Source organism: Corynebacterium sp. HMSC055A01, from assembly GCF_001809405.1.
In the GTDB taxonomy this organism is placed as follows: Bacteria; Actinomycetota; Actinomycetes; order Mycobacteriales; family Mycobacteriaceae; genus Corynebacterium; species Corynebacterium hesseae.
The window spans coordinates 114,404-212,164 of the sequence record NZ_KV797595.1; the positions used below are offsets into that span (position 1 = coordinate 114,404).

Genomic DNA, 97,761 nt, shown 5'->3' on the forward strand with positions numbered 1-97,761 from the left:
ACACCGTTGCCCGTGCGCGTGAGGACTCAGATGCCATGCTTGCCGACGCTCAACACCGCGCCACCACCTTGGTGGCCCAGGCGGAAGATGAGGCCGCCAACCTCGTGGACAACGCGCGTTCCGACGCCGAGCGCACCCGCGCCCAGGCGGATGAGGAATACCAGCGCGCTGTCGCGGCAGGCCAAGCCGAGCAGGACCGCTTGGTCTCCGAATCCGAGGTTGTGCGCCGCGCCGACGATGAGGCGCACCGCATTGTGGAGACCGCACACTCTGAGTCCAACCGCCTGCGCACCGAGTGCGATGAATTTGTTGATGCCAAGCTCGGGGAGTTCGAGACCACCTTGTCCGACCTCTTGCGTACCGTCAACAACGATCGCTCCGCGCTGCGGCGGGGCGCCGGCGTGCGTTCCCGCGGTGAATCACATGGTGAGGGACGAAGCGCTGTGCGCGAGACCCGGGAGCCTGTGCGCCGTGCGCCGCGTGCGCCCCGTGATTACTAAGCCGAATTGTTGAATTAAGGTGCGGGCAACTACCTAGTGGTGACGCTTCGGCGTAGCCGAAGCGAGGTCGAGTGAAGCGAGGTAGAGTCCTGCGCCGCAGCGCGCGCCTGTTCCGCGCGGCGAATCCGGGCGGCTTCCTTGGCCGGCATGGTGCTTAAGGCTGCGGCCAATCCCGCGGCGACGAGGCCCGGCAGTGCATAAAGCACCCACATAATGCCGAAGTCCGTGCCCGTGGTGTGAGGCTCGGGGATGGGGCCCCAGGCGGCGTCGACAAGCAACAGCACCACATCGACCGCACCGACGGTCAGCATCATCACACCAATCCCCATGCCGGCGGCAGAAAAGGACTCGCGCGCGCTCCACGCGATGAGCGCGGCACACAGCGAGAACAGCGCCGATGAGAGTATGACGATAGGCCCAAAATGCAGGGGAAGAAAGGACACCGCGCCCACGGCCAATCCCGCAAGGGCGCTGGCGAGGGCCGCGCGGTGCAGGGAGAGGCCGGCATCGCCGAAAATGCTGGGGCGGACTCGCGTGATGAGGTGGCGGCAGGTCACTCCTACGACGGTCAGGACCACGGCGGGGACAAGGCACTGCAAGGGAAAGCTGAGCGCGAGTTCACGTGCCGTGGCGCCCAGAGACGCCGTGTCGGTCGCGGTGTAGCTCATGGAGTTTTAGGCTAAAAGCCACAGGCGAAAGAATCGAGCCTTGTGGGCAAGCGCTTAAGCGGCTATGACCCAACATTCAGGCCCTTGCCAGTCTAGGGCGCGTGGGTCAGCACAGGGTAAGCTGGTGGGCGTTATGAAATCACCATTGAAGTTCGACGTGACGGAATTGCTCCGCAGCCAAGGAGCTGAAGCGCTGCCTGAGCACCGCGTGCAAACCGGACCCGCCCCCGAGCGCATCGGCGTGGAAATGATCGGCATCCCGGAAGGTGCTGAGGTTAAGGTGGACGCCACCTTGACGCCGTTGGGCTCCGGCGTGTTGGTGGACGCTGATATCACCGGCACCCTCAGCGGCGAATGCGCACGCTGCTTAGCTGAGCTACATCCAGCACTAGATCTCCACGTATCCCAGGTTTTCTCCGCGGATGAGTCCTTCATCAGCGGAGATGAAACAGAGGAAGAGGATCGCGGTTCCGGCGATGAGATCCCCGAGATTGAGGACGGTGTCCTTGACCTCCTGCAGACCGTGATCGATGAGGCAGGTTTGGTGCTTCCTTTCGCGCCGACGTGTGAGGATGGCTGTGAAGTAGATGTTCCCGAAGGCGTGACCACGGGGGTCTCCGGGGAAGAAGAGCGCGTCGATCCGCGGTGGTCTGGGTTGGAGAAATTCCTATGAGCAAGAAGAAGAAACTCACCGGCGAGCAGGCACTTGCCGTAGCATTCGCGGAGGTAGACCACGGTCCGCTGCTCAAGGCACTCGGCGTGGAGCTCAACGATGAGCTGCTGTGCTTGGCGCTGACGCACCGTTCCTTTGCCAACGAGAACGGTCACCTGCCCAACAATGAGCGTCTGGAGTTCCTCGGGGACGCGGTCTTAGGCTTGTCCATCGCGGCCAAGCTCTACGAAAAGTTCCCATCGCGCCCCGAATCCGACATCTCTAAGATGCGCGCTTCCATTGTTTCGCGCTACGGCTTGTCTGACGTAGCCCGTGAAATCGGGGTGGGTCAACACGTCCTGTTGGGCAAGGGTGAGCAATCTACCGGCGGCCGTGACAAGGACTCCATCTTGGCCGATACCACCGAGGCCATCTTGGGGGCCATCTACCGCCAGCATGGTTTCGAAGTCGCCCGCGGGGTGGTGCTGCGGCTGTTTGCCGCCAAGGTTGAGAACGCCGTGGTATCCGGCCGCCACATGGACTGGAAGACGACCTTGCAGGAGCTGTGCGCCGAGCTGAAGGCAGCGATGCCGGTGTATTCGGCCACCTCGACTGGCCCCGAGCACGATCAGACCTTTAATGCCGTTGCCACGGTGGCCGGTTTGACCGTGGGTAGGGGAACGGGACACAACAAGAAGCTTGCGGAGCAGCAGGCGGCGGAAGAAGCCTGCCAGGCGCTGCGTGAGACTCCGTTACTGGTGCAGGGCACCGCCGGCAAAGAGAACTAACCCACGAGGACTCTATGCCGGAGCTGCCTGAAGTTGAGTCCGTCCGCCGCGGGCTCGAGCCCTACGTCGTGGGGCGTTCCTTCGCGGCGGTCGATGTCCTCCACCCGCGCGCCAATCGCAAGCAGGAGGCACCGCTGTCCGCGCTGCTCGTGGGCAGGAGGATCGCCGCCGTGGCGCGCCGCGGCAAGTTCATGTGGCTGGAGTTCGCCGACGAGGACCGCACTGATCCTGCCCGCGATGTGCTCTTTATCCACCTCGGAATGTCGGGGCAGGTGCGGATCGGTGAGGTGGATTCACCCCACGTGCGCATCGCCGCCGTGCTTGGCGACGCCACCCGCATCAGCTTCGTCGACCAGCGCACTTTTGGCTATTGGCACCTCGGCCCGTGGCTCACCATGGCGCATATCGCGCCCGATCCCCTCGAAGCAGACTTCGACCTTATTGCGGCGGGCAGGCGCCTGCGCGCAAAACGTACGGCGGTGAAAGTTGCCCTGCTGGATCAAACTGTGCTCAGCGGAGTGGGCAATATCTATGCGGATGAGGCGCTGTGGGCGGCCCAGATTTCTCCGCTGAAGAAGGCCAGCGCCCTGCGGCAGCGCGATGCCGTCGCGGTGATTTCCGCAGCCGCCGACGTCATGCGCTCCGCCCTTGAGGTTGGCGGGACCAGCTTTGACGCGCTGTACGTCAACGTCAACGGCGAATCCGGGTACTTTGACCGTTCCTTGCACGCCTATGGGCGGGGCGGGCAGCCCTGTGATCGCTGCGGCGAAGACATCGTGAAAACCGTGTTGGGCGGGCGCGGTACCCACTATTGCCCGTCCTGTCAGCGCCGTGGGGTGGGGAAGTAGTCAGGCTCCAACTAGGCCGATGGCGGGGGTTGTCACTAGTGTGTAACGTATGCAAGAAATCTTCAGCACCGTGATCGGTGTCATTAACGACAGCCTGTGGTCCTATGTCCTGCCATGGCTGCTTATCGCTGCTGGCCTTTACTTCGGTATCCGCACCGCTTTGGTGCAGGTCCGCATGGTGCCGGATATGTTCAAAGCGGTCGTCGAAAAGCCCAAGGGGGTCGGCGTCGATGAGGACGCCGATTACGGCGGTATTTCTGCCTTCAAGGCGTTCACCATCTCGGCGGCGTCGCGTGTGGGCACCGGCAACGTCGCGGGTGTGGCCGTAGCAATTTCTGTGGGCGGGCCCGGCGCGGTGTTCTGGATGTGGCTCATCGCCATCCTGGGTGGCGCAACTGCGTTCGTGGAGTCCACGCTGGCCCAGCTGTGGAAGGTCCGCGAGGGGGATACCTACCGCGGCGGCCCGGCCTACTACATGTCCCGCGGTCTGGGCTGGAAGCCCTTGGCAACCATTTTCTCCGTCGCCATCGCCATTACTTTTGGTTGGTTTTACAACGCTTTCCAGACCAACGCTATCTCTGATTCCTTGGCGGCCTCCTTCGGACAGGATTCCGGTGCCTTCAAGGCGGGCGTGGGTATTGCCGTCGTTGCCGTAGCTGGCCTCATCATTATCGGTGGTGTTCAGCGCATTGCCTCGATGACCCAGTTCATCGTGCCGTTTATGGCCGGTGCGTACCTCATCATGGGCTTCATCGTGGTGGTGCTTAACTTTGACAAGGTGCCGGACATGTTCGTCTCCATCGTCGGCTCTGCCTTCGGCTTCCGTGAGGCTGCTGGCGCGACACTGGGCATGGCCATGCTGAAGGGCATCCAGCGCGGTCTGTTCTCCAACGAGGCCGGCGAAGGTTCGGCGCCGAACGCGGCAGCAACGGCGACGGTCTCCCACCCCGTGAAGCAGGGCCTTGTGCAGACCCTCGGCGTGTACTTTGACACCTTGGTGGTGTGTACGATTACCGCCTTCATCATTTTGCTGGGTACTGATTTCGAAAGCTTTGGTTCCGACGCGATTGAGGGCGTGACCCTGACCCAGAACGCGCTGTCCAATGTGGTCGGCGAGTGGGGCATCCACTTCGTCACGTTCATCCTGTTCTTCTTGGCATTCTCCTCGATTCTGGGTAACTACTACCTTGCAGAGTCCAACGTGGAGTACCTCTCCGGGAAGAAGTGGGTGCTGTGGGCCTTCCGCCTCATCGTGTTGGCCTTCGTCTTCTACGGTGCGGTGGCCCCGCTGGGCACCGTGTTCGACCTGGCGGATACGGGTGCCGCCATCATGGTGCTGCTCAATGTGTGCGCCATCGTGCCGCTGTGCGGCGTGGCCATCAAGCTGCTGAAGAACTACAACGAGCAGCGCCGCAAGGGCCTGGATCCCGTCTTCCACCGTGATATGCTGCCGGAACTGCAGAACGTCGAGTGCTGGGATGGTACCGATCCTGTGACGCGCCGCAGCGCGGAAGACCGCCGCCGTCTCGATCACGAATTCGACCTGAGCGACCGCACAAACTTGAGGGAGTACTAGATGGCAGACACGGCAGCAGCCTCTGCGGGTCATGAACGCCTCACAGCTTTCGTCCTTGGCCACGTCCAAGGCGTGGGCTTTCGCTGGTGGACGCGTTCCCGGGCCCTCGAACTAGGGCTGGCTGGGCACGCGACGAACCTTCAGGACGGACGCGTCCAGGTGGTTGCTGAAGGCCCGCGAGCTGACTGCGAGAAGCTGCTGTCCTTGCTGCGCGAAGAACCATCAACCACGCGCCGCCCGGGCGCTGTGAACGCCGTGGTGGAGCAGTGGGCCGCACCGCGCGGTGAGTCGGGCTTTATCGAGCGCTAAACTAAGTCGAATGCACCTCAAATCGCTCACGCTCAAGGGATTCAAGTCTTTTGCGTCCGCGACGAACCTGAAATTCGAGCCCGGTATCTGTGCCGTGGTGGGCCCGAATGGCTCGGGTAAATCTAACGTCGTCGACGCACTGGCGTGGGTCATGGGTGAAGGCAGCGCCAAGACGCTGCGCGGCGGCAAGATGCAGGACGTCATCTTTGCCGGCGCCGGTGAGCGCAAGGCCCTTGGCCGCGCTGAGGTCACACTGACCATCGATAACTCCGATGGCGCATTGCCCATCGAGTACTCGGAGGTCTCCGTCACCCGCCGCATGTACCGGGATGGCGCGAGCGAGTATGAGATCAATGGGTCAAAGGCCCGCCTCATGGATATCCAAGAGCTGCTGTCGGATTCCGGCATTGGCCGCGAGATGCACATCATCGTGGGCCAAGGAAAACTGGCGGAGATCCTGGAGTCCCGACCAGAAGATCGTCGCGCTTATATTGAGGAAGCTGCGGGCGTGCTCAAGCACCGCCGCCGCAAGGAAAAGGCGCAGCGCAAGCTCACGGGCATGCAGGCCAACCTGGACCGCCTGCAAGACCTGACCGATGAGCTGGGAAAACAGCTCAAGCCGCTGGCCCGCCAGGCGGAGGCCGCCCAACGCGCAGCCACTGTGCAAGCGGATTTGCGCGATGCTCGCCTGCGCCTCGCCGGTGACCGTGTGGTCAGGTTGCGTGCCACGTTCGAGGATGCCGAGAAACGCGCTGTGGTGCTCGCCGAGCAGGTCGAGGTAGTCACGGCGCAGCTGGAAGAGGCCACGGAAATTCAGCTCGAGGTAGAGGCCGAGTTGGGGGATGTCACTCCGCGCGCGGAGGCCGCGCAGAAGTTGTGGTTCGAGCTATCGACGCTGAGCGAACGCATCTCTGCCACGCAGCGTATTGCGGCCGAGCGCGCCAGCAACGTCGGATCCCAGGTGGCCTATGCCGGCCAGGATCCGGAGGAGCTGGAGGCGCGCGCCCGGCGTGCCGACGAGGAGCACGACGAGCTGCTGGCCGCTGCCGAAGAAGCGGCGGAGCGCTTGGAATCGATCCGGGAGGAAGTGGCTGAGCGCCGGGAAGCCTTCGAGGCCGCGGACAAGGAGCACATGGCGCAGCTGCGCGCCATTGCGGATCGCCGCGAAGGCGTGGTCCGCCTCATCGCGGCCGAGGAAAACCTGGCGGGTCAGGTAAGCTCCGCGGAATCTGAGTTGGCGCGCCAGGAAGAAACCCTGGCGAACACGAAAGCGCGCACCAGGGGAGCGCAGGCGGAGGCCGATGAGGTAGCGGACAAACTAGAGCACCTGGCTGCCGAGCGTGAGCCGCTGGAAGAAGCGCACGTGCGCGCGGCCAGCGAGTCCGCCGCGGCCGATAAACGCTTGGAGCAGCTGCGCGATGCCCAGCGGGAGCGCGAGCGCACCGTGTACAGCCTGCGAGCCAGGATCGATACGCTGGGCCAGACCGCTCCGGAAGCGCTCGAGCTGGGGGAGGGTTTTAAGCCTCTCGCGGAGTTCATCTCTACGCGTTATGAAACGGCCGTCGCGGCGGCACTCGGTTCCTTCGCGGAGGCGCAGGCCGGCGCGGTGAGTGGGGACATCGTGGGTGATCTCGCTGAGGCGAGCCGCACTCCGTTGATCGACGTCTCCACGGAACCTACCGGTTCAGCCTGGCGCCTTGATGCGGACTTGCCCTCCGGTGCTAGCTGGTTGCTCGACCAGATGGTCTTGGTCCCGGAAGTATCGGCGGCGGTGACACGGTTGCTCTCCGACGTCGTTCTGGTGGATGACTATGCCGCGGCCCGCGAGCTCATTGCTGAAGATCCGCGCCTGCGGGCCGTCACCGCCGAGGGCTTGCTGGTTGGTGAAGGCTGGGTCGAGGCCGGAACTGGTGCCGTCTCCACGGTCGAGGTGAGCGGCCAGATTACAGAAGCCGAGCAACAGTTGGAAACCGCCACCCACGAGCTGGAGGAGCTATCAGGCACGCTGGAAGGCGCGAAGCTAGCCGCCGATGATGCCCGGGTAGGCGCGGCGAGCGCTAAGGCCGCGCTGCGCGAGCACGATCACGAGCTCGAGGCGTGGAAGCGCGACCACCAGCGCTTGCTCAAACAGTACGAGGCAAACAAGGCTGAGCACGAAAAGGCCGCCGCCCGCGCCACGGATATCGAGGTGCAGCTGGCCCGCCTGCGCAAAGAACTGGCGGAGGCTCGTGACCGCTTGTCGCGCGTGGACGCCGATGAGCAAGCGGATGAACCTTCCTCGGTGGAACGCGATGCAGCCTCGGCCGCCCTTGAACAGGTCAAGGCCATGGAGGTAGAGGCTCAACTGGCGGCCCGCAGCGCGGAGGAAAAGGTAGGCCAGGCAGCCGGCAAGGGAGAGGCCCTGCGGCGCCAAGCCCAGCATGAGCGCCAAGCTAAGGCACGCCACGATCAGGCGATGGCCCGCCGGCAGGCGCAGGCGCGGTTGGCGGGGGCCGTCGACAAGCATGCCCAGGACCTAGCCGCCCGCACTACGCAGGCACTTGAGCGCGCAGCTGAGGAACGCGATGAGCTAGTGACCCAGCGCGGCGTGCTGCAGGGGCGTGCGCAGTCGGCGAAGCAGGCGGTCTCCGCAACCCGCCAGCAGCTCGATCGCCTGACCGATTCCGCGCACAACTCGGAGATTGCCCGCAGCCAGGCGCAGGTGCGCGTGGATGAGGCCGAGGGCAAGATCGTGGAGCAGCTGGGCATTGCGATCCCCGACCTGCTCAAGGGCTACACGCCGGGCGAGGGCTTCGATCGTTCCGCCGAGACCAAGCGGTTGAAGCAGGCCGAGAAGGACCTCAACTCCTTGGGCAAGGTGAACCCGCTGGCCTTGGAGGAGTACAAGGCTCTGGAGGAGCGCTATAGCTTCCTGTCCACGCAGCTCGATGACGTGATTCAGGCGCGCAAGGATTTGGCCGGAGTCATTGAGGACGTTGACGCGCAGATCTTGCAGCTGTTCACGGATGCCTGGCACGACGTGGAGGCGGAGTTCCCCAAGGTTTTCCAAACACTCTTCCCCGGCGGCGAGGGCCGGCTCATCCTTACTGAGCCGGATGACATGCTGGCCACCGGCATTGAGGTGGAGGCTCGCCCTCCGGGCAAGAAGGTCAAGCGCCTGACTCTGCTGTCGGGCGGCGAGAAGTCACTGACCGCGCTGGCGATGCTCGTGGCTATTTTCCGTGCGCGCCCTTCACCGTTCTACGTCATGGATGAGGTGGAGGCCGCGCTGGACGACGTCAACCTGCGCCGCCTCATCGCCCTCTTCGAGGAGCTGCGCAAGGATTCTCAGCTCATCGTCATCACTCACCAGAAGCCAACGATGGACGTGGCCAACGTCCTTTACGGCGTGACGATGCGTGGTGATGGTGTCACACGCGTGATTTCACAGCGCATGACCCGTGCGGGTGAGGCGCCGGGCACGGCTCAGGCGGCGGAGGACGCCACGCGCCTTGGTGTGGACGCTCCGCGCTAACGGCGCGGTGCCAGACCGAGGCTTTCGCCCTCCTCATCGTGCCGGGCGCGAACAACCCTGGCACTATGGAGGGCATGAATACTACTTTTCTGTGGATTGCGATAGCAGTCATCGTCCTGATTCTGCTGGTGGTCTTGTTCATCGTCCTGGGCAAGAAGCGCGGCGAGTCGAAGAAGGTCTCCTTTGAAAAGCCCGCGGAGGAGCCGAAGAAGCTGACCCAGCAGCAGAAGTCCGGCAATTATCAAGCCAAGTCTGGTTTTAACTTTGCCCCGGCCGGCGGCGGCGCTACCAAGGAACCCGTGCCTGCGGCTAAGACTGAGAAGCCCGCACCGGCTGAGCCCAAAGCTCAGCCGCAAGCGGAGAAGAAGTCTGAACAGCGTGATGCCACCGAGTTAGCGAACGCTCAGCTCAAGGGTGAAGAGGAGACACCGAAGGCAGCGAAGCCTGCGGCGGAACCGACGCCTAAGGCAGAAACCAAGCCGGAACCTGTTGCAGACGCGAAGCCGGTGAGCGCGCCGGAACCGGCTGCACAGAAGGAGCCGGCAAAGGAAGAAGAAGAGAAAGATTCTTCCGCTGGTCTAGCCGCTGCAGGAGCTGCGGGCGTTGCTGCCGCTGGTACTGCTGCTTCCGGCGCCGCTGCCGTTGAGAAGGACGAAGAGGACACAGAGGAAGCTGTCCCGGCCACCGAACCGGAGACTGCTGAACCGGAGCCGGTAGTTGAAGCCCCGAAGGTAGAAGAGGAGACTCCGGAAGAACCTGAGGCTCCGGCTGAGGAGGAGCCTTCTGCTCAGTCTGAGGCCGAAGAAGAGGCAGCGCAAGAGATAGAAGCACAGCCTGAGTCAGAAGCGCAGCCCGAGCCAGAGGAAGCTGCAGCGGAGGAAGCTGAAGCAGAGGAGGCTGCTGCGGCGGCGGGGGCGCAGGCGGCGTCGGCAAGCGCGGCACTCGAGGCTGAGCCCGAGGAGCTGGAAGTTTCCGAGGACGCCGAGGTCGTTGAGGCCCCGGCATCTCAGCCGCAGGAGGATATCGCACCGGCCGCCGGCCGCTTGGGCAAGCTGCGTGGGCGCCTGTCCCGCTCGCAGAACGCCATCGGCCAAGGCCTCATGGGCATTCTTTCCGCTGGTGATCTGGATGATGATGCCTGGGAAGAGATTGAAGACACCCTCATCATGGCTGATCTGGGCACCAAGTCCACGATGAAAGTCACCGACTCCCTGCGCGAGAAGATCGCTGAACGCGGCGTGAGCTCCGAGGCGGAAGCACGCGCCATGCTGCGCGAGGCACTCATCGAGGTTGGCCATCCGGAGATGGACCGCTCCATCAAGGCCATGCCGAACGACGGCAAGCCTGCCGTCATCATGGTCGTTGGCGTCAACGGCACCGGCAAGACCACTACGACGGGCAAGCTCGCGCGCGTGCTCGTGGCGATGGGCCACAACGTTTTGCTCGGCGCGGCGGATACCTTCCGTGCAGCGGCAGCTGATCAGCTCGAGACCTGGGGTCGCCGCGTAGGCGCATCGACGGTGCGCGGCAAGGAAGGCGCGGACCCGGCTTCCGTGGCCTTCGATGCCGTCGCCGCTGGTGTGGACCAGGGCGTGGACGTGGTCCTCATCGATACTGCTGGGCGTCTGCACACCTCCGTTGACCTCATGGACCAGCTGGGCAAGGTCAAGCGCGTGGTGGAGAAGAAGACCGAGGTCGACGAGGTCCTGCTTGTCCTGGACGCGACGGTGGGGCAGAACGGCCTGACGCAGGCGCGCATTTTCCGCGATGTCGTCGACATCACTGGTGTTGTCCTGACCAAGCTCGATGGCACGGCAAAGGGCGGCATCGTCTTCCAAGTTCAGGAAGAACTGGGTGTGCCGGTCAAGCTCGTGGGCCTCGGCGAAGGAGCCGATGACCTCGCGCCGTTTGAGGTTGAGGGATTCGTCGATGCCTTGCTGGGGGAGAAGTAAGACCTTATAGATCCCTGGGCTATACCTAAGTTCTTTCGAGACGCAGCGCCTCCTTTGTGAGGCGCTTTCGTCGTCTCCATCCCATTAAAGATGTGCTTTGGGGGAGGTCACAATGGTAGTCTAGGACAGTCCTGTCTATGTGAGGCTGAGTTTTCAGCCCTAACAACGGTTCGTGAGGCTACTCTTTCGTGACACTCTTGTATGTCGTCCTCCTCGCAGCTGTCGCAGTGGCGCTAGCACCGGTAGCCGTCAAGGTTGCTGATCGCGCAGCCGGCTACCCGCTAGCCGGCATTTTTATTATCGCAGCGGCACTGTTGGCTAAAGAATTTCCGGCACTGGCCCGTGGCGAAGAACTGTCCTATTCCGTGACGTGGGTGCGTGATGTCATCGCACCAGGCGTCGACGTTAACCTCGCCTTCCGCGGCGATGCGCTGGGCGTTTTCTTTGCGATGTTGGCTCTCATCATCGGCGCGGTGGTTTTTACCTATTCCGCTGCCTACCTGCCCAAGGGGAAAGGCAACGTCAGCTTTTATGTGCTGATGACCGCGTTTACGCTGTCGATCCTCTTGCTCGTGCTGGCTAATGACGTCGTCGTGCTCTTCCTGGCGTGGGAGCTGGTATCGCTGGCGTCGTTCATGTTGATCGCACGCAGCGGCAAGTCCGGTGAGGCCGGTTCGCAGCGCACACTCATCCTGACCTTCATCGGCGGCCTCACCTTGTTGACAGGTGTGGCGATTGCCGCGACGGCAGCGGGGACGACGAACCTGGAAGACATCCTCGCCTCCGATGTATGGGCCGAGCGCCCAGGCCTGACCACCGGGGTTGCCATTCTCATCGCGGCCTCGGCATTCACCAAGTCCGCGCAGTTCCCCTTCCACTTCTGGTTGCCGGAGGCTATGGCGGCTGCCACGCCGGTCTCGGCCTTCCTGCACGCGGCGGCCGTGGTCAAGGCCGGCGTGTACCTGTTGATTCGTTTCTCTACTATCTTCCATGATGTTGCAGCGTGGAACTGGCTGCTCATCGTGGTCGGCATGGGTACCGCCGTCATGTCGGCGGTCTTCGCCGTGCAGAAGACGGACCTGAAGAAGCTGACCGCGTATTCCACCGTGTCCCACCTGGGATGGATCGTGGCCACGATTGGTGTTGGCACGCCCTTCGCCATCGCAGCGGCCCTCGTGCACACGCTGGCACACGCGCTGTTTAAGTCCTCCATCTTCATGCTCATCGGCGTGATTGACCATGAGGCTGGTTCACGTGACATCCGCCGCCTCGGCGTGCTGTGGAACAAGATGCCGTGGACCTTTGGCTCCATGCTCATCGGCGCTGCCTCCATGGCTGCGGTCCCGCCGCTCTTCGGTTTCGTGTCGAAGGAAGGCATGCTGACCGCTTTCGAGGACGCGCCCATCGGATCGGCCGGACAGGTGCTCTTGCTCATCGTTGCGGGCGTGGGTGCGTTCTTCACGTTTACCTACTCCGCCAAGATCGTCTTTGGTGCTTTCTTCGACGGCCCGCGCGATATGTCCAAGGTCCATGAGGCGCCGGTGCGGTTGTGGCTGCCCGCGGCTCTTCCCGGCGTGATGTCGGTGCCGATCATCTTCGTCATGGGCGCGCTCGATGGGCCGCTTGATGACGTCGTGGCGGCCATCGGCATGGAGGGGCATACTCACCTTGCTCTGTGGCACGGCCTGAACGTCCCGCTGCTTATTTCTGTCGTGGTTCTCATCTCTGGCGTCGTCGGTTTGTTCTTCCGCACGCCGCTGTGGACCGCGATGGAGGAGCGCCAACTGTTGCCGCGCACTGGTAACCAAATCCTGAAGTGGATTCAGGACGAGTGCGCAGCCTTCGGACGTTTCGTCGGCCGCATGTCGGATACCCACAACCCATCGAAGCTCATCCTGCCGATTGTCCTCCTCGTCATCATTCTTGCGGGCTCCACTCTGGTGTCGACGGGCGTCGACGGCGTGGCCTTGAACCCGCGCGTGGATGGCCTGGACAACCCGTGGGATCTGCTGCCGCTGGGCATCGTGGCGCTGTCGATGTTTGGTTTGGTTCGTACCCGCAACCGCCTCACGGGTGCGGTCATGATTGGTACTGCGGGTACCGGCGTGACCTTGCAGATGTTCCTGTTGGGTGCACCGGACGTTGCCTTGACTCAGTTCACGGTGGAGGCGCTGTCCGTCATCGTCATGATGATGGTCCTGCGCTACCTGCCGGAGAAATTCCACCCGGTACAGAACACCAACCGCAAGGTTGGCTCCATCGTGGTGGCGGTGCTCGCGGGTATCACCGCATTCCTCGGTGTGTGGGCGCTGATGGGCCGCCACGAGCGCTCCGACTTGTCCATGTGGTACCTCAATAACGCCCCAGACATCACTGGCGGCGATAACGTCGTGGCCACCATCATCGTGGAGTTCCGTGCACTCGATACCCTGGGTGAGCTGTCGGTGCTCGGCATGGCCGCCGTGGTGATTGCCGCGGTCACGTCGACGCTGCCTCGCTTCCCGTTTACCTCCGGTACGCGTCCGGCGCCGTTCGGTCAGTCGCAGCTCAACTCGGTTCCGCTGCGCAAGGGAATTTCCATTGCCATCCCGATTCTGGTGGTCATGTCCTTCATCGTGTTCTACCGCGGGCACCAGGCTTCCGGCGGCGGCTTCCCGGCTGCTCTCATCATGGGCGCGGCCATCGGCCTGACGTATCTCTCTCGCGGCACCGATGAGATCGTCTTCGGCCGCATGACCCCAATTCACCTCACCGGCGTGGGCATCATCGTTGCGCTGACGGCTGGATTCATCGGCTACATTCCGACCTCGCACGGCTCCGGTGGTTTCTTGACTGCCATCCACGGCCACGCCCTGGGGCAGCACTGGACCACGTCGCTCATCTTTGACCTGGGTATCTACCTGGCGGTCCTGGGCATGCTCACCATGGCTATCAACGCCCTGGGCGGCTACTTGCGCCCGGGTACTGAGCGGGACTTCCTGCCGTGGGTCCACGACGATGATTCGGCGCTGCCGAACACGCCGCGCGTGGTGATGGAGGACGTCGATGATCCGTACCCCGAATCCATCAACCCATCCTCGGATCCACTGGCCTTGCTCAATGAATCCGAGGCGCGCCACCGCGCGTCTTCGCCCCACCACACTCCGGCTACAGAGGAGAAGAATTCATGATCCTCGCACTGACTATTGCACTGCTCATCGGTAGTGCTGTCTACCTGATTCAGCAGCGCGGCTTGGTCCACATTGTGTTGGGCATGATGGCCTTTGGCCACGGAGCCAACCTCATGCTCTTGGCCACCGGCGTGTACTCCTACCGCGGTGAGTCCTTCCCGTCACAGGTCCCAGCGGACCAGATGGCGGACCCGCTGCCGCAGGCATTCGTTCTGACCGCCGTGGTGATCTCCATGGCCACCTCCACGATTCTGCTGACCATGGCGGCGATGGGCGCCAACGATGACACGGATGTCGTGGAGCCCGTTGATGACAACACCATTGACCACGCCTTCTCCACGCTGGGCCGCGATACCCAAAACCGGGAGATTCTGCAGCGTTCGGCCAACAAGATGGACCGTCTGAAGGAACTTGACCACGAGGGGGAGAAGTAAATGTATGACACTGTAAGCGCTCTTCTTCCGCTCTTCCCAGCGGTTCCACTGGTATCGGCGGCGCTGGCGCTGCTCGCGCCGTGGCACCGTGTGCGCGATGCCATCATGCTCATCGTGCCGGGCGTAGGCATCTTCGCCTCCTTCGCGCTGCTGCTCTACACCATGAACAATGGCGTGGTGGCGCACACGGTGGGCAATTACGTGGGCAACGCGGGTATCGCTTTTGCTGCCGACACCTTCTCGGCTCTCATGCTCATCACGACGATGATCGTGGCCTTCGGCGCCAACTGGTTCGCCATCGTTGGCGGTGAGACCAAGTCGCGCTATTACCCGTCGCTGACCCTTATCCTGATCACCGGTGTGTGCGGCGCTCTGCTCACCGCTGACCTCTTTAACTTCTTCGTGTTCATTGAGGTCATGTTGCTGCCGTCCTACGGCCTCATCACGATGTCGGGTACGTGGTCGCGCCTAGCCGCAGGACGCGCTTTCGTGCTGGTCAATCTGTTCGCCTCCACGCTGCTTGTGGTGGGCGTGGGCTACATCTATTCGGTTACGGGCGTGGTCAACTTGGCGGCGCTGACGGGCGCTGCTGCCGGCAACGGTCCGGTGACGGTGGCCTCCGGAATCATCGTTATCGCCATCGCCGCGAAGGCCGGCGTATTCCCCGTGCAGTCGTGGCTGCCGCGCACCTACCCGGGCACGTCGGCTGCCGTCATGGGCCTGTTCTCTGGCCTGCATACCAAGGTCGCGGTGTACATGCTCTACCGCCTGTGGGTGCAGCTCTTTGATATGGACCAGCGGTGGGGGACACTCATCATCGTCATCATGATCATCTCCATGCTGGTTGGTGCTTTCGGCGGCTTGGCTGAAAACTCCATCCGCCGCGTGCTGGGCTACCAGATGCTCAACGGTATGCCCTTCATCCTCGTGATGATGGCCTTCACTACCCACGATGCGCAGCGCGCGTTGGCTGCCGGCATTCTCTACACGATTCACCACATGCTCACGGTGGGCTCCCTCATCTTGGCCTCCGGTGCCATCGAGGAGACGTACGGTACGGGCAGGCTCAACAAGCTTTCTGGCTTGGCGCGCCGTGATCCGATTATCGCGTGGATCTTCGCCGCCGGTGCCTTCTCCGTCGTGGGCTTCCCGCCTTTCTCCGGTATGTGGGGCAAGGTCCTCATCGTCGCGGAAATCGCCCGTACCGGCGGGGGATGGGCCTGGACCGTTATCGCGGTGATTATCATCGCCTCCTTCGCAGCGTTCCTGGCCATGTTGCGCGTGTGGCGCCGCGTCTTCTGGGGCAAGGACCTGCCCAAGGAGAAGGTGCCCGATGAACTTGTGATTCGCAAGAAGCTGATGGCTCCCTCGGCGGCGTTGATCTTGGGCTCGCTGACCATGTTCATCCTGTCCGGTCCGGTCATTAGTGTCACCATGGAGGCATCGGAGGATTTGTTGGACACGGAGGCCTACGCACACGCAGTGCTTGGCGACGACCCCGTAGCCCTACCCGATATCGACTCCCTTCAGGAGGGCCGTTAAATGAAGAGTGCTGTGCATGCCGTTGTTTACGCGCTGTGGCTCATTAAGGAGATCTTCGTCGCGGGCTTTTCGCTCGCCATGGAATCCTTCAAGCCGCATAACAACTATCGCCCAGTGGTGCTTCGGTACCCCTTGCGTGTGACGAGCGCCTGGGAGATCTTCTGGTTCACCTCGTCCATTACCGCAACGCCGGGCACCTTGTCGTTGGGCTTGCGCGAGCCGGTTGCCGAAGGCCTTCCGCGCATCGTGCTGGTCCAAGCCGTGATGGGGGATGACCCGGCCAGTGTCATGGCGGACCTCGCGGACATGGAGGAGCGCTTGGCGCCACGAGTGAAGGGCATCGATTATGGCGTGCCTGGCCAGGGCCCGACGGAGGAGCTCGCCCCGACGTTCTACGAGTATCCGCTGGATACGCTGGGCCGTCATATGCGCGCCCCCGATATCGCGAAGGCGGACGATACCCCGCTGGCAGCGAACGACGTGGAGAAGTATTCCGTGTGGCCGCTGCGTCAGGTCGTGCCGGGCAAGGACGCCCGAAAGGATGATAAGAAGTGATTGATTTTTCCTCGATGAGCGCCTTTCAATGGGTTGTCTTTGTCTGTGTGTTCCTCATTGGCGCATCGGTGTGCTCGGCGTTGGTGCTGGCGTTGCGCTCTCGCGATGAGCTCACCCGCACCGTGATGAGTGACATGGTCTTCTACGGCATGATGTGCATGTACTTTGCATGGGCCATGACCAATCACGCGTCCATCGTCTACGACATCGCGATGCTCGCGGGCATCGCGGCGGGCGTGCTGCCGACGTTGTCGATGGCCCGCATCATCTCGAAGGGCAGGAGGTAAAACCATGACTATCGCGGAGATTATTGCTTCGGTTCTGCTGGTTGTGGCCACGGTCCTGGTTATCGCGACGGCCATCGCTTTGTGGCGCGCGCCCGATGCTCTGACCCGAGTCAACCTACTGGGACCGACGGTCGGGTTGGCCGTTCCTCTTCTGCTCGTGGCGAAGCTGGTCGTTGACTTTGCCGAGAACGGGTTCTCGCTGTGGTCGCTGGTCCGTGTCCTCATTGCTTGTTTCGGCGTGTGGATCATCGGTTCGGTGGGCTCTTTTTACATGGGCCGTTCCATCTACGGCGTGACCGTCACGGATGTGAAGTACGCCAAACGTATGCGCCAGCAAGCGCAGACCGTGGAAGCGTCCGAGGAGGAAATCTAGGGCGCACGTTTAAGTGAGCGGCGAGGGCAACAATGCCCTCGCCGCTTTTTTTGGATCCCAAATGTGATCTAGGACTCATCCTTCTTCCCAAAACTATAGAGCTAAAGATATTTTGGGAATTGTACCTATCAAGCTATAGAAAAGGGGTTAGTTGAAGTATGACTCCTGATGCATTCTCTTCCGGTGATGCAGCGTGGATGCTGATCAGCGCATCATTGGTGTTGCTCATGACCCCCGGATTGGCGTTGTTTTATGGTGGAATGGCGGGCAATCGCCATGTCCTTAACATGATGATAATGTCCTTCGGCGCGCTCGCGCTTGTGCCTGTGCTCTATGTCTTGTGGGGCTGGTCCATGTCCTATGCGGGAAGTTCTTTTGCCGGCATCGTGGGCAACCCGTTTGAAGCGTGGGGCTTGCGTGGCCAGATCACAGGACCTTCCAACGAGTATCTCCTCGGTAGTTCTGGTTACCCCGCCGTCATCGATATCGGCTTCCAAGCCACCTTCGCCATTATTTCGACGGCAATTATCTCCGGTGCTATCGCCGGCCGCGTGAAGTTTTCGGCCTGGTTAACCTTCGCGGGTATCTGGGTAACCTTCGCCTACTTCCCGCTCGCCCACATGGTGTGGGGCGGGGGAATTCTCTCCCACGCCCCGCGCTCGCTCGCGGCGTGGCTCTTCGGTGTCTCGAAAGGTGAGGCGCTCATCGCTCCCATCGACTTCGCGGGCGGTACCGTCGTGCACATTTCTGCCGGCGCAGCTGCCCTAGTCCTCGCGATTGTTGTGGGCCCGCGCGCGGGTTTTCCGAAGCACGTCGATAGGCCACACAACCTCCCGATGGTGATGCTCGGCGCCGCGTTGCTGTGGTTCGGCTGGTTCGGTTTCAACGGAGGTTCCGCCTTCGCTGCGGATGGCCTTGCAGGGTTGGCGTGGTTGAATACCACCGTCGCTGCGGCCGCCGCGATGCTGGGTTGGATGTTGGTGGAGCGAATCCGTGACCGTGCCGCCACTTCACTCGGCGCTGCATCCGGAGCTATCGCAGGCCTCGTCGCCATTACCCCGGCGGCAGGAGCGCTGACTCCGCTCGGTTCCATCGCCCTCGGCTTCCTCGGCGGGATTATCGCCTGCTTGTGCATCAGCCTGAAGTACCGCTGGGGCTTCGATGATTCCCTGGACGTCGTCGGCGTGCACCTGTGCGCAGGACTGTGGGGCACGATTGGCCTAGCCTTCTTCGCTACGGATAACGGCATCCTCACCGGTCACTTCACTGAAGGGCTCAAGCTGCTCGTCGTTCAAACGCTGATTGCGGTTGGGGCGATGCTGGTGTCGGGGCTCGTCACCTTGCTTGCGGCGCTCCTCATCCGCGCCACCATGGGCTGGCGAATCGAGGATGAAGCGCAGGGGATCGACCTGGGCGAGCACCGCGAGACCGCATATGATTTCCGCGAATCCGTGGCGTCGCACCGCCGCCACGCCCACGACGCTAGGATTAGTCCTGCACCAACCGTCCAGCCGCGGGTCGACACCGCCGGAGCTAAGGAGTAACAGATGAAGCTCATCACTGCCATCGTCAAACCGTTCACGCTGCCGGACATTCGCGAGGCCCTCGAACAGCACGACGTACACGGCCTGACGGTGACCGAGACCCAAGGATTCGGCCAGCAGCGCGGCCACAGTGAGGTCTACCGCGGCGCCGAGTACGCCACCGATTTCGTGCCCAAGGTCAAGCTCGAGGTGGTGACCTCTGACGAACAGGTGGAGGACATCGTATCCACCATCGTGGACGCCGCCTACACCGGCAAAATCGGTGACGGCAAGATCTGGATCACTCCTGTTGAGGACGTCATCCGCGTGCGCACCGGTGAGCGCGGCGAGGCGGCCCTGTAACACGTGTCTACGGCCGCTCAACTGCGTGAGGACGCTTATGCCTCGGCGATGCGCCTTACGCAGTCCCTGCAGCTCCCGCCCGGCTGCGCGCTTGCCGCTACCGGTTCCTTCGCGCGCCGCGCGATGACCCCTTTTTCGGATCTTGACCTCATTCTCCTTCACCCGGATGACACGGAGTTGCCCGAGGAAGTCGTTTCCGAGGTCTGGTATCCCATCTGGGACGCCAAGTATCGGCTCGATTATGCAGTGCGCACCCCGCGCGAATTCGGCGCCATCGCCGGTTCCGATCCCGCCGCCGGCTTCGCGCAACTCGATCTGGCCTTCGTTGCCGGAGACAAGCAGCTGGTGGATTCCACCCGCGCCCAGGTCTATGCCTCGTGGCGCCGCCTGTTGCAGAGCAATTTCGACGCCTTCGTTGATCTAGCCATCGCGCGCTGGCGCCGTTCCGGCACCTTGGCCACGATGACCCACCCGGATATCAAGAATGGGCGCGGCGGTCTGCGCGATATCCAATTCCTCCGGGCCCTCGCTTTAGGAAACCTCGCGGACGCCCCAGCGCTCGAAGAGGAGCAGGCTCTGCTTCTCGACGTCCGCACGCTCCTCCACGTCACCGCCCGCCGCCACCGCGACATCCTCGACCCAGAATTCGCCGCGGAGATTGCACACGAGATGGGCTTTGCCGACCGTTATGAATTATCAGCGGCCGTCGTCACCGCCGCCGCGGCGGTGGATAGGGCCGTTGAGAGGGCGCTCGCGACGGCTAGGGGAGTGGTGGCCAAGCGCAGTCACAACCGCACTCGCAAGCCACTCGACATCGGTGTCGTGGATGTGGGCGGCGAAATCCGGCTCGCCCGCACCGCAGACCTCGACGAGCCGTGGCTACTCCTGCGCGTCGCCGCCGCAGCAGCACGCTCGGGCAGGAGCGTGCCCGCCCACGTTTGGGAACAACTACGCGAGCTGCCAGACCTGCCGCAGCGCTGGCCCGCGGGAGCAACGGATGCCTTCTTCAGCCTGTTGTCCTCACCGCTCAATACCCCGCGCCTTATCCAAGAGATGGACGCCCATGGTTTGTGGGAGCGAGTCGTTCCGGAGTGGGAGCACATCCGCGGAATGCTGCCTCGGGAGCGCACGCACGCTCATACCGTGGACTATCACTCCATCCTTACCGTCGCTCGGTGCGCTGAAGCTCGCACGTCCGTAGCGAGGCCCGATCTGCTGCTCTTGGTGGGGCTCTACCACGACATCGGCAAAGGCTACGGCCGCCCGCACGAACTCGTGGGAGCGGAGATGGTGGCGCGCGCTGCCGCCAAGCTGGGCCTCGACCTGGCGGATCGCTCCCGCGTGCAAACCGTGGTGGCTGAGCACACGACTCTGGCGCGCATCGTCTCCCGCACGGACCCTTACTCCGACGAAGCCCGCGATGAGCTTCTCGAAGCCGTGCGTTATGACTACCTGACCTTGGCGCTCCTCGTCGTGCTCGCCCGCACCGATGCCGAATCCACCGGCCCAGGCGTGTGGAACCGCAGGCTCGAGAATGGAATCGAGGCGGTCAGCGCTCGCGCTTTTTCACAGCTGGAGGCCCTGAGCCCGGTGCGGCCGCTGGTGGCCGTTGACCGCGACATCGGCCTGCGCCACAACCCGGAGGATGATAGCTTCACCGTCCTGTGGCGCGGCAGCTACCAGCGGGAGGCTGTGCGCCCACTAGCTCTTATCGCTGCCTTGGGATGGAACATTCTGTCCTCGCGTTTGGTGCGCACGGAGGAGGGCTACGCCGGCGAGTTCGATATCCGCGCGCTCCACGGCGCCATCGATCTCGCGACGGTGGAGGAGCGCTTGGTGCAGTCTTATAAGTCCGGAACCTATACCGTGCTGCCCGATTTCGTACCGGGACCTGCAACCGCCATGTGGACCAGAGGCGTTTTCGAGCTCAGAATCGATGACTACCCGGGTACCCTCGGACACGTGCTCGCGCTGCTTCCGGAGTGCGAGTGGCTATCCACCACCACACCGGGCGCCACGATGGTGCTTCACGCCGTGCCGCTTGGCGACGTCCCCCGTGCCACCCTCGTCCGGAATGTGACCCAAGCACTGGTCAACGGCTAAGCTGGGGAAGTTATAAATTTATCCACGATAGTTGAGGGAGCACTCTAACGTGTTTGAGTCTTTGTCTGACCGCTTGCAATCAGCCCTGTCCGGCCTGCGCGGCAAGGGCAAGCTGACCGAGGCGGACATCAACGCCACAGCGCGCGAAATCCGCCTTGCGTTGCTGGAGGCGGACGTCTCGCTCAACGTCGTGCGCGGCTTCATCAAGCGCATCAAGGAGCGCGCGGCAGGCGCCGAGGTCTCCGAGGCGCTCAACCCTGCGCAGCAAGTGGTCAAGATCGTCAACGAGGAGCTCATCGAGATCCTCGGCGGCGAGACCCGCCGCCTGAACCTAGCCAAGAATCCGCCGACGGTCATCATGCTCGCCGGCCTCCAAGGTGCTGGTAAGACCACCTTGGCGGGCAAGCTGTCCAAGCACCTGGCTTCCAAGGGGCACACCCCGATGCTGGTGGCCTGTGACCTCCAGCGCCCGGGTGCGGTGCAGCAGCTGCAGATCGTCGGCGAGCGCGCCGGGGTCGACGTCTACGCGCCGGATCCTGGCACCTCCCTGAACTCCCACGAGCATGAGATGGGTACCTCGCACGGGGATCCGGTGGACGTCGCCAAGCGCGGAATTGAGGAAGCCAAGCGCACGCAGCACGATATCGTCATCATCGATACCGCCGGCCGCCTCGGCATCGATGAAACCCTGATGACGCAGGCCCGCAACATCCGCGACGCCGTCAACCCGGACGAAGTCCTCTTCGTCATCGACTCAATGATCGGCCAGGACGCCGTGCAGACCGCCGAGGCCTTCCGCGACGGCGTGGACTTTACCGGCGTCGTTCTGACCAAGCTGGACGGCGACGCCCGCGGTGGCGCGGCCCTGTCCATCCGTGAGGTGACGGGCAAGCCCATCATGTTCGCCTCCACCGGCGAGAAGCTCGAGGATTTCGATGTCTTCCACCCGGAGCGTATGTCCTCGCGCATCCTGGGCATGGGTGACCTGCTGACGCTCATTGAGCAGGCGGAGTCCAAGCTGGATCAGTCCAAGGCGGAGGAAGCCGCCAAGAAGATGGGCTCCGGCGAGATGACGCTCAATGACTTCTTGGACATGATGCTCATGGTCCGCAACCTGGGGCCGATGGGCAACCTGCTCAAGATGATGCCGGGCGGCAACAAGATGAACCAGATCGCCGACATGGTCGACGAGAAGCAGCTCGACCGCATCCAGGCCATCATCCGCGGTATGACCCCGGAGGAGCGCGAGAACCCGAAGATTCTCAACGCTTCGCGCCGCAAGCGTATTGCGCTGGGCTCTGGTGTAGCTGTCTCTGACGTCAACCAGCTCATTGAGCGTTTTATCGAAGCCAAGAAGATGATGTCCCAGATGGCCGGCCGCTTCGGCATGCCGGGCATGGGCGGCGGGCGCTCGGCTACTAAGAAGAAGCCGAAGGGCCGCAAGGGCAAGAACGGCAAGCGCAAGCCGCCGAAGCGTCGTGGTGGCGGCGGAATGCCAGGCATGGGCGGCGGTATGCCGTCGATGCAGGAGCTGCAGAAGATGCAGGAGCAGCTCGGCGGCGGCATGCCCGGGCTAGGCGATATCAAGATGCCGAAGGGCATGGAGAATATCGACCTCAACAACCTGGACTTTGGCCAAGGCAAGAAGAAGTAGGCGATTACCCACGCGACAATATGTCCGACTAAAGTTGGATAAAACTGTTCTCGCGTGGAAAGGTCCTCACTGTGAAGGCCAGCCCTGTGGTGCGCCAGATGCGCCACGACATCACTACCAAACCGTTCATCGCCATCTGGGAGGTCACCCGTGCCTGCCAGCTGGTGTGCCAGCACTGCCGGGCCGACGCCCAGCACGACCCCGCACCGGGCCAGCTCACTACCGCCGAAGGCAAGGCGCTGCTGGATTCCCTGGCCAGCTACGACAAGCCACGCCCGCTCGTGGTGCTCACGGGAGGGGATCCGTTTGAGCGCGGCGACCTGGAAGAGCTCACCGCCTACGGCACGTCCCTGGGACTCAACGTGTCGCTTTCGCCGTCGGTCACGCCCCGTTTGACGCGCGAGCGCCTCGAGGGCCTGCGCGCGGCGGGAGGGGCCGCGCTGTCGCTGTCTCTCGACGGCGCGAGCGCTGCAACCCACGACTACTTCCGCGGCTTCTCCGGCATCTTCGACCGCACGATTGAGATGGCCAGCGTGGTCACCGACGTGGGCTTCCGCCTCCAAATCAACTCCACCATCACGAAGAACAACGTCCATGAGGCCCCGCAGCTGTTGGAGCGGGTTATCGAGATGGGTGCCAAGCTCTGGAGTGTGTTCTTCCTCGTACCCACCGGCCGCGGTACGGGCTTGGAGGCGCTGACCCCGCAGGAGCGCGAGGACGCGATGCAGTGGCTGCACAGCGTGTCCACGCGGATTGCCATTAAGACCACGGAGGGGCCGCAATATCGGCGCATCGTCCTGCAAGCCCAGCGGGGAGAGAAGTACGAGGGCGGCGAACTGTACCGCTTCCTTACCGCGGAGACCGAGCGGATTTTGGGCCCCGATCCTCACACGCGCCGCCCGCGGCCGCCGATGGCCATCAACGCGGGTTCCGGCTTTGTCTTCATCGACCACGTGGGGGACGTCTATCCAAACGGCTTCCTGCCGCTGCACTGCGGCAACGTCAAGAGTCACCTACTGCCGGACATCTACGCCAACTCGCCAGTGTTTAAGAAGCTTAGGGATCCCAACGCGTGGAGCGGCAAGTGCTCCGTGTGTGAGTTTGCTTCTGTGTGTGGCGGCTCGCGGTCCACGGCTTTTGCCATGACGGGCGACCCGCTCGCGTCGGACCCCACCTGCGCCTACGTGCCCGAAGCCCTGCGCTAGCGGCGGCTACTAGATGGCCTCGCCCGCAGGGAAGGCAGGGTAGGGGACCGGGTTGGCGGGAGTCGGCGCCGCCGGGGTGGACGGTGCTGGGCCCGCCTTCGTCGTGGAGGTAGACGTGGCGGTTTCCGGGGGCTGCTGTTGGACGGTCTCGCCATTGAGGAACGGGGTGATCGCTTCACGGATGAGCGGGATGGCCGAATCCGCGAATGCCGTGGTGAAGTGGTGCATATCGCGATACACCATGATATTGCCGATGATGACCGGGCAATCGCCGTTGGCATCGCAGAACCACTTCGAGGTGTCTACGGCCAGCATGTTCTTGTACTGGGAGAGGACCTCTGCGCCCGGATCGTAGGGCGCATAAACCTCCTCGAAGCGCATACCGCACCCGAGGGAATCCTGGGTGGCCACGTAGCACTCATCAAACTGGCGGCCATTGCCGTGCTCGTCGAATCCCCACGGATTATCGCGGAAACCGAGGAAAGGAATATCGTGCTTGGCCAGTTCGTCCCAGAAGGCCTGATATCCCGGCGGGACGGCGTCCGGGCCGTGGCCTAGGGCCTGCCCGGGGCGCGTCGAATTCGACACCACGAGGGCTGGGTCCGCGTCGATGATGCGCTTGACCACTTCCTTGCTCCACTCGGCGCAAGATGGCTTGACGCTGAGCTCATCGCCCAACTCGATGGGGCAACCTACGCGGGTGAGCGGCACCAGCTTGAATCCCATCTCGCGGCCCAAGTGATCCAGGGCTGAGGAATACTGCTCCGCGTGCGAACCGCCCACCAAGTAGACCTCAACGTCGGAGTTGACGTCGCCGAAGACACACGGCGTTACGCCGTCCTTCTGCGTCTCGATGAAATAGTCCGACGGCTCCTGCTCTGGAATGAAGCACCAGTTATCGGCAACCGGTGGCTGGATGCCGCGCGCGAGAATCGGATCTGGCTTAATCTCCACGTTCTCAGGCGGGGTGATGTTCTCCACGAAGGTCGTTGCCCCAGGGTAGAGCTGCGGATCAAGAATCTCTTGGTTTGCCTCCTGGAGGCTGCGCTGCCACAGCGGCTGAACGGCCACGAGCGCAACGGTGCACGCCGCGACGACAACTCCACCGACGCCGCGGAGGGCACCAGTGCGGGTGCGGAGGTCGGCGAGGCCGCGGTGGACGGGGAGGTCGTCGGCAAGCGGGCGCTTGCGGTGCTGGCGCAGGGGCTTCTCGACGAATCTGTGCGTCACATCCGCCAAGCCCAGCGACACCGCGATGATGATGGCACCGAGCCACCATGGCGGGGTTTCAAAGCCGAGCGCGGCGGTGGAGATGATGAGGAGCGGCCAGTGCCACAGGTAGAGCGGGTAGGCGATATCACCGAGCCAGCGGGAAGGGCGAACCGTCAGTACCCGCGAGAAGGAACCACCGGAACCAATAATGATGAGCACCGCGCCGCCGATGGGCAGAAGTGACAGCGGGCCCGGGAAAGCCAAGCTGTCGGAGATGAGCATGCCGGTGCCAGCCAGGGCGGCTAGGCCGAGGGCGGTGGCGACGTTGGACAAATGCTGCGGCATCTTTAGGCGCGAGCCGTAGATGACGAGAACCGCGCCCAGGGTTAGCTCCCACGCGCGAGACCACGTGGAGTAGTAATTCTCAGGGGTCCCGTAGAGACCGTCGCGCGAGGCGTAGGCAAAAGAGGCGACGGTGATCACGAGGAGGATCGGGCCGGCGATAGAATTTACGGAGGGGAAGCGCTGCGCCTTAAGCCCCGACTTCTTCGGGCGCAACCGCATAAAAGCGGCCAGGCCCAGGGCAAAAAAGATGCCCATGAGATAGAACTGCCCCTGGACCGCCATGGACCACATGTGCTGCAGCGGCGACGTGGTTGCGGAGGCGGCAGCGTAGTCGGCGTTTTGCCGTGCTAGCTCCCAGTTTTGGTAGTAAAAGACTGTCGCCGTGATCTGCTTGGTGAGCTCGGTGTTCATGAGCTTCGGGGTAAATATCCGAACAAGCACATAGCTCACACCGATGACGAGCACGAGGGCAGGTGCCAACCTGCGCAGCGTGCGCCAGATGGGCCACCACGGGTTCAGGGAGGCGTTCGGCCGCGCGGCATAGCGCAGCTGCGAGCCCAGGAAGAAGTACCCGGACAGGAGGAGGAAGACATCGACGCCACCGGAAACACGACCGACGAAGACGTGGTATAAAACAACCAAAGCGATCGCGATGCCGCGGAGGCCATCGAGGTCGTAGCGGTAGCGGAATGTAGATGGGGCTTGTTTATTCATAAAAAGAGGTTTGTGTGGCAGCGAAATAACCGCATTACAGGCTACCCCTTTCGCGGGGTAAGGCCTAACCATGCAAGCGGTAGGGGGGATTTCCTATTTTGCGTGCGTACCGCTAAAATCATTGGGGTTGTCCATGTGCAGCATGGAGGACACCTAAAACTTCATTTCTGCGTAACGCCGGTACCGCCCACGGACGGCCGGCATGTCACACGCAGGATAAATCCAAGGGTTGAACCGGCGCGCCACCAAGCGGCGCGTGTCTGAACTGCCCGGTGACTAGAAAAGGAGCCAATCATGGCCGTTAAGATCAAGCTGCAGCGTATGGGTAAGATCCGCAACGCTGAGTACCGCATCATTGTTGCTGATGCACGCACCCGCCGCTCCGGCAAGGCTATCGAGAACATCGGTATCTACCAGCCGAAGCAGGAGCCGTCCCTGATCCAGATCGATTCCGAGCGCGCTCAGTACTGGCTGGGTGTCGGCGCGCAGCCGACCGAGCCGGTTCTCGCACTGCTCAAGGTGACCGGTGACTGGCAGAAGTTCAAGGGCCTGCCGGGCGCAGAGGGCACCCTGAAGGTTGCTGAGCCGAAGCCGTCCAAGCTGGATCTCTTCAACGCCGCTCTGGCTGAGGCCAACAACGGCCCGACCATCGAGGCCATCACCGAGAAGAAGCGCAAGGCCAAGGAAGAGGCTGAGGCAAAGGCTGCCGCTGAGAAGGCTGCAGAGGAAGCCGCTGCCGCTGAGGCTGCAAAGGCAGAGGAAGAGGCTGCCGAGGCTGACTCCGCTGAGGAGTCCGCAGAGTAAACTACTCGCCTAACAGAAAATCCCCGCACCAGCGGGGATTTTCTAGTTTTGCGGGGCAGCGGGGCGTGCTTCCAAGGGGTTCTCGAAATCCAAACCGCGGATGGCGGAGGCGATGACCGACTGCGCAATCCTTTCCATCGCTTCTTCCGATACTGATGCCAAGTGGCCGCTCAAACACAACACCGTAAAGCCGTGCACCGTGGACCACCCAGCAAGACAATTTTGCATCATGAATTGCCGGTTAGGCTCCTGCCCAATGTAGCGTGCGTACTGCTCCATGTAGTCATAGAAGTTGAACGTGGCCTGGACCCGCGGATCCTCTCCCGGTCCCTCTGCGGCGGCGGCCAGCGCACCAGGGATGTCAAAGCCGCTCGTGGCCATCATGCACTCAAAGAAGCTTTGCTCCTCCAAGGCATAGTGGTAGTAGGCAAAGCCAGCCGCCATCATCTTGTCGACAATGCTTCCCTCGGTATTCTCGAAGGCCTCACTCAGCTTGGTAATGAGTTCGAAGGTGGCGACGTCTGCGACGGCGTCGAGAAGCGCGGCCTGATCCTTGAAGTGGCGGTACGCGGCGGTGGGGGAAACGCCGACCGCGCGCGTTGCCGCGCGAATCGTTACTGCCTCTGGTCCACCCTCCCGGCCGAGCTTGATGGCCTCCTGGAGGATCTCTTCATGCAAATTTCCATGGTGGTAAGGCTTAGAACTACTCACAATCCAAGAATAATACTAAAAGTCTAGACATTCACGCCAGTGTTTGGCGTCAACATTGTGAGCAGCATTAGCGCAGGTTGATCGCTGCAGGACACCGCATGTGGGACATACGCTGGAAGGTGTACGATGCGCCCGGGAACGAGCACGTAATCTTCATCTCCGCAACTAAAAGTCACCGCGCCCTGTAGCACCTGGACGGTGATGGGGTGCGCGGCTTTGTGATCGGGCAGGAGCTGCCCGGGCAAGAATGAAAAGAGGATGAGGTTCGCTCCGTCGGCACTGAGGACTCGCTTAACGGCTGGTCTCGGGCGCGATGGGTTCGGCTTAGGGGCCTCATCGAGCAAATTCAGCGTTGTGAGTGCGGCGCCGTCATGGGCGGCGGCACCAAAGGTGGTTGCATCATTGATGGGAAGCTCAGTCATGCCGCCCCAGCGTAGCCCGTTAAGCTAGCAGGCATGGAACTACTCATTGGTCGCGTGGTGAAATCCCACGGCATTAAAGGCGAGGTCTCCGTCGAGGTGACCACCGATTCCCCTGAGACCCGTTTCGCCGTCGGCGAGGTCCTCCACGGCAAACAAGGCAAGAAAGAACACGAGCTCACCATCGCGGCGGTGCGCGCCCATAAGGGGCGCCTGCTCATCACCTTCAAGGAAATCCCGGACCGCACGGCCGCAGATGCTTTGCGCGGCACCCAGTTCTTCGCCGAACCCTTGGATGATCCCGAGGATGACGGCTTTTATGACCACGAGTTGGAAGGTCTGCGCGTTCTCCTCGATGGCAAAGAGGTAGGCGATGTGACCGGCGTGACGCACGGTCCTACGCAGTCCCTTCTGGAAGTCACGCTCACCGATGGCAAAGAGGCGTTGGTCCCCTTCGTTGAGCAGATCGTGCCCGAAGTCGATCTGGAGGCCGGGACCTGCACCATCACCCCGCCGGAGGGGTTGCTCGACCTATGAGGATAGACGTTCTCACCATTTTTCCGGAGTACCTCGACCCGCTGCGCCACGCGCTGCTGGGCAAGGCCATCGAGCAGGGAAAGCTCGCGGTGGGGGTGCATGATCTGCGCCAGTGGGCCACCGACGTGCACAAATCCGTCGATGACTCACCCTACGGGGGCGGCCCAGGAATGGTCATGAAGCCTGAGGTGTGGGGGCCGGCGCTTGACGACGTCTCCTCCGGCACCGCCTCCACCCAGGACCTCCAAAGCGCGCTGCCGCACCTGAGCAAGCCGCGCCACGACGATATCCATGGCGTCGAGGCGCGCTCCTATGGTGAAAGCGAGGGTTCGGATAAGCCGCTGCTCATCGTGCCGACACCTGCCGGAACGCCCTTTACTCAGGCCGACGCGCAAGCCTGGTCTAACGAGGAACACATTGTCTTTGCGTGTGGGCGCTACGAGGGCATCGATCAGCGCGTCGTCGAGGATGCCGCGCAGCGCTACCGCGTGCGCGAGGTGTCCATCGGCGATTACGTGCTCATCGGCGGCGAGGTAGCCGTGCTGGTCATTGCTGAAGCTGTGGTACGCCTTATCCCCGGGGTGTTGGGGAACCGGCGCTCGCACGAGGAGGACTCCTTCTCCGATGGCTTGCTGGAAGGGCCGAGTTACACCAAACCGCGGGAGTGGCGCGGCCTGGCGGTTCCGGATGTACTGACCTCCGGGGATCATGCCAAGGTGGACCGGTGGCGTCGCGAGCAGTCGCTGGCTCGGACGTGGAAGCGCCGCCCGGAGCTGCTGGATGCCGCGGAACTGAGCGATGCCGACCGCGCGTACGTGGAATCCTTGAAGGAGGAATGAGATGGACATCAGTACTGACTTGTCAATACTTATGGCCGAAGCCGAATGGGACAAGGTTCTCAAAGATATGCCGCAGCGTTTGCGCGAAGGCGGCGTCGAGCCGCTCGATATCAACGCAGAGATCATCTCCTTTACCTGCGAGCCAGACAATATCCTGGTCAACGAGTACATGGATAAACACGGCCAGCCGCCGGTGGGTGAGCACGTGTGGAGGGTCATCGTCAACGGCTCCTCTGAGCTGCCGTTGACCAAAGTCACCGCGGCCGTCGCGGACTGCTTGCCGCCGCACACGCTGTGGTACGGCACCTCCGAAATCGGCCACACCGAGTTTGGGTTGGGTACTTCCTGCGCGTGGCAGGGCGGGGTATAGGGTAGGAAGGTCTTTTAGTCCCCGACCAAAAAGAGGTTTTGTGAATATCGCAGCCACCATCGCCGGAGAGCTGGGCGTCAAAGAAGCACACGTTGACGCCGCCCTGAAACTCATGGCGGAGGGCAATACCGTCCCGTTTATTGCCCGTTACCGCAAGGAAGCCACCGGCGGGCTGGATGACTCCCAGCTGCGTATCATCGAGGAACGCTCGACGTACCTGCGCGAGCTGGAAGAGCGCAAGGAAACGGTGCTCGCCGCGATTGAGGAACAGGGCAAGCTCACCGATGAGCTGCGCGCACTGATCCAGGGCTGCGAGACCAAGGCGCGCCTGGAGGATCTGTACCTGCCGTATAAGAAGCGCCGCAAGACCAAGGCGGATATCGCGCGCGAGGCAGGACTGGAGCCGCTGACGGACAAGCTCATCGAGGACCCCTCGGCGGACCCGACCGAGCTGGCGGGGGAGTACCTCACCGAAGGTTTCGAGGAAACGAAGAAGGCCCTCGACGGCGCCCGCGCTATTCTGGTGGACCGCTTCGCACTGGATGCGGATCTGGTGGGCGAGGTGCGCGAGCGCATGTACACCAGCGGTTCCATGAACGCTGGCGTGGTCGAGGGTAAGGAAACCGAGGGCGCGAAGTTCAAGGACTACTTCGAGTTCTCTGAGCCTTTCGAGAAGCTCCCCTCGCACCGCATTTTGGCGCTGCTGCGCGGCGAAAGCGAGGGCGTTCTGCATCTCAACCTCGACGCCGGCGATGACGCCATGTACGAGGGCATGATCGCAGACCGCTTCGACCTGGACGTGTCTACCTCCCGCTGGCTTGCCGACGCCGTCCACTGGGGCTGGCGCACCAAGCTTTCCATCTCTTCCGGTCTGGACGTGCGCATGCGCCTGAAAGAGAAGGCGGAGGAAGGCGCGCTCAAGGTCTTCGCGACAAACCTGCGCGACGTTCTTCTGGCCGCCCCGGCCGGCCAGCGCGCGACGCTGGGCCTAGACCCGGGATACCGCAATGGCGTCAAGTGCGCGGTCGTTGACCCGACGGGCAAGGTCCTGGCCACCACGATTGTCTACCCGCACCAGCCGCAGCAGAAGTGGGCTGAGGCGGTGAGGGGGTTGGCGTCGCTAAGCGCTGCCCATTCGGTGGACCTCATGGCGATCGGCAACGGAACCGCATCGCGTGAGACGGAGAAGCTGGCGGGTGAGGTCGCTGACCTCATCGCGCAGGCCGGCGGTGCTCGCCCCACGCCGGTGGTGGTCTCCGAGGCTGGCGCGTCGGTGTATTCGGCCTCCCAGTTGGCGGCCGATGAATTCCCTGACATGGACGTCTCCCTGCGCGGCGCCGTTTCGATCGCGCGCCGCCTCCAGGACCCGCTGGCGGAGCTGGTGAAGATTGACCCGAAGGCGATTGGCGTGGGGCAGTACCAGCACGACGTCAACCAGGTTGCGCTCGCCCGCACGCTCGATGGCGTGGTGGAGGATGCCGTCAACGGCGTCGGCGTGGACCTGAACACGGCGTCGGCTCCGCTGCTGGAGCGCGTGGCCGGCGTGAATTCCACGATTGCGGCCAACATCGTGGCGTATCGCGATGAGAACGGCACGTTTGCCTCGCGCAAGGAGCTGAAGAAGGTGCCGCGTTTGGGGCCGAAGGCCTTTGAGCAGTCCGCGGGTTTCTTACGCATCAATGGTGGCAAGGATCCGCTCGATGCCTCGGCCGTGCACCCGGAGGCCTATCCTGTGGTGGCGCGCATTGCGGAGAAGACCGGTCTGGGGGTTTCGGAGCTCATCGGCAATTCACGAGTGTTGACGAAGCTGTCGCCGGCGGACTTTGCTGACGATACCTTCGGTGTGCCGACGGTGACGGATATCATCGCGGAGCTGGATAAGCCGGGCCGCGACCCGCGCCCGGAGTTTAAGACAGCCACGTTCAAGGAAGGCGTGGACAAGGTCTCGGACTTGAAGCCGGGGATGATTCTGGAGGGCACCGTGACCAACGTTGCGGCCTTTGGTGCCTTCATCGACGTTGGCGTGCACCAAGACGGGCTTGTGCATGTGTCCGCGATGAGCCACAAGTTCGTCTCCGATCCGCACGATGTGGTCCGCTCGGGCCAGGTGGTGAAGGTGAAGGTTATGGAAGTCGACGTGGAGCGCCAGCGCATTGGCTTGTCGCTGCGGCTTGACGACGAGCCCGGCCAGCCCGCCCCCAAGCGCCGCAACGGCGGTGGGCGTTCTGAGGGGCGCGGCGGCCGCTCCGACCGTCGCAACTCCCGCCGCGACGGTGGGCGTGGCCGCGCGGACCGCGGCGGCGGTGGTTCGATGGCCGATGCCCTCAAGAAGGCCGGCTTCTAAAGCTCGCCTAGTTGTGCGCCACAAACCCCTGACTGTTCAAACGGTTGGGGGTTCGTGAGTTTTCAGTGGCTTCTTCTGTACGGACAGTGGGTTGGACAAGCCCGTGGAGTGGAGCGATCGCCGAAGGCGCGGAAGGCCTCATGAACGTTGAGGTTTCCGCGTGGCGCCGAGCTGAGTCCGGCGTGTGGACGTGCACGGCTACGCTGCCGCGAAGATTATCCGGGCGGCGCAGTGCTGGGTGGCGATGGGTGTATGTCCGGTGGAACGGGTGGTTGGCTTGGAGGGGTTCGCGTCGGGCTCGTGGCCTGTCGGTTCAAGGCCTCTTGGTAGGCCGGCTGCGCGGTAATCGGCGTTCCCCAGGGCGGGATGTAATCAACCGGTCCCTTCAGCCGAAAGACATAACCTCTGCCGGTTGGGCTCGTAGGGTCATCGTCGTTAATGCCATTGTGGTAGGCACACAGCATGGTGAGGTTGGGAGGATTGGTTTCTCCGCCCGCTTGCCATGGGATGATGTGGTGGACTTGGCAGTAATCGGCTGGCTTGTTGCAGTCTTCGATCGCGCAGGTGGGGTGCTCCGCGCTGGCCATGATGCGCTGCTCGAGGCTGGCAAAGCGCGAAAGCCGGTGCAGCCACACCGGGCCGATGGTGGGGTGGACCAGTGTGGCGTAGCCTGTCTCGGCGAATTTGTAGGTCAGAAACTCCGCGCCGCTCATGCGCCCGCCGTTGGTGAGCTCGAGTTCGATGTCATCGCCGTCGTGGCGGATGATCTTGTCGAGTTCGTCGAGTGTCACCACCACGTTTGTTCCCACCGCCGGCCGGGAGCCTACGCCCTCTTTGAAGAAGACCTGGCGGGTGGCGTCTAGGAGGTCGGTGGGGTTAATGGATTCCAGGGTGCTGCGCATGGTGGAGATGTTGAGCGCAGAATCAGTCACCGTGAGCGAGTGCGGGCCGTTCTTGCGGTAGGTCAGCCGCACCCCTGGCGACGGCACGCGTTTCGGTTTGAGTTCCTTCAAGCGTTGTGCCGCCACTGAAGGCACCCGTTCCGAGGGCACGGAGACGAGCGCGACGCGCAAATTCCAGACGTCAACCTGCTTCTTCAGCTTCGCGGTGTAAGACTCAATCAGGCTCAGCGTGGCCAGGTCGTGGCCTTGGCGTTGGGCCGCCTGGCGGGCGGTGCGCTGCTTGCCGGTGAAGCGGGTTTCGCCGAAATAGATGGCATGAAGCGACGCCAGCTCCGCCGCATCGCCGTGTGAGGCGCCCAGCGCGCGCAGGCTTTCGGGCGTGCTGCTTGCTGCTTCCACCAGCGCAATCCCCGAGTTGCGAAGGCGGATGTAGGTTTCAATATCCCCCATGTGCACAGAGCCTAAAACAGGCCACGCGGCCCCGCAACCGGAGAAGAAAACGCCCTGCCTACAAGCTGTAAAGGGCAGGGGCTTGCCGGATGAAAGCCCGATTCGAATGCACTTGCCCGCCCGTCACAAGGGAGTGCGGGGTGATGTAATTCAGGTAGTGCGCAGCGCGGCACAACGCGACGAATGGTTATAAGTTCACAATGCCAACTTATTCGGTGGTATGTTTGTTGAAACAAATGACCTAGTGGCCTCGCTCACGTTTGCGTGTCTAGCTTAAAAGGCTGGATAAACGAATAAAAGCGGACCTCAACCATCACGCTAAGGAGGCAGACATGAGCCGTGAGGCTGAATCCAACCGGGAAGCAGACGCGAATAGCGCTTCGCCTGGTCTGGTGAATGAGGGGAGCGCGGCTACCCAGAGCGCGGCAGGCCACGACAGCGAGGCCATGGGGTGGCACCGCGTCCTCGATTGGCGCCCCACCAGTACCTTGTCGCGCGTGCTCATCGTCTTTCTCCTCGTCGCACCCATCGTTATCGCCGGCACCATGATGTGGGCCATGTGGGACCCCTCCAAGTACATGCGCAACATTGACTTGGCGGTGGTGAATGAGGATGCGGGCGTCGAGAAGCAGGGCGCCTACACCAACTACGGTGATCAGGTCGTGGAAGGCCTGATGGAGACGCAGTACCTGAACTTTGCCGAGGTCAACAAGGCGGACGGTGATGAGGGCCTGCTCAAGGGCAAGTACCTCATGGTCGTGACCATCCCGAAGAATTTCTCCGAGCAGGCCGTCACCATCATTAGCGATAAGCCGGTCAAGCCGGAGATTCACTTCGCCACGAATGACTACTACGGCACGAATGGTTCGGTGATTTCCTCCAGCCTCATCCCGCAGGTGCAGACCAGCGTGGAGAATGCAATTTCCAAGAAGTATGCCGATCAGGTCATCGAGGGGCTGAATAAACTCAGCGATGGCCTGGGAACCGCAGCCGAGGGCGCGGGCCGGCTCGACGAGGGCGCTGGGCGGCTGCAGGAAGGCGGCGGGCGAGCGGTCGAGGGAATCGCCAAGCTGGACGCCGGTGCGGGCGATCTCAACAACGGTACGGGCCAGCTGCTGGACGGCACGACCCGTCTCAACGAGGGCGTGGGGCGCTTGAGCGGTGGTGCCGCGCAGCTGGATGATGGCGCCGCCCAGCTTGCCGACGGCTCCGACAAACTGCTCGCCGGCACCGGCCGCCTGGCGGATGGCGCGGGTCAAATCGATGGGGGCGTCAACCAGCTCACCGGGATGCTCATCCCGATGCTCAAGCAGGCGCAGGTTGTGGCCCCGGCGCTGCTGCAGCTTGTCGACGTTCTCCGCGGCCTCGGCATGCACCAACAAGCCGATCAACTCTATTCCCTGGTGTCCAAGCTCGACCCGGCCGCCAGCGGAAACATGGTGGCGCAACTGGAGAAGCTTTCCGCCGGCACCGGCCAGCTCTATTACAACCTGTCCGATCCCAACTCGGAGTACCTGGGCGGCATGATGGCCCTCAATGACGGCGCGCACCGCTTGTCCGATGGATCGCAGCAGTTGCGGGCAGGAGTTGTCGAGCTGAGCAACGGTGCCGCCCAGCTGCAGGACGGAGCATCCCGCCTGCATGAGGGCACCGGCACGCTGAAGGACGGCACGGGCCAGCTGGCTGCCGGCGGCACGGAGCTCAAGGATGGTATGGACCAGCTCAAGGCCGGCTCCAATGAATTGGCCACCAAGCTTGCCGACGGCGCCGCCAAAGCCCCCTCCATCACCCAGCCGGATACGTCGGCGCAGAACATGGCCGTGCCCATCAACTTCACCTCCTCTAACCTCCACCCAGTACAGACGGTGGTCAGCCCGGTTGACCCGACCGAGAAGAACATCACTGGCGGCGCCTCGCTACTCTTCGTGCTGGTCTTCGGCTTCCTCGTGATGTTGCTCCTGGCGATGACGCTGCCGTATTACCTGGGCCGCCGCGGGGAGTCCGCTACGAGCCCGGTGCGCGGCATCCTCGCAGCCTTCGGGGTGGTGGCGGGCCTGAACTTCCTGGTCTTGGCCTTTATGGGTCTGATGTCCTCCACCATGGGCTGGAGCCCCGCCAGCTGGCCGATGATGCTGCTCGTCATCGCAGCGATTGCCGCCGTCGGCGCGGCGACCTACCAGTTCTTCCTCGTAACCTTCGGCCGCAAGATTGGTGCCGTCTTCGCCGTCGGTGCTTTTGCCTTAGGCGTCATGGTCTTCGGCGGCGTGTGGCCGGTGGCGGCTATTCCGCGGCCGCTGAGTTTGCTGCATCCTTTCCACCCGATGTCCTATGCAAAGAATGCCTTTACCCGAGCCACCGACGGCATCCACGATGGCACCTTCTGGGCGGGCATTGCGGTGCTCTTCATCGTGACCGCCCTAGCGTTGGTGGCCTCCTGCGTGGTGTTCCGCGCCCGCCACCACGGCACGGCGCGCATCCTCGATGAGCACCTCTTCCGCAGACCGGCGGTGGCCGGCGCCTAGAAGTCGTGTGCTGCGAGCCCGCCGGGGAGGTTGCGCAGCTCGATGCCCATGTCCGCGGCCAGATCGGCGTAGCGCAGGACAAAGCCAGCGCTGCGCCCGCCAGAGGCGCAGGCCACGTAGACCAGTTCGGAGCCGCAGGCTGAAAGCGCTCGGCGCACGGAATCATCGTCGGTGACCGTATGCCAGGGCAGCGACACCGTGGCACGAGGAAAGGCGGGGTCCTCGGAGATATCAAGGAGGGCAGCGTGGCCGGTGACAAGTTCCGGCGGCAGGATATGCCGGGCAGGTAGGGCAGTAACGAGGGGGCGGTCGGGATCGGCGCCCACCCGCAGCGTGCGGAAGCTTCCGGGGAGCGCGTCGTAGGAGGTTACGCGCCCGATCATGTCTCGATGATCCGGGAGTGCGCCGAGCGTGGCGACCGCCGCGGTGACCATGAGCCCTGCGATCACCGATGTCGTCGCGCCCAGCACCCCGGCCGTCGAGCACTCGAGCGCCTCGCCGCTGGGCGGGGCGGGGAAGAGATCGCGCAAGCCCACCCCGCGCCCGTCGGCGGAGTCTTTCCCGGAGTGCCACAGCGCGGCTTGCCCGCCGTAGCGCAGCACGGTACCCCAGGCCAGCGGGGTAGAGGTGAGCTCGCAGGCATCGGCGACGAGGTATTTCGTGTCGAAGGTATCGGAGCCGTCGAGGACGAGGTCAGCCTCGGAACACAGGTCGAGAACGTTGGAGGAATCGAGGCGTTCCTTAAGAGCGGTGATGGTGAGCTCGGGGGAAATCTCGCGGGCGCGCGCGGCGGCTACTTCCGCCTTGGGCTTGCCGACGTCCCCCGCACCAAACAGTACCTGTCTGTGCAGGTTGCTGATATCGACGCAATCGGAATCAATAAGAGTGATGCGCCCGATGCCTCCTGCGGCGAGCTGTTGGATAGCCGGGCAGCCCAGCCCGCCGGCGCCCACGACGAGCACGTGTGCGGCATGAAGCCGCTCTTGGGCCGCATCGCCGAAGCCGGGCAGGAGGCGTTGGCGCGCGGTCCGGGCAAGTTCGGTCTCACTGAGCATGATGGCAGTCCTTTTAGGAAGTGGGCTACAGGACCTGGTCCGCCCAGCTGGCCAGACCTTCGAAGGTGGAGGAAGCCTGGGCGTGCTCGCGCTGCGGGATGCGCCCTGCACTTCGGGCAAGTCTGCCGGCTTTGACGGCGTGGCGCATGGCGGTGGCCATGGCTTCCGGGTTCTGGCAGCGGTTGACGGCGCTGGCGAGAAGGACACCGGAGCAACCGAGTTCCATGGCGAGGGCGGCGTCGGAGGCGGTGCCGATGCCGGCGTCGACAAGCACGGGCACTGAGGCGCGCGAGCAGATGAGCTCGAGGTTGTGCGGGTTGAGGATGCCCAGGCCGGTGCCGATGGGGGCGCCGAGCGGCATGACGGCCGCGGCGCCTGCATCCTCGAGGCGCTGCGCTGCCACGGGGTCGTCGCTGGTATAGGCCAGCACGGTAAACCCCTCGGCGGCAAGGAGCTCGGTGGCGTCGAGGGTCTCCACGACATCGGGCAGCAGCGTGTGTTCATCGGCGATGACCTCGACCTTGACCCACGATGTGCCCAGAGCCTCGCGGGCCATGCGGGCGGTGAGGACCGCCTCGCGCGCGGTGCGGCAGCCGGCGGTATTGGGCAGCGGCGCGATGTTCAGGCGGCGCAGCAGATCGAAGACGCTCTCACCGTCGCTGGTGCCGGCATGGCGGCGCATGGCCACGGTGGTCAGCTCGGTCCCGGAGGCGAGGAGCGCGCGCTCGAGGGCCTCGTGGCTCGTGGCCCCACCGGTGCCCATGATGAGGTGGGAGGAAAAGGTGGTATCAGCGATGGTGAGCATTTAGCCTCCTTGGACAGCGGTGAGGATTTCCACGGCTGCGCCTTCAGTGAGTGGGGTGGTTTCCCATTGTGAGCGGGGGATGACCTGTTCGGCGACGGCCACCGCGGTGCCGTCAGGAGCGATGTCCTTTTCCTCCAGCAGCTGGGCGACGGTGCTGGCCGCCGTGTCATAGGGCTGGCCGTTGAGGATGAGGATCATTGTTGCTCCTTGAGGTGTCGCAGGGGATTGCAGGCTGTGAGATCAATGCTGGGATCGGTTCCTTCGATGAGCTCGCGGGCACAGCGCGCGGCCAGTGCCGTGAGCAGGATGCCATGGCGGAAATAGCCGGTAGAGATGACGAGCCGCTCGCTGACGCGGCCAAGATAAGGAAGGTCATCCGGGGTGCCGGGGCGAGCCCCCGCGCTGGCCTCGAGGAACTCGCATTCTTCGACGGCGGGGAGGACGCGGATGGCGTCGCGAAGCAGCGCGTAGACGCCTCCGGCCTGCGCTGAGGACAGGGAATCCTCGCGGGTCGTAGCGCCGACGGCGAGGGTGCCATCGCCGCGCGGGATGAGGTAGATGGGGCGGTCCTCCACGAAGCCGCGCACCACGCGGGTCAGCAGCGGCTGCAGGTGATCCGGAACCCGCAGGCGCAGGATATCGCCGTACACCGGGCGCAGGTGCAGCGGGGACTGTTCAAGCCCCGCAGAGTCAGCCCACTCGATGTCGCGCGCGCCTAGTCCGGCTGCGAGCACAACCTGTTCTGCTTCGAAGTCGCCGACGGCCGTGGTGACCACTCCCGTTGCAGCATCAATCGATTGGGCTGCCGTACGGAAGAAACGCACGCCGAGTCCTTGGGCCGCGCTCAGCAGTGCAGCCGCCCATTGGCGGGGGAAGACCTGCGTGTCGCCCGGGATGCTGACGGCACCGGCCAGACGCGGGGACAGCAATGGTTCCGCGCGCCGGGCTTCACGCACGGTGATGCGCTCGACCTCCATGCCGTGGAGGGATTGATACTCGGCCAGCTCGGCGAGGTGCTGGGCATCCGCGCGATCGGCGGCGACGACGAGCGTTCCCTCGGCACGGTAGCCGGTGGGCACCTCTGTGTGTGCGGCGACCAGATCGATGAGCTCCGGGTACCACGCGCCGGAGGCGCGCATGAGCGGGAAGAGCGGATCCTGCTGGTAGACCACCTCCGCGGCGGGGGCGAGCATGCCTCCGGCGAAGTGGGTAGCCCCGGAGGCTGGCGCCGGATCCAGCACCGTGACCTCGTGGCCCCGCGCGGCCAGTTCCACGGCGGTGGCCAGGCCGATGACGCCCGCGCCGACGATGATGACGGATGAATCAGAGCTAGTACTCATCGCGCACCTTCATCGAAGCCGGACAGCAGCTTGCGGCAATAGGCTTCCGGGTCATCGGCATGCATGATGCCACGCACGACAGCTAGGCCGGCCATGCCGGTTGCCGCAAGATCGGCAGCATCCTCGGCGGTAACATCCCCGATGGCCACGAGCGGTACGCGGGAGAGCTTCACCAAATCCGGGTAGGCATCAAGCCCCAACGGGGTGCGCCCGGAGTCCTTCGTCGGTGTGGCGCGGAACGGGCCGCAGCCGATGTAATCAATCAGGTCTGCTACCTCATTTGCGGCCTCGACCAACTCGCGCGTGCCGGTGGTCAGCCCAATAATCGCGTCCGGCCCCAACAACGCGCGGGCGGCGGCCACAGGCAGATCGTCCTGGCCGATATGCACGCCGTGCACCGGCTCGCCAGCGTGGCGGAGAGCGGCGGCGACGTCCACGCGGTCGTCGATAAGCACGCGCGTTTCTGGGTTGGTCTGCGCCACCGCGCGGGCTACGTCGCGGCCCAAGTAGTAGAGATCGCGGGCCGTAATCGGCTTGGAGCGCACCTGTACCACCCCGGCGCCGCCGCGCGCCGCTGCGGCAGCGATGCGCACGACGTCCTCATGCGAGCCCGCGCCCGTGACGAAGTAGCAGCGAAGATCAGGCATGTGCGGTCTCTTCTTCCTGATAGAGCTGTGAGCCCTGGGCCTTGAACTCCTCCGACATCTGCTTCTCGCCCGCGCGGGCAGCTGCCACGACCTCCGGATCGATGGCTCCCTTACCCGGGAAGCTTGGCATCCCTAGCGAATCGGAGAAGGTATCCCGGATGTCCTGGCTGATGCGCATGGAACAGAACTTCGGCCCGCACATGGAACAGAAATGTGCGGTCTTCGCCGGCTCCGCGGGCAGGGTCTCATCGTGGTAGGCCTGCGCGGTGTCCGGGTCGAGGGAAAGCGCGAACTGATCGTGCCAGCGGAACTCGAAGCGGGCCTTGCTCATCGCATCATCCCAGGCGCGCGCCCCTGGGTGGCCCTTGGCCACATCGGCCGCATGGGCGGCCAGCTTATAGGTGATCACGCCGGTCTTGACATCATCGCGGTTGGGCAGCCCCAAGTGCTCCTTCGGGGTGACGTAGCACAGCATGGCCGTTCCTCCCATGGCGATGTGCGCCGCGCCAATGGCGGAGGTGATGTGGTCATAGCCCGGCGCAATATCGGTGACCAGTGGGCCTAGCGTGTAGAAGGGAGCGTCCGAAGCCCAGTCCTGCTCCAGCTCATTGTTTTCCTGAACCATGTTGAGCGGGACGTGGCCCGGGCCCTCCACCATGACCTGGACGTCATACTCCCAGGCGCGCCGGGTGAGCTCACCGATGGTCTTGAGCTCAGCGAATTGGGCGGTGTCGTTGGCATCCGCCAGCGAGCCGGGGCGCAAGCCATCGCCCAAGGAGAAGGCGACGTCGTAGCGCGCGAAGATCTCACACAGCTCATCGAAGTTCTCGTAGAGGAAGGATTCCTTGTGGTGTGCCAGGCACCAGCCCGCCATGATCGAGCCGCCGCGGGAGACGATGCCGGTGACGCGGTCCGTGGTCAGCGGGATATACGGAAGCAGGACGCCGGCGTGGATGGTCATGTAGTCCACGCCCTGCTCGCACTGCTCGATGACGGTGTCGCGGAAAATCTCCCACGTCAGGTCCTCAGCTACGCCGTTGACCTTCTCCAGCGCCTGGTAGATGGGCACGGTGCCGATGGGCACCGGCGAGTTGCGCAGGATCCACTCGCGCGTGGTGTGGATGTCATCGCCGGTGGAGAGATCCATGACGGTATCCGCGCCCCAGCGCGTGGCCCAGCGCAGCTTCGACACCTCTTCCGCAATGGAGGACGTCACCGCGGAGTTGCCGATATTGGCGTTGATCTTGGTGAGAAACTTCCGCCCGATGATCATCGGCTCTGACTCCGGGTGATTCACGTTATTGGGCAGGATGGCGCGGCCGCGCGCGATTTCGGAGCGCACAAACTCCGGGTCGCAGTGCTCGCGCAGGGCCACGAACTCCATCTCCTTGGTGATGATGCCCTGGCGCGCGTAATGCATCTGGGTGACGCGCTTGCCCTCCTTCGCACGCAGCGGCTGGCGACGCTCACCCTTCCACTCCTGGGAAGCGGCACCGCGGCGCTCGGCGGAGCGGCCATCATCGGCGAGGTTGCGGGCGCGGCCCTCATACTTGTCGACGTCCCCGCGCTCCGCAATCCACTCCGCGCGCAGCGCCGGCAGGCCTACCTCTGGCTCACACTCTGGGCCCCGGGTGCGGTAGACGCGGAAAGGCTCATTCGGGCCGGTGGGGGAATCATCCAACTGAATCTCGGTCTCGGGTACCTCGAGGCCGTGCTCCCGGATGGGGGAGTAGGAGTGCTTGGGGTGAATCTCGCCGGAGTCAGAATTCTGAATGGGGGTATGGGTAGCCGTCATGGCTGCTCCTCTCTTCCTTCGCTGGTGCTAACCAGACAGGTTCAAACGGTGCAGGCGCGGTATCAGCGCCACTCTCAGCCCACTTCCCGTGGGCACCCGTGGGGTATCAGTGCGCCACCCACCTTAGAGCCCGCAACGAGGAGATGTCAGGCGTTTGGCACAATTTGTTCTGCGGGGGTGGGGTATGGAAAGATAGCGATGTTCTGTGTAATAGGCACGAACCGGTCAGCCGCCGCGAGGTGGCGCCAGGGTCCTCTGTCTTAAACTGAAAAGGAAAACACCAATGGCAAACCTCATTGACAAGGTTGATGCAGCTTCGCTGCGCGACGATATCCCGTCCTTCCGCCCGGGCGATACCCTTGACGTCAACGTCAAGGTGATCGAGGGCTCCACCGAGCGTACCCAGCTCTTCAAGGGTGTCTGCATCCGCCGTCAGGGCGCTGGCATCCGCGAGACCTTCACCGTGCGTAAGGTTTCCTTCGGCATCGGCGTTGAGCGTACCTTCCCGGTTCACTCCCCGAACATTGCCTCCATCGAGGTAGTCCGCCGCGGCCGCGTTCGCCGCGCCAAGCTGTACTACCTGCGCGACCTGCGCGGCAAGAAGGCCCGCATCAAGGAGCGCCGCTAGTTCTAGCTGCTCTTCAGCCCTTCGCTTCCACACCGATTCTTGTGGGTAAGGCGGAGGGCTTTGTGCTTTCAGCAGCCTCCGGCCGAGCCGCATACCGGGATGTCGGCGCGCATTGCTAGGATTTAGCCCGTGGAAAAAGAAAACGACATTACTGAAGGTTCCCAGGGCGTGGGGAAAGAGGCGTCGGAAAGCGCAGCACCCCCAGCTGAGGAAAAGAAGCAGATGCCTTGGTTGCTGGAGACCGCGCTGGTGGTGGTTTCCGTGCTTGCGGTCGTCGGTGTTTTCCAAAACTTTGTGGGCCGGCAGTACGTCATTCCATCAGGGTCGATGGAGCCGACTTTGCATGGCTGTGAAGGCTGCAATAACGACCGGATTTTTACCGAGAAGGTCTCCTATTACGGCGACAAGACCCCAGAGCCCGGTGATGTCGTGGTGTTCAAGGGAACGCCGGACTGGGACAGGAATTGGGTATCGCCGCGTTCCGACAACCCGGTCATCCACCGCATTCAGGATGCGCTGAGCTACGTTTCGCTCACTCCGCCAGATGAGAACACCCTGGTCAAGCGTGTTATTGCTACCGGTGGTCAGACTGTGTCCTGCCAGGAGGGTGATCCGGCGGTCATGGTGGACGGCAAGCCCATCGAACAGGACTATGTGCAGGACCCGCCGACGTATCGCGTTGATGAGACCACCGGTTCTTACGCCTGTGGCGGCGCGTATTTTGGCCCCGTGACCGTGCCAGAGGGCAATATCTGGGTGATGGGAGATAACCGCACGGCTTCCGCGGATTCGCGCTATCACATGCAGGATCAGTACCAAGGAACGATCCCGCTGGAGAACGTCCGCGGCAAGGTCATGTTCATCTTCTTCCCCTTCAACCGCATTGGTGGAGTCGATGACCCGGACATCCAGTCCTAGGGGCCGCGATGTCCTCACGGCGCTAGCACTCACCTTCGTGGTGCTGGCGCTAATTCAGGCTTTAGTGGGGCGGATGTATCTCATCCCGTCTTCCTCCATGGAACCCACCCTGCATGGCTGCCCGGGGTGCACGAATGACCGCATCGCCGTGCAGAAGGTCAGCTATTACTTCAGCGATCCGCGCCCCGGAGAGGTTGTAGTCTTTGCCGGTCCGGATTCGTGGAACACGTCTTTTGAGGTCAAGCGGTCCCGCAACGTAGTGGTGCGCGGACTGCAAAACATTGGCGCCGTTGTGGGGTTGGTGCCTAATGGCGACAACATCCTGGTCAAACGCGTCATCGCTACAGGTGGCCAGACCGTGTCGTGTCAGGAAGGGGATCCGGCCGTCATGGTGGATGGCAAGCCCACTAACCAGGACTTCGTTCTGGATCCGCCGGAGATTCCGATTGATGAACGAGTGGGATCGCAAGCCTGTGGCGGCGCTTACTTCGGCCCCATTACCGTCCCGGAAGGCCATCTGTGGGTGATGGGGGATAACCGCACGAACTCCTTGGATTCGCGTGCGCACCTCGGGGACAACCTGCAGGGCACAGTTCCTGTTGAGAACGTGCGCGGAAAGGTCGCCGCCGTGGTGGTTCCGGTTAGCCGTGCGCAAACTATCGATGACATGCCGTTATAAACGCTATGCGCCGACTGAAACAGAAGAGAACCTATGAGGTCGCGCTCTCCAAGGCAGGGCTCGGTCCAGTTGCAGGGGTGGATGAAGCTGGGCGCGGGGCATGCTGCGGGCCAGTGACCATCGCCGCGTGCATCTTGCCGGAGCGCATCCTGCCCGGCTTGGAACGGCTTGATGATTCGAAGAAACTCACGCCGGCGGCCCGGGAAAAGCTGGAGCCGCTGATTAAACGCCGCGCGCTAGCGTGGTCGGTGGTGCACGTGGGCGCGAAGGACATCGATACCTTTGGCATCCAACACGCGAATGTGTCAGGGATGCGCCGGGCGGTGGCACGACTGGGGGTCCGCCCGGGCTACGTGCTAAGCGACGCCCTCTTCGTCCCCGGCCTGCCCGCCCCGCAGCTGCCGATCATCGGTGGGGATACCGCCGCGCGATGCATCGCCGCGGCAAGTGTCCTGGCCAAGGTGTCCCGTGATCACCTGATGATGGAGCTGGCCAAGCAGTACCCGGGATATGCCTTGGAAAGCCATAAGGGCTATGGCACGGCAGTACATCAGGAAGCTATCGCCCGGCTGGGGGCGACTCCTGAGCACCGCATGAGCTATCGCAATGTAGCTGACGCACATGCGCGATTCCTCGCGCGCGCCTGAAGCCTTATTCAGGACGCGGGAACTAAGCTGGTGCTGATTCTGTGACACCGTGAATCCGGGTAATTGTGAGCGAAGGAGAAGCACACCGTGAGCGCTGAGGAACTCGATAACTACGAGGCTGAAGTCGAGCTGTCGCTGTACCGCGAATACCGCGATGTGGTCAGCCAATTCTCCTATGTAGTGGAGACTGAACGTAGGTTTTATCTGGCCAACGCTGTGGAGCTTATCCCGCATACGTCGGGTCCGGACGTCTACTACGAGGTCCGCATGTCTGATGCTTGGGTCTGGGATATGTACCGCTCGGCGCGTTTTGTGCGCTACGTCCGTGTAATCACCTACAAGGACGTCAATATTGAGGAGTTGGACAAGCCGGATTTTGTCCTACCGGAATAGAGCTCTAGGTAAGTGATCTAGATATAAGTGGGTGGGGAACGTCATGTTGGTGACCCCGGACTAGTTATCCACAGATTTGCGGTGGCGAGGCATTAAGTCCTCGCCACAACGCAGTTAATGGGGTGTTCTGGAAGTGCCGTAAGGGGGTGTGCGGCACGGGAATTGTCTTGTGTCGTGCTTGCGGCGTGTTGTGTACACGTTCAATTCCAAGGAGCACCATAGTGACAAGAAATCTAGCAACCACTTTGCATTCACCGACAGTGGGCCAGACCATCCGCCCGGCGGATGCACTGGGAAAAGCGGGGGAGAAATTCGCCGCTGACTTTTATCGTGCGCGCGGGGCGCAGGTCATCGCTGCGAACGTCCACTACCGTGTGGGCGAGCTCGATCTCGTCGTGCGTGAACCCGATGGGACCATTGTCTTTTGCGAAGTAAAGACTCGGGCAAACCGCATTTTCGGCGTCGCGGAAGCAGTAACCCCACGCAAGTTAGCGCGCTTGCGCAAGGCGGCCGCGCAATGGCTGAGCGCCGCACGGAGCGAAGGGCAGGCGTTGAGCAAGGTCCGTTTCGACGTACTCGGGCTGGTAGCCACCGGGGCGAAGTCGGGGGAGGCGTTCGAGGTGGACTACTTCCAGGGAGTCGATCATGGCTCTCGGTAGGTGCGACACGATAGCGCTGGATGGGGTCCTGGCCCGGGTGGTCACGGTGGAGGCCAACGTTGGCCCCGGGCTGCCGGGGGTTCACGTGGTGGGGCTGGGGGATGCCGCAATCTCAGAGTCGCGGGATCGCATCCGTACTGCGGTAAGCAATTCGCACTTGCCGTGGCCCAAGACGAAGGTGGTGGTGTCCATGTCACCGGCCTCGCTGCCTAAAGCAGGGGCGCACTTTGATCTCCCGATGGCCTTGGCAATTCTAGGAGCAGGCCAGGCGGAGAAGAGTCGCCTTAGCAGGGCGCTGGTTCTTGGTGAGCTGGGGTTGGACGGGCAGGTACGCCCGGTCTCCGGCATCATCCCGGCCATTCTGGCTGCGCGTTCACAGGGCTATGACACCCTGATCATTCCGGTGGGAAACGCTGCGGAAGCAGCATTGGTGTCCGGAATCACTGTACTCGTGGCCGAAACGCTGTGGGATGCTTTTGCGTGGGCGTGTGGGAATGATTGCCTGCCGGACGCGCACCTCATTGCACATGCAGCAGCGCCTGCGTGCGAGCAAGTCGCCGATTTCAGCGAGGTGGCAGGCCAGAAGGAAGCCAAGTGGGCGGCGGAAGTTGCCGCTGCCGGCGGCCACCACGTGATGATGGTGGGTCCACCCGGCTCCGGTAAGTCGATGATTGCCTCGCGCTTGCCGGGGATTCTGCCGCGCCTGAGCACAGAGCAAGCAGTGGAAGCCACGGCCATCCACTCGGTGGCGGGAGCCGTCGGCACCGCTATCTCGCGGGCTCCGTTCATTGCGCCGCACGCTTCGGTAACGAGGGCCGCGCTGATCGGTGGCGGCTCAGGGCGCCCACGGCCAGGAGCAGTGAGCTTGGCGCACCATGGCGTGCTCTTCCTCGACGAGGTCAGTGAGGTGCCTGCGCAGGTACTCGATAGTTTGCGCGCCCCCTTGGAAGAAGGACAGGTGCGCCTGACGCGGGCGAGCCGGGAGGTTATCTTCCCCGCCCAATTCCAACTAGTGCTGGCTGCAAATCCCTGCCGGTGTGGAGCCGAAGAACCGGCGCGTTGCGAGTGCCGAGTATCAGACAGGATGAATTACTTATCCAATCTGTCGGGGCCGCTGCGGGACCGCCTCGACATCATCGTGTCCCTGTCGGGGCAATCAGCGGTGCTCCAAGCGGAAGGTGAAGAGACCTCTGAGGTCATCGCTCAGCGCGTGGCCGCAGCCCGGGAACGCATGAAGGCGCGCTGGGAGGGCGACGGGTTGGGAAGCGTGGTCAATGGAGCAGTTCCGGCTTCATATTTGCGGCGCCACCGCCCAGCAGCGGAGTCTGCGATGATCATGCTCGCCGCCTACCTGGCGGAAGGGGAGCTGAGCCAGCGCGGGGTCGACCGTGTTCTGCGCCTAGCCTGGACGCTGGCAGACCTCGACGGCTCATCTCGCCCTGAGCTCGAGCACGTCAGCCGGGCGCTGGATCTCCGCGGGGCTGGGACGATCGAAAGGCTGGCGGCATGAGTGAGCTCAATCTATCGAGTAGCCGGCATACGTGGGCCTATCTCAATCGCGTGGTGGAGGGTCCTTCACCAACTCTTCACGGGCTGTTGACCCAATACTCGGCTGAGGAGATTGCTCGGGGAATCTACAAAGGAGAGGATTGGATTGGGCCCTTGCGGCAAGCCACGGCTTCGCGGCGTGAGTGGCTGCGGCAAGACGAAGACTTGGCTGTAGCGGAAGCGGAAGGCGCTCGGCTCATTACGCCCGCGGACGCTGAGTGGCCCGGGGAAGAGTTCTCCCGTGCCTTCGGTTTCTATCACCAAGGGGTGGTTGATGCCCCGGCAACGTTTGATGACCAAGCAGTACCACCGCACAGTCTGTGGGTACGCGGTGGAAACCTGCGCGAAGTGGTATCTCAATCTGTGGCCCTCGTGGGCACGCGCGCGGTGAGCAGGTATGGCTGGGAGGCTGCGTCACTCTTAGCGGGTGGCCTTGCGGCTCATCAATGGACAGCGGTGTCCGGCGGAGCGGTAGGCGTTGATACGGCGGTCCATGAAGCGGCCCTCGATGCGGGCGGACTGACCGTCGCTGTGGCGGCCTGCGGCATCGATATCTCTTACCCAGCGCGAAATGCGAAGCTCTTTGACAGAATCGCCGAGAAAGGATGCATCGTGTCTGAGTTCGCGCCGGGCACGCGGCCGCAGCGATTCCGCTTCTTATCCCGCAACCGTCTCGTGGCGGCGATGACGAGTGGCACTGTGGTGGTTGAAGCGGGGTTCCGCTCTGGTGCTCTTAACACGCTGAATTGGGCGGAAGCGCTGGGCAGGGTTGCCATGGCCGTACCGGGGCCTATTACGACATCTGGTTCCTTGGGGTGTCATCAACGAATTCAGGATGGGCGGGCCCAATTGGTGGCGTCTGCGGATGAAGTTCGGGGGTTGGTCGGCAAAGCAGGAGAGGTAGATGTGGTGGGACAGTATGAGCTCGAGTTTCAGCCGACTGCTGTGCAGCGCCTGTCCCGCAATGAGCTTCGGGTGTATGACTCCACTCCACCGGAAAGCGCGGAGGAAGGCGCGAGCGCTGAGGACATCGCGGCGGCCGCGGGAATGCGGGTGGCGTTGACCATTCACCTTCTCGTGGCGATGCAGAAGATGGGGGTGATTACTCGCTCGGGGGCGATGTGGCAGCGCACCTGAGTACACTCATGAGACATGAGTGGTGCAAGTGGTAACGGTGAGCGGCACGTGGGCGGACAGCTGGACGAGGCGATCGAAGACTTCGCGGAATACCAGCGCATCGTCCGCGGCCGTTCCGATGCGACCGTTCGCGGCTATTGCTCCGACCTGCGCTTGCTGGCGACGGAGGTTCCGGACTTCTCAGCGTTCACACTGAATTCCCTGCGCGAATGGTTGGCCCACGCCGTTTCCGAGGGCAAGTCCCGCTCCACACTGGCGCGCCGCACCGCCGCGGTGCGTGCTTTTTCCACATGGGCTGCGCGTGAAGGCTATTTAAAAACTGATGTGGCGCAGCGTTTGGCCACGCCAAAGGTGGGCAAACACTTGCCGACGGTGATGTCGCCTTCAGCGGCGGGGGAGCTGATGGGCAATGCCGTCTCCGCCGATGAAATCCATTTCCTGCGCGATAGCGCCATGCTCGAATTCCTCTACGCCACCGGTGCGCGCGTGGCTGAGCTCGTCGGTCTCAACATCGGGGATATCGATGTGTCCCGCCGCACTGCCCGCGTCACAGGTAAGGGCAATAAACAGCGCGTCGTCCCGTTCGGGGATGCAGCTCACGATGCGCTTTGTGCCTGGTTGGAAACGGGCCGTCCCCAGCTTGCGGGTGATACGGAGGCGGTGTTCGTGGGCACCCGCGGCGGGCGTATCGACCCCCGCCAAGTCCGCCGTGTTGTCGAGCGCGCCGCGCAAGTGACAGGAACGCCGGGTTTGACCCCGCACGGGTTGCGCCACTCGGCGGCAACGCATCTGCTCGAGGGCGGAGCGGATTTGCGTATTGTCCAGGAGCTGCTCGGGCACTCTTCATTACAGACCACGCAGGTCTACACGCACGTCTCCGCCCAGCGGCTTAAGGACGTCTACGCCCGCGCCCACCCACGGGCTTGAGGCGAATGACAGGTTCCCCAAGCAAGTCCAGCGGATTGATGTAATCCTCGCGTCCTTCAATCGCGCCCCAATGCAGTCCCGGGTAGCCGTCCACGGACGGGGCGAGGGTGCCAATCACGTCTCCTTCCTGTACCCGGTCACCTTTCTTGACCCTCGCAAACACTGGTTGATAGGTCGTGCGCAGGCCGTTCCCATGGGCAATCGATAGGGCCGGTTTGCCCGCGATCGAACCGGCGAAATATACGACGCCATCGCCGGCCGCGAGGACCACCCCGCCGACAGGCAGGTCCAGATCGACACCGCGGTGGCCCGCCATCCAGCGCTTTTCGGGAGGCTCGAAGCCGCGCAAAACACGCGAAACGACAGGTTCCCCGGTGGTGGGGTCGACGTAAGCGGCGGCTAGGGGGACGTCGACAAGCGCGGCCCAAGCACACAGCAAGACGGATACATAAAGAAGACGGTGACGCATGCCTCCAAGCCTGCGCGCTGACGCCACTTCAGAGAAGAGGCGCAGCCGCTGTTGTGGATAACCTGTTAAAGAAGAGGCCACTGTTGCGGCAGGGGAGAAGACCGTAGAGTCATCAACAATCCTGCTGAGATAAAACAAGCCCGTCGTTTGGAATCACCGTGTGTGCAGTACTAAGCTAGCCCACAGCAGTCTGTGCTCAGGCCTAAAGGCTGGCGCATGGATTGACTACGCGCGGCGAAGCAGCCGCTTCCTGGGTTAAGGAAGAGGCAGTCTGTGGTTGACGTGGTCCCCGCAATAGTGGGGTGTTGGCCAAGGCCTTCGTTGCTAGGGTGCGGAATAAAACACCGCACAAATTTTGCAAAACCGAAACAACATATAGAAAGCGAGCGAAACATGGCAGTCGTAACCATGCGCGAGCTCCTCGACGCTGGCGTCCACTTCGGTCACCAGACCCGTCGCTGGAACCCGAAGATGAAGCGCTTCATCTTCACCGACCGTAACGGCATCTACATCATCGACCTGCAGCAGACGCTGACCTACATCGATGAGGCCTTCGAGTTCGTTAAGGAAACCGTCGCACACGGCGGCACCATCCTCTTCGTTGGTACCAAGAAGCAGGCTCAGGAAGCCGTTGCTGAAGAGGCAACCCGCGTGGGAATGCCCTACGTTAACCACCGCTGGCTCGGCGGTATGCTCACCAACTTCCAGACTGTCTCCAAGCGCCTGAAGCGCATGAAGGAGCTGCAGGCTATGGATGCGGCTGAGGACGGCTACAAGGGCCGCACCAAGAAGGAAGTTCTGATGCTGACCCGTGAGCGCACCAAGCTGGAGCGCGTCCTGGGCGGTATCTCCGACATGACCAAGGCTCCGTCCGCACTGTGGATCGTTGACACCAACAAGGAGCACATCGCGGTCAAGGAAGCTCAGAAGCTTAACATCCCGGTCGTCGCCATCCTGGACACCAACTGTGATCCGGATGAGGTTGACTTCCCGATTCCGGGTAACGACGACGCCATCCGCGCTACCAAGCTGCTTTCCGGCATCATCGCCACCGCTGTGGAAGAGGGCAAGAAGGCTCGCGAGGAGCGCCAGCTGGCTCAGGCCAAGGAGGCCGCCGGCGACAGCGCTGAGAAGGACGCCCGCGACGCCGCTGAGGCCGCCGCTGCGTCTGACCCGGCTTCCGCAGAGAAGTCTGAGGACGCTGAGAAGTCCGCAGAGTAATCTGCACACCTTAAGCCCCCGTACCGCACGGCCCACAGTGTCCGCGGCGATGGGGGCTTTTTCTCACGTGTTTTCTTAGCGTGCTAAGGCGCGTGACACATTAAAGGGTTGAAAACACCACGCTGAAGGTTCTTCAGATTCTTCGCTGGGGGAGCTGGCGAAAAACTAGCACCCCCTCAACGCGACGTGGTGGTAGTGATTCCGCTACGCTGTTTCAACGAATACCGTTCAATTCCAAGGAGGATCGCTCCAACTATGGCGAATTACACTGCTGCAGACGTAAAGGCATTGCGTGAGGCCACCGGCTCCGGCATGCTCGATTGCAAGAAGGCTCTCGAAGAGTCCCAGGGTGACTACGACAAGGCCGTTGAGTACCTGCGCATCAAGGGCGCAAAGAACGTGTCCAAGCGCGCCGAGCGTGAGGCCACCGAGGGCCTGGTCGCCGTTTCCGGCAACACGATGGTCGAGATCAACTGTGAGACCGACTTCGTGGCTAAGAACGAGGCTTTCAAGGCTTTTGCCACCAAGATCGCTGAGGCTGCCGGTGAGGCCAAGGTCAACTCCGGTGAGGAGCTCAACAACCTGGAGATCGACGGCAAGAAGGTCTCTGAGATCGTTGACGAAGAGTCCGCAAAGACCGGCGAGAAGCTGCAGGCCCGCCGCGCAGTCACCATCGAGGGCGACAACGTTGCTGTCTACCTGCACCAGCGTTCCGCTGACCTGCCGCCGGCAGTGGGTGTCCTGGTCTCCTACGAGGGCAACGCAGAAGGCGCTCACGCAGTGGCACTGCAGATAGCGGCTATGAACGCCGAGTACCTCACCCGCGAGGACGTTCCGGCTGAGGTCGTTGAGAAGGAGCGCGAGATCGCTGAGGCCACCACCCGCGAGGAGGGCAAGCCGGAGGCAGCCCTGCCGAAGATCGTGGAAGGCCGTCTCAATGGCTTCTACAAGTCTGTGGTTCTGCTTGAGCAGGCAGCTCTGTCTGACTCCAAGAAGACCGTCAAGCAGGTCGCAGACGAGGCCGGCACCACCATCACCGGTTTCATCCGCTACGAGGTTGGCGCTTAAGCTTTACTAGAGCTTTCGTAGCTAGGGAGTATTGCTCCGTAGCTGCGGTTTCTCCCTCCTCCTCTTCATCCCTGTGGCCGCCTGGCCGGTGGGGAAGAAGCGGGGGAGGGAGTTTGCTGTTTTCTGCCGCCCCTTAGGGTGGGGGTTGTGCGCAGCTGAATATATAAGAGCGGCTTCCTATGGTTAAGATGGAACGGAATTATTCGTGCGCTTAACTGAAGCGTCGCCATGCGTGAAGGAGACGATGAAGACCGTGACTAACCCTGAACCGAAGCGAACCGGATACAAGCGAGTCATGCTGAAGCTGGGCGGTGAGATGTTCGGCGGTGGCAAGGTCGGCATCGATCCTGATGTTGTAGAAAACGTCGCCCGCCAAATCGCCGAGGTGGCCGAACAAGGAACTGAGATTGCCGTCGTTATCGGTGGCGGTAACTTCTTCCGCGGAGCGGAGCTGTCCCAGCGCGGTATGGACCGCGCTCGCTCCGACTACATGGGCATGCTGGGTACAGTCATGAACTCCCTGGCGCTGCAGGACTTCCTCAAGCAGCAGGGCATCGACTGCCGTGTGCAGACGTCCATCAACATGGCACAGATTGCGGAGCCGTATCTGCCGCTGCGCGCCGACCGCCACCTAGAAAAGGGGCGCGTGGTTATCTTTGGCGCCGGCATGGGCATGCCGTACTTCTCCACCGACACCACCGCAGCGCAGCGCGCGCTGGAGATTGGTGCAGAAGTCCTCTTCTTGGCCAAGGCTGTCGACGGCGTCTATTCCGCTGACCCGCGCACGAATCCGGACGCGGAGCTCTACTCCGAGATCACCCCGCGTGAGGTCATCGAGAAGAACCTCAAGGTGGCTGATGCTACGGCGTTCAGCTTGTGCATGGATAATAATATGCCGATTCTGGTCTTCAACCTCCTCACCGAGGGCAATATCAAGCGCGCCGTGAACGGCGAGAAGATCGGCACGCTGGTCCAGTCTTAGTACAAACGGGCCGCGACCTGCTACATTCTTTCCCAGTACTTTTGACTATTTCAAGGGAGTTGTAACCCTCATGATCGACGAGATTCAGCTCGAAGCTGAAGAGCACATGACCGCCTCGGTGGAGCACGCCCGCGAGCAGCTGATCACCATCCGCACCGGCCGCGCCAACCCAGCCATGTTTAACGGCTTGGTCGCTGAGTACTACGGTGTGCCGACCCCGATTACCCAGATGGCAACCATCTCGGTTCCTGAGCCGCGCATGCTGCTCATCAAGCCTTATGAGCAGTCCGTGATGAATGAGATTGAGAACGCAATCCGCAACTCGGATCTCGGTGTGAACCCGACCAATGATGGTCAGGTGCTGCGCGTTACTATTCCGCAGCTGACTGAGGAACGCCGCCGTGAGATGGTCAAGCTGGCTAAGAGCAAGGGTGAGGACGGCAAGATTGCTATCCGTAACATTCGCCGCCGTGCCATGGAGCAGCTGAAGAAGCTGCAGAAGGACGGCGATGCTGGCGAGGACGAGGTCATCGCTGCAGAGAAGGAAATGGAAAAGATTACTTCCGGCTACATCGAGCAGGTGGACAAGCTCGTCGCCAATAAGGAAGAGGAGCTCATGGAGGTGTAGCCTCCACACACGAGCTTTGACTTGCCGCCGCGCCAGGCACCGACCAGCACGGCGGTCTTTTCTGTGTAGAGCTTAAGCACCCACGACTACCTGAGGAGCATGCGTGAGCACTGAGCACCCGAGCCGGATGCCGAAACCCAAGAATTCCGCGGGCCGAGACATGCCTGCGGCGATTGCCGTCGGCGTCGGCTTGGGCGCGCTCGTCGTTTTTGCGGTGTGGGCCGGGCCTTTGGTGTGGTATCTCGTCGTCGCCACCGCAGTGGGCTTGGGCATGTGGGAGGTTCTCACCCGGTTGCGGGAGCACTCCTACTATGTCCCGCGCACCCTGCTGATCGTTCTTGGCCAAGCCATGGTGTGGGTCTCGTGGTTCCTCAACGCCCCGGGCCTCGTTGCGGTGTATGTGGTTGCGGTTCTGGCGCTCATGTTCGGGCGCCTCTTCCACAACGGCAGGCACCGTCCGCCAATTAACTATCTCCGTGATATGTCGATGGGCATCTTCGTGCTGACCTGGATACCCCTCTTTGGCACGTTTGCCGCGATGCTTTCGCGGGTGGAGACGCCGTTTGCTTCGGGGGCGGCGTCGATTGTCGTGTTTATGCTCTGCGTGGTCGCCTCAGACACCGGTGGCTTTATCGCCGGCGTGATGTTTGGCTCGCACCCCATGGCCCCGGCGGTCAGCCCCAAAAAATCGTGGGAAGGTTTTGCCGGTTCGGTTGTTTTCGGAACCCTTACCGGCGCGCTTTCTTTCGCATTCCTGCTTCACCACAAGCCGTGGGTGGGCGCACTGATGGGATTGGGTCTTGTCTTTTGCGCCACCCTCGGTGACTTGGTGGAATCCCAGTTCAAGCGCGAGCTAGGCATCAAGGACATGTCTGCCTTGTTGCCGGGACACGGCGGCATCATGGACCGCTTGGACGGCATGCTGCCGTCCGCGATGGTGACGTGGGTGGCAATGAGCTTCCTTACCACCCTCGCACCTTAAGGCTTAGCGGCGAGCTTGCTTGCGCACCTGGCGGCGTAGCTCGAACATGCGCCAGCCGCCTACTAGGGCCATGATGAGCGCACCGGAGATGGCGCAGATGAGGTAGGTGACGCCGGCAGGGAACTGGACGGTCCAGTTAAGGAAGTTGAGCGGTACCTGGTGCTGGTTCTGCAGGATGAAAATGATGAGGACGATGAGCAGTAGGAAGCCCACGATCAGGGCGATCCACGTGCTGGCTGCGAAGGAGCCCTTCACCTTGCCATCATTTTTCTCCGCATAGTCCGAAGTTGTCGGAACCGGCTCTACTGGCCCTTCGGTCGCGGGGGCTTCCGCGGTGTAATCATTCAGCGGCTCCTCGGCCGGAGTGGTGGAGGGGCGGAATTCCTCGGGGGAGTTTTCTGGATTCGTCATGCATCTATTAAATAGGTTGAGATGTCACTTTCGCCACTCCAGCAGAACTTAGATTGGATAATGTGGCCGAAAACGTGGAAAATGGGCTCTACCATGGCTGAACCACTGAAACTGAATTTCTCCGCTCCGCGGCGCGGGCTACCCCCGAAGCACTTCGCGGACCTGACCGAGGCCGAGCGCATTGAGGCGCTCGCGGAACTTGGCCTGCCCAAGTTCCGGGCAAAGCAGCTGGCCAAGCACTACTACGTCCACCACACCGCCGATGTCTCTGAGATGACGGATATCCCGGCCGCCTCCCGCGAGGCGGTGCAGGAGCGTTTGTTCCCCACGCTCATGGAGCCCATTCGTCAGACCTCTACCGATGATGGGGAAACCACCAAGTCCCTGTGGCGTTTGCACGACGGCACTTTGCTGGAATCCGTGCTCATGCGCTACCCAGGGCGCGCAACACTGTGTATCTCCTCCCAGGCTGGCTGCGGCATGGCCTGCCCGTTCTGCGCCACCGGCCAGGGCGGGTTGGACCGCAACCTGTCCACCGCGGAAATCGTGGAGCAGTTTAGGCACGCTGCTCGCCTCATGGAAGAGGAAGGCGGGCGCCTAAGCAACGTTGTTTTCATGGGCATGGGTGAGCCGCTGGCTAACTACAAGCGCGTGGTTCACGCGGTGCGCCAGATTACCGGCGCTGACCTCACCGGTTTCGGCCTTTCCCAGCGCAATGTCACGGTGTCGACGGTCGGCTTGGCACCGGCCATCCGCAAGCTCGCGGATGAGGACTTGTCCTGCACCCTCGCCGTCTCCTTGCACACCCCGGACGATGAGCTGCGCGATACCCTCGTGCCAGTCAACAACCGCTGGCCGGTTGAGGAGGTACTTGATGCCGCTAAGTACTACGCCGATAAGTCGGGCCGCCGCGTTTCCATCGAGTACGCGCTGATCCGCGATAAGAATGATCAGGATTTCCGCGCTGACATGTTGGGCCGGAAGCTGCATGCGGCTCTGGGCTCCAAGGTTCACGTCAATGTGATCCCGCTGAACCCCACGCCGGGCTCGGAGTGGGATGCTGCCCCGAAGGCGCGCCAGGACGAGTTCGTTCGCCGCGTCATCGCGCAGGGCGTGCCGTGCACCGTGCGCGATACCAAGGGCGATGAAATCGCTGCCGCCTGTGGCCAGCTCGCTGCCGACGAGCGCGAGAGCGCTTAAGAGCTCTGCTTACAGTTTCCTAACAATAGTTTCGCCGGAGGAGAAAGCATTAATGGTTCTTGATACCGTTAATGCTTATGACTCATCCTTATCGCGAGGACTTAGCGGCAGATCCACGCACCCAAGCTTTAGCGGTGCGCGATCTGCGCAAGTCTTTTGGTTCTCAGATTGCCGTCAACAGCCTCAACCTGGATGTACCGCGCGGATCCATCTACGGGATAGTGGGGCCGAATGGCGCGGGCAAGACCACGATGCTGACCATGGCGTGTGGCCTCCAGCGCCCTGATGCCGGCCACAGCTTCATCGCCGGCCACAACGTGTGGGAAGAGCCCATCCCCGCCAAACAGGCCATGGGGCTGCTCATGGATGGGGCGCCGGTCTTTGACCGTCTCACTGGCGCTGAATACCTTCACTACCTCGGAGCCCTTCACAAGTTGGAGCGCTCCGAGTCGCTGCGCCGTGCGCAGGAGCTTCTCGACGCCCTCTCCCTCTCCGAGGCCGCCGATAAACGCATCGCGGACTATTCCGCCGGCATGACCAAAAAGATTCTCCTGGCCGGGGCCGTCCTGCACAACCCGGAGGTGCTTATCCTTGACGAGCCTCTGGAAGCCGTGGATCCGGTCTCCGGGCGCCTCATCCAGCAGATGCTGCGCGCCTATGCCTCCCGCGGCGGCACGGTTATTTTGTCCTCGCACGTCATGGAGCTCGTCGAGGGGCTGTGCGACCACGTCGCCATCATCAACGGCGGCCAAGTCATCACCGCGGGTCACGTCGACGATGTCCGCCAGGGCCAAAGCCTGAGCGATCTCTTTATCGCGGCCGTCGGCGGGCGGGACCTGGATGCCTCGAAGTTTGGGTGGCTGCGCTCGCCAGCGGCAGGTGACGCTGAATGACATCCACTCTGTTCAGCCTCCATCGCACTCTGTGGTGGCGAAGCGTTTCCTCCAACCCGGCGACGCTCATGATGGGGCTCATGATGCTGATCTACGGAGCAATCGGCCTCTTTTCCATCGCAGCCATGGTGTATGCAGATATCACCACGCCCGGACACGGCTACCAAGCACTGACCGTCGGCGTGGCGGGCGGCATGCTCATCTACGTACTCCTCGCTCTCTTTATGCCGGCGGGGGAGAATCAATTGAGCCCGACAACTCTGGGAGCCCTTCCTCTGACTCCCCGTGAGGTCCTTCCGGGCTTGTTCTTCTCCGGTCTGCTGACCACCCGCGCCATCATGTCGGTCGTCTTTTCCCTGGTGTATGCGATCATCGGCAGCATTTTCCTCATCCTGACAGGAACCGGGTGGGCTGCGGTGCCCTTCGTCGTGGGCATGGTGCTGTCGTGCGCGACGACCATCATCGTTGGCGAATGTCTTGGCCAAGTGGCTTCCGCTATCGCGGATTCCCAAAAGTCGCGCACCCAAATTGCGGCGATGGTGGTTATGGGCCTGCTGGTCTTTGGCATGCTGCAGGCACAGAGCGTCCTCGAGTCCTTGCCTCCGCTCGATTCGGTGGGCACCATCATGGCCTGGACCCCGTTGGGTGCCGGGGTGGGGTGGGCGCTCGCGCTTGCCGACGGCCACCTCATCACCGCCCTATCCCAACTACTGATCGCGGTGGGCAGCCTTGTCCTGCTGGTATGGGCATGGTCCCGTCAGATAGGCGGCCTCATGCGCAACCCCGGAACAGGCGGTGACGCAGCCAGCGAAGTGACGGGCAAGGGTGTGTCCAAGTTGGAGTTGGGCGCTTGGTCTTATTCCAGCCCGGCGGCGATGGAATACTCTCGCGCACTGCGTTATCTCACCCGCGATAAGCGGCAAACCGGCATGCTCTACACGATGCCTTTGTTTGGCGTGCTGACCCTATATCAGTTGTGGAAGGGCGATGATTTCACCGCATATTTCATGCTGTGCTTCAGCGCGATCGTGCTCTCTTCGCTCTTGGCTAATGATTATGGCTTCGATGGGCCGTCGAATTGGGTCCACATGGTGGCGCCGGTTGCTCCGCGTACCATCCTTCATGCGCGCCACCTCGCACACGTCACTATTCCCTTGATCGGGTTTGTGCTGCTTGCTGTAGTGGTTCTTGTCTTTAGCGACAACTTCACCTTGGGCATGTTGTGCACAGCTGTGGCTCTAGGCGTGTTCATTTCCACGGCGGCGGTGGGCTTGGGACTGACCGTGCTCAACCCTTATCCCTTGTCAGCCCCGGGACAGAACCGGTGGAATGACAAATCCGGCTATTCCGCTGGCGCTTTCTTCACGGCGTTCGTCGGCATGATGCTGGTGTGGGTGCCCGCGCTTCCCGGCATCGTGGTTTCTGCCCTCAGCTATGAGCGCGGCGGCTGGCTGCTGTATGCCGCTGTGATAGTTTCTCTGCTGGTTCCGTCACTTGTCTACGCCGCTGTCTGGCGCTTCGCCGGAAAGAGGGCGCAGGAGCGAACCCCGGAGATTTACGCCACGGTAAACCGTTACGTGAGCTAGGGGTTGAGCAGATAGTACAAAAGCTCCCTTCCCGCAGTTCATGAATGAACTGCGGGAAGGGAGCTTTTGTTTACAGCGAAGAAGCTTTAGTTAGCCACCGGCTTGGCAGCGTGGCGGCCGTCGGACACGCCGCGGAGGTGAGCGACGCGGGAGGGCTCAATGTTGAGGGCACGCAGCTCGTCATCGGTCAGGGAAGCGTAGACGTTGCCAACGGTCTTCTGCTCGTATGCCCAGTCCGGCTCCTCGTGGCCCACCGGCTTGTTGCGGGCAGTCAAGGTGCGTACCTGGGAGAGCTTCGGCTGTAGAGCGTAAATGACCAAGCCGAGGGCGATGAGGACTGCCAAGGCGATAAGCCAGACCGTCTCTACGTGGCCCTTGTGGTTACCAAAGTTATAAGCAAGCAGGAACGCGACGGACGTCCAGCCGGCGATCTGTACGCCCGAGCGGCTGATGCGGGACCAACCGAAACCTGCGGACGGGACGTCATCGGTGGATACGCCGTCGAAAACCTGCGATGCCGGCTTGTGGGAAGACACTTGCTCTCCTTTGCGTGTACATGCGGCCCGCCCTGGTTAGAACTAGTTGCGTGAGGCGAGCGCACGAAAATGCCAGTTATTCTGTGTAGTAGTTTAAATGATCCTGCCGGCAACCGCGATTAAACACCCCCGCTTATCGCTATCGGAGCGCACAGGACTCCGACTAGGGTTGACCGGCTAGGGTTGAGAGGGTGAGTACCCAACGCATTCTTATTCTCGGCTCTACTGGCTCGATCGGCACCCAGGCTCTGGACGTTATCGCGGATAACCCGGATAAGTTCACAGTCGTAGGCATTGCCGCCGGCGGCTCCAACCCGCAGCTCATTATCGAGCAGGCTCGTGCCCTCAACCTTTCGTTTGACCACGTGGCCGTCGCCAAGCCCGATGCGGCACGGACCGTCTCCGAGGCCCTCGGCGGCACCGTGCTCTCCGGCCCAGATTCCGCAGAGCAGCTGGTCCGGGCCATCGATGCGGATAAGGTCCTCAACGCGCTCGTCGGTTCAATGGGCCTAGCCTCCACGGTTGCGACTTTGGAAAAAGGCGAGCTTCTAGCGCTAGCGAATAAGGAATCCCTCGTCGCCGGTGGCTCCATCGTGACCCGCCTGGCGGGGGAGGGCCAGATTATTCCGGTGGATTCCGAGCATTCTGCTATGGCGCAATGCTTGCGCGCGGGCAGTGATGCGGAGCTTGATCACCTCGTCCTCACCGCCTCCGGTGGTCCCTTCCGAGGCTGGACCCGCGAGGAGATGTGGGATGTCACCCCGCAGCAGGCTGCCCAGCACCCAACGTGGTCGATGGGGCAGATGAACACCCTGAATTCCGCCACGCTGGTCAACAAGGGCCTGGAGCTCATTGAGGCCACGCTGCTTTTCGACGTCTCCCCAGAGCGCATCGAGGTCACCGTCCACCCCCAGTCCATCGTCCACTCGATGGCAACGTTCACTGACGGCTGCACCATCGCGCAGTGCTCGCCACCGTCGATGAAGCTGCCGATCTCCCTCGCATTGGATTGGCCGCGCCGCGTGCCGGGTGCCCAGCCGGCATTGGATTTTTCCACCGCGCATGATTGGCGCTTTGAGCCGCTGGATGATGAGGCCTTCCCGGCCGTTCGCTTGGCGCGCGAGGTTGCCGCCGCCGGAGGTACCCACGCTGCCGTGTACAACGCCGCCAACGAGGAGGCGGCCGCGGCCTTCTTGGCGGGGCGCATTCACTTCCCGGAAATTGTTGACGTTGTCAGCCACGTCGTGGATCAGGCCGCGCAGTTCGCTGGTGTACCCTCTAGCGTCGATGATGTCCTCGCCGTGGAAGGCGAGGCCCGCCGTCGCGCCAACGCGATGGTGGATTCGCTCGCTCGTTAGAAAGCCCTACGATCTATGGCAAATGTCCTCGGCATAGTTCTCTTCGCCTTGGGGATCGGCATCACCGTTGCCCTGCACGAGGCCGGTCACATGTTTAGCGCTCGTGCCTTCGGCATGCGTGTGCGCCGCTATTTCATCGGCTTCGGTCCGCGCGTTGCGTCCTTTACGCGTGGACACACCGAGTATGGCCTCGCTGCCTTCCCGGTGGGTGGTTTCTGCGATATCGCAGGCATGACGGCGCAGGATGAGTTCCTCACGGAAGAGGAAAAGCCCTATGCCATGTACACCAAACCGGCGTGGCAGCGCATCATCGTGCTGGCCGGCGGCATCACCGTCAACCTGCTTTTAGGATTTATTATCCTGCTGATCATCGCCATGACGACGGGCTTGCCCAACCCAGACGCGGATGTGCGCCCGCGCGTTGGCGAGGTGTCCTGCGCGGCGAATCAGAAGGCCGATGGCGAACTCGAACCGTGCCAGGGTGTAGGCCCTGCTGGTGAGGCGGGCGTGGAACCTGGGGACATCATTCTCGCGCTGAACGGCGAGACCATGGACTCCTTTGCGCAGCTTCGCGATACCGTCATGAGCTACCCCGGTGACACTGTCACCCTCAAAGTCGAACGCGATGGCGAGCCGCGTGACTTCGACATCACACTTGCTACAGTGACTCGGCTCAATGCCGAGGGGCAATTGGTGAAGGTCGGTGCCATCGGTATGAGCAACCAGATTATCGATATCAGGGAGACCTACTCCTTCGTCGACGCCTTCCCGGCGACCGCCCGCTACTCGGGCTATGCGCTCAACGCCACGGTCCAAGGAATCGCGCAATTCCCAGCCAAGATCCCGGGCGTGGTGGCCTCCATCTTTGGGCAGGAGCGCGATGTTAACGGACCAATGTCTGTGGTGGGAGCCTCCCGGGTGGGCGGCGAGTTGGTCGAGCGGAGCCTGTGGTCATCCTTCTTCATGATGCTGGCCACCCTCAACTTCTTCCTCGCGCTGTTTAACCTCATCCCACTCCCGCCGTTCGATGGCGGCCATATCGCCGTCATTATTTATGAGAAAATCCGCGACGCCCTGCGCCGCCTCATGGGCAAGGACCCGAAGGGGCCCGCGGATTACACCAAGCTCATGCCGGTGACCTATGTGCTGGCTTTCCTCCTCATGGCGGTGGGTGCTCTCATCATGATTGCGGACGTGGTTAACCCAATTCGGCTGTTTGGCTAGTGATCCACCTGCGGTGCGCGGTGCTAGAGTAGGGGCGTTAAAACCCAATTAGCAAGGAGCACACATGTCGACCCCTATTGGTCTTGGAATCCCCGACGGCCCGCCTCCCACCCTGGCGCCGCGCCGCAAGACGCGTCAGCTCATGGTTGGCCAGGTGGGCGTGGGCTCTGAACACCCGATTTCAGTGCAGTCGATGACCACGACGAAGACGCACGACGTCAACGCCACCCTTCAGCAGATTGCACAGCTGACCGCGAGCGGCTGCGACATCGTTCGCGTTGCCTGCCCGAAGACGGTTGATGCGGAGGCTTTGCCGGCGATTGCGCAGAAGTCCCCGATCCCGGTGATCGCAGATATCCACTTCCAACCCAAGTACATCTTTGCCGCCATCGATGCCGGCTGCGCTGCGGTGCGCGTCAACCCGGGCAACATCAAGGAATTTGATGGCCGCGTTAAAGAGGTGGCGAAGGCCGCCGGCGATGCCGGTATCCCGATTCGCATCGGCGTCAACGCGGGCTCCCTGGATAAGCGCATCATGGAGAAGTACGGCAAGGCCACCCCGGAGGCTCTCGTCGAGTCTGCGTTGTGGGAGGCCGGCCTCTTCGAGGAGCACGGCTACGGCGATATCGCCATTTCCGTCAAGCACAACGACCCCGTCGTCATGGTGGAGGCCTACCGTCAGCTCGCCGCTCAGTGCGACTACCCGCTGCACCTCGGTGTCACCGAGGCTGGCCCGGCATTCCAGGGCACCATCAAGTCTTCCGTCGCTTTCGGCGCCCTGCTCGCCGAGGGCATCGGTGACACCATCCGCGTGTCCTTGTCGGCGGATCCGGTCGAGGAGATCAAGGTCGGTGACCAGATCCTGCAGTCCCTCAACCTGCGCCCGCGCAAGCTCGAGATTGTTTCCTGCCCGTCCTGTGGTCGCGCACAGGTGGACGTCTACAAGCTCGCCAACGAGGTCACCGAAGGCCTCGACGGCATGGAGTTCCCGCTGCGCGTGGCTGTCATGGGCTGCGTGGTCAACGGTCCGGGGGAGGCCCGCGATGCCGACCTCGGCGTGGCCTCCGGTAACGGCAAGGGCCAGATCTTTGTCAAGGGTGAGGTCATCAAGACCGTTCCCGAGTCCAAGATCGTGGAAACGCTCATCGAAGAGGCAATGCGCCTAGCTGAAGAACAAGGCCTGGAAGCCGTAGAGGGTGCCAAGGCTGAGGTCCGCGTTACCAAGTAACCCACCTGCGGTGTGGGGCGGCCGTCTAGCCGCCCCAGGCTGCTACGCTGCTCAAGCATGAAGAGGTTCGTGGCGCTGCTCGGTGCGGCAGGTATCGCGGCGTCGTCATTGGTGGGATGCACCCCCAAGCCGGTGTCCGCACGTCCAGTTGCTGAGCAATTCCTGGAAGACATGGAAACCCGCAATAACGAGGACTTGGCGCAGCTTGTCGATGATGGCAGCACAGCTACGAACACGCTTGACGCAACCTTCGCGGGCCTGCAAGCGGAGGGGCTCGACGTCGAATTGACCGGGGTTGATCAACAAGAGGCCCAAGCTACCGCGCACTATTCGGTGACGTGGACCCTGCCTCGTAATCGTTCCCTGCGCTATGACACCTCGATGGCCTTAACGCGCAAGGAAAAAGACTGGACGGTGCGCTGGCAGCCCAGCATTATCCACCCCGATCTCGGCGCGCACCAACACCTCGAGTTGCGCTCAATAGCGCCAAAACGCGCCGGCGTGGTCTCATCCGATGGGGTGGAGCTTATGTCTCCGGGCTTGCAATACCGGCTGGTCGTTGACACCGACGCCGTTTCCGATCTGCACCCCATGGCGGCAAAGGTGTCCGGTGCGTTGAGCCAAGCTCGTCAAGAGGATGATTCCATCCCGGAGATTGACTCTGGTGAACTTGCCAGGAACCTCGAAGAGGTCGATGGCTCTTACTCGGTCGCCATGCTCAACGAGGGGCAGGCAGCGCGGCTGCGCCCAGTTCTGGAGAACCAGAAGGGGATTCGCTTTAACGAGGAACCGGCGCTCATCACGCGCGATACCGGCTTGGCCCCGGACATCCTCGCCCGCGTGCGCTCCATGGTCTCCGAGGAGGTCGACGGAACAAATGGATGGTCCGTTTCTGTTGTCAACGAACACGGAGCCGCGCTTTCCGACGTCGAGCATCATGAACCCGAGGCAGCTCCGTCCATCAAGGTATCGCTGGACTATGACGTCCAGCGTGCCGCGCAAGAAGCCGTCAATCAGCGTGCTGAATACGAGGCCATGCTCGTGGCCATGCGTCCTTCGACCGGCGAGATTCTAGCCGTGGCCCAAACCCCGGAGGCAGATAAGAAGGGCGATATCGCCCTCCAAGGCCAGTTCCCACCGGGTTCGGTGTTTAAGATCATTACGGCCTCGGCGGGCGTCGACAAGCAAGGCCTTTCCCCAGACTCTATCGTTCCGTGCCCCGGCACCATGGAGCTGTATGGGCGCACCGTCACCAACTACAACGGGTTCTCCCTTGGCTCGGTGCCGCTGCGCCAAGCCTTTGCACAATCCTGTAACACCACTTTTGCGCAGATCTCTACGGATCTGCCGAAGGGTGAACTGCGCGATGTGGGCAAACAATACGGGCTGGGTATCGATTATGAGGTGCCGGGCTTATCGACGCTCACCGGCTCCATCCCAGAGGGCGAGACACCCCTCGAGCGCACGGAATCCGGCTATGGACAGGGCCTCGACCTTGTTTCTCCCTTCGGCATGGCGCTTGTCTCTTCGACGGTTGCGGCGGGCAAGACCCCGACGCCGACGCTTATTGAGTCACGTGAGACCAAGGTGTCCGAAAAGGTCCCCGCGCCCAGCGAGGAGACCTTGACTCAGGTGCGGGACATGATGCGCCAGGTGGTGGCAAGCGGTACCGCCTCGGGGATGCAGGCACAGGGCACCGTCTACGGCAAGACCGGTGAGGCGGAGATCAATGGTGGCTCGCACGCCTGGTTCACCGGCTACCGCGATGACGATATCGCTTTCGCAACGCTGGTTGTTCTGGGCGGTGGTTCGACAATTTCTGTCAACATCACGGACAATTTCCTGCAGCGCCTCGACGCGCTCCGCGCGGAAGGCCACGGCGAGGTTGCGCCCGCACAAGAGCAGTAGCGTGCGCTCATTAGCGCGCCAGTGATGTCCTTTGTCGGGCGCTGGGAAAGAGGGCTACCATGAGTAGTTATGACTAAGCGCGCGATGCTGAAACAAGAAAAAGATACTCCCATCCGCAAGGTACCGAAGGATATTGAGCGCCCAGAGTACGTGTGGAAGGACTCGGTTCAGGAAGCCCAGGGTGAGCCATTCGTGCAGACCCCGGAGGTTATTGAGGCCATGCGTGAGGCCTCTCGGATTGCCGCCAATGCCCTCCAGGAGGCAGGTAAGGCCGTGGCTCCCGGTGTGACCACGGATGAGATTGACCGCGTGGCGCACGAGTACATGTGTGATCACGGTGCATACCCGTCGACTTTGGGCTACCTGGGTTTCACGAAGTCCTGCTGTGTCTCCCTCAACGAGATTGTCTGCCACGGCATCCCGGATACCACGGTGATTGAGGACGGTGACATCGTCAATATCGACGTCACCGCCTTCAAGAATGGTGTCCACGGCGATACGAACGCTACGTTCCTCGCTGGCAACGTCACCGAGGAACACAAGCTGTTGGTCGAGCGCACTAAAGAAGCGATGATGCGCGGCATTAAGGCCGCAAAACCGGGCCGTGAGATTAACGTTATCGGACGCGTCATTGAGTCTTACGCTCACCGCTTTGGCTACAACGTGGTCACTGATTTTACCGGCCACGGCGTGGGCCCCACCTTCCACAACGGGCTGGTCGTCCTGCATTACGATTCCATGACCTACCGCGACATCCTCGAGCCCGGAATGACCTTGACCATCGAGCCGATGATTAACCTGGGCTCGCTGGATTATGAGATTTGGGATAACGGCTGGACTGTCCAGAACACGGATGGAAAGTTCACCGCCCAGTTCGAGCACACCATCGTGATCACCGATGATGGAAACGAGATCCTCACCCTGCCGGACGAAGCGTAGCGTTTAAGTGTCAAGCACTTAAACGCTTGCCAAGAAGAAACAAAGCCCTCCACCTTCCCCGTGCAATACACGGTGGGGTGGAGGGCTTTGTGCTGCCAGTAAAGAGCGCTAACTAGAAGGAAACGTTCTTCAAAGCCTGGCCGACGTAGTCCGGGATTACGCCGGAGAATACAGCGTAGTTGTAGGCTGCAACGGCGGAGGAAACAGCAGCAGCGGCCACCATAGCGATGGTGCCACCACGCCAGAGGTCCAGCCACTGCGGAACCTGGGACTCATTCTTGGTGGAGCCGAAAGCGTCGGCACCATTACCGGTGATGTTGCCATCGGTCACGCTACCCAGCTTGGAGGAGAGGGAGCCCTCGCCCTCAGAGGAGAGAGCGGAGGACATCTCGGAAGAGGTAGCGTCCTTCTGGAGCTCCTCCTGAACCTGCTGCTCGGTCAGGCCGGAGCCCTCAACAGCCTCAGCGGCGGAAGCAACGGTGGTGCCAGCGAAGGCGATGGTAGCGGCGGTTGCAGCAGCAACGGCGGCGGTGCGGAATTTACGCATCTTGAGTAAAGCCTTTCAGAAAGTGGGTTAGAAGGGGAAGGGGAGAACTACATGCCGTACTTGAGGTAGTTCAGTGCCGGGCCAACCAGACCACCGGCGATGGTGATGATGGTGGCGACGATACCGATGCCGGCGAGGGCCTGTGCCCACTTCGGCTCACCGGAGATAGAAGACTTCTGGCCGAAGATGTTCTGGCCGTTTGCTTCCTTCTGGGCGTCGAGTGCCTTGCCCAGCTCGGAGGAGCCGCCTGCCTTCTGGTTGCCCTGCTGCTCGCCAGCAGATGCGGAAGAGTTGGTGGCGGAATCGTTGCTGCTGCCCTCTGCGGCGGAAGCAACGGTGGCGCCGCCGAATGCAACAGCGAGAGCGGTAGCACCAGCAATGGTGGCCTTGCGAATGCGCATAGTGTGAATCCTTTTAAACCTCGTAGGAACTGGAGTAACTAGGGTGTCCCAAGTCACTTGAGCGATTCTAGCGTAAACATTGGAGGGATTCACGGAATCTTCACCACTAACTTTCCCATTTCCCTCTTAGAGAGCTCTAGTTACTTAGCTACGTTCACAGCCACATTAAACCGCTAAGAAATGATCAAGCCAGCATCAAGATTGTCCCGAATCATTAGAAAATCGGGCATGCAAAAGCGCCCATCCTCAAGAAAAGAGGATGGGCGCTAGAAAAAGCGCGCTGAGCTAGTCAGCGTACCCGCAGCTTAATTAGCGGCGGAAGATCGGATCGAGCACGTGCTGCGGAACGATGTTGTTGTACACAGCGAAGTTGTAAGCAGCGATCAGAGCGCCAGCGATAGCGGTGCCGAAAGCAGCGAAGGTGCCATCGCGCCAGATCTCAGCCCACAGCGGGTTGTCTTCAGCCTTCTCCTTGCCGAAGAGATCCTCGCCGGAGACCTTCTTGTCACCCTCGGTAGCGTCGCCCCACTTGGAGGACAGGGTAGCGTCGGAGTCGTTCTCCTTGACCTTGTCGCCAGCGGAGGACAGCTCGGAGGAGGTGGTGTTGGTCTCGGTATCGGCCTCTGCAGCGAAAGCAACGGAGGTACCAGCGAAAGCAACGGAAACAGCGGTTGCAGCAGCAACAGCGGCGGTGCGGAAGTTACGCATGAAATTTAAGCCTTTCGGAAAAGTGTGTGGGGGAGACGTCTTAGAAGGACGGGCCGTGGACGAAGAAGTTGTAAACAACGCCGATCAGGCCAGCCACGGAAGCGACGGCGCTAGCGATGCCCAGGCCGTAGAAGGTCTTGGCCCAGGTCGGCTGATCGCCGAGGGAGGTGCAGTCCTGGTCGGTCTCGTCAGCGTCGCAGTGCTCGTGCTTGGAGGAGCCGAAGATGGCGCGGCCGTCAGCCTCAGTGCCCTTGTTGTCGTTCTCATCAACGTAGAACCAGTCACCAATCTTGGAGGACAGGGAAGCCTCGCCCTTGGTGCCTTCCTCGGAAGCGGAGGAGCCGTTCTCCTGGGAGGTGGAGGAGGCGTTCTCGTCCTGCGGAGCAGCGTCCTGTGCGAAAGCGACGGTGGAGCCGCCGAAGGTAACAGCGAGAGCAGTAGCGCCGGCGAGGGCTGCATTGCGGATACGCATATCAAAAGTCCTTAGTGTCGTACGTGCAAGGCCTCCGGTTGAGAGGTCTTGATTTACAGGGATAGGGATTAGTTTGGTATCCCCAAAACACACTGAGCCGGTAGAGAGTATCGGCTCGTTCCGGTGTCCGTAATTAACCTAGCCAACGGTCAGGCAAAATGCACGTCAGTTTGAGCGTTCTTTCATCGCCTGCCTGTTATCACCCCCGAAATGGGTGATTTTCTTAAAGGTTTCTGGCAGATGTTGTTGGGGTTAAGACGTGCTTGTAGCGGTGTTCAGCGGGAATAGTGAAATTAGTTCACTGCCAATGTGAAAAACGTCACTCATTTCGGTGTAACTTTCACTCTAGCCACTCTAGTCCCAAAACAGCGTTTTCCACTACTTCCGGCAGTGCCGGATGGATCCAATACTGTGAGCGGCCGAACTCGCGCATGTCCAGGTCGTAGCTCATCGCGGTGATCAGCTGCTGAATAAGCGTGGAGGCCTGTGGGCCCATGATGTGGGCGCCGAGGAGCTTGCCAGTGGCCCGGTCGGCCACGAGCTTGCAGATGCCCGTTGAGTCTTCCATGGCCCAGCCATAGGCAACGTCGCCAAAGTTTTGCACCTTTACGGTGACGTCGTAGCCCTCCTCGCGGGCTTGCGCCTCAGTGAGGCCGACCGTCGCAATCTGCGGGTGCGTAAAGACGGCGGCGGGAACGTGTTCGTGGGGCATGGGCTGGAGATCATCCGGGTGCAGCAGATTATGCTGCACTGCGCGTTGCTCCGCATTGGCCACGTGCTTGAGCATGTATGGAGATGAAACATCCCCGAGCGCCCACACGCCTTCACACGTTGTGCGGCCGAACTCGTCGACCTTAATGCGTCCGTCCTCGTGCATCTCGATGCCGCTGGCGGAAAGATCCATCTGGTCGCCGTTGGGTTGGCGGCCGGTGGCAACGAGGATGGCTTCTGCCTCCACGACGTCCCCGCTATCCAAGGTAAGGCGTACTCCGTCCTCGGTTTCATCGAGCGCTGTGGCGGTGCCGATGCGGACGTCGAAGCGCTTGCGTGCGATGTCGTTGAAGCGGGAGCTTAGGTCCTCATCGAGGAAACGGAGGAATTTCTCCGAGCGGTTGACTACGGTGACGTCGGTCCCCAGGCCGTCGAAGACGTGAGCAAACTCCATGGCGATATAACCGCCACCGACAACGATGAGGCTGCGCGGCTGCTTCTCAAGACGCATGATGTCTTCATTGGTGTGAACCGGGGCAGTGGCGCTGGCATACGGCTCGGGTAGCACGGGGCGTGAACCGGTAGCGATGACTATATTGTCACCGGTGATGATGTCCTCACCCGCCTGCAGGGTCTTCGGTCCGATGAACCGAGCGTGCTGATCAAAGACTGTAATATTGGGCGTTTCCTCGCCACGGCGGTACTCTTCGCCGCCCTGGGCAATCTGATCGATTCGGTTGTGGAACACGCGCTTGACGATGCCCTCCCAATCCACAGCATCCACGTGGGCGCTGAGCCCAAGGCGCGTGGCCTCGCGCGCGGCGAGCGCAACGTCGGCGGCGTAGACGTACATCTTCGTGGGGATGCAGCCTACGTTGAGGCACGTGCCGCCGAAGGTTCCCTTCTCAATGATGGCGATGGATTTATCGTCAAACTCGGGAGAGGGGATTGAATTTCCCGAACCTGTGCCGATGATGACGAGGTCAAAGTGCTGTGCGGAAGTCATGCCGATTATTCTAAAGGTTGACTAGCCGCAAACCGTGCAGGCTTTTAGGAGCGCGAGGCGCGGGAGGTTAATCCGTCTCAAGTGGTGCTACTGTGCTCAACCATTCCGCCGTGGCGGAGAGAGCGTCTTGTAGCGGCTCGGGACGCGAGAGAAAGAGATCGTGGCGCCCATTGTTGACAACGTGGAGCGTGTAGCGAGCACTGAGTTCTTTGGCCCAGCGCTGGCTTTGCCGTACATCAACGACAGTATCGGCGGTATTGGAGGACTCGCTGTATGGCCGGTTGAGCTCGGAGCGTCCAGAGGTTATAGTGAGCAGCGGGAGCCCAATGTTGATGCGGCCGGAGTGGATTGCGTCGAAGCCGCGGAAGACTGCTGCAACCCAACCCAGGAACTTGGGGTGTCCGCCCAGCGGCTTCAGGCGAAGATCGAAGTCCCAGTCGCCCTGTTCCCCGGAATGGACCGACTCCCCATAGGTTGTGAGGTCACCGGTGGGTATTTCGAGTCGTGGGGCGATGGCAGCGCCGGCATAGATAACGTGCTTGAGCGTCTCGTAGGTTCCATTCGGTATTCCCATCATGGCTAGCCAGGGGCTGTTGAACACGACACCAGCGATGCGGGCGAAACGCTCGCGATCATGGCGGCGAAGGCGATCGAGCCAGAGCGCGGTGATGGTGCCGGCGGTGGAGTGGCCCATGATGATGACACGCTGGTTGGGGATGGCATCGAGAGCTGCATTGAGATCAGCGTCGTAGTACTGCAAGTCGCTGATGTAGTGCCAGGTCTGACCGTCCCGTCGAGAGCGTCCGCACTTGCGCAGGTCGACAGCGTAAAAGGCATAGCCGAGCTCATAAAAGTAGCGTGCTACGTGGTCGTGGAAGAAATAGTCCGTCATCCCGTGGACCCACAGTAAGGCAGGGCGGTCATCATGGGCGTCGCCGCCGGGGCAGTAGCGCACGAGCGTCGCGCAGACATTGCCTTCGCCGTCAGGGTCGGTGCCGAGTACGAGTGGAGCGGCCTGGAAGTCGGGGCCGAGGATGTCTTCTGACCATTCGAGTTCGTTATGCGTCATGGGATTCATGATAGGTCGCGCGGCCAGATGCATCTGGCAGAGCGGAGCGCTGACGGGAAACACCCTGCACCACAAATGGGGTAACAAATTCGAAATCGGGCATTTATTTTTTCAGGAATGCCTATTTCGCAATAAGGGGCGTAAAGTGGAATTAATGCTTGACGGACCTTCCGCAGGGGTGGTCTGTATGCCAGCTTGGACCCTAGCATCGTCGAGCGCTTTCTCACCGCGCCCTGTGCACCCACATGTGCGGGGCATTTGACCACATCGAATACATCGACTTAAAGAGGTAATAAGTACAGTGTCCTCCGATAAGAAGACAGCACAAGTAGTAGACGAGGTTGAGGTCGCACTCATTGGTGCAGGTATTATGAGCGCCACCCTCGGCGCCATGCTGCGTGAGCTCGAGCCCAGCTGGACCCAGATGGTCTTCGAGCGCTTGGACGGCCCTGCGCTTGAGTCCTCCTCCCCGTGGAATAACGCTGGTACTGGCCACTCCGCGTTGTGCGAGTTGAACTACACCCCGGAGAAGAACGGCCGCATTGATGTTTCCAAGGCCATGAACATTAATGAGAAGTTCCAGGTTTCGCGCCAGTTCTGGTCCCACCAGCTCAACAACGGCATTCTGACGGACCCGAAGGCCTTCATCAATCCAGTTCCGCATGTGTCCTTTGCACAGGGTTCCATCCAGGTTGACTACCTGAAGCGCCGCTTCGATGCACTGAAGGATAACCACATGTTCCCGAACATGCAGTTCAGCGATGATGACGCTACTTTCCAGGAAAAGCTTCCTCTGATGTCGGAAGGCCGTGACTTCAACGCCCAGAAGGTCGCTATTTCCTGGACCGAAGTTGGTACCGACGTCAACTTTGGTGCCCTGGCGAAGCAGTTCTTCACCGCGGCTAAGGCAGCGGGTACCGAGATCCGCTACGGCCACGAGGTCGTTGACATCAAGCGCGATGGTTCCAAGTGGCGCGTGGTGGCAAAGAATCTGCACACCGGTGACTACGAGGCAGTCCACGCCAAGTTCGTCTTCGTGGGTGCAGGCGGCTACGCGCTCGACCTGCTGCGCAAGGCTGGGGTCCGTGAGGTTTCTGGTTTCGCAGGCTTCCCGGTTTCCGGTCTGTGGCTGCGTTCGAAGAACCCGGATCTGATTAAGCAGCACCACGCCAAGGTTTATGGCAAGGCTGCTGTGGGCGCTCCGCCGATGTCCGTGCCGCACCTGGATACCCGCGTCATTGATGGCGAGCAAGGCCTGCTGTTTGGCCCGTACGGCGGCTGGTCCCCGAAGTTCCTCAAGAAGGGCTCCTACCTGGACCTGTTTAAGTCCATTCGTCCGGATAACATCACCTCTTACCTGGGCGTTGCGGCACAGGAGTTCGGCCTGACCAAGTACCTGGTTACTGAGGTCCTCAAGGACTTCGACAAGCGCGTCGAGACCCTGAAGGAGTACGTCCCGAGCGCAGACCCGGCAGATTGGGAGACCGTCATCGCTGGCCAGCGCGTTCAGGTGATTAAGCCGGCGGGTGCACCGCAGTTCGGTTCCTTGGAGTTCGGTACCACCCTCATCAATAACCCTGAGGGCAACATCGCCGGCCTGCTCGGCGCTTCCCCGGGAGCGTCCATCACCCCGGCCATCATGGTGGAGCTGCTGGAGCGCTGCTTCGGTGAGCACATGATCCAGTGGGGCGATAAGATTCAGGAAATGATTCCTTCCTACGGCACCAAGCTCTCCAAGGACAAGAAGCTCTACAACGAGATGTGGGAGTACACGCAGAAGACCCTGCAGCTTGAGTCCAAGTAATTTCTCCTTTCGGCTCGTAGGTGCCTGCCTCGCAGGTAATTCTCAGTAACTGGCAGGGAGCGTCCAGTGCACCGGAACGCTCCACCAAGGAGAGCGCCCCATAATAATGGTGTGCGTTTGAGAGAGCGCATGCGAGAGAGATAGAGAGAACCCCAGCCGCGCGGGGCGGTCGGCCTGAGAAACCGACCGGGAGCGTGGCAGTGAAAGATAGAGACGCACCGCCGCCCCGAGACTCCGTTTCCTTTCCTACGGAGGCCTCGGGGCGGCGGTGTGTTTTCCTTTTCTTCTCTTACGTTCCGCAGTAGGTGAGGTAGCCTTCCGTGCCACCCGGTTGCTCGTATTCTGGTGCGGCAGTAAAGGGACGCGTGGTGGCGTGAAGCAAGCGGGGGAATTCTTCAGCATCGCTCAGTGCGGCCTCGACCAGACGCGGGCGGGGAATCACGCGGGGCACGGTTTGCTTGAGAGACTCGACGTTGGGGCCACTAGCACGGTAGGCATCAACAAATCGAGCGTCACCAAACATCTCATAGGCTTCTGCCGGTTCACCCGCCGCTGCGCTGATGAGATTGCGGTGGGCCTGCGTGAGATCCGGAGCGGACTGTGCAAGGGCCGCACTATAGTCCTGGAAGAGCTCATCGGGAATCTGCAAACGGTTCGCGGCTTCGCGGCGGCGCGCCTTTTCATAGCGCTCGCCAAAGGAATTGATGGCCTCCTGAGCCCAGGTGAGGGCGGCGTTGGGGGAGACGTCGAAAAGCGGCAGCAGTGATTCCGCCAACCGTGCAAGGTTCCATCCCAAGATGTCGGGCTGGCGCCCAAAGCGGTAGCGGCCCTGCGTATCGATGGAGCTAAACCAGGTATTGAGGTCATAGTTTTCCATGAACGCGCACGGCCCGTAGTCAATCGTCTCACCCGATAGCGTGGTGTTATCGGTGTTCATCACGCCGTGGATGAAACCCACCTGCATCCACCCGGCAACCGTCGCTGCCTGTGCGTCCATGACGCGGGTAAACAGCTCCCGGTAGTCGGCGCCAGGGTAGTGGCGTTCAATGGTGTAATCGGCGAGCTGTTGGAGCAACCCGGGGACCTGCGAGTGCGCGGCGAAGTGGAAGGAACCAACACGGATGTGGCTCGCGGCAACGCGCACGAGAACGCCTGCTTCCTCCACCATCTGGCGCTGAATGGGACGGCCGGTCCCGATGACCGCCAGCGACCGTGTGGTGGGTACACCGAGGGCGTGCATCGACTCGGAGAAGAGATATTCACGCAGCATCGAGCGCAGCGTGCCGCGCCCGTCAGAGCCATAGCGCGAGTAGGGGGTTAGTCCCGTTCCCTTGGCATGCAGATCCCAGAGGCCCGTGGGGTTGTGAGGTGTGGCGGGGCCGGTGACTTCGCCCAAGAGGAGAGCACGGCCATCACCCATTGTTGGGTTGTATTGGCCGAACTGAAAGCCGGCGTAGGCCATCGCGTGGGGAGTAACTGGCCCGCGGCCGAGGAGAAACTCCAGCCCGTCTTCGCTGCGCAACCAGTCCGGGTCGAGGCCCAGTTCGGCGGCTAGCTCTTCGTTGAGCACCACCATTTGTGCCGCTGGCTGTTCCTCGCCATGGCTCGCCGTGACCATGTGGGGAAGGCGTTGGGCGAATTCACTGTGTAGCTCAAAAGGGAGGGAAGCCTCAGACATCGTGTGACTCCAGTGTTCCGCGTACGCGAACGTGGACGTTGCCGCCGACCCAGATGTCATCACCGTCATCGTTGATATAGACGCGGCCGTCGCGCCTTACCTGGCGGCCTTGTGCCGCGGTATAGCAGGCTGGGACAGCGCCCTTGGCGCGCAGGAATTGGGCAGCGCCGCCGTTGAAGGAACCGGTGACGGGATCCTCGAATTGCCCGGTGATGGCGCGGACTACATAAGCGGGGTGATCATTACCGGTGAGCCCGACTACGCCCACTTTGACGCCCGGGGTGGGCGTGGGGCGAAGATTTTGCACGGCCTCGGCAGACTCGAGCTGGACTAGGCGCCAGCCGGGCCCGTTGTCTACCCAGCCGGAGTCAAGGATGCTGTCCTCGCCGATCCCGAGGGCGGCGGCTGCCTCAGCCCGCTCCTCATCACTAAGCGCCCCTTCACGCACCAAGGGCGGGGTAGCGAAGGCGAAGCGGCCCTCTTCCTGGCGCACGGTGACCAACCCAACTCCGCATTCCTGAATCAGGGTGCCGTTCTTTCCGAGTAGTTCCGCCGCCACGCGTGCGCTGCCCAGCGTCGGGTGGCCGGCGAAAGGAAACTCCTCGTACGGGGTAAAAATCCTCACTCGGTAGTCTGCACGTGGATCCGTAGGCGAGCACAGGAAGGTTGTCTCCGAAAAGTTTGTCCAGTGTGCGATGCGCTGCATCTCTTCGGTGCTCAAGCCGTCGGTATCCGCCACCACAGCAAGGGGATTTCCCGTAAACGGCCCAGTGGCAAAGACATCTACTTCAAAGAATCGGTGCTGCATGAGGCTTAAGTCTAGTCGCACCGGTGAGCAGGGAGGTCTACGCTGGGCTGCATGAGCGAAGCACTCTTTAGCCGCGTCGAACCTATCCAGACCATGGCGGATGGGACCGTCAAACAGGTCAACCCCTTCTCCGGAACGGAGGTGTGGACGGTGCCGGGACGTGGAAACCGTCCGCTCTCGCGTCCTGCGAAGGATCCGCAGCCCCTGACGGCCGATGCCATGACGCACAGCTGTGCTTTTTGCTCCGGGCGCATGTTAGACACCCCGCCGGAAAAGTCCCGCATCCTGGCTTCGGGGGAGATCCAGCGCGGGCTCCTTCCACACGAGCTGGACACAACCCAGCCGGTGTTTCGCCGGGTTCCTAACCTTTTTGAGATCGTGTCTTATGACTACTGGCATGAGAACTATGGCTTCACCATGGACCCAGACCTAGCTCAGCACAAGGAGAAATATGAAGCCGATGAGGCCGGGCGCCTGCACGTACTCAACGTGGTGCGCACCAAACTCAAGGCCGCGGGCAAAGACGCCGCGCTGGGCGACGACTCTCTCCTCGCCCTCGCCGATGGCTTCTTCGGTGGCGGGCACGATGTCATCATTTCTTCGCGCCACTTCGTGGAGGGGGCGGTCGACGACAGCCAGCTGGCTTCCTCCGGCACGCTGAGCCCCGATGAGCACTTTCTGCTCACAACCTTCACCGCGGAATCAACGCGCGAGCTCTACCAGCGAAACCGCTATGCCTCTTATGTCGCCGTGTTCCAGAACTGGCTGGCACCGGCGGGCGCGTCCTTCGACCACCTGCACAAGCAGCTCGTCGCGATTGATGCTCTGGGCATGGCAGCCCAGCAAGAAAATGCGATTCTACGTGCACACCCCAACATGTACAACGATTGGGCAGTTGGGTATGCGGCAAAGCGCAACCTTGTTATCGCAGAGAATGACTATGCGGTCCTCTTCGCCGGCTTTGGCCACCGCTATCCCACGCTGGAGATCTTCTCCAAGTCGCCCCGCTGTGAACCGTGGGAACAAACACCTGGCGAAGTCCGTGGAATGTCGGATCTGATCCATGCTGCACACGCCGCAGTGGGGCCGGATGTGGCATGCAATGAAGAGTGGCACCACCGCCCACCCAGCGTGGATCTGCCGCAGCCGTGGCGCGTGATGATCAAGCTCAGGGTATCGACCTTGGCCGGCTTTGAAGGCGGCACGAAGGTCTACATCAACACCATCGATCCATGGGGCTTGCGTGATCGCGTCGTGGACGCCATGTTCCGCCTTCGTGAGCGCGGAAAGATTGCCTCCGGCATCTCTATCGCCACTGAGTGCGAGCTCAAACGCAATAGTTTGCGTTATAACCCGCTGGTGTAATCAGTAACGTTTAGTCCACGTAGGTTTGTTCGCCGCCTGCGTGAAGATAATCGCGGAGGTACGGCAGGGCGAGAGCAACCGTGCCGTGCCGTGGGGCATCGATAAGCCCCTGCTCTAGCAAACGCGCGCGCACTTCACTGAGAGACGTCGTCGTTGTCTTCAGCTCGTGAGCGATAGCGCCAGATGTGGCCGTCCCCGCCTCATCTGCGATATCAGCCAGCGCGTGAAGGTACTCAAGTTGTCGTTGGCTGAGCGCACGTACCGCAGGATCGTGCACTTGGGTTCCCATTGTCGTGATTGCCTCACCAAGAACTGCGTCGACGGTTGTTGAGGAAATGGTCGTCTCACTGGCTTGGGATGCAGCGTTCCAGGCCAAGTACCCGATGAGCTGGATGAGGAAGGGATAACCGTGGCTCGCTTCAGTAGCGCGGTCGGCGGCTTCGTCGTTGAAAGCAATCGAAGTCAAAGCTGCCGTATCTTTGAAAGCGCTGGTCGTAGCTTGCGGGTTAACAGGTCCTAGGTGAAATCTGCGGGCACGGCGCAGAAACGTTGTTCCCGGCAGGTGTAGAAGCTTGTCAACACCGGCAGTAAGCCCTGCCATCACGATGGAAACGTCGAGTTCATCGCGAACAAGATGCTGGAATGCGACTGCGATTATCTCAAGGTCATGAGGATCGGCGTCCTGAATCTCATCGATAGTAAGTAGAATTCCGCTGTCTCGGAGATGAGCGGAGAGTTCGCGCAAGCGCGATTCTAATGTTGGCACTGGTGGCGTACCAATCTCTTCAGTACCAATGCCACCGAGGCCCGCTATACGTATGTCTTTGATTCGACGGGTTGATGGAGAAGCCAGCTGGTTGATCTTTTCTGGGATGATGGAGTCGATGAGCTGAGTGACTGAATTGCTTCGACCACTGACTCGAATAACAGCCCATCCTTGTTGGGCTGCGATGTCCTCGAGCTCAGTCAACAGGACCGTTTTGCCCATCCCACGATGACCGCTAATAAGCATTGCGCGATTAGGGTTGCCAACTCCGCCGTCGAGCCCAACCGTGAAGTCATTGAGGACCGCACTGCGGCCAGCCCACTTAAGTGGGCTGGCACCAAAGGTTGGGCGAAAAGGGTTTCCAGTCATGCTGGAAGTATATAGCAGGCAGATAAATTGATAAATAGATAAATCGGCGAGCGTAGATAAATTGATAAATAGATAAATCAGACCACGAGCACCAGCTCGCTGCCGCGCAGTTCGGTATTCATGCCCGCCGCCTGGGCTACGCGGGCGGCATCCTCGAGGGAGGAGACGCTCTCACCCTGGAGGGCGAGTACGCGGGCGAGCTCACCCTTGTAGTGCTTGTTGAAGTGGGAGACCACCTTGCGCGAACCATCCTCCTGCACCGTTTCCACGCGCACCGTGGCGACGTCCTTGAGCTTGCCCAACTGCTGGTAGGTGCCCGAGCGCATGTCGATGAGGAACTCGCCTGCGGCTACTAGCGCGCGCAGCTCATCGGTGATGGCCGTACCCCAGCGTGACTTGAGAGTCTTCCCACCCAACTTGGTGCCACCGGAAAGCCGGTAGTGCGGGATGAGATCATCGGCGCGCAGCAACCCGAAGAGCGCATCACCCACAGCGAGGTGTTGACGTGCGGCTGGGGGAAGGGAGGGGGAATCGAGGGCGTCGTACAGCACGCCCGTAAACCGCTCCAGCGCGGGCATGGTGGGGGAGGACGCCAACTCGCGGTTGGACTCGGCTTCCCCACGCAGCTTTTCCGAGAGCTTGAGCACCTTTTGCGCCTCGTCGAGGGGCAAAGAAGACAATTCAGCAGCGATTTCTTGGCGTATTGGATTCAGCGCGGGGAAAGAGAGCTCTTCCCAGTTGAGGGGCGCGCCGCTGCCGCCGTGTGCTTTGGTCTCAGAAGGAGGGAGGATGATCAGCATGGCTACATGCTAGCGATGTAGACTGAGCAACCATGATTACACGTCTTTCTGAGCTTTTCCTCCGCACTCTTCGTGAGGATCCGGCTGATGCCGAAGTCCCCAGCCACAAGCTTCTCGTCCGCGCAGGCTATGTGCGCCGCGTCGCGCCGGGTGTGTACACCTGGTTGCCATTGGGACTGCGCGCCATGCGCAAGATCGAAGACGTTATCCGCCAGGAAATGAACGCCATCGGTGGCCAGGAGATGCTCTTCCCGGCGCTGCTGCCGCGCGATCCTTATGAGCAGTCGAACCGCTGGACGGAATACGGCGATAATTTGTTCAGGCTTAAGGATCGCAAGGGTGCGGACATGCTGCTGGGCCCGACCCATGAGGAGATGTTCGCCACTGCGGTGAAGGATATGTATTCCTCCTACAAGGACTTCCCGGTCACGCTGTACCAGATTCAGACGAAGTACCGCGATGAGGAACGTCCGCGCGCTGGCGTGCTGCGCGGCCGCGAATTCACCATGAAGGACTCCTACTCCTTCGACATGACGGATGAGGGGCTCGATGAGTCCTATGCCCGCCACCGCAAGGCCTACCAGAACATCTTCGACCGCCTAGAGATCGATTACGCGATCTGTAAGGCCACCTCCGGTGCGATGGGTGGCTCGGCCTCCGAGGAGTTCCTCGCCGTGTCCGAGGTGGGTGAGGATACCTTCGTTCGCGCCACGGAGGGAGACTACGCAGCCAACGTGGAAGCAGTAGTGACCCAGGCGCCGGAGGAGATTCCCTTCGACGGTCTGCCGGAGGCACAGGAGCACGAGACTCCGAAATCCGAGACCATCGAGTCCCTGGTGGAGTGGGCTAAGGGTGCTGGCATTACTGTCGACGGCCGCGAGGTCACCGCAGCGGACACCCTCAAGTGCATGATGATCAAGGTGGCTGCGCCCGCGGCCGCTGAGGAAGAGAAGAAATGGGAGCTGGCCGCCGTCCTTATTCCGGGCGACCGCGAGCTGGATGAAAAGCGCTTGGAGGCTTCGCTGGAGCCGGTCGAGTTTGAGCTCGCCGGCGAGGGCGACTTCAAGAAGAACCCCTTCTTGGTCAAGGGCTACGTTGGCCCGCGTGCCCTCAACGCTCACGACGTGAAGGTTTATGCCGACCCGCGCGTAGTTTCCGGTTCGTCGTGGATTACCGGCGCGGATGCCCCGCAGCGTCACGTCGTCGGCTTGGTGGCCGGCCGTGATTTCACCGTGGATGAGTTCATCGAGGCCGCGGAGGTCAAGGAAGGTGACCCGGCGCCGAACGGTCAGGGCACTCTGACCCTGGAGCGCGGCATTGAGTTGGGCCACATCTTCCAGCTGGGCCGCAAGTACACCGAAGCATTCGACGTCCAGATTCTGGATGAGAATGGCAAGCGCGCCGTGCCGACCATGGGCTCCTATGGCATTGGTGTCACGCGCATGCTCGCCGTGCTGGCGGAGCAGCGCCACGATGAGAAGGGCCTCAACTGGCCAGTGGCCGTGGCCCCGTACCAGGTGCACGTGGCCGTGGCGAACAAGGACGCCGCTGCCCTCGAGGCCGGTCAGAAGCTGGTGGAGGACCTAGATCGCGCTGGCATCGAGGTGCTTTTCGACGACCGCCCCAAGGTTTCCCCGGGCGTGAAGTTCAAGGATGCGGAGCTGCTGGGTATGCCCTTTATCGCCATCCTGGGCCGCTCCTTCAAGGACGGCATCATTGAGTTGCGCATCCGTGGCGGCGAAACCCGTGAGGTCCCCGCAGACTCCATCGTGGACACCTTAACGGAGCTCATCCGCGGCTAGGTGCGTTAAGCGCGTAGGCTCGCGGGTATGAGTTCTCACCACCCCGCACTGGCATATTCAATGGCTGCAGCACTCTCTGCCATGGGAGTGCTGCATTTTGCTAAGCCGAAGCCCTTCGAGTCCATCATCCCGCCACAACTTCCAGGGTCGGCTCGCTTCTACAACTTCACCTCTGGCGCCTGGGAAGTGGTTACCGGTGCGCTCCTGGCGAACCCATCGACGCGGCCTGCAGGCGGCCTTTCAGCCCTAGCTTTGCTCGCCGCCGTGTGGCCGGCGAACTTCTACCAGGCCTACAGGGACTTAGAAAGCGGCAAGGCATCAACCGGCAAGAAGATCTACCACGCGGTGCGTCTGCCGTTGCAGATTCCGGTCATGCGCTATGCCTGGTCGCTGTACGCCGAAAAGAACGCCAAACGTCGGTAGCTCAGGAAAATCGAGCCCGCGAGGGAGGAATTAAGCTGCACTGATGCGGTGAGATTGGGCGGCTACAGAAATAAGCCAGCTTCGCCATTCAGCATTGGGTGCCGCTTGGTTGGGCGCCTCCTGTGAGGCGGCGGAGGCCCATGTCACCGTGTCACTATGCGCGACGTCGTCAAGGAACGCGCGCGCTGAGGCGGCGTCTACGGGCAGCTCACCGGAGGACGAGGTGTAGGCCGCTGCGGGCTGTGGCACTGGTCCGATTTTGGCTACTGCTTCTTGGAGTGCGAGGACGCGGCTCTCGTGCAGAGCGAGGCGCTCATCAACCAGCTCTTCGACGTCAGGTGTGACATAGGAACGAGCAAAGTCCAAGGCATACACCTGCTGGTATTCCCAGTCCAAGAGTTCGGTGGCGAGGTCAGCGTCACCCTCCGTCAGCTCCGGCACAGCGCCCGGTTCATCGGTGGAGCGGGCCTCCATTGCGATGGCTTGGGCGACGAGCAAGGGCCGAGATTCCGGGGAGACCGCGTCAAGCTGCTCCTCAGTCGATGAAGAAGCTGCGGCAAGCACGGCAGCCGCATCGGTGGCCTCGTGTGCTTCACCCTCACGATTCACTTCGCAGGAGCGCGGAACGTGTCCTTCCTCGTCGCGGCCGCAGAGGCGCTCAATTTCGGAGTAAAGCTCGTCTGCGTGCTGCGCGCGCAGGGACGCGGCATCGGGATCGAGTTTCTGCAGTGCGTGGGCGTCGGCGCTGGCATCGTGAGCCAGAGAGGTCAACGTAGGGTCTGCATGGGGGCCAAAATAATCCACGATCGCGTCGGTGGCTTGGCAGCCGCCCAGCCAGGGGGCGGCGCAGACTAAGAGGGTGGGCACAACTACTCGGCGGTTCACGCGATAGACCCTACCCGGGTGTCCTAGTCTAGAGCGCATGGCATTCCCAACACCCGCGCAACTAACCGAAATCCTGCAGCCTGTCGCCGCCGCGCGCGGCCTCGACATCGAGGACGTGAAGACCACTCGTGCAGGAAAGAAATCTCAGGTCATCATCCGTGTTGACGGTGACGAACGCCCAAGTTCCGATCTCATTGAGGAGCTCTCGCAGGAGATTTCGGCGCTCTTTGATGCACAGGAAGAGGCGGGCACCCTCAACTTTGGCGCGGGTTACACCCTGGAGGTGTCGACGCCGGGGGTGGACTTTCCGCTGAGTGCCCCGCGCCACTGGCGCCGCAACCAAGGGAGGCTCGTGGGCTACGTGCTCACCGAGGAACCTGGCACGACCCGCGTCGCCCGTATCGGAGCGCTGTCCGAGGATGAAGAATCCGTGGCGCTCATCACCACTGTGAAAAAGGAGGTGCGCTATCAGGTTGAGCGATTGGAAAATCTAAGCCGCGCAGTGGTAGAAATTGAATTTGCCCAACCTTCAGCCATGGAGCTGGAGGCGGCACAGCAGACGTTCGACTTCGCCGAGCAGAACTCGGCAACCCGAGAGGACTAACAAGTGAATATTGACCTAGAGGCACTTCGCACGATTCAGCGCGAGCGCGGCGTCCCGGTAAAGGACCTGCTCGAAGCGATTGCGGGTGCCCTTTTGTATTCCTACCTGGATCACCGTGCCGAGTCAGCCGAGACCAAGGCGGAAGGTACGAAGTCTCGCGTCGACATCGACGCCGATAGCGGTGCTGTCACCGTCGTCGTGACCGAGAGTGATCCGGAGACTGGAGAGGTCATCAGTGAATACGACGACACTCCCGACAACTTTGGGCGCATCGGCGCGCAGGCGGTCCGCGATGCCATCCTGCGTAAGCTGCGCGAGAATGAGGCGGAACGAACCTACGATTCCTATTCGGAGCTCACCGGAACGGTTGTGTCGGGCGTCGTCCAGCGCGATATTCACGCGAACAAGCGCGGCGTCGTCGTGGTGCAGCTGGGTACCGAACACGACTCGCAGGATGCTTTCCTGCTGCCCGCCGAGCAGCTGCCGGGGGAGAAGCTCGAGCATGGCGACCGCGTTAAGGCCTACGTCGTGGGCGTGAACCGCACCGGAGCCAAGGTGCAGATCACGTTGTCGCGCACTCACCCTGAGCTGGTGCGTGGCCTGTTCGAGCTGGAGGTCCCAGAGGTTGCTGATGGCTCGGTTGAGCTCATTGCTATTGCCCGCGAGGCTGGCCACCGCTCGAAGGTATCCGTGCGCGGTCACGTTAAGGGGCTCAATGCCAAGGGCGCGTGCATCGGCCCGAAGGGTTCGCGCGTGAGCAACGTGATGCGTGAACTTGGTGGTGAGAAGATTGACATCATCGATTTCAACGAAGACCCTGCCGTCTATGTGGGCAACGCTCTTGCTCCGTCAAAGGTCGTGCGCGTAGAAATCCTCGACTCGGAGGCGCAAGTGGCCAAGGTGACTGTGCCGGATTACCAGCTCTCGCTCGCAATCGGTAAGGAAGGCCAGAATGCCCGCCTCGCGGCGCGCCTGACTGGATGGAAGATTGATATTCACTCTGATGCCGCTCGCGATTAGCTTTCCGACGGGCCTGCGGTGGGATTAAAGGTTTGGCCCGTTTTCGCGTAGAGTAGACAACGGCCCACATGCAGGAATGCTGTGGCGCAGGAATAGTGGCGATACGACGTAAGGAGTTGGATGTCTCAAGGACAGCGGCTCCGCACGTGTATTGCTACGCGTCAAAAGCATCCCGACACGGAACTGCTCAGGGTGGTCGCCGATAGGGACGATCCTTCAGGACGCCGTGTTGTTCCGGATCCAGGCCGCCGCCTTCCCGGTAGGGGAGCGTGGATTATACCGGATCTGGAAGCAGTAGAGCTGGCGGAGCGAACCCGTGCCTTCAGGCGCGCGCTCCGATTGTCCACAGACGTGGACACAGGTCACGTACGTGAGTACCTCGCTGCTCAGCAGCAGGTGCAGTCGGCGGGCAAGCGTCCGTGCGACCCAGAGTTAAAAAGGAAGACCGAACACTGATGAGCGCACAACGATGAAGCAGCATCAGCGATGAAAGTCCATAGCCATTAACTAGGGGTCAAGCCGTGTTCCGCGGCCTTGGCTCCTAGAAAGATTAAAGAGGAGACAAGTGCCCGGAAAGCTACGTGTACACGAGTTGGCAAAGCAGCTCGGTGTAACCAGCAAGGAACTGCTCGCCACGCTGAAGGAACAAGGCGAGTTCGTCAAGACCGCATCCTCGACCATCGAACCGCCGGTGATCAAGAAGATGCGCGCACACTATGAAGCAAAGGGTGGCAACGACAAGCCCGCAGACAAGAACGCGTCTGCAGCTACCCCTGCTTCCGCTGCCAAGAAATCTGCTGCCAAGAAGACTGCAGAGAAGAAGCCGGCGGAAAAGAAGCCAGCAGCCACGCCAAAGCCTGGCCCCAAGCCGGGTGGTGCCCCGAAGCCAGGTGCTGCTCCGACACAGAGCGGCGCCCCCAAGCCGGGTGCCGCTCCCAAGCCGGGCGGTGCCCCGAAGCCGGGTGGCGCTCCCAAGCCCGGAGCACAGCGCAAGGGCGGCGAACGCGCAGTTACCCCGCGTTCCATGCCGAAGCCTGGCGGTACCCGCCGCGTGGCCAATAACCCGTTCTCCACGGGTAGCTCCAGCGATCGACCCAGCCCAGGGCCGCGCCCGGGCGGAAGCAAGGGTCAGCGCTCTGGCGGCAAGCCTGGAGATAACCGCGGCGGTAAGGGCGGCGCACGCCCGCAGGGCGATGGCAACCGTGGTGGACGTCGTCCTTCGCCAGCGATGATGCCTTCGCATCCGAATCCGGCCAGTATGCCGTCGAAGGCCGCAGGTAGCGGCGGTGGCGGTCGCGGTCGTGGCGGCCGCGGTGGTGGCCCAGGCCATGGCGGTCCAGGCCACGGAGGTTTCCGTGGTGGACGCGGCGGACGCCGCGGTGGCACCGCTGGTGCATTCGGACGTCCCGGTGGCGCACCGCGTCGCGGTAAGAAGTCGAAGCGTCAGAAGCGCCATGAGTTTGAAGAGCAGCAGAAGCATGAGGTAGGCGGCGTACGCTTGCCTGACGGCGGCGGTAAGGTTGTTCGCCTTCGCCGCGGTGCTTCCCTGGCTGACTTCGCCGAGAAGATTGGTGCGGATCCCGCAGCATTGGTGCAGGCGCTCTTCAACCTCGGTGAGATGGTGACCGCTACGGCCTCCGTATCTGAGGACACCCTGCAGCTCTTGGGCTCGGAGATCAATTACGAGGTCCAGGTTGTCTCCCCTGAGGATGAGGACCGCGAGCTGCTCGAATCCTTCGACCTGCAATTTGGTGAGGACGAGGGCGGCGAAGAAGCCCTTGAGAAGCGCCCGCCAGTCGTGACCGTGATGGGTCACGTTGACCACGGTAAGACCCGCCTTCTGGATACCATCCGTAAGACCAACGAAGGTGCGGGCGAGGCCGGCGGCATTACGCAGGGCATCGGCGCCTACCAAACCACGGTGGACGTTGAAGACGGTCCGCGAACCATCACCTTCCTGGATACCCCGGGTCACGAGGCGTTTACCGCCATGCGTGCCCGCGGTGCTAAGTCCACCGACTTGGCCATCCTGGTGGTTGCTGCTGATGACGGCGTTATGCCGCAGACCATCGAGGCAATCAACCACGCGAAGGCAGCGGATATCCCTGTGGTCGTCGCGGTCAACAAGATTGATAAGCCGGAAGCTTCCCCGGACAAGATCCGTGGTCAGCTCACTGAGTACGGACTTGTTCCGGAGGAGTACGGCGGCGACACGATGTTCGTGGATATTTCTGCGAAGAACAACATCAACATCGACGACCTGCTCGAGGCTGTCATCCTGACCGCGGATGCTTCCCTAGAGCTCACCGCTAACCCGGACATGGACGCGCAGGGTTCTGCGATCGAGGCTCACCTCGACCGCGGTCGAGGCCCGGTGGCTACGGTCATCATCCAGCGCGGTACGCTGCGCATCGGTGATTCCATCGTGGTCGGCGATGCCCATGGCCGCGTGCGTCGTATGCTCGACGAATTCGGTAACGATGTGGAAGAAGCCGGTCCGTCCCGCCCGGTCCAGGTGCAGGGTCTCAATGGCGTACCAGGTGCCGGCGATAACCTCTTGGTTGTTGAGGACGACCGCGTGGCTCGCCAGATTGCCGCACAGCGCGATGCTCGGAAGCGTTCCGCACTGCAGGCGAAGGCGCGCAAGCGCGTCTCCCTCGAGGATCTGGATGCCGTGCTCAAGGAAACCTCGACGCTCAACCTCATCCTCAAGGGCGACAACGCCGGTTCCGTCGAGGCACTGGAAGACGCCCTCTTGGATATCGAGGTCGACGACGAGGTACAGCTCAACATCATCGACCGTGGTGTTGGTGCGGTGACGCAGACCAACGTCACTTTGGCTGCGGCCTCCGACGCCGTCATCATTGCCTTCAACGTTCGCGCTGAGGGTAAGGCAACCGAGGAAGCCAACGCCGAGGGCGTTGATATCCGCTACTACACGGTGATTTACCGTGCTATCGAAGAGGTCGAGGCAGCGCTGAAGGGCATGCTCAAGCCCATCTACGAGGAGCGCGACACCGGTGCAGCGGAGATCCGCGCGCTGTTCAAGTCCTCCGCGGTCGGCACCATTGCCGGTTGTATGGTCACCGAGGGCAAGGTCAAGCGCAACGGCAAGGTGCGCCTCGTGCGCGACGGAAACGTCATTACCTCCGATGCCAAGATCGAGTCCCTGCGCCACGAGAAGGATGACGCCAACGAGATTAACGCCGGATATGAGTGCGGTATGGTTCTGTCCTACCCGGATATCCAGGTAGGCGATATCATTCAGGCCTTTGAAGAAGTCGAGGTCCCGCGCGACTAGCCGCACCTGAGTTCTTCACTCAGTAACAGAGCTCAGTACTAAAGCCCAGCCAGGAGAGATTCTGGCTGGGCTTTACTCGTTTCGGCCGAACGGCGGCGAATCGGTATCCTAGACTAGTTGCCAGCAACCGTACGCAAAGGAGCTTCACCATGGTTGATCACGCACGCGCCGCACGCATGGCTAAGCGCATTCAGACAATCGTTGCGAGTGCGATTGAACGCCAGATTAAGGATCGCCGCCTTGAACTGGTTACCATCACAGATGCCCGCGTTACGGGTGACCTGCATGATGCCACCGTGTATTACACGGTGCGCGGAACGGATATTGATTCCGAGCCGAATTTTGACCAGGCGGCCGAAGCTCTTGCGAGGGCCAAGGGCCAATTGCGCAAGATCGTGGGTGATGAGCTGTCCGTTCGCTTTACCCCGACCTTGTCTTTTGAGCTCGATACCGTCCCTGAAGCCTCCGCTCACATGGAGGATGTGCTTGCACGCGCACGTGCACGCGATGCAGAACTGGCCAAGCTGAAGGAAGGCGCGAAGCCGGCTGGGGATGCGAACCCGTATAAGACCTCGGATGAGGAAGAAGACTAAGTGTCACGAACCAACTACGAAGCCGCAGTTGATGCGCTGGTCCAGGCCAGCAGCATTTGCATCATTACCCACTTGCGCCCCGACGCCGACGCCGTTGGCTCTGCGGCCGCCCTCACCTTGGCGCTTCGTCAGCGCGGTAAGCAGACCCGCACCGTGATTGGCCAGCGCCGAGACATTTCCGCCAACCTGTTTTCCATTCCCACCGTGGATGAAATCGAGTTGGTGGATGAGCTCCCGCAGGGCTATGACCTTTATGTCACTGTGGACTGCGGATCGATCGACCGGACTGGGTCGGTAGCACGGGACATTGAGGAGATGGCGGCCGTTGGGCGCGTCCTGTGCATCGATCACCACGCTTCTAACGATGGCTTTGGTGCGATCAATGTTGTGGATCCGGTATGTGAGTCCACCACGGTGGTGTTGCTCGATATCTTAGATAGGCTGTCCATTCAGATTGATCGCGTCATCGCGCACTGTCTGTACGCCGGGCTAGTGACCGACACAGGTAACTTCCGGTGGGGCCGCCCAGCGATGCACGATATTGCCGCGCGCCTGATGCTCTATGGGCTTGATACCAAGCAGATCGCGTTGGATCTTATGGATGCCAGCACCGCCGATGACCTGCAGATGATTGGTCGCGTCCTCTCGGGCCTCAGGATCGAAGCAGCGGGAGAGCACCGCCTCGCTGTCCTCTTCGTGCCGCATGAGGAAGTCAGTACGCACGCAGATTCCGCGATCGAGTCCTTCGTCGACTATGTCCGCGCCCTGAAAGGCACAGACATCGGGGTTGTGTTCAAGGAACAGGCCCCTGAAGTGTGGGCGGTGTCTTTGCGCTCCTCAGCAGTGAACTGTGCCGAGGTGGCCCTCACCTTTGGCGGAGGAGGCCATATTCCAGCCGCCGGCTATACCGCGCACGGCACGCCTGAGGAGGTTATTGCGCAGCTGGTAGGTGTGTTGTCTTAAATGGCTTGCGAGCAACCCGTCAAGGTTTCTGCGGCGGAAGTCTTCCGCCTTGCCGTGCCCGCTTTGGGTGTCTTAGCGGCCATGCCGCTGTATTTGCTTCTGGACACCGCGGTAGTGGGACGGTTGGGCGCGCAGGATCTGGCCTCGCTGGGGGCTGCGGCCACGATCCATTCGGTGGTCACTACCCAGCTGACCTTCTTGTCCTATGGCACAACCGCGCGTGCTTCGCGTTTGTTCGGCGCAGGCAAACGTGAGGAAGCTGTAGCCGAAGGCGTTCAGGCCACGTGGGTTGCGGTTGGCGTCGGCCTGGTCCTAGCGGTCCTTATGTGGCTCTTCGCCGGGGGCTTTGCCTCCTGGTTGACCGGCAACCCCGAAACGGCGAAGGGAACCGCACAGTGGCTGCGCATCGCCGCCATCGCGATTCCCTTTACCCTCATCACGATGGCTGGTAACGGTTGGATGCGAGGGGTACAAGACACCCGCAAGCCCTTGTATTTCACACTTGCCGGCATGATCCCTGGCGCTAGTGCAGTGCCTATTTTCGTGCACTTGTGGGGGCTGCAGGGGTCAGCCTTAGCCACGGTGCTGGGGATGGGAATCATCGCGGCATTCTTTCTCAGGGAACTGCGCCGCGAACATACCGGCTCGTGGGAAGTCCGCTGGCGCGTCGTACGCCGGCAGCTCGTGCTGGGGCGCGATCTCATTGTGCGCTCGTTGAGTTTCCAAGTGGCCTTTTTATCCGCAGCAGCTGTGGCTTCGCGCATCGGAACCGCACAACTGGCCGCGCATCAAATCTTGATGCAGTTGTGGAACTTCTTGTCCCTTGTGCTGGATTCACTGGCAATTGCCGCCCAGGCCTTGACCGGCGCGGCACTGGGTGCAGGCTCAGCGCGCTACGCCCGCACGGTGGGTACTAAGGTGACGCTCTATTCGACGTCCTTCTCCCTTGGACTTGCTGTGATTCTTGCGCTTGGTTCCGGGATCATCCCGCGGATCTTCACCACGAGCCCGGAAGTCCTCGAGGTGATCTCCGGACCTTGGTGGGTTATGACTTTCCTCGTCATCATCGGCGGGGTGGGCTTCGCCTTGGACGGCGTTCTCCTCGGCGCTGGGGATGCAGCTTTTCTTCGCACGCTGACCTTGGCGGCGGTACTTCTAGGCTTCCTTCCCGGCGTCTGGTTGGCTTTTGCTCTTGGCACCGGGCTTAGCGGAGTATGGGGCGGGATCGCCGCGTTCATCTTCATCCGCATGGTAGGCGTCGTCTGGCGCTTTCGCTCGATGCGGTGGGCGCGGGTCTAAGCCTGTGGTAGAAGTAGAGGGAATGTTCGTGTGAAGGAGGCATTATGACCACTCTGTGGGCCGTCTCCGATCTCCACGCGGCGGTGCGAGTCAACGGTGAGCGCATCGATGAACTCGTACCGCCGAATCCCCATGACTGGTTGATCGTCGCAGGGGACGTCGCCGAGCGCATTGACCTAGTGATCAACACCTTGGCGCGGCTGAAGAACCGCTATGCCACCGTCATTTGGGTGCCCGGCAACCATGAGCTGTTTTCTCGGGGACAGGACGCATTTAAGGGGCGCGCAAAATACGACCGGCTTGTTGAAGGCTGCCGTGAGATCGGCGTGATTACCCCAGAGGATCCTTATCCGGTCTTCGGAGGGGTGACCGTCGTCCCGCTGTTTACGCTGTACGATTACAGCTTTCGCCCGCCGGGGACCACGGTCGAACAAGAGCTTGCGAGCGCAAAGCAAAAGCAAATCGTCATGACCGATGAATTCGCCATTGCCCCCTTCGTCGATGTGCGTGCTTGGTGCTGGGACCGGCTGGCCTATTCAATTAAGCGCCTGTCCCGGGTGGAAGGGGAGACCGTCCTCATCAATCACTGGCCATTGGTCCAGGAGCCGACCCTCTACTTGCGCTGGCCCGAAGTGGCCTTGTGGTGCGGTACCCGCCACACGCGTTCGTGGCCGCGGCGCTACAACGCCAAAGCCGTGGTCTATGGGCATCTTCACATGCCAAACCGAGCCAATATCGACGGTGTGGACCACATCGAGGTTTCGCTAGGGTATCCGCGTGAATGGCAGGCACACGGTGGCCTCCAGCAGTGGCCGTATCCGGTGCTCACCATCGATGAGACGACGGGGAGGGCCGAGCATGCTTGAGCCTTCCCTCTTCCCAGAGTCTGCGCGCTACTGCTACGTGCGCACGGATGAGTCGATGACTAATCTCCTCAATTTCCATCACCTATCCCCTGAGGAGCGCGCTGTGGTCTCGCAGGCCGTGGACGTTCGCAAGTCGGAATTTGGGGATGCCCGCTGGTGCGCTCACCGCGCGCTGAAGGAGCTTAATTACACCGGCGAGGAACCTATTCTGCGCGGTGAGCGGGGCATGCCGCTGTGGCCGGAAGGCTACACGGGATCGATGACGCACACCGAGGGGTTGCGCGCAGCGGTGGCAGCGCCCACCACACACGTGCGCTCGATGGGACTCGACGCCGAGCCAGCGGAGCCCTTGCCGGAACACGTGTTGACGATGATCGCCCGGCCAGGGGAGATGCCGCAGTTGTCCCGCCTCCGCGCGGCGGGCATCTCCTGCCCGGACCGCCTGTTGTTTTGTGCGAAGGAAGCCACCTACAAGACGTGGTTCCCCATGACGCGGCGGTGGCTCGATTTCGATCAGGCCGAAATTGACTTGCGCCTCGACGGAACTTTAGTCTCCTACCTCCTAGCGCGACCGACCCCGGTGCCGTTCATTACCGGCCACTGGATCATTCGGGACGGCTATGTCATCGTCTCTGCCGCCGTCCCGGCGCTCAACTTTGAGAACTAAAGAGTGGAGGGGCGAGCGACAAAAACCGTGGCCAGGCGCTTGCCCTTCTCTTTGATTAGGGCGACGGATCGGCCCTGCGGATCGACGGCCGCGTAGGTGCCTTTCAACCCACGCGGCTCCAGCCACTTACCCATGGCCAAGGCCTGAGCCTCGTCATCGGTGACCTCCAAGACCGGATAGCTACGAGCGAGCGCCTCGTCGAGGCTCAAGGACAGCCTCGGGGAGGTCTCGAGGGCGTCGAGGGGGAGGGCGTCGTCAAGCGTAAAAGGCCCTACCTCCGTGCGGCGCAGCGCGGTGAGATGCCCGCCGACGCCGAGCGCTTCCCCCAAATCCCGAGCCAGCGAGCGGATGTAGGTGCCCGAAGAACAGGCCACCGACACGTCCAGATCAATGAACTCTCCGGTGCGCCGCGTATCGAGGATATCGAAGCGGCTGACTGTGACCGGGCGAGCTGGAATCTCAACCTCTTCGCCCGCCCGCACCCGTTCGTGGGCACGCTTGCCATCGATTTTGATCGCGGACACCGCTGCCGGACGCTGCATAATATCGCCGGTCAAGGCATCAACTTCCTGCGCAATAGCTGAACTTTCCACAGCGGTTGCCGGTTTACCCCACGTGGTTTCCCCCTCCGCGTCGTCGGTGTGGGTCGCCATGCCGAGGCGAATCGTGGCCTCGTAGGCCTTGGTGGAGGCCACCATGTGGGCGAGGAATTTCGTGCCGCGCTCAATGCCAACGACGAGCACCCCCGTGGCCATGGGATCTAGCGTGCCTGCGTGCCCCACCTTGCGGGTGTGGAAGAAGCGCCGCAGTTTTCCCACGACATCGTGCGAGGTCATGCCGGCGGGCTTGTCGACGACCACGAGGCCAGAACGTTCGAGCGGATCAGTCATGCCCTGCAGTCTAGGGCACCGTCTGCTGTGGGATAGCATGGTGCCCGTGGATATTTGGTACGGAATCGATAGCATCCCCGATGACCTCGGTCCGACGTCGGTGACAATTGGCGTCTTCGACGGCCTGCACCGCGGCCACCAGCAGCTCGTGACGAAGGCCGTCGAGCACGCGCGCGAACACGGTCATAGTGCGGTCATGGTGACCTTCGATCCGCACCCAGTTTCGGTGTTCCTTCCGGAGCGCGCGCCGTTGTCCGTCATTACTTTTGAGCGCCGCATGCAACTGGCGGAAGAAATGGGCATCGAGGCCGTGCTCGTCATCGATTTCACTGAGGAGCTCCGGGGCGTCGAGCCGCGCGAGTACGTGACGGACCTCCTTGTGGGGCGCTTGCATGCGGAACACGTCGTGGTGGGGGAGAATTTCACCTTTGGCGCGGGCGCGGCTGGTACGGCGGAGGCGCTGGCGGAATTCGGAGCCGAGCTCGGCTTCGGCGTTGACATCGTGCCCTTGCTTGACGACGACGGCGAGCGCGTCTGCTCCACCAACATCCGCGCCGCTCTTGCCAAGGGCGATATCGCGCGCGCGAACTGGGCGCTGGGGCGTCATTTCACGGTGACTGGGCCCGTCGTGCGCGGTGCAGGACGCGGCGGAAAGGAACTCGGTTTCCCGACCGCCAACCAGTACTTCCCGGAATCCGTCGCTATCCCAGCCGATGGCGTCTATGCGGGCTGGTTCGTGGTCGAGCCCACCGGCGCCCCTTTGGAAGGAGACATGGAGCCCGGTGTTCCTTATCCAGCGGCCATTTCGGTGGGCACAAACCCCACCTTCGGCGATGAGGAGCGCTCTGTGGAGTCCTTCGTGCTGGACCGCGACGCCGACCTCTACGGCCACGAGGCCACCGTGCATTTTGTCGATCACGTGCGCGACATGGAGAAATTCAACTCCGTTGAGGAGCTCCTAGCGGCTATGGAGCGCGACGTCGCCCGAGTTCGTGAGATTCTTGCCCGTGAGGCCTAAATGAAGATCATCCTCGACCTCGACACAGGAATCGACGACGCCCTCGCGCTCGCCTATGCCGTTGCGCACCCTGACCTCGAGCTGATCGGGGTCACCGGCACCTATGGCAACGTGCCGGTGGCCTTGGGAGTGCGCAACTCGCTGGCGTTGCTCGAGCTTCTCGACGCCTCGGACGTCCCTGTCTTTTCCGGCCCGACGCGGCCGGGCTTTAGCGTGGCTCCCATTTCGGCGTTCATTCATGGACGCAATGGCCTCGGCGAGGTTCTCTTGCCTCCGCCGCGGCGCAAAGCCTACGAGGATGCGGTGGGCTTTTTTGTCCGTTCGGTCCGCGAACATGGCGAGGACTTGGTGATAGTGCCGACGGGGCCGTCGACAAGCATTGCAGCCGCCATGCGCGAGGACCCGGACTTTGCCCGCAACGCCCGCATCGTGATGATGGGCGGCGCGCTAACCGTGCCCGGAAACGTCACTCCTTATGCCGAGGCCAACGTCTTCCAAGATCCCCAAGCCACGGACTATGTCTTTCGCCATGCACAGAACCTCACTATGGTGGGGCTCGACGTCACGTTGCGCACGTTGCTCACCAGGGAGCATACGAAGCAGTGGCGAGGCACGCGGACGGGCCGGATCTACGCGGACATCGTGGACTACTACATCCGCGCCTACAAAACGACGTCTCCGCACCTCGGCGGTTGTGGGCTCCACGATCCCTTGGCGGTGGCAGTGGCAGCGGATCTTTCGCTGGTCACATGCCTCGACCTCAATCTGCGGTGTGAGGAGAACGGACGCACCATCGGTGACCCTGAGCGCCTAAACAATCCCACCACCCGCGTGGCCGTTGCTGTCGACGACGCGCGCTTCGTCGAGGATTTGATGTCGAAGCTGGGCAGCCTCTATACTTCTACTTCGGCTTGCTGACTGCGGTCCACAGTAGTCACGGGCAGCGCCTTTCAGGCGCAACATTTCATGTGGACTGAAATACAATAGGAGATTTTTCCATGGCTTTGAGCACCGAGAAGAAGGCTGAAATCCTCAAGGAGTACGGCCTGCACGAGACCGACACCGGTTCCCCGGAGGCACAGGTTGCGCTGCTGACTTCCCGCATCAACAACCTGACCGAGCACCTCAAGGATCACAAGCATGATCACCACTCCCGTCGTGGTCTGCTGCTCATGGTTGGTCGCCGTCGTGGCTTGCTGAAGTACCTGGCCGCTAACGACGTTGACCGTTACCGCGATCTGATTTCTCGCCTGGGTCTGCGCCGCTAAGCGCTCGACTTTTAGCCCCCGCACCAAGTGTGCGGGGGTTTTCTTGTCCCTTCTGCTAAAATCCTTGGGCGTTGTCAGAAAACATCGAAGAAGAGGCGGCACCGAAGATCGCCATGACAGCTCCAAGGAGAGTTTCATACATGAGCGCTAAGAACGCTAAGAATCAAACGAACAACTCCGTCGAGTTCGCAATCGACGAGGACTACGGCATTACCGAGGCCATCGCCACCCTGGATAACGGCGATTTCGGCACCCGTACTATCCGTTTTGAGACGGGCCAGCTTGCCCGACAGGCTGGTGGCTCCGTGACCACCTACCTGGACGAGGACACCATGCTGCTGTCCACGACCACCGCTTCCAACCAGCCGCGTGAGGGCTTCGACTTCTTCCCGCTGACCGTGGATGTGGAAGAGCGCATGTACGCCGCGGGTAAGATCCCGGGCTCCTTCTTCCGCCGCGAGGGCCGTCCTTCCACCGAAGCTATCCTGGCCTGCCGCCTCATCGACCGCCCGCTGCGTCCGACCTTCGTGAAGGGTTTGCGCAACGAGGTTCAGGTCGTTGTCACGGTCCTCTCCATGGACCCGGAGGAGTACTACGACGTCGTTGCCATCAACGGTGCTTCTGCCTCCACTCAGCTCTCCGGTCTGCCGGTTTCTGGCCCGGTGGGTGGCGTGCGCATGGCGCTGATTGCCGATGACAAGCACCCGAAGGGACAGTGGGTGGCCTTCCCGAACAACGAGCAGCACGAGCGTGCTCTCTTCGAGATGGTCGTTGCCGGCCGCATCGTGAAGAAGGGCCGCAAGGACGACGTTGCCATCATGATGGTGGAGGCGGGCGCCGGCGTGAACGTGGCCGAGCGCATCAAGGAAGGTGCTCCGGCTCCGCAGGAATCCACCGTGGCTGAGGGCCTTGAGGCTGCCAAGCCTTTCATTAAGACCCTGTGCGAAGCGCAGGCAGGCCTGGCCGAGCGCGCCGCCAAGGAAACCCAGGAATTCCCGCTCTTCCCGGCCTATGGGGATGATGTCTACGCTGCTGTCGAAAAGGCTGCCTCCAAGAAGCTGGAGAAGCTGCTTACCATCCCGGGCAAGCAGGACCGCGACGATGCTACCAATGACTACATGGAGCAGGTTGAGGCACAGCTCATCGAGGACTTTGATGACCTCGATGAGGCTGATGCCTCCAAGCAGATCCGCAATGCATTCAATGCCGTGATGAAGGCCATCGTCCGCAACAAGATCCTCACTGAAGGATTCCGCATCGATGGCCGCGGCGTCACCGATATCCGTGACCTCGGCGTTGAGGTCGATCTCGTTCCGCGCGCCCATGGTTCCTCCCTCTTTGAGCGCGGTGAGACCCAGATTCTGGGTGTGACCACCCTGGACATGCTCAAGATGGAACAGCAGATCGACTCCCTGACCCCAGTGGAGTCCAAGCGCTACATGCACCACTACAACTTCCCGCCGTATTCCACCGGTGAGACCGGCCGTGTGGGCTCCCCGAAGCGCCGCGAAATCGGCCACGGTGCTCTGGCTGAGCGTGCCTTGCTGCCGGTTATCCCGTCCCGCGAGGATTTCCCTTATGCCATCCGCCAGGTTTCTGAGGCCCTCGGCTCCAACGGTTCCACCTCCATGGGGTCCGTCTGTGCATCCACCCTGTCCCTCTACAACGCGGGCGTTCCGCTGAAGGCACCGGTGGCAGGTATCGCCATGGGTCTTGTTTCCGGTGAGGTGAATGGCAAGGAAAAGTTCGTGGCGCTCACCGATATTCTCGGCGCTGAGGACGCTTTCGGCGATATGGACTTCAAGGTCGCCGGCACCTCCGAGTTCATCACTGCACTGCAGCTGGATACCAAATTGGACGGCATTCCTTCGCACGTGCTTGCCGACGCCCTCGAGCAAGCCCGCGACGCCCGTGCCGCTATCCTTGACACCATGGCTGAGGTCATCGAAGGCCCTGATGAGATGTCTGGCCTGGCTCCGCGCATTACCTCTGTGACCATTCCGGTGAACAAGATTGGTGAGCTCATTGGTCCGAAGGGCAAGACCATCAACGCCATCACCGAGGAGACCGGTGCCGATGTCTCCATTGAGGAAGACGGCACGGTGTATATCTCTGCCGCTACCGGCGAAGCCGCTGAGGCAGCTATTGAGCGAGTAAATGGCATCGCTAACCCGCAGCTACCCAAGGTGGGCGAGCGTTTCCTTGGCACCGTGGTTAAGACCGTGGCCTTTGGTGCCTTCGTCTCCCTGACCCCGGGCCGTGACGGCCTGGTGCACATCTCGAAGCTGGGCGGCGACGAGCGCATCGAAAAGGTCGAGGACGTCGTCAACGTTGGTGACAAGATCCAGGTTGAAATCGCGGACATTGATAACCGCGGCAAGATTTCCCTGGTTCCGGTTGAGGAGGACTAATCCTCAGATCACCTAGGAACGACTAGGACGAGGGCCCTGCCACCCAGCTCTTAAGTAGCTGAGGCAGGGCCCTTAGCGTTGCCGCGGCCGCTATTCTTGGAAGTCGAGTACCAAGCGCTTAGGGTGCTCAAGGAAAGTCACCGAGTACGGCGTCTTCTTTTTCAGGCCAATGACCAGTTGGGATTGTGCCTCGAATGAGGTGGTGTATACGACTTCACTCACCACGCCGGCACCAGGAGTATTTCCCGGCTTCATATATTTTTCTTCAAGCTGGGGAGTGGAAGGCCACGGGGTACCTTCGATTCCCAGATTGAGAAAAGCGCTTCCTTAAAAGCAGCGGCATTGGCTACCTGCCGGGAAGGAGGTGCCTGCGTGTCACTGGACTGCTGCGGTGCATCGGCGGTGCCTGTGCTCGACGGAATCGTGCTGACCAGCGGCGCCGGCAAAGTATCCGCGCCGCGATCCGCGCATCCGCCCAGCGGCATGATACATACAGCGGTGATGATTGCGACGATGGAAGCGGAAAGAAACTGGGCGCGACAATTTCGCTATCTCTTAAGCTGTACAAGTTGGATGAGGTTTCCTACAGTGTCGTCGAAGACAGCGATGATAGAGGGGCCGACGTCGGTGGGCTCCATAGTGAAATCCACGCCCTTTTCAGTGAGTTCCCTATATTCCTTCTCCACGTCTGCGGACAAGAACTGGGTGGCAGGAATGCCATCGGCCTTGAGCGCTGCTGCGTAGTCCTTGGACGCCGGGTGGGCCTTTGGCTCGAGGAGGAGCTCCGTATTTCCCTGACCTTCAGCATTGGTCACCGTGAGCCATCGAAAGTCTCCGTGGGTCACATCGACCTTGACTCGAAAGCCGAGCGTATTGACATAGAAGTCGTGCGCGCGAGCAACGTCATCGACAGGTACTGAAGCAATGTAGATCTGCATTCGCCCCATATAAACGAGCATGACGAAACCACGCCGGCGGCCCTGCCTGCAGCAGGGGAGACCTGACTAGGGCTGAGTGATACAGTCGTCGTTCTTTTCGACGGTGGGTGTGTTCTTGGTTTCTTGTCCTTTCGGTTGTTTGGAGTGTGGTGTCGTCGTTTGATTCGACGAGGGCTAGGCCCCCTGTTCTTCGTCATCGTCGTCGTTTGATTCGACGACTCAGGTTTTAGAAGGGGATGTCCTCGCCGCTGTCGGTGTTGGTCTGGGTTTCGGCTTCGGCTTTGGCTTGTTGTTGTGCGTAGTCGTCGAGTTC

The 97,761-nt window shown here is 61.8% G+C and carries 92 protein-coding genes and 1 riboswitch (1 of these 93 running past the window's edge); of the genes, 64 read left to right on the forward strand and 28 right to left on the reverse strand.

Going from position 1 to position 97,761, the window contains the following annotated elements; translation table 11 throughout:
• Nucleotides 1–500, forward strand: partial view of a DivIVA domain-containing protein gene (locus HMPREF2604_RS11680; RefSeq protein ID WP_070565523.1) — the 3' portion only. Its footprint begins 247 nt before the window's first position; the window shows 500 of its 747 coding nt (coding positions 248–747); its start codon lies off the left edge, out of view; the stop codon is at nt 498–500.
• A 29-nt stretch (nt 501–529) separates the two neighbouring features.
• On the opposite strand, the gene HMPREF2604_RS11685 is transcribed toward HMPREF2604_RS11680, so the two are convergent.
• Nucleotides 530–1,168: a hypothetical protein gene (locus HMPREF2604_RS11685; protein ID WP_232755531.1), complete on the reverse strand. Its 639-nt coding sequence runs from the start codon at nt 1,166–1,168 to the stop codon at nt 530–532.
• A gap of 133 nt (nt 1,169–1,301) precedes the next feature.
• Here HMPREF2604_RS11685 and HMPREF2604_RS11690 point away from each other — a divergent pair, with 133 nt between their 5' ends.
• The 18 genes from HMPREF2604_RS11690 to HMPREF2604_RS11775 all read left to right on the forward strand — a co-directional run bounded on the left by HMPREF2604_RS11690 (nt 1,302) and on the right by HMPREF2604_RS11775 (nt 24,016).
• The gene (locus tag HMPREF2604_RS11690) at nt 1,302–1,841 is read left to right on the forward strand and encodes a YceD family protein (protein ID WP_070519975.1); all 540 of its coding nucleotides are present in this window, start codon (nt 1,302–1,304) and stop codon (nt 1,839–1,841) included.
• Nucleotides 1,838–2,608 (forward strand): ribonuclease III, encoded by a 771-nt coding sequence (gene rnc, locus HMPREF2604_RS11695; RefSeq protein ID WP_070519978.1) that lies wholly within the window; start codon nt 1,838–1,840, stop codon nt 2,606–2,608. Before HMPREF2604_RS11690 ends, rnc begins: the two co-directional genes overlap by 4 nt.
• Nucleotides 2,609–2,622: 14 nt before the next feature.
• Entirely contained in the window at nt 2,623–3,456 is an 834-nt protein-coding gene (gene mutM / locus HMPREF2604_RS11700; RefSeq protein WP_070519980.1) for a bifunctional DNA-formamidopyrimidine glycosylase/DNA-(apurinic or apyrimidinic site) lyase, read from the forward strand.
• Nucleotides 3,457–3,505: 49 nt separating this feature from the next.
• Nucleotides 3,506–5,032: an alanine/glycine:cation symporter family protein gene (locus HMPREF2604_RS11705; RefSeq protein ID WP_070519982.1), complete on the forward strand. Its 1,527-nt coding sequence runs from the start codon at nt 3,506–3,508 to the stop codon at nt 5,030–5,032.
• The gene (locus tag HMPREF2604_RS11710; RefSeq protein WP_070519984.1) at nt 5,033–5,341 is read left to right on the forward strand and encodes an acylphosphatase; all 309 of its coding nucleotides are present in this window, start codon (nt 5,033–5,035) and stop codon (nt 5,339–5,341) included.
• A gap of 10 nt (nt 5,342–5,351) precedes the next feature.
• Entirely contained in the window at nt 5,352–8,855 is a 3,504-nt protein-coding gene (smc, locus tag HMPREF2604_RS11715; RefSeq protein ID WP_070565525.1) for a chromosome segregation protein SMC, read from the forward strand.
• 74 nt (nt 8,856–8,929) lie between these two features.
• On the forward strand, nt 8,930–10,807 hold the full coding sequence (gene ftsY, locus HMPREF2604_RS11720; protein WP_070565527.1) for a signal recognition particle-docking protein FtsY: 1,878 nt from the start codon (nt 8,930–8,932) through the stop codon (nt 10,805–10,807).
• A gap of 188 nt (nt 10,808–10,995) precedes the next feature.
• Nucleotides 10,996–13,977, forward strand: coding sequence for a DUF4040 family protein (locus tag HMPREF2604_RS11725; protein WP_070565529.1), 2,982 nt, complete (start codon nt 10,996–10,998; stop codon nt 13,975–13,977).
• On the forward strand, nt 13,974–14,411 hold the full coding sequence (locus HMPREF2604_RS11730; RefSeq protein ID WP_070519992.1) for a sodium:proton antiporter: 438 nt from the start codon (nt 13,974–13,976) through the stop codon (nt 14,409–14,411). The genes HMPREF2604_RS11725 and HMPREF2604_RS11730 overlap by 4 nt, the downstream gene beginning before the upstream one ends.
• A complete protein-coding gene (locus HMPREF2604_RS11735) occupies nt 14,412–15,953 on the forward strand; it encodes a monovalent cation/H+ antiporter subunit D family protein (protein ID WP_070519994.1) in 1,542 nt (513 codons plus the stop codon). It abuts the gene before it with no gap.
• Complete coding sequence (locus tag HMPREF2604_RS11740; RefSeq protein ID WP_070519997.1) at nt 15,954–16,508, forward strand: monovalent cation/H+ antiporter subunit E; 555 nt, start codon at nt 15,954–15,956, stop codon at nt 16,506–16,508.
• Between the two features lie 14 nt (nt 16,509–16,522).
• Nucleotides 16,523–16,795, forward strand: coding sequence for a cation:proton antiporter (locus HMPREF2604_RS11745; RefSeq protein WP_029158995.1), 273 nt, complete (start codon nt 16,523–16,525; stop codon nt 16,793–16,795).
• A 4-nt stretch (nt 16,796–16,799) separates the two neighbouring features.
• Entirely contained in the window at nt 16,800–17,168 is a 369-nt protein-coding gene (locus HMPREF2604_RS11750; protein ID WP_070519999.1) for a Na+/H+ antiporter subunit G, read from the forward strand.
• 158 nt (nt 17,169–17,326) lie between these two features.
• Nucleotides 17,327–18,712, forward strand: a complete 1,386-nt coding sequence (locus tag HMPREF2604_RS11755) for an ammonium transporter (RefSeq protein WP_070565531.1) — start codon at nt 17,327–17,329, stop codon at nt 18,710–18,712.
• Nucleotides 18,713–18,715: 3 nt separating this feature from the next.
• Entirely contained in the window at nt 18,716–19,054 is a 339-nt protein-coding gene (locus tag HMPREF2604_RS11760) for a P-II family nitrogen regulator (protein WP_070533220.1), read from the forward strand.
• A gap of 3 nt (nt 19,055–19,057) precedes the next feature.
• Nucleotides 19,058–21,157, forward strand: coding sequence for a [protein-PII] uridylyltransferase (locus HMPREF2604_RS11765; protein WP_070565533.1), 2,100 nt, complete (start codon nt 19,058–19,060; stop codon nt 21,155–21,157).
• Nucleotides 21,158–21,206: 49 nt separating this feature from the next.
• Nucleotides 21,207–22,811: a signal recognition particle protein gene (gene ffh / locus HMPREF2604_RS11770; protein ID WP_070520007.1), complete on the forward strand. Its 1,605-nt coding sequence runs from the start codon at nt 21,207–21,209 to the stop codon at nt 22,809–22,811.
• Between the two features lie 98 nt (nt 22,812–22,909).
• Entirely contained in the window at nt 22,910–24,016 is a 1,107-nt protein-coding gene (locus HMPREF2604_RS11775; RefSeq protein ID WP_083299255.1) for a TIGR04053 family radical SAM/SPASM domain-containing protein, read from the forward strand.
• Between the two features lie 9 nt (nt 24,017–24,025).
• Here the strand turns inward: HMPREF2604_RS11775 and HMPREF2604_RS11780 are convergent, their stop codons facing one another.
• Nucleotides 24,026–26,287, reverse strand: a complete 2,262-nt coding sequence (locus tag HMPREF2604_RS11780) for an acyltransferase family protein (protein WP_070520011.1) — start codon at nt 26,285–26,287, stop codon at nt 24,026–24,028.
• 294 nt (nt 26,288–26,581) lie between these two features.
• On the opposite strand from HMPREF2604_RS11780, the gene rpsP reads away from it, so the two are divergent.
• Nucleotides 26,582–27,091 carry a 30S ribosomal protein S16 gene (gene rpsP, locus HMPREF2604_RS11785; RefSeq protein ID WP_070520013.1) on the forward strand — a complete coding sequence of 170 codons (510 nt, stop codon included), beginning with the start codon at nt 26,582–26,584 and terminating at the stop codon, nt 27,089–27,091.
• Between the two features lie 42 nt (nt 27,092–27,133).
• Here rpsP and HMPREF2604_RS11790 read toward each other — a convergent pair whose 3' ends face one another.
• Together HMPREF2604_RS11790 and HMPREF2604_RS11795 are read right to left on the reverse strand one after the other, a co-directional pair.
• The gene (locus HMPREF2604_RS11790; RefSeq protein ID WP_070565535.1) at nt 27,134–27,802 is read right to left on the reverse strand and encodes a TetR/AcrR family transcriptional regulator; all 669 of its coding nucleotides are present in this window, start codon (nt 27,800–27,802) and stop codon (nt 27,134–27,136) included.
• A 23-nt stretch (nt 27,803–27,825) separates the two neighbouring features.
• Entirely contained in the window at nt 27,826–28,224 is a 399-nt protein-coding gene (locus HMPREF2604_RS11795; protein WP_070565537.1) for a cupin domain-containing protein, read from the reverse strand.
• Nucleotides 28,225–28,257: 33 nt separating this feature from the next.
• Between HMPREF2604_RS11795 and rimM the strand changes: the two genes are divergently transcribed.
• The 4 genes from rimM to HMPREF2604_RS11815 are packed head-to-tail and all read left to right on the forward strand — an operon-like array spanning nt 28,258 to nt 32,311.
• On the forward strand, nt 28,258–28,758 hold the full coding sequence (gene rimM, locus HMPREF2604_RS11800; protein WP_070565539.1) for a ribosome maturation factor RimM: 501 nt from the start codon (nt 28,258–28,260) through the stop codon (nt 28,756–28,758).
• A complete protein-coding gene (gene trmD / locus HMPREF2604_RS11805) occupies nt 28,755–29,597 on the forward strand; it encodes a tRNA (guanosine(37)-N1)-methyltransferase TrmD (protein WP_070565541.1) in 843 nt (280 codons plus the stop codon). The genes rimM and trmD overlap by 4 nt, the downstream gene beginning before the upstream one ends.
• A gap of 1 nt (nt 29,598) precedes the next feature.
• Complete coding sequence (locus HMPREF2604_RS11810; protein ID WP_070565543.1) at nt 29,599–29,967, forward strand: hypothetical protein; 369 nt, start codon at nt 29,599–29,601, stop codon at nt 29,965–29,967.
• Between the two features lie 40 nt (nt 29,968–30,007).
• The gene (locus HMPREF2604_RS11815) at nt 30,008–32,311 is read left to right on the forward strand and encodes a Tex family protein (protein ID WP_070565545.1); all 2,304 of its coding nucleotides are present in this window, start codon (nt 30,008–30,010) and stop codon (nt 32,309–32,311) included.
• Nucleotides 32,312–32,526: 215 nt separating this feature from the next.
• Here HMPREF2604_RS11815 and HMPREF2604_RS11820 read toward each other — a convergent pair whose 3' ends face one another.
• A complete protein-coding gene (locus tag HMPREF2604_RS11820; protein WP_070565547.1) occupies nt 32,527–33,663 on the reverse strand; it encodes an HNH endonuclease signature motif containing protein in 1,137 nt (378 codons plus the stop codon).
• Nucleotides 33,664–33,995: 332 nt separating this feature from the next.
• Between HMPREF2604_RS11820 and HMPREF2604_RS11825 the strand changes: the two genes are divergently transcribed.
• Nucleotides 33,996–36,185 carry a YhgE/Pip domain-containing protein gene (locus tag HMPREF2604_RS11825; protein WP_070565549.1) on the forward strand — a complete coding sequence of 730 codons (2,190 nt, stop codon included), beginning with the start codon at nt 33,996–33,998 and terminating at the stop codon, nt 36,183–36,185.
• Here HMPREF2604_RS11825 and HMPREF2604_RS11830 read toward each other — a convergent pair.
• The 6 genes from HMPREF2604_RS11830 to thiC form a co-directional block, all read right to left on the reverse strand.
• Nucleotides 36,182–37,240: a ThiF family adenylyltransferase gene (locus HMPREF2604_RS11830; RefSeq protein WP_070565550.1), complete on the reverse strand. Its 1,059-nt coding sequence runs from the start codon at nt 37,238–37,240 to the stop codon at nt 36,182–36,184. The genes HMPREF2604_RS11825 and HMPREF2604_RS11830 overlap by 4 nt on opposite strands.
• Before the next feature lie 25 nt (nt 37,241–37,265).
• Nucleotides 37,266–38,045 (reverse strand): thiazole synthase, encoded by a 780-nt coding sequence (locus HMPREF2604_RS11835; RefSeq protein ID WP_070565552.1) that lies wholly within the window; start codon nt 38,043–38,045, stop codon nt 37,266–37,268.
• Nucleotides 38,046–38,243 (reverse strand): sulfur carrier protein ThiS, encoded by a 198-nt coding sequence (gene thiS / locus HMPREF2604_RS11840; RefSeq protein ID WP_070565554.1) that lies wholly within the window; start codon nt 38,241–38,243, stop codon nt 38,046–38,048.
• Nucleotides 38,240–39,385, reverse strand: a complete 1,146-nt coding sequence (thiO, locus tag HMPREF2604_RS11845) for a glycine oxidase ThiO (protein WP_070565557.1) — start codon at nt 39,383–39,385, stop codon at nt 38,240–38,242. Before thiO ends, thiS begins: the two co-directional genes overlap by 4 nt.
• Complete coding sequence (locus HMPREF2604_RS11850; protein ID WP_070533190.1) at nt 39,382–40,032, reverse strand: thiamine phosphate synthase; 651 nt, start codon at nt 40,030–40,032, stop codon at nt 39,382–39,384. Before HMPREF2604_RS11850 ends, thiO begins: the two co-directional genes overlap by 4 nt.
• Nucleotides 40,025–41,827 (reverse strand): phosphomethylpyrimidine synthase ThiC, encoded by a 1,803-nt coding sequence (gene thiC / locus HMPREF2604_RS11855; RefSeq protein WP_070565559.1) that lies wholly within the window; start codon nt 41,825–41,827, stop codon nt 40,025–40,027. The genes HMPREF2604_RS11850 and thiC overlap by 8 nt, the downstream gene beginning before the upstream one ends.
• A riboswitch (TPP riboswitch) is annotated at nt 41,823–41,937 on the reverse strand. Its footprint overlaps the gene before it by 5 nt.
• 173 nt (nt 41,938–42,110) lie before the next feature.
• Here thiC and rplS point away from each other — a divergent pair.
• From rplS to HMPREF2604_RS11900, 9 genes are all read left to right on the forward strand, one after another.
• On the forward strand, nt 42,111–42,455 hold the full coding sequence (gene rplS / locus HMPREF2604_RS11860; protein ID WP_070533187.1) for a 50S ribosomal protein L19: 345 nt from the start codon (nt 42,111–42,113) through the stop codon (nt 42,453–42,455).
• A gap of 222 nt (nt 42,456–42,677) precedes the next feature.
• A complete protein-coding gene (gene lepB, locus HMPREF2604_RS11865; protein ID WP_246818429.1) occupies nt 42,678–43,373 on the forward strand; it encodes a signal peptidase I in 696 nt (231 codons plus the stop codon).
• Nucleotides 43,351–44,052, forward strand: coding sequence for a signal peptidase I (gene lepB, locus HMPREF2604_RS11870; RefSeq protein WP_070565563.1), 702 nt, complete (start codon nt 43,351–43,353; stop codon nt 44,050–44,052). Before lepB (HMPREF2604_RS11865) ends, lepB (HMPREF2604_RS11870) begins: the two co-directional genes overlap by 23 nt.
• Nucleotides 44,049–44,699 carry a ribonuclease HII gene (locus tag HMPREF2604_RS11875; protein ID WP_185964726.1) on the forward strand — a complete coding sequence of 217 codons (651 nt, stop codon included), beginning with the start codon at nt 44,049–44,051 and terminating at the stop codon, nt 44,697–44,699. The genes lepB (HMPREF2604_RS11870) and HMPREF2604_RS11875 overlap by 4 nt, the downstream gene beginning before the upstream one ends.
• Before the next feature lie 87 nt (nt 44,700–44,786).
• Nucleotides 44,787–45,092, forward strand: a complete 306-nt coding sequence (locus HMPREF2604_RS11880) for a DUF2469 domain-containing protein (protein WP_005528899.1) — start codon at nt 44,787–44,789, stop codon at nt 45,090–45,092.
• Nucleotides 45,093–45,313: 221 nt separating this feature from the next.
• Nucleotides 45,314–45,751 carry a YraN family protein gene (locus HMPREF2604_RS11885; RefSeq protein ID WP_070562813.1) on the forward strand — a complete coding sequence of 146 codons (438 nt, stop codon included), beginning with the start codon at nt 45,314–45,316 and terminating at the stop codon, nt 45,749–45,751.
• Nucleotides 45,738–47,261 (forward strand): YifB family Mg chelatase-like AAA ATPase, encoded by a 1,524-nt coding sequence (locus tag HMPREF2604_RS11890; RefSeq protein WP_070533176.1) that lies wholly within the window; start codon nt 45,738–45,740, stop codon nt 47,259–47,261. The genes HMPREF2604_RS11885 and HMPREF2604_RS11890 overlap by 14 nt, the downstream gene beginning before the upstream one ends.
• Nucleotides 47,258–48,436, forward strand: coding sequence for a DNA-processing protein DprA (gene dprA, locus HMPREF2604_RS11895; RefSeq protein WP_070533175.1), 1,179 nt, complete (start codon nt 47,258–47,260; stop codon nt 48,434–48,436). The genes HMPREF2604_RS11890 and dprA overlap by 4 nt, the downstream gene beginning before the upstream one ends.
• A 15-nt stretch (nt 48,437–48,451) precedes the next feature.
• Nucleotides 48,452–49,363, forward strand: a complete 912-nt coding sequence (locus HMPREF2604_RS11900; RefSeq protein WP_070565567.1) for a tyrosine recombinase XerC — start codon at nt 48,452–48,454, stop codon at nt 49,361–49,363.
• On the opposite strand, the gene HMPREF2604_RS11905 is transcribed toward HMPREF2604_RS11900, so the two are convergent.
• Nucleotides 49,326–49,832 carry a M23 family metallopeptidase gene (locus HMPREF2604_RS11905; RefSeq protein ID WP_070533171.1) on the reverse strand — a complete coding sequence of 169 codons (507 nt, stop codon included), beginning with the start codon at nt 49,830–49,832 and terminating at the stop codon, nt 49,326–49,328. The genes HMPREF2604_RS11900 and HMPREF2604_RS11905 overlap by 38 nt on opposite strands.
• 393 nt (nt 49,833–50,225) lie before the next feature.
• On the opposite strand from HMPREF2604_RS11905, the gene rpsB reads away from it, so the two are divergent.
• The 5 genes from rpsB (at nt 50,226) to HMPREF2604_RS11930 (ending at nt 54,713) form a co-directional block, all read left to right on the forward strand.
• The gene (gene rpsB, locus HMPREF2604_RS11910) at nt 50,226–51,053 is read left to right on the forward strand and encodes a 30S ribosomal protein S2 (RefSeq protein ID WP_070533169.1); all 828 of its coding nucleotides are present in this window, start codon (nt 50,226–50,228) and stop codon (nt 51,051–51,053) included.
• A gap of 255 nt (nt 51,054–51,308) precedes the next feature.
• Nucleotides 51,309–52,121: a translation elongation factor Ts gene (tsf, locus tag HMPREF2604_RS11915; protein ID WP_070565570.1), complete on the forward strand. Its 813-nt coding sequence runs from the start codon at nt 51,309–51,311 to the stop codon at nt 52,119–52,121.
• Nucleotides 52,122–52,365: 244 nt separating this feature from the next.
• The gene (gene pyrH / locus HMPREF2604_RS11920; protein ID WP_070533165.1) at nt 52,366–53,103 is read left to right on the forward strand and encodes a UMP kinase; all 738 of its coding nucleotides are present in this window, start codon (nt 52,366–52,368) and stop codon (nt 53,101–53,103) included.
• 70 nt (nt 53,104–53,173) lie between these two features.
• The gene (gene frr / locus HMPREF2604_RS11925; RefSeq protein ID WP_070533163.1) at nt 53,174–53,731 is read left to right on the forward strand and encodes a ribosome recycling factor; all 558 of its coding nucleotides are present in this window, start codon (nt 53,174–53,176) and stop codon (nt 53,729–53,731) included.
• 127 nt (nt 53,732–53,858) lie between these two features.
• Nucleotides 53,859–54,713, forward strand: coding sequence for a phosphatidate cytidylyltransferase (locus tag HMPREF2604_RS11930; RefSeq protein ID WP_180952038.1), 855 nt, complete (start codon nt 53,859–53,861; stop codon nt 54,711–54,713).
• Between the two features lie 3 nt (nt 54,714–54,716).
• On the opposite strand, the gene HMPREF2604_RS11935 is transcribed toward HMPREF2604_RS11930, so the two are convergent.
• Nucleotides 54,717–55,124 (reverse strand): LapA family protein, encoded by a 408-nt coding sequence (locus HMPREF2604_RS11935; protein WP_070562827.1) that lies wholly within the window; start codon nt 55,122–55,124, stop codon nt 54,717–54,719.
• A 93-nt stretch (nt 55,125–55,217) separates the two neighbouring features.
• Here HMPREF2604_RS11935 and rlmN point away from each other — a divergent pair, with 93 nt between their 5' ends.
• From rlmN to HMPREF2604_RS11950, 3 genes are all read left to right on the forward strand, one after another.
• Entirely contained in the window at nt 55,218–56,324 is a 1,107-nt protein-coding gene (gene rlmN / locus HMPREF2604_RS11940; RefSeq protein WP_070533381.1) for a dual-specificity RNA methyltransferase RlmN, read from the forward strand.
• Between the two features lie 71 nt (nt 56,325–56,395).
• A complete protein-coding gene (locus HMPREF2604_RS11945; protein ID WP_070533159.1) occupies nt 56,396–57,217 on the forward strand; it encodes an ABC transporter ATP-binding protein in 822 nt (273 codons plus the stop codon).
• Nucleotides 57,214–58,803 (forward strand): ABC transporter permease, encoded by a 1,590-nt coding sequence (locus tag HMPREF2604_RS11950; RefSeq protein ID WP_246818426.1) that lies wholly within the window; start codon nt 57,214–57,216, stop codon nt 58,801–58,803. Before HMPREF2604_RS11945 ends, HMPREF2604_RS11950 begins: the two co-directional genes overlap by 4 nt.
• An 86-nt stretch (nt 58,804–58,889) precedes the next feature.
• Here HMPREF2604_RS11950 and HMPREF2604_RS11955 read toward each other — a convergent pair whose 3' ends face one another.
• Nucleotides 58,890–59,339 carry a DUF2631 domain-containing protein gene (locus HMPREF2604_RS11955; protein WP_070533158.1) on the reverse strand — a complete coding sequence of 150 codons (450 nt, stop codon included), beginning with the start codon at nt 59,337–59,339 and terminating at the stop codon, nt 58,890–58,892.
• Nucleotides 59,340–59,530: 191 nt separating this feature from the next.
• On the opposite strand from HMPREF2604_RS11955, the gene dxr reads away from it, so the two are divergent.
• From dxr to map, 5 genes are all read left to right on the forward strand, one after another.
• A complete protein-coding gene (gene dxr / locus HMPREF2604_RS11960) occupies nt 59,531–60,697 on the forward strand; it encodes a 1-deoxy-D-xylulose-5-phosphate reductoisomerase (RefSeq protein WP_070565572.1) in 1,167 nt (388 codons plus the stop codon).
• Nucleotides 60,698–60,712: 15 nt separating this feature from the next.
• The gene (locus tag HMPREF2604_RS11965; RefSeq protein ID WP_070565574.1) at nt 60,713–61,921 is read left to right on the forward strand and encodes a M50 family metallopeptidase; all 1,209 of its coding nucleotides are present in this window, start codon (nt 60,713–60,715) and stop codon (nt 61,919–61,921) included.
• Nucleotides 61,922–61,985: 64 nt separating this feature from the next.
• On the forward strand, nt 61,986–63,149 hold the full coding sequence (ispG, locus tag HMPREF2604_RS11970) for a flavodoxin-dependent (E)-4-hydroxy-3-methylbut-2-enyl-diphosphate synthase (RefSeq protein WP_070565576.1): 1,164 nt from the start codon (nt 61,986–61,988) through the stop codon (nt 63,147–63,149).
• A gap of 57 nt (nt 63,150–63,206) precedes the next feature.
• Nucleotides 63,207–65,057 carry a penicillin-binding transpeptidase domain-containing protein gene (locus tag HMPREF2604_RS11975; protein ID WP_070565578.1) on the forward strand — a complete coding sequence of 617 codons (1,851 nt, stop codon included), beginning with the start codon at nt 63,207–63,209 and terminating at the stop codon, nt 65,055–65,057.
• A 69-nt stretch (nt 65,058–65,126) separates the two neighbouring features.
• A complete protein-coding gene (map, locus tag HMPREF2604_RS11980) occupies nt 65,127–65,996 on the forward strand; it encodes a type I methionyl aminopeptidase (RefSeq protein ID WP_070533153.1) in 870 nt (289 codons plus the stop codon).
• 112 nt (nt 65,997–66,108) lie between these two features.
• Here map and HMPREF2604_RS14395 read toward each other — a convergent pair whose 3' ends face one another.
• The 6 genes from HMPREF2604_RS14395 to HMPREF2604_RS12010 all read right to left on the reverse strand — a co-directional run bounded on the left by HMPREF2604_RS14395 (nt 66,109) and on the right by HMPREF2604_RS12010 (nt 70,910).
• Nucleotides 66,109–66,543: a hypothetical protein gene (locus tag HMPREF2604_RS14395; RefSeq protein WP_230307820.1), complete on the reverse strand. Its 435-nt coding sequence runs from the start codon at nt 66,541–66,543 to the stop codon at nt 66,109–66,111.
• A gap of 47 nt (nt 66,544–66,590) precedes the next feature.
• Nucleotides 66,591–66,944: a hypothetical protein gene (locus HMPREF2604_RS11990; protein WP_070562839.1), complete on the reverse strand. Its 354-nt coding sequence runs from the start codon at nt 66,942–66,944 to the stop codon at nt 66,591–66,593.
• Between the two features lie 309 nt (nt 66,945–67,253).
• The gene (locus tag HMPREF2604_RS11995) at nt 67,254–67,652 is read right to left on the reverse strand and encodes a hypothetical protein (protein WP_070533149.1); all 399 of its coding nucleotides are present in this window, start codon (nt 67,650–67,652) and stop codon (nt 67,254–67,256) included.
• Nucleotides 67,653–67,692: 40 nt separating this feature from the next.
• A complete protein-coding gene (locus tag HMPREF2604_RS12000) occupies nt 67,693–68,124 on the reverse strand; it encodes a hypothetical protein (RefSeq protein ID WP_070533147.1) in 432 nt (143 codons plus the stop codon).
• A 340-nt stretch (nt 68,125–68,464) separates the two neighbouring features.
• Nucleotides 68,465–69,841 (reverse strand): mycothione reductase, encoded by a 1,377-nt coding sequence (gene mtr, locus HMPREF2604_RS12005; RefSeq protein ID WP_154761834.1) that lies wholly within the window; start codon nt 69,839–69,841, stop codon nt 68,465–68,467.
• Between the two features lie 67 nt (nt 69,842–69,908).
• Complete coding sequence (locus tag HMPREF2604_RS12010; RefSeq protein WP_230307821.1) at nt 69,909–70,910, reverse strand: alpha/beta hydrolase; 1,002 nt, start codon at nt 70,908–70,910, stop codon at nt 69,909–69,911.
• Nucleotides 70,911–71,211: 301 nt separating this feature from the next.
• Between HMPREF2604_RS12010 and mqo the strand changes: the two genes are divergently transcribed.
• Nucleotides 71,212–72,714: a malate dehydrogenase (quinone) gene (gene mqo / locus HMPREF2604_RS12015; RefSeq protein WP_070565585.1), complete on the forward strand. Its 1,503-nt coding sequence runs from the start codon at nt 71,212–71,214 to the stop codon at nt 72,712–72,714.
• Between the two features lie 289 nt (nt 72,715–73,003).
• On the opposite strand, the gene HMPREF2604_RS12020 is transcribed toward mqo, so the two are convergent.
• Both HMPREF2604_RS12020 and HMPREF2604_RS12025 read right to left on the reverse strand, forming a co-directional pair.
• Entirely contained in the window at nt 73,004–74,392 is a 1,389-nt protein-coding gene (locus HMPREF2604_RS12020; protein ID WP_070565587.1) for a protein adenylyltransferase SelO family protein, read from the reverse strand.
• Nucleotides 74,385–75,200, reverse strand: coding sequence for a PhzF family phenazine biosynthesis protein (locus HMPREF2604_RS12025; protein WP_070565589.1), 816 nt, complete (start codon nt 75,198–75,200; stop codon nt 74,385–74,387). Before HMPREF2604_RS12025 ends, HMPREF2604_RS12020 begins: the two co-directional genes overlap by 8 nt.
• Before the next feature lie 51 nt (nt 75,201–75,251).
• On the opposite strand from HMPREF2604_RS12025, the gene HMPREF2604_RS12030 reads away from it, so the two are divergent.
• Complete coding sequence (locus tag HMPREF2604_RS12030) at nt 75,252–76,565, forward strand: DUF4921 family protein (protein WP_185963332.1); 1,314 nt, start codon at nt 75,252–75,254, stop codon at nt 76,563–76,565.
• Between the two features lie 10 nt (nt 76,566–76,575).
• Here HMPREF2604_RS12030 and HMPREF2604_RS12035 read toward each other — a convergent pair whose 3' ends face one another.
• Together HMPREF2604_RS12035 and yaaA are read right to left on the reverse strand one after the other, a co-directional pair.
• Nucleotides 76,576–77,700 carry an ATP-binding protein gene (locus HMPREF2604_RS12035; RefSeq protein WP_070520090.1) on the reverse strand — a complete coding sequence of 375 codons (1,125 nt, stop codon included), beginning with the start codon at nt 77,698–77,700 and terminating at the stop codon, nt 76,576–76,578.
• Between the two features lie 77 nt (nt 77,701–77,777).
• Nucleotides 77,778–78,500, reverse strand: coding sequence for a peroxide stress protein YaaA (gene yaaA, locus HMPREF2604_RS12040; protein ID WP_070565591.1), 723 nt, complete (start codon nt 78,498–78,500; stop codon nt 77,778–77,780).
• 32 nt (nt 78,501–78,532) lie between these two features.
• Here yaaA and HMPREF2604_RS12045 point away from each other — a divergent pair, with 32 nt between their 5' ends.
• Entirely contained in the window at nt 78,533–80,302 is a 1,770-nt protein-coding gene (locus HMPREF2604_RS12045) for a proline--tRNA ligase (RefSeq protein ID WP_070565593.1), read from the forward strand.
• 27 nt (nt 80,303–80,329) lie between these two features.
• Nucleotides 80,330–80,725 carry a DoxX family protein gene (locus tag HMPREF2604_RS12050; protein WP_070533133.1) on the forward strand — a complete coding sequence of 132 codons (396 nt, stop codon included), beginning with the start codon at nt 80,330–80,332 and terminating at the stop codon, nt 80,723–80,725.
• Between the two features lie 30 nt (nt 80,726–80,755).
• Here HMPREF2604_RS12050 and HMPREF2604_RS12055 read toward each other — a convergent pair whose 3' ends face one another.
• Nucleotides 80,756–81,610, reverse strand: coding sequence for a hypothetical protein (locus HMPREF2604_RS12055; protein WP_070533131.1), 855 nt, complete (start codon nt 81,608–81,610; stop codon nt 80,756–80,758).
• Between the two features lie 37 nt (nt 81,611–81,647).
• Here HMPREF2604_RS12055 and rimP point away from each other — a divergent pair, with 37 nt between their 5' ends.
• From rimP to HMPREF2604_RS12100, 9 genes are all read left to right on the forward strand, one after another.
• Nucleotides 81,648–82,214 carry a ribosome maturation factor RimP gene (rimP, locus tag HMPREF2604_RS12060; RefSeq protein ID WP_070565594.1) on the forward strand — a complete coding sequence of 189 codons (567 nt, stop codon included), beginning with the start codon at nt 81,648–81,650 and terminating at the stop codon, nt 82,212–82,214.
• A 3-nt stretch (nt 82,215–82,217) separates the two neighbouring features.
• On the forward strand, nt 82,218–83,234 hold the full coding sequence (nusA, locus tag HMPREF2604_RS12065) for a transcription termination factor NusA (RefSeq protein ID WP_070533127.1): 1,017 nt from the start codon (nt 82,218–82,220) through the stop codon (nt 83,232–83,234).
• Between the two features lie 120 nt (nt 83,235–83,354).
• Nucleotides 83,355–83,690 carry a YlxR family protein gene (locus tag HMPREF2604_RS12070; RefSeq protein WP_070565596.1) on the forward strand — a complete coding sequence of 112 codons (336 nt, stop codon included), beginning with the start codon at nt 83,355–83,357 and terminating at the stop codon, nt 83,688–83,690.
• A 109-nt stretch (nt 83,691–83,799) separates the two neighbouring features.
• Nucleotides 83,800–86,535, forward strand: a complete 2,736-nt coding sequence (infB, locus tag HMPREF2604_RS12075; RefSeq protein WP_070520106.1) for a translation initiation factor IF-2 — start codon at nt 83,800–83,802, stop codon at nt 86,533–86,535.
• Nucleotides 86,536–86,684: 149 nt separating this feature from the next.
• On the forward strand, nt 86,685–87,128 hold the full coding sequence (gene rbfA / locus HMPREF2604_RS12080) for a 30S ribosome-binding factor RbfA (protein ID WP_070533123.1): 444 nt from the start codon (nt 86,685–86,687) through the stop codon (nt 87,126–87,128).
• On the forward strand, nt 87,129–88,091 hold the full coding sequence (locus tag HMPREF2604_RS12085; RefSeq protein ID WP_070565598.1) for a DHH family phosphoesterase: 963 nt from the start codon (nt 87,129–87,131) through the stop codon (nt 88,089–88,091). It abuts the gene before it with no gap.
• Nucleotides 88,092–89,390: an MATE family efflux transporter gene (locus HMPREF2604_RS12090; protein ID WP_070565600.1), complete on the forward strand. Its 1,299-nt coding sequence runs from the start codon at nt 88,092–88,094 to the stop codon at nt 89,388–89,390.
• Between the two features lie 44 nt (nt 89,391–89,434).
• The gene (locus HMPREF2604_RS12095; RefSeq protein ID WP_070520114.1) at nt 89,435–90,256 is read left to right on the forward strand and encodes a metallophosphoesterase family protein; all 822 of its coding nucleotides are present in this window, start codon (nt 89,435–89,437) and stop codon (nt 90,254–90,256) included.
• Nucleotides 90,249–90,923 (forward strand): 4'-phosphopantetheinyl transferase family protein, encoded by a 675-nt coding sequence (locus HMPREF2604_RS12100; protein ID WP_070533120.1) that lies wholly within the window; start codon nt 90,249–90,251, stop codon nt 90,921–90,923. The genes HMPREF2604_RS12095 and HMPREF2604_RS12100 overlap by 8 nt, the downstream gene beginning before the upstream one ends.
• Here HMPREF2604_RS12100 and truB read toward each other — a convergent pair.
• On the reverse strand, nt 90,920–91,813 hold the full coding sequence (gene truB, locus HMPREF2604_RS12105) for a tRNA pseudouridine(55) synthase TruB (RefSeq protein WP_070565602.1): 894 nt from the start codon (nt 91,811–91,813) through the stop codon (nt 90,920–90,922). The two genes, HMPREF2604_RS12100 and truB, sit on opposite strands and share 4 nt — an antisense overlap.
• Before the next feature lie 37 nt (nt 91,814–91,850).
• On the opposite strand from truB, the gene HMPREF2604_RS12110 reads away from it, so the two are divergent.
• The 4 genes from HMPREF2604_RS12110 to HMPREF2604_RS12125 all read left to right on the forward strand — a co-directional run bounded on the left by HMPREF2604_RS12110 (nt 91,851) and on the right by HMPREF2604_RS12125 (nt 96,510).
• Nucleotides 91,851–92,831 carry a bifunctional riboflavin kinase/FAD synthetase gene (locus tag HMPREF2604_RS12110; protein WP_070565604.1) on the forward strand — a complete coding sequence of 327 codons (981 nt, stop codon included), beginning with the start codon at nt 91,851–91,853 and terminating at the stop codon, nt 92,829–92,831.
• A complete protein-coding gene (locus HMPREF2604_RS12115; protein WP_070565606.1) occupies nt 92,832–93,749 on the forward strand; it encodes a nucleoside hydrolase in 918 nt (305 codons plus the stop codon).
• Nucleotides 93,750–93,829: 80 nt separating this feature from the next.
• Nucleotides 93,830–94,099, forward strand: a complete 270-nt coding sequence (gene rpsO / locus HMPREF2604_RS12120; protein WP_010190317.1) for a 30S ribosomal protein S15 — start codon at nt 93,830–93,832, stop codon at nt 94,097–94,099.
• A 140-nt stretch (nt 94,100–94,239) separates the two neighbouring features.
• On the forward strand, nt 94,240–96,510 hold the full coding sequence (locus HMPREF2604_RS12125) for a polyribonucleotide nucleotidyltransferase (protein WP_070520124.1): 2,271 nt from the start codon (nt 94,240–94,242) through the stop codon (nt 96,508–96,510).
• Nucleotides 96,511–96,600: 90 nt separating this feature from the next.
• Here the strand turns inward: HMPREF2604_RS12125 and HMPREF2604_RS13750 are convergent, their stop codons facing one another.
• The gene (locus tag HMPREF2604_RS13750; protein WP_246818427.1) at nt 96,601–96,765 is read right to left on the reverse strand and encodes an AMIN-like domain-containing (lipo)protein; all 165 of its coding nucleotides are present in this window, start codon (nt 96,763–96,765) and stop codon (nt 96,601–96,603) included.
• A 293-nt stretch (nt 96,766–97,058) separates the two neighbouring features.
• Complete coding sequence (locus HMPREF2604_RS12130) at nt 97,059–97,448, reverse strand: VOC family protein (protein WP_070565607.1); 390 nt, start codon at nt 97,446–97,448, stop codon at nt 97,059–97,061.
• Nucleotides 97,449–97,761: the final 313 nt, after the last annotated feature.

Coding starts and splice junctions, on each gene's coding strand:
- dprA (WP_070533175.1), top strand. CDS start 47,258: ATGAGTGAGCTCAATCTATCGAGTAGCCGGCATACGTGGGCCTATCTC.
- HMPREF2604_RS12030 (WP_185963332.1), top strand. CDS start 75,252: ATGAGCGAAGCACTCTTTAGCCGCGTCGAACCTATCCAGACCATGGCG.
- HMPREF2604_RS11685 (WP_232755531.1), bottom strand. CDS start 1,168: ATGAGCTACACCGCGACCGACACGGCGTCTCTGGGCGCCACGGCACGT.
- HMPREF2604_RS11705 (WP_070519982.1), top strand. CDS start 3,506: ATGCAAGAAATCTTCAGCACCGTGATCGGTGTCATTAACGACAGCCTG.
- lepB (WP_246818429.1), top strand. CDS start 42,678: ATGCCTTGGTTGCTGGAGACCGCGCTGGTGGTGGTTTCCGTGCTTGCG.
- HMPREF2604_RS12130 (WP_070565607.1), bottom strand. CDS start 97,448: ATGCAGATCTACATTGCTTCAGTACCTGTCGATGACGTTGCTCGCGCG.
- HMPREF2604_RS14395 (WP_230307820.1), bottom strand. CDS start 66,543: ATGCGTAAATTCCGCACCGCCGCCGTTGCTGCTGCAACCGCCGCTACC.
- HMPREF2604_RS12010 (WP_230307821.1), bottom strand. CDS start 70,910: ATGACGCATAACGAACTCGAATGGTCAGAAGACATCCTCGGCCCCGAC.
- HMPREF2604_RS11825 (WP_070565549.1), top strand. CDS start 33,996: ATGAGCCGTGAGGCTGAATCCAACCGGGAAGCAGACGCGAATAGCGCT.
- HMPREF2604_RS12050 (WP_070533133.1), top strand. CDS start 80,330: ATGAGTTCTCACCACCCCGCACTGGCATATTCAATGGCTGCAGCACTC.
- thiS (WP_070565554.1), bottom strand. CDS start 38,243: ATGATCCTCATCCTCAACGGCCAGCCCTATGACACGGCGGCCAGCACC.
- HMPREF2604_RS11935 (WP_070562827.1), bottom strand. CDS start 55,124: ATGACGAATCCAGAAAACTCCCCCGAGGAATTCCGCCCCTCCACCACT.
- rimM (WP_070565539.1), top strand. CDS start 28,258: ATGGAACTACTCATTGGTCGCGTGGTGAAATCCCACGGCATTAAAGGC.
- rpsO (WP_010190317.1), top strand. CDS start 93,830: ATGGCTTTGAGCACCGAGAAGAAGGCTGAAATCCTCAAGGAGTACGGC.
- HMPREF2604_RS11950 (WP_246818426.1), top strand. CDS start 57,214: ATGACATCCACTCTGTTCAGCCTCCATCGCACTCTGTGGTGGCGAAGC.
- HMPREF2604_RS12110 (WP_070565604.1), top strand. CDS start 91,851: ATGGTGCCCGTGGATATTTGGTACGGAATCGATAGCATCCCCGATGAC.
- HMPREF2604_RS12115 (WP_070565606.1), top strand. CDS start 92,832: ATGAAGATCATCCTCGACCTCGACACAGGAATCGACGACGCCCTCGCG.
- HMPREF2604_RS11835 (WP_070565552.1), bottom strand. CDS start 38,045: ATGCTCACCATCGCTGATACCACCTTTTCCTCCCACCTCATCATGGGC.
- rpsP (WP_070520013.1), top strand. CDS start 26,582: ATGGCCGTTAAGATCAAGCTGCAGCGTATGGGTAAGATCCGCAACGCT.
- rnc (WP_070519978.1), top strand. CDS start 1,838: ATGAGCAAGAAGAAGAAACTCACCGGCGAGCAGGCACTTGCCGTAGCA.
- tsf (WP_070565570.1), top strand. CDS start 51,309: ATGGCGAATTACACTGCTGCAGACGTAAAGGCATTGCGTGAGGCCACC.
- HMPREF2604_RS12070 (WP_070565596.1), top strand. CDS start 83,355: ATGTCTCAAGGACAGCGGCTCCGCACGTGTATTGCTACGCGTCAAAAG.
- rpsB (WP_070533169.1), top strand. CDS start 50,226: ATGGCAGTCGTAACCATGCGCGAGCTCCTCGACGCTGGCGTCCACTTC.
- HMPREF2604_RS11760 (WP_070533220.1), top strand. CDS start 18,716: ATGAAGCTCATCACTGCCATCGTCAAACCGTTCACGCTGCCGGACATT.
- HMPREF2604_RS11735 (WP_070519994.1), top strand. CDS start 14,412: ATGTATGACACTGTAAGCGCTCTTCTTCCGCTCTTCCCAGCGGTTCCA.
- map (WP_070533153.1), top strand. CDS start 65,127: ATGACTAAGCGCGCGATGCTGAAACAAGAAAAAGATACTCCCATCCGC.
- frr (WP_070533163.1), top strand. CDS start 53,174: ATGATCGACGAGATTCAGCTCGAAGCTGAAGAGCACATGACCGCCTCG.
- HMPREF2604_RS11810 (WP_070565543.1), top strand. CDS start 29,599: ATGGACATCAGTACTGACTTGTCAATACTTATGGCCGAAGCCGAATGG.
- ispG (WP_070565576.1), top strand. CDS start 61,986: ATGTCGACCCCTATTGGTCTTGGAATCCCCGACGGCCCGCCTCCCACC.
- HMPREF2604_RS12090 (WP_070565600.1), top strand. CDS start 88,092: ATGGCTTGCGAGCAACCCGTCAAGGTTTCTGCGGCGGAAGTCTTCCGC.
- HMPREF2604_RS11740 (WP_070519997.1), top strand. CDS start 15,954: ATGAAGAGTGCTGTGCATGCCGTTGTTTACGCGCTGTGGCTCATTAAG.
- HMPREF2604_RS11965 (WP_070565574.1), top strand. CDS start 60,713: ATGGCAAATGTCCTCGGCATAGTTCTCTTCGCCTTGGGGATCGGCATC.
- HMPREF2604_RS11850 (WP_070533190.1), bottom strand. CDS start 40,032: ATGCCTGATCTTCGCTGCTACTTCGTCACGGGCGCGGGCTCGCATGAG.
- HMPREF2604_RS11900 (WP_070565567.1), top strand. CDS start 48,452: ATGAGTGGTGCAAGTGGTAACGGTGAGCGGCACGTGGGCGGACAGCTG.
- HMPREF2604_RS13750 (WP_246818427.1), bottom strand. CDS start 96,765: ATGAAGCCGGGAAATACTCCTGGTGCCGGCGTGGTGAGTGAAGTCGTA.
- yaaA (WP_070565591.1), bottom strand. CDS start 78,500: ATGCTGATCATCCTCCCTCCTTCTGAGACCAAAGCACACGGCGGCAGC.
- HMPREF2604_RS11990 (WP_070562839.1), bottom strand. CDS start 66,944: ATGCGCATTCGCAAGGCCACCATTGCTGGTGCTACCGCTCTCGCTGTT.
- HMPREF2604_RS12000 (WP_070533147.1), bottom strand. CDS start 68,124: ATGCGTATCCGCAATGCAGCCCTCGCCGGCGCTACTGCTCTCGCTGTT.
- HMPREF2604_RS11995 (WP_070533149.1), bottom strand. CDS start 67,652: ATGCGTAACTTCCGCACCGCCGCTGTTGCTGCTGCAACCGCTGTTTCC.
- HMPREF2604_RS11690 (WP_070519975.1), top strand. CDS start 1,302: ATGAAATCACCATTGAAGTTCGACGTGACGGAATTGCTCCGCAGCCAA.
- rbfA (WP_070533123.1), top strand. CDS start 86,685: ATGGTTGATCACGCACGCGCCGCACGCATGGCTAAGCGCATTCAGACA.
- HMPREF2604_RS11930 (WP_180952038.1), top strand. CDS start 53,859: ATGCCGAAACCCAAGAATTCCGCGGGCCGAGACATGCCTGCGGCGATT.
- HMPREF2604_RS11730 (WP_070519992.1), top strand. CDS start 13,974: ATGATCCTCGCACTGACTATTGCACTGCTCATCGGTAGTGCTGTCTAC.
- truB (WP_070565602.1), bottom strand. CDS start 91,813: ATGACTGATCCGCTCGAACGTTCTGGCCTCGTGGTCGTCGACAAGCCC.
- mtr (WP_154761834.1), bottom strand. CDS start 69,841: ATGACTTCCGCACAGCACTTTGACCTCGTCATCATCGGCACAGGTTCG.
- lepB (WP_070565563.1), top strand. CDS start 43,351: ATGACCCGGACATCCAGTCCTAGGGGCCGCGATGTCCTCACGGCGCTA.
- HMPREF2604_RS11780 (WP_070520011.1), bottom strand. CDS start 26,287: ATGAATAAACAAGCCCCATCTACATTCCGCTACCGCTACGACCTCGAT.
- HMPREF2604_RS11945 (WP_070533159.1), top strand. CDS start 56,396: ATGCTTATGACTCATCCTTATCGCGAGGACTTAGCGGCAGATCCACGC.
- HMPREF2604_RS11750 (WP_070519999.1), top strand. CDS start 16,800: ATGACTATCGCGGAGATTATTGCTTCGGTTCTGCTGGTTGTGGCCACG.
- rimP (WP_070565594.1), top strand. CDS start 81,648: ATGGCATTCCCAACACCCGCGCAACTAACCGAAATCCTGCAGCCTGTC.
- HMPREF2604_RS11890 (WP_070533176.1), top strand. CDS start 45,738: ATGGCTCTCGGTAGGTGCGACACGATAGCGCTGGATGGGGTCCTGGCC.
- HMPREF2604_RS11830 (WP_070565550.1), bottom strand. CDS start 37,240: ATGCTCAGTGAGACCGAACTTGCCCGGACCGCGCGCCAACGCCTCCTG.
- HMPREF2604_RS12125 (WP_070520124.1), top strand. CDS start 94,240: ATGAGCGCTAAGAACGCTAAGAATCAAACGAACAACTCCGTCGAGTTC.
- trmD (WP_070565541.1), top strand. CDS start 28,755: ATGAGGATAGACGTTCTCACCATTTTTCCGGAGTACCTCGACCCGCTG.
- mutM (WP_070519980.1), top strand. CDS start 2,623: ATGCCGGAGCTGCCTGAAGTTGAGTCCGTCCGCCGCGGGCTCGAGCCC.
- HMPREF2604_RS12045 (WP_070565593.1), top strand. CDS start 78,533: ATGATTACACGTCTTTCTGAGCTTTTCCTCCGCACTCTTCGTGAGGAT.
- HMPREF2604_RS12095 (WP_070520114.1), top strand. CDS start 89,435: ATGACCACTCTGTGGGCCGTCTCCGATCTCCACGCGGCGGTGCGAGTC.
- HMPREF2604_RS11745 (WP_029158995.1), top strand. CDS start 16,523: ATGAGCGCCTTTCAATGGGTTGTCTTTGTCTGTGTGTTCCTCATTGGC.
- HMPREF2604_RS11710 (WP_070519984.1), top strand. CDS start 5,033: ATGGCAGACACGGCAGCAGCCTCTGCGGGTCATGAACGCCTCACAGCT.
- rplS (WP_070533187.1), top strand. CDS start 42,111: ATGGCAAACCTCATTGACAAGGTTGATGCAGCTTCGCTGCGCGACGAT.
- ftsY (WP_070565527.1), top strand. CDS start 8,930: ATGAATACTACTTTTCTGTGGATTGCGATAGCAGTCATCGTCCTGATT.
- HMPREF2604_RS11905 (WP_070533171.1), bottom strand. CDS start 49,832: ATGCGTCACCGTCTTCTTTATGTATCCGTCTTGCTGTGTGCTTGGGCC.
- smc (WP_070565525.1), top strand. CDS start 5,352: ATGCACCTCAAATCGCTCACGCTCAAGGGATTCAAGTCTTTTGCGTCC.
- thiC (WP_070565559.1), bottom strand. CDS start 41,827: ATGACGGCTACCCATACCCCCATTCAGAATTCTGACTCCGGCGAGATT.
- HMPREF2604_RS11795 (WP_070565537.1), bottom strand. CDS start 28,224: ATGACTGAGCTTCCCATCAATGATGCAACCACCTTTGGTGCCGCCGCC.
- HMPREF2604_RS11975 (WP_070565578.1), top strand. CDS start 63,207: ATGAAGAGGTTCGTGGCGCTGCTCGGTGCGGCAGGTATCGCGGCGTCG.
- HMPREF2604_RS11775 (WP_083299255.1), top strand. CDS start 22,910: ATGCGCCACGACATCACTACCAAACCGTTCATCGCCATCTGGGAGGTC.
- HMPREF2604_RS12020 (WP_070565587.1), bottom strand. CDS start 74,392: ATGTCTGAGGCTTCCCTCCCTTTTGAGCTACACAGTGAATTCGCCCAA.
- thiO (WP_070565557.1), bottom strand. CDS start 39,385: ATGAGTACTAGCTCTGATTCATCCGTCATCATCGTCGGCGCGGGCGTC.
- HMPREF2604_RS11755 (WP_070565531.1), top strand. CDS start 17,327: ATGACTCCTGATGCATTCTCTTCCGGTGATGCAGCGTGGATGCTGATC.
- HMPREF2604_RS12025 (WP_070565589.1), bottom strand. CDS start 75,200: ATGCAGCACCGATTCTTTGAAGTAGATGTCTTTGCCACTGGGCCGTTT.
- HMPREF2604_RS11820 (WP_070565547.1), bottom strand. CDS start 33,663: ATGGGGGATATTGAAACCTACATCCGCCTTCGCAACTCGGGGATTGCG.
- HMPREF2604_RS12035 (WP_070520090.1), bottom strand. CDS start 77,700: ATGACTGGAAACCCTTTTCGCCCAACCTTTGGTGCCAGCCCACTTAAG.
- HMPREF2604_RS12100 (WP_070533120.1), top strand. CDS start 90,249: ATGCTTGAGCCTTCCCTCTTCCCAGAGTCTGCGCGCTACTGCTACGTG.
- pyrH (WP_070533165.1), top strand. CDS start 52,366: ATGAAGACCGTGACTAACCCTGAACCGAAGCGAACCGGATACAAGCGA.
- rlmN (WP_070533381.1), top strand. CDS start 55,218: ATGGCTGAACCACTGAAACTGAATTTCTCCGCTCCGCGGCGCGGGCTA.